Source organism: Vibrio olivae (genome assembly GCF_042428525.1).
GTDB lineage: Bacteria > Pseudomonadota > Gammaproteobacteria > Enterobacterales > Vibrionaceae > Vibrio > Vibrio olivae.
Genome location: NZ_JBHMEP010000002.1, coordinates 461372 through 576032, shown reverse-complemented (window position 1 = coordinate 576032; position 114661 = coordinate 461372). Strand labels below are relative to the sequence as shown.

Annotated in this window: 118 protein-coding genes and 2 pseudogenes (2 of these 120 cut by a window edge); 36 read left to right on the top strand and 84 right to left on the bottom strand. The window is 44.3% G+C overall.

Annotated features, from left to right (window positions below; all coding sequences use genetic code 11):
• Positions 1–327: the 5' portion of an NADH:ubiquinone oxidoreductase gene (locus tag ACFFUV_RS12485; protein ID WP_390193108.1), read on the bottom strand. The gene continues 39 nt to the left of window position 1, outside the view; only the first 327 of its 366 coding nucleotides appear in the window; its start codon is at positions 325–327; the stop codon falls past the left edge of the window.
• Positions 328–1010: 683 nt separating this feature from the next.
• Here ACFFUV_RS12485 and ACFFUV_RS12480 point away from each other — a divergent pair.
• The 6 genes from ACFFUV_RS12480 to ACFFUV_RS12455 all read left to right on the top strand — a co-directional run bounded on the left by ACFFUV_RS12480 (position 1011) and on the right by ACFFUV_RS12455 (position 5923).
• A complete protein-coding gene (locus ACFFUV_RS12480) occupies positions 1011–1220 on the top strand; it encodes a cold-shock protein (protein WP_093272982.1) in 210 nt (69 codons plus the stop codon).
• 124 nt (positions 1221–1344) lie between these two features.
• Positions 1345–1866, top strand: coding sequence for a hypothetical protein (locus tag ACFFUV_RS12475; RefSeq protein WP_390193101.1), 522 nt, complete (start codon positions 1345–1347; stop codon positions 1864–1866).
• Between the two features lie 184 nt (positions 1867–2050).
• Positions 2051–3898 (top strand): acyltransferase family protein, encoded by a 1848-nt coding sequence (locus ACFFUV_RS12470; RefSeq protein ID WP_390193098.1) that lies wholly within the window; start codon positions 2051–2053, stop codon positions 3896–3898.
• Positions 3899–3968: 70 nt separating this feature from the next.
• On the top strand, positions 3969–4802 hold the full coding sequence (locus ACFFUV_RS12465) for an AraC family ligand binding domain-containing protein (RefSeq protein WP_390193095.1): 834 nt from the start codon (positions 3969–3971) through the stop codon (positions 4800–4802).
• A gap of 90 nt (positions 4803–4892) precedes the next feature.
• Positions 4893–5612: an AzlC family ABC transporter permease gene (locus tag ACFFUV_RS12460; RefSeq protein WP_390193092.1), complete on the top strand. Its 720-nt coding sequence runs from the start codon at positions 4893–4895 to the stop codon at positions 5610–5612.
• Complete coding sequence (locus tag ACFFUV_RS12455; protein ID WP_390193089.1) at positions 5609–5923, top strand: branched-chain amino acid transport AzlD family protein; 315 nt, start codon at positions 5609–5611, stop codon at positions 5921–5923. The genes ACFFUV_RS12460 and ACFFUV_RS12455 overlap by 4 nt, the downstream gene beginning before the upstream one ends.
• On the opposite strand, the gene ACFFUV_RS12450 is transcribed toward ACFFUV_RS12455, so the two are convergent.
• Together ACFFUV_RS12450 and ohrR are read right to left on the bottom strand one after the other, a co-directional pair.
• Positions 5920–6534: a fumarylacetoacetate hydrolase family protein gene (locus ACFFUV_RS12450; RefSeq protein WP_390193087.1), complete on the bottom strand. Its 615-nt coding sequence runs from the start codon at positions 6532–6534 to the stop codon at positions 5920–5922. The genes ACFFUV_RS12455 and ACFFUV_RS12450 overlap by 4 nt on opposite strands.
• 87 nt (positions 6535–6621) lie before the next feature.
• Entirely contained in the window at positions 6622–7089 is a 468-nt protein-coding gene (ohrR, locus tag ACFFUV_RS12445) for a transcriptional regulator OhrR (RefSeq protein ID WP_390193085.1), read from the bottom strand.
• A 254-nt stretch (positions 7090–7343) separates the two neighbouring features.
• Between ohrR and ACFFUV_RS12440 the strand changes: the two genes are divergently transcribed.
• Together ACFFUV_RS12440 and ACFFUV_RS12435 are read left to right on the top strand one after the other, a co-directional pair.
• Complete coding sequence (locus ACFFUV_RS12440; protein ID WP_390193084.1) at positions 7344–8261, top strand: porin; 918 nt, start codon at positions 7344–7346, stop codon at positions 8259–8261.
• A 501-nt stretch (positions 8262–8762) separates the two neighbouring features.
• Positions 8763–9386 carry a glutaredoxin family protein gene (locus ACFFUV_RS12435; RefSeq protein ID WP_390193081.1) on the top strand — a complete coding sequence of 208 codons (624 nt, stop codon included), beginning with the start codon at positions 8763–8765 and terminating at the stop codon, positions 9384–9386.
• A gap of 280 nt (positions 9387–9666) precedes the next feature.
• Here ACFFUV_RS12435 and ACFFUV_RS12430 read toward each other — a convergent pair whose 3' ends face one another.
• On the bottom strand, positions 9667–10017 hold the full coding sequence (locus ACFFUV_RS12430) for a hypothetical protein (RefSeq protein WP_390193079.1): 351 nt from the start codon (positions 10015–10017) through the stop codon (positions 9667–9669).
• A 168-nt stretch (positions 10018–10185) separates the two neighbouring features.
• Here ACFFUV_RS12430 and ACFFUV_RS12425 point away from each other — a divergent pair, with 168 nt between their 5' ends.
• Entirely contained in the window at positions 10186–11067 is an 882-nt protein-coding gene (locus tag ACFFUV_RS12425) for a LysR family transcriptional regulator (protein WP_390193078.1), read from the top strand.
• A gap of 139 nt (positions 11068–11206) precedes the next feature.
• Positions 11207–13048 carry a sensor domain-containing phosphodiesterase gene (locus ACFFUV_RS12420; RefSeq protein ID WP_390193076.1) on the top strand — a complete coding sequence of 614 codons (1842 nt, stop codon included), beginning with the start codon at positions 11207–11209 and terminating at the stop codon, positions 13046–13048.
• Between the two features lie 36 nt (positions 13049–13084).
• On the opposite strand, the gene shyA is transcribed toward ACFFUV_RS12420, so the two are convergent.
• Together shyA and ACFFUV_RS12410 are read right to left on the bottom strand one after the other, a co-directional pair.
• Entirely contained in the window at positions 13085–14392 is a 1308-nt protein-coding gene (shyA, locus tag ACFFUV_RS12415; protein WP_390193074.1) for a peptidoglycan DD-endopeptidase ShyA, read from the bottom strand.
• Between the two features lie 170 nt (positions 14393–14562).
• Positions 14563–14862 carry an isoamylase early set domain-containing protein gene (locus tag ACFFUV_RS12410; RefSeq protein ID WP_390193072.1) on the bottom strand — a complete coding sequence of 100 codons (300 nt, stop codon included), beginning with the start codon at positions 14860–14862 and terminating at the stop codon, positions 14563–14565.
• Positions 14863–15255: 393 nt separating this feature from the next.
• Between ACFFUV_RS12410 and ACFFUV_RS12405 the strand changes: the two genes are divergently transcribed.
• The 4 genes from ACFFUV_RS12405 to ACFFUV_RS12390 all read left to right on the top strand — a co-directional run bounded on the left by ACFFUV_RS12405 (position 15256) and on the right by ACFFUV_RS12390 (position 19228).
• A complete protein-coding gene (locus ACFFUV_RS12405; protein ID WP_390193070.1) occupies positions 15256–15930 on the top strand; it encodes a YoaK family protein in 675 nt (224 codons plus the stop codon).
• A gap of 215 nt (positions 15931–16145) precedes the next feature.
• Positions 16146–17516 (top strand): YjiH family protein, encoded by a 1371-nt coding sequence (locus ACFFUV_RS12400; protein ID WP_390193067.1) that lies wholly within the window; start codon positions 16146–16148, stop codon positions 17514–17516.
• A 163-nt stretch (positions 17517–17679) separates the two neighbouring features.
• Positions 17680–18132 (top strand): putative pterin-binding protein, encoded by a 453-nt coding sequence (locus ACFFUV_RS12395; RefSeq protein WP_390193065.1) that lies wholly within the window; start codon positions 17680–17682, stop codon positions 18130–18132.
• A gap of 1 nt (position 18133) precedes the next feature.
• Positions 18134–19228, top strand: a complete 1095-nt coding sequence (locus tag ACFFUV_RS12390; protein WP_390193063.1) for a GGDEF domain-containing protein — start codon at positions 18134–18136, stop codon at positions 19226–19228.
• Here ACFFUV_RS12390 and ACFFUV_RS12385 read toward each other — a convergent pair.
• Positions 19218–19661, bottom strand: coding sequence for a low molecular weight protein-tyrosine-phosphatase (locus ACFFUV_RS12385; protein WP_390193060.1), 444 nt, complete (start codon positions 19659–19661; stop codon positions 19218–19220). The genes ACFFUV_RS12390 and ACFFUV_RS12385 overlap by 11 nt on opposite strands.
• Positions 19654–20736 carry an O-antigen ligase family protein gene (locus ACFFUV_RS12380; protein WP_390193057.1) on the bottom strand — a complete coding sequence of 361 codons (1083 nt, stop codon included), beginning with the start codon at positions 20734–20736 and terminating at the stop codon, positions 19654–19656. The genes ACFFUV_RS12385 and ACFFUV_RS12380 overlap by 8 nt, the downstream gene beginning before the upstream one ends.
• A gap of 616 nt (positions 20737–21352) precedes the next feature.
• On the opposite strand from ACFFUV_RS12380, the gene ACFFUV_RS12375 reads away from it, so the two are divergent.
• Entirely contained in the window at positions 21353–22321 is a 969-nt protein-coding gene (locus ACFFUV_RS12375) for a porin (protein ID WP_390193054.1), read from the top strand.
• Positions 22322–22381: 60 nt separating this feature from the next.
• Here the strand turns inward: ACFFUV_RS12375 and ACFFUV_RS12370 are convergent, their stop codons facing one another.
• From ACFFUV_RS12370 to ACFFUV_RS12360, 3 genes are all read right to left on the bottom strand, one after another.
• A complete protein-coding gene (locus ACFFUV_RS12370) occupies positions 22382–22819 on the bottom strand; it encodes a hypothetical protein (protein ID WP_390193052.1) in 438 nt (145 codons plus the stop codon).
• A gap of 443 nt (positions 22820–23262) precedes the next feature.
• On the bottom strand, positions 23263–24171 hold the full coding sequence (locus tag ACFFUV_RS12365) for a hypothetical protein (protein WP_390193049.1): 909 nt from the start codon (positions 24169–24171) through the stop codon (positions 23263–23265).
• A 510-nt stretch (positions 24172–24681) separates the two neighbouring features.
• The gene (locus ACFFUV_RS12360; RefSeq protein WP_390193048.1) at positions 24682–25581 is read right to left on the bottom strand and encodes a hypothetical protein; all 900 of its coding nucleotides are present in this window, start codon (positions 25579–25581) and stop codon (positions 24682–24684) included.
• Between the two features lie 372 nt (positions 25582–25953).
• Between ACFFUV_RS12360 and ACFFUV_RS12355 the strand changes: the two genes are divergently transcribed.
• Positions 25954–26610 carry a LuxR C-terminal-related transcriptional regulator gene (locus tag ACFFUV_RS12355; RefSeq protein WP_390193046.1) on the top strand — a complete coding sequence of 219 codons (657 nt, stop codon included), beginning with the start codon at positions 25954–25956 and terminating at the stop codon, positions 26608–26610.
• Positions 26611–26708: 98 nt separating this feature from the next.
• On the opposite strand, the gene ACFFUV_RS12350 is transcribed toward ACFFUV_RS12355, so the two are convergent.
• The 16 genes from ACFFUV_RS12350 to ACFFUV_RS12275 form a co-directional block, all read right to left on the bottom strand.
• Positions 26709–28037 carry an HlyD family type I secretion periplasmic adaptor subunit gene (locus ACFFUV_RS12350; RefSeq protein ID WP_390193045.1) on the bottom strand — a complete coding sequence of 443 codons (1329 nt, stop codon included), beginning with the start codon at positions 28035–28037 and terminating at the stop codon, positions 26709–26711.
• Complete coding sequence (locus tag ACFFUV_RS12345) at positions 28027–29727, bottom strand: type I secretion system permease/ATPase (RefSeq protein ID WP_390193044.1); 1701 nt, start codon at positions 29725–29727, stop codon at positions 28027–28029. The genes ACFFUV_RS12350 and ACFFUV_RS12345 overlap by 11 nt, the downstream gene beginning before the upstream one ends.
• Positions 29728–30060: 333 nt before the next feature.
• Positions 30061–30732 (bottom strand): hypothetical protein, encoded by a 672-nt coding sequence (locus tag ACFFUV_RS12340; RefSeq protein WP_390193043.1) that lies wholly within the window; start codon positions 30730–30732, stop codon positions 30061–30063.
• Positions 30733–30744: 12 nt separating this feature from the next.
• Complete coding sequence (locus ACFFUV_RS12335; protein WP_390193041.1) at positions 30745–31215, bottom strand: glycosyltransferase; 471 nt, start codon at positions 31213–31215, stop codon at positions 30745–30747.
• Entirely contained in the window at positions 31212–31667 is a 456-nt protein-coding gene (locus tag ACFFUV_RS12330) for a hypothetical protein (RefSeq protein WP_390193039.1), read from the bottom strand. Before ACFFUV_RS12330 ends, ACFFUV_RS12335 begins: the two co-directional genes overlap by 4 nt.
• 26 nt (positions 31668–31693) lie before the next feature.
• The gene (locus ACFFUV_RS12325; protein WP_390193037.1) at positions 31694–32494 is read right to left on the bottom strand and encodes a glycosyltransferase family A protein; all 801 of its coding nucleotides are present in this window, start codon (positions 32492–32494) and stop codon (positions 31694–31696) included.
• Positions 32495–33358 (bottom strand): glycosyltransferase family 2 protein, encoded by an 864-nt coding sequence (locus ACFFUV_RS12320; protein ID WP_390193035.1) that lies wholly within the window; start codon positions 33356–33358, stop codon positions 32495–32497.
• Positions 33345–34520 (bottom strand): O-antigen ligase family protein, encoded by a 1176-nt coding sequence (locus tag ACFFUV_RS12315; protein WP_390193034.1) that lies wholly within the window; start codon positions 34518–34520, stop codon positions 33345–33347. The genes ACFFUV_RS12320 and ACFFUV_RS12315 overlap by 14 nt, the downstream gene beginning before the upstream one ends.
• A gap of 107 nt (positions 34521–34627) precedes the next feature.
• Positions 34628–36838 carry a GumC family protein gene (locus ACFFUV_RS12310; RefSeq protein ID WP_390193033.1) on the bottom strand — a complete coding sequence of 737 codons (2211 nt, stop codon included), beginning with the start codon at positions 36836–36838 and terminating at the stop codon, positions 34628–34630.
• A 44-nt stretch (positions 36839–36882) separates the two neighbouring features.
• On the bottom strand, positions 36883–37464 hold the full coding sequence (locus tag ACFFUV_RS12305) for a polysaccharide biosynthesis/export family protein (RefSeq protein WP_390193031.1): 582 nt from the start codon (positions 37462–37464) through the stop codon (positions 36883–36885).
• A gap of 28 nt (positions 37465–37492) precedes the next feature.
• Positions 37493–38890: an undecaprenyl-phosphate glucose phosphotransferase gene (locus ACFFUV_RS12300; RefSeq protein WP_390193325.1), complete on the bottom strand. Its 1398-nt coding sequence runs from the start codon at positions 38888–38890 to the stop codon at positions 37493–37495.
• A gap of 453 nt (positions 38891–39343) precedes the next feature.
• Positions 39344–40093 (bottom strand): phosphate ABC transporter ATP-binding protein PstB, encoded by a 750-nt coding sequence (gene pstB, locus ACFFUV_RS12295; protein ID WP_390193028.1) that lies wholly within the window; start codon positions 40091–40093, stop codon positions 39344–39346.
• Between the two features lie 43 nt (positions 40094–40136).
• The gene (gene pstA / locus ACFFUV_RS12290; protein ID WP_390193025.1) at positions 40137–41012 is read right to left on the bottom strand and encodes a phosphate ABC transporter permease PstA; all 876 of its coding nucleotides are present in this window, start codon (positions 41010–41012) and stop codon (positions 40137–40139) included.
• A 5-nt stretch (positions 41013–41017) separates the two neighbouring features.
• Positions 41018–41950 (bottom strand): phosphate ABC transporter permease subunit PstC, encoded by a 933-nt coding sequence (gene pstC, locus ACFFUV_RS12285; RefSeq protein ID WP_390193022.1) that lies wholly within the window; start codon positions 41948–41950, stop codon positions 41018–41020.
• A gap of 113 nt (positions 41951–42063) precedes the next feature.
• Entirely contained in the window at positions 42064–42885 is an 822-nt protein-coding gene (locus tag ACFFUV_RS12280) for a phosphate ABC transporter substrate-binding protein (RefSeq protein WP_390193020.1), read from the bottom strand.
• Positions 42886–43249: 364 nt separating this feature from the next.
• Positions 43250–44584, bottom strand: a complete 1335-nt coding sequence (locus ACFFUV_RS12275; protein ID WP_390193017.1) for a DEAD/DEAH box helicase — start codon at positions 44582–44584, stop codon at positions 43250–43252.
• A gap of 368 nt (positions 44585–44952) precedes the next feature.
• On the opposite strand from ACFFUV_RS12275, the gene ACFFUV_RS12270 reads away from it, so the two are divergent.
• Entirely contained in the window at positions 44953–45213 is a 261-nt protein-coding gene (locus ACFFUV_RS12270) for an Lpp/OprI family alanine-zipper lipoprotein (protein WP_390193014.1), read from the top strand.
• 731 nt (positions 45214–45944) lie between these two features.
• Here ACFFUV_RS12270 and ACFFUV_RS12265 read toward each other — a convergent pair.
• From ACFFUV_RS12265 to ACFFUV_RS12125, 29 genes and pseudogenes are all read right to left on the bottom strand, one after another.
• Positions 45945–46214: a Txe/YoeB family addiction module toxin gene (locus ACFFUV_RS12265; protein WP_390193011.1), complete on the bottom strand. Its 270-nt coding sequence runs from the start codon at positions 46212–46214 to the stop codon at positions 45945–45947.
• A complete protein-coding gene (locus ACFFUV_RS12260) occupies positions 46207–46461 on the bottom strand; it encodes a type II toxin-antitoxin system Phd/YefM family antitoxin (RefSeq protein ID WP_390193008.1) in 255 nt (84 codons plus the stop codon). The genes ACFFUV_RS12265 and ACFFUV_RS12260 overlap by 8 nt, the downstream gene beginning before the upstream one ends.
• Positions 46462–46656: 195 nt before the next feature.
• Positions 46657–47106 carry a hypothetical protein gene (locus ACFFUV_RS12255; RefSeq protein WP_390193005.1) on the bottom strand — a complete coding sequence of 150 codons (450 nt, stop codon included), beginning with the start codon at positions 47104–47106 and terminating at the stop codon, positions 46657–46659.
• Positions 47093–47389, bottom strand: a complete 297-nt coding sequence (locus ACFFUV_RS12250; RefSeq protein WP_390193003.1) for a hypothetical protein — start codon at positions 47387–47389, stop codon at positions 47093–47095. The genes ACFFUV_RS12255 and ACFFUV_RS12250 overlap by 14 nt, the downstream gene beginning before the upstream one ends.
• Positions 47390–47897: 508 nt before the next feature.
• A complete protein-coding gene (locus tag ACFFUV_RS12245; RefSeq protein ID WP_390192999.1) occupies positions 47898–48407 on the bottom strand; it encodes a hypothetical protein in 510 nt (169 codons plus the stop codon).
• Positions 48408–48511: 104 nt separating this feature from the next.
• Positions 48512–50146 carry a hypothetical protein gene (locus ACFFUV_RS12240; RefSeq protein ID WP_390192996.1) on the bottom strand — a complete coding sequence of 545 codons (1635 nt, stop codon included), beginning with the start codon at positions 50144–50146 and terminating at the stop codon, positions 48512–48514.
• Entirely contained in the window at positions 50143–50616 is a 474-nt protein-coding gene (locus ACFFUV_RS12235) for a baseplate complex protein (RefSeq protein ID WP_390192993.1), read from the bottom strand. The genes ACFFUV_RS12240 and ACFFUV_RS12235 overlap by 4 nt, the downstream gene beginning before the upstream one ends.
• Positions 50617–50618: 2 nt before the next feature.
• Complete coding sequence (locus ACFFUV_RS12230; protein ID WP_390192991.1) at positions 50619–51509, bottom strand: hypothetical protein; 891 nt, start codon at positions 51507–51509, stop codon at positions 50619–50621.
• 3 nt (positions 51510–51512) lie between these two features.
• Complete coding sequence (locus tag ACFFUV_RS12225; RefSeq protein ID WP_390192990.1) at positions 51513–52061, bottom strand: hypothetical protein; 549 nt, start codon at positions 52059–52061, stop codon at positions 51513–51515.
• Positions 52058–53605 (bottom strand): phage tail-collar fiber domain-containing protein, encoded by a 1548-nt coding sequence (locus ACFFUV_RS12220; protein WP_390192986.1) that lies wholly within the window; start codon positions 53603–53605, stop codon positions 52058–52060. The genes ACFFUV_RS12225 and ACFFUV_RS12220 overlap by 4 nt, the downstream gene beginning before the upstream one ends.
• 18 nt (positions 53606–53623) lie before the next feature.
• On the bottom strand, positions 53624–54265 hold the full coding sequence (locus ACFFUV_RS12215) for a phage tail protein (protein ID WP_390192984.1): 642 nt from the start codon (positions 54263–54265) through the stop codon (positions 53624–53626).
• Positions 54258–55463, bottom strand: coding sequence for a baseplate J/gp47 family protein (locus ACFFUV_RS12210; RefSeq protein ID WP_390192983.1), 1206 nt, complete (start codon positions 55461–55463; stop codon positions 54258–54260). Before ACFFUV_RS12210 ends, ACFFUV_RS12215 begins: the two co-directional genes overlap by 8 nt.
• A 10-nt stretch (positions 55464–55473) precedes the next feature.
• A complete protein-coding gene (locus ACFFUV_RS12205; RefSeq protein ID WP_390193321.1) occupies positions 55474–55797 on the bottom strand; it encodes a DUF2590 family protein in 324 nt (107 codons plus the stop codon).
• Positions 55787–57606 (bottom strand): annotated as a pseudogene (locus tag ACFFUV_RS12200) (phage tail tape measure protein). Before ACFFUV_RS12200 ends, ACFFUV_RS12205 begins: the two are co-directional and overlap by 11 nt.
• A gap of 15 nt (positions 57607–57621) precedes the next feature.
• Entirely contained in the window at positions 57622–57756 is a 135-nt protein-coding gene (locus ACFFUV_RS12195) for a DUF6890 family protein (protein WP_390193318.1), read from the bottom strand.
• Between the two features lie 50 nt (positions 57757–57806).
• The gene (locus ACFFUV_RS12190) at positions 57807–58088 is read right to left on the bottom strand and encodes a putative phage tail assembly chaperone (protein ID WP_390192981.1); all 282 of its coding nucleotides are present in this window, start codon (positions 58086–58088) and stop codon (positions 57807–57809) included.
• A complete protein-coding gene (lysC, locus tag ACFFUV_RS12185; protein WP_390192979.1) occupies positions 58081–58278 on the bottom strand; it encodes an Rz1-like lysis system protein LysC in 198 nt (65 codons plus the stop codon). Before lysC ends, ACFFUV_RS12190 begins: the two co-directional genes overlap by 8 nt.
• Before the next feature lie 7 nt (positions 58279–58285).
• A complete protein-coding gene (locus ACFFUV_RS12180) occupies positions 58286–58651 on the bottom strand; it encodes a DUF2570 family protein (RefSeq protein WP_390192978.1) in 366 nt (121 codons plus the stop codon).
• On the bottom strand, positions 58629–59210 hold the full coding sequence (locus ACFFUV_RS12175) for a lysozyme (protein ID WP_390193317.1): 582 nt from the start codon (positions 59208–59210) through the stop codon (positions 58629–58631). Before ACFFUV_RS12175 ends, ACFFUV_RS12180 begins: the two co-directional genes overlap by 23 nt.
• Entirely contained in the window at positions 59197–59406 is a 210-nt protein-coding gene (locus tag ACFFUV_RS12170; protein WP_390192976.1) for an HP1 family phage holin, read from the bottom strand. The genes ACFFUV_RS12175 and ACFFUV_RS12170 overlap by 14 nt, the downstream gene beginning before the upstream one ends.
• 4 nt (positions 59407–59410) lie before the next feature.
• On the bottom strand, positions 59411–59617 hold the full coding sequence (locus ACFFUV_RS12165) for a TraR/DksA C4-type zinc finger protein (protein ID WP_390192974.1): 207 nt from the start codon (positions 59615–59617) through the stop codon (positions 59411–59413).
• A gap of 26 nt (positions 59618–59643) precedes the next feature.
• Positions 59644–60096 carry a phage protein gene (locus tag ACFFUV_RS12160; RefSeq protein ID WP_390190070.1) on the bottom strand — a complete coding sequence of 151 codons (453 nt, stop codon included), beginning with the start codon at positions 60094–60096 and terminating at the stop codon, positions 59644–59646.
• A 15-nt stretch (positions 60097–60111) separates the two neighbouring features.
• Complete coding sequence (locus tag ACFFUV_RS12155) at positions 60112–61227, bottom strand: DUF2586 domain-containing protein (RefSeq protein WP_390192972.1); 1116 nt, start codon at positions 61225–61227, stop codon at positions 60112–60114.
• A gap of 2 nt (positions 61228–61229) precedes the next feature.
• Positions 61230–61889 carry a phage virion morphogenesis protein gene (locus ACFFUV_RS12150; protein ID WP_390192971.1) on the bottom strand — a complete coding sequence of 220 codons (660 nt, stop codon included), beginning with the start codon at positions 61887–61889 and terminating at the stop codon, positions 61230–61232.
• Positions 61882–62370: a phage tail protein gene (locus tag ACFFUV_RS12145; protein ID WP_390192970.1), complete on the bottom strand. Its 489-nt coding sequence runs from the start codon at positions 62368–62370 to the stop codon at positions 61882–61884. Before ACFFUV_RS12145 ends, ACFFUV_RS12150 begins: the two co-directional genes overlap by 8 nt.
• Positions 62367–62831, bottom strand: coding sequence for a head completion/stabilization protein (locus tag ACFFUV_RS12140; RefSeq protein WP_390192969.1), 465 nt, complete (start codon positions 62829–62831; stop codon positions 62367–62369). The genes ACFFUV_RS12145 and ACFFUV_RS12140 overlap by 4 nt, the downstream gene beginning before the upstream one ends.
• Positions 62832–62937: 106 nt before the next feature.
• The gene (gpM, locus tag ACFFUV_RS12135; RefSeq protein ID WP_390192967.1) at positions 62938–63654 is read right to left on the bottom strand and encodes a phage terminase small subunit; all 717 of its coding nucleotides are present in this window, start codon (positions 63652–63654) and stop codon (positions 62938–62940) included.
• 11 nt (positions 63655–63665) lie between these two features.
• A complete protein-coding gene (locus ACFFUV_RS12130) occupies positions 63666–64685 on the bottom strand; it encodes a phage major capsid protein, P2 family (protein WP_390192965.1) in 1020 nt (339 codons plus the stop codon).
• The gene (locus tag ACFFUV_RS12125; protein WP_390192964.1) at positions 64686–65567 is read right to left on the bottom strand and encodes a GPO family capsid scaffolding protein; all 882 of its coding nucleotides are present in this window, start codon (positions 65565–65567) and stop codon (positions 64686–64688) included.
• A gap of 176 nt (positions 65568–65743) precedes the next feature.
• Between ACFFUV_RS12125 and ACFFUV_RS12120 the strand changes: the two genes are divergently transcribed.
• The 3 genes from ACFFUV_RS12120 (at position 65744) to ACFFUV_RS12110 (ending at position 69740) form a co-directional block, all read left to right on the top strand.
• Positions 65744–67537, top strand: a complete 1794-nt coding sequence (locus tag ACFFUV_RS12120) for a terminase large subunit domain-containing protein (RefSeq protein WP_390192962.1) — start codon at positions 65744–65746, stop codon at positions 67535–67537.
• Positions 67534–68562 (top strand): phage portal protein, encoded by a 1029-nt coding sequence (locus tag ACFFUV_RS12115; protein ID WP_390192960.1) that lies wholly within the window; start codon positions 67534–67536, stop codon positions 68560–68562. Before ACFFUV_RS12120 ends, ACFFUV_RS12115 begins: the two co-directional genes overlap by 4 nt.
• Before the next feature lie 926 nt (positions 68563–69488).
• Positions 69489–69740: an Ogr/Delta-like zinc finger protein gene (locus tag ACFFUV_RS12110; protein ID WP_390192957.1), complete on the top strand. Its 252-nt coding sequence runs from the start codon at positions 69489–69491 to the stop codon at positions 69738–69740.
• Here ACFFUV_RS12110 and ACFFUV_RS12105 read toward each other — a convergent pair.
• The 7 genes from ACFFUV_RS12105 to ACFFUV_RS12075 form a co-directional block, all read right to left on the bottom strand.
• The gene (locus tag ACFFUV_RS12105; protein WP_390192955.1) at positions 69735–69998 is read right to left on the bottom strand and encodes a hypothetical protein; all 264 of its coding nucleotides are present in this window, start codon (positions 69996–69998) and stop codon (positions 69735–69737) included. The two genes, ACFFUV_RS12110 and ACFFUV_RS12105, sit on opposite strands and share 6 nt — an antisense overlap.
• A gap of 76 nt (positions 69999–70074) precedes the next feature.
• A complete protein-coding gene (locus tag ACFFUV_RS12100) occupies positions 70075–72666 on the bottom strand; it encodes a replication endonuclease (RefSeq protein WP_390192953.1) in 2592 nt (863 codons plus the stop codon).
• Positions 72663–72899, bottom strand: coding sequence for a hypothetical protein (locus ACFFUV_RS12095; protein WP_390193315.1), 237 nt, complete (start codon positions 72897–72899; stop codon positions 72663–72665). The genes ACFFUV_RS12100 and ACFFUV_RS12095 overlap by 4 nt, the downstream gene beginning before the upstream one ends.
• On the bottom strand, positions 72899–73183 hold the full coding sequence (locus ACFFUV_RS12090) for a hypothetical protein (RefSeq protein WP_390192952.1): 285 nt from the start codon (positions 73181–73183) through the stop codon (positions 72899–72901). Before ACFFUV_RS12090 ends, ACFFUV_RS12095 begins: the two co-directional genes overlap by 1 nt.
• A gap of 63 nt (positions 73184–73246) precedes the next feature.
• Positions 73247–73576: a hypothetical protein gene (locus tag ACFFUV_RS12085; protein ID WP_390192950.1), complete on the bottom strand. Its 330-nt coding sequence runs from the start codon at positions 73574–73576 to the stop codon at positions 73247–73249.
• Between the two features lie 9 nt (positions 73577–73585).
• Positions 73586–74125: a phage regulatory CII family protein gene (locus ACFFUV_RS12080; protein WP_390192947.1), complete on the bottom strand. Its 540-nt coding sequence runs from the start codon at positions 74123–74125 to the stop codon at positions 73586–73588.
• A gap of 152 nt (positions 74126–74277) precedes the next feature.
• Positions 74278–74478 carry a Rha family transcriptional regulator gene (locus ACFFUV_RS12075; protein WP_390192945.1) on the bottom strand — a complete coding sequence of 67 codons (201 nt, stop codon included), beginning with the start codon at positions 74476–74478 and terminating at the stop codon, positions 74278–74280.
• Positions 74479–74668: 190 nt separating this feature from the next.
• Here ACFFUV_RS12075 and ACFFUV_RS12070 point away from each other — a divergent pair, with 190 nt between their 5' ends.
• Complete coding sequence (locus tag ACFFUV_RS12070) at positions 74669–75265, top strand: phage repressor protein CI (RefSeq protein ID WP_390192944.1); 597 nt, start codon at positions 74669–74671, stop codon at positions 75263–75265.
• 94 nt (positions 75266–75359) lie between these two features.
• Positions 75360–76403 (top strand): phage integrase, encoded by a 1044-nt coding sequence (locus ACFFUV_RS12065; RefSeq protein WP_390192943.1) that lies wholly within the window; start codon positions 75360–75362, stop codon positions 76401–76403.
• 8 nt (positions 76404–76411) lie between these two features.
• Here ACFFUV_RS12065 and ACFFUV_RS12060 read toward each other — a convergent pair whose 3' ends face one another.
• The 9 genes from ACFFUV_RS12060 to ACFFUV_RS12020 form a co-directional block, all read right to left on the bottom strand.
• On the bottom strand, positions 76412–77881 hold the full coding sequence (locus ACFFUV_RS12060) for a sensor histidine kinase (RefSeq protein ID WP_390192941.1): 1470 nt from the start codon (positions 77879–77881) through the stop codon (positions 76412–76414).
• Entirely contained in the window at positions 77881–78558 is a 678-nt protein-coding gene (locus ACFFUV_RS12055; protein ID WP_390193312.1) for a response regulator transcription factor, read from the bottom strand. Before ACFFUV_RS12055 ends, ACFFUV_RS12060 begins: the two co-directional genes overlap by 1 nt.
• Positions 78559–78621: 63 nt before the next feature.
• A complete protein-coding gene (locus ACFFUV_RS12050; protein WP_446697914.1) occupies positions 78622–80553 on the bottom strand; it encodes an LTA synthase family protein in 1932 nt (643 codons plus the stop codon).
• Positions 80554–80567: 14 nt separating this feature from the next.
• Positions 80568–80942 carry a diacylglycerol kinase gene (locus ACFFUV_RS12045; protein ID WP_390193306.1) on the bottom strand — a complete coding sequence of 125 codons (375 nt, stop codon included), beginning with the start codon at positions 80940–80942 and terminating at the stop codon, positions 80568–80570.
• Positions 80943–80946: 4 nt separating this feature from the next.
• A complete protein-coding gene (locus ACFFUV_RS12040; RefSeq protein ID WP_390192940.1) occupies positions 80947–82602 on the bottom strand; it encodes a phosphoethanolamine transferase in 1656 nt (551 codons plus the stop codon).
• A gap of 643 nt (positions 82603–83245) precedes the next feature.
• Positions 83246–84154, bottom strand: coding sequence for a L,D-transpeptidase family protein (locus tag ACFFUV_RS12035; RefSeq protein ID WP_390192939.1), 909 nt, complete (start codon positions 84152–84154; stop codon positions 83246–83248).
• Positions 84154–85569, bottom strand: coding sequence for a deoxyribodipyrimidine photo-lyase (phrB, locus tag ACFFUV_RS12030; RefSeq protein WP_390192936.1), 1416 nt, complete (start codon positions 85567–85569; stop codon positions 84154–84156). Before phrB ends, ACFFUV_RS12035 begins: the two co-directional genes overlap by 1 nt.
• Positions 85566–86387 carry a MerR family transcriptional regulator gene (locus ACFFUV_RS12025; protein WP_390192935.1) on the bottom strand — a complete coding sequence of 274 codons (822 nt, stop codon included), beginning with the start codon at positions 86385–86387 and terminating at the stop codon, positions 85566–85568. Before ACFFUV_RS12025 ends, phrB begins: the two co-directional genes overlap by 4 nt.
• Positions 86377–87327 carry a YbgA family protein gene (locus ACFFUV_RS12020; RefSeq protein ID WP_390192934.1) on the bottom strand — a complete coding sequence of 317 codons (951 nt, stop codon included), beginning with the start codon at positions 87325–87327 and terminating at the stop codon, positions 86377–86379. Before ACFFUV_RS12020 ends, ACFFUV_RS12025 begins: the two co-directional genes overlap by 11 nt.
• A gap of 311 nt (positions 87328–87638) precedes the next feature.
• Between ACFFUV_RS12020 and deoD the strand changes: the two genes are divergently transcribed.
• From deoD to ACFFUV_RS11990, 6 genes are all read left to right on the top strand, one after another.
• Positions 87639–88349, top strand: coding sequence for a purine-nucleoside phosphorylase (gene deoD, locus ACFFUV_RS12015; RefSeq protein WP_390192932.1), 711 nt, complete (start codon positions 87639–87641; stop codon positions 88347–88349).
• A 51-nt stretch (positions 88350–88400) separates the two neighbouring features.
• A complete protein-coding gene (locus ACFFUV_RS12010; protein ID WP_446697913.1) occupies positions 88401–89870 on the top strand; it encodes a transposase in 1470 nt (489 codons plus the stop codon).
• Between the two features lie 124 nt (positions 89871–89994).
• Positions 89995–91446, top strand: coding sequence for a hypothetical protein (locus ACFFUV_RS12005; RefSeq protein WP_390192928.1), 1452 nt, complete (start codon positions 89995–89997; stop codon positions 91444–91446).
• Between the two features lie 11 nt (positions 91447–91457).
• Positions 91458–93044, top strand: coding sequence for a tetratricopeptide repeat-containing diguanylate cyclase (locus ACFFUV_RS12000; RefSeq protein ID WP_390192927.1), 1587 nt, complete (start codon positions 91458–91460; stop codon positions 93042–93044).
• Between the two features lie 211 nt (positions 93045–93255).
• Positions 93256–93633 carry a DUF3302 domain-containing protein gene (locus tag ACFFUV_RS11995; protein ID WP_390192925.1) on the top strand — a complete coding sequence of 126 codons (378 nt, stop codon included), beginning with the start codon at positions 93256–93258 and terminating at the stop codon, positions 93631–93633.
• The gene (locus ACFFUV_RS11990) at positions 93633–94763 is read left to right on the top strand and encodes an HlyD family secretion protein (protein ID WP_390192923.1); all 1131 of its coding nucleotides are present in this window, start codon (positions 93633–93635) and stop codon (positions 94761–94763) included. The genes ACFFUV_RS11995 and ACFFUV_RS11990 overlap by 1 nt, the downstream gene beginning before the upstream one ends.
• A 65-nt stretch (positions 94764–94828) precedes the next feature.
• Here ACFFUV_RS11990 and ACFFUV_RS11985 read toward each other — a convergent pair whose 3' ends face one another.
• Positions 94829–96019 (bottom strand): MFS transporter, encoded by a 1191-nt coding sequence (locus ACFFUV_RS11985; RefSeq protein ID WP_390192921.1) that lies wholly within the window; start codon positions 96017–96019, stop codon positions 94829–94831.
• Positions 96020–96153: 134 nt separating this feature from the next.
• On the opposite strand from ACFFUV_RS11985, the gene ACFFUV_RS11980 reads away from it, so the two are divergent.
• Both ACFFUV_RS11980 and ACFFUV_RS11975 read left to right on the top strand, forming a co-directional pair.
• On the top strand, positions 96154–96651 hold the full coding sequence (locus tag ACFFUV_RS11980) for a GNAT family N-acetyltransferase (RefSeq protein ID WP_390192920.1): 498 nt from the start codon (positions 96154–96156) through the stop codon (positions 96649–96651).
• Between the two features lie 363 nt (positions 96652–97014).
• Positions 97015–97659 carry a flagellar brake protein gene (locus ACFFUV_RS11975; protein WP_390193303.1) on the top strand — a complete coding sequence of 215 codons (645 nt, stop codon included), beginning with the start codon at positions 97015–97017 and terminating at the stop codon, positions 97657–97659.
• Positions 97660–97706: 47 nt separating this feature from the next.
• On the opposite strand, the gene gltS is transcribed toward ACFFUV_RS11975, so the two are convergent.
• Positions 97707–98933 (bottom strand): sodium/glutamate symporter, encoded by a 1227-nt coding sequence (gene gltS, locus ACFFUV_RS11970; protein WP_390192918.1) that lies wholly within the window; start codon positions 98931–98933, stop codon positions 97707–97709.
• Positions 98934–99549: 616 nt separating this feature from the next.
• On the opposite strand from gltS, the gene ACFFUV_RS11965 reads away from it, so the two are divergent.
• Positions 99550–100464 carry a polyprenyl-phosphate transporter gene (locus tag ACFFUV_RS11965; RefSeq protein ID WP_390192917.1) on the top strand — a complete coding sequence of 305 codons (915 nt, stop codon included), beginning with the start codon at positions 99550–99552 and terminating at the stop codon, positions 100462–100464.
• Positions 100465–100539: 75 nt separating this feature from the next.
• On the opposite strand, the gene ACFFUV_RS11960 is transcribed toward ACFFUV_RS11965, so the two are convergent.
• The 4 genes from ACFFUV_RS11960 to ACFFUV_RS11945 form a co-directional block, all read right to left on the bottom strand.
• Positions 100540–102849: an FdhF/YdeP family oxidoreductase gene (locus ACFFUV_RS11960; RefSeq protein WP_390192914.1), complete on the bottom strand. Its 2310-nt coding sequence runs from the start codon at positions 102847–102849 to the stop codon at positions 100540–100542.
• 12 nt (positions 102850–102861) lie between these two features.
• A complete protein-coding gene (locus ACFFUV_RS11955) occupies positions 102862–103743 on the bottom strand; it encodes a formate dehydrogenase accessory sulfurtransferase FdhD (protein ID WP_390192912.1) in 882 nt (293 codons plus the stop codon).
• Positions 103744–104156: 413 nt separating this feature from the next.
• Positions 104157–104714 carry a flavodoxin family protein gene (locus tag ACFFUV_RS11950; RefSeq protein ID WP_390192910.1) on the bottom strand — a complete coding sequence of 186 codons (558 nt, stop codon included), beginning with the start codon at positions 104712–104714 and terminating at the stop codon, positions 104157–104159.
• A gap of 207 nt (positions 104715–104921) precedes the next feature.
• On the bottom strand, positions 104922–105890 hold the full coding sequence (locus ACFFUV_RS11945) for an arginine deiminase-related protein (RefSeq protein ID WP_390192907.1): 969 nt from the start codon (positions 105888–105890) through the stop codon (positions 104922–104924).
• A gap of 315 nt (positions 105891–106205) precedes the next feature.
• Between ACFFUV_RS11945 and ACFFUV_RS11940 the strand changes: the two genes are divergently transcribed.
• A complete protein-coding gene (locus ACFFUV_RS11940; protein WP_390192905.1) occupies positions 106206–106910 on the top strand; it encodes a DUF445 domain-containing protein in 705 nt (234 codons plus the stop codon).
• 66 nt (positions 106911–106976) lie between these two features.
• Here the strand turns inward: ACFFUV_RS11940 and ACFFUV_RS11935 are convergent, their stop codons facing one another.
• The 5 genes from ACFFUV_RS11935 to ACFFUV_RS11915 form a co-directional block, all read right to left on the bottom strand.
• Positions 106977–107717, bottom strand: coding sequence for a DUF481 domain-containing protein (locus tag ACFFUV_RS11935; protein ID WP_390192904.1), 741 nt, complete (start codon positions 107715–107717; stop codon positions 106977–106979).
• A 140-nt stretch (positions 107718–107857) separates the two neighbouring features.
• Positions 107858–107992 carry an adenosine deaminase gene (locus ACFFUV_RS11930; RefSeq protein WP_390192903.1) on the bottom strand — a complete coding sequence of 45 codons (135 nt, stop codon included), beginning with the start codon at positions 107990–107992 and terminating at the stop codon, positions 107858–107860.
• Positions 107993–108441: 449 nt separating this feature from the next.
• The gene (gene cspE / locus ACFFUV_RS11925) at positions 108442–108654 is read right to left on the bottom strand and encodes a transcription antiterminator/RNA stability regulator CspE (protein WP_390192901.1); all 213 of its coding nucleotides are present in this window, start codon (positions 108652–108654) and stop codon (positions 108442–108444) included.
• A 334-nt stretch (positions 108655–108988) separates the two neighbouring features.
• A complete protein-coding gene (locus ACFFUV_RS11920) occupies positions 108989–110047 on the bottom strand; it encodes a zinc-binding dehydrogenase (protein ID WP_390192898.1) in 1059 nt (352 codons plus the stop codon).
• Between the two features lie 3 nt (positions 110048–110050).
• Positions 110051–110563, bottom strand: a complete 513-nt coding sequence (locus tag ACFFUV_RS11915) for a 2,4'-dihydroxyacetophenone dioxygenase family protein (protein WP_390192897.1) — start codon at positions 110561–110563, stop codon at positions 110051–110053.
• A gap of 165 nt (positions 110564–110728) precedes the next feature.
• Between ACFFUV_RS11915 and ACFFUV_RS11910 the strand changes: the two genes are divergently transcribed.
• The 4 genes and pseudogenes from ACFFUV_RS11910 (at position 110729) to ACFFUV_RS11895 (ending at position 114032) form a co-directional block, all read left to right on the top strand.
• Positions 110729–111757, top strand: coding sequence for an AraC family transcriptional regulator (locus tag ACFFUV_RS11910; RefSeq protein ID WP_390192895.1), 1029 nt, complete (start codon positions 110729–110731; stop codon positions 111755–111757).
• Positions 111758–111870: 113 nt separating this feature from the next.
• Complete coding sequence (locus ACFFUV_RS11905; RefSeq protein WP_390192893.1) at positions 111871–112785, top strand: EamA family transporter; 915 nt, start codon at positions 111871–111873, stop codon at positions 112783–112785.
• A 161-nt stretch (positions 112786–112946) separates the two neighbouring features.
• A pseudogene (locus tag ACFFUV_RS11900) lies at positions 112947–113615 on the top strand (methyl-accepting chemotaxis protein); the annotation flags it as partial.
• Between the two features lie 42 nt (positions 113616–113657).
• Positions 113658–114032 (top strand): CZB domain-containing protein, encoded by a 375-nt coding sequence (locus ACFFUV_RS11895; RefSeq protein WP_390193300.1) that lies wholly within the window; start codon positions 113658–113660, stop codon positions 114030–114032.
• Positions 114033–114140: 108 nt separating this feature from the next.
• Here ACFFUV_RS11895 and ACFFUV_RS11890 read toward each other — a convergent pair whose 3' ends face one another.
• Positions 114141–114661, bottom strand: partial view of an NADPH-dependent F420 reductase gene (locus ACFFUV_RS11890; RefSeq protein ID WP_390192892.1) — the 3' portion only. It continues 193 nt past the right edge of the window; only the last 521 of its 714 coding nucleotides appear in the window; its start codon lies beyond the right edge, outside the window; its stop codon occupies positions 114141–114143.

Below are 114661 nucleotides of genomic sequence, written 5' to 3'. Positions count from 1 at the left end.
CTTTCCCTTATCACGATAAGCAAACCATAAATAGGTCGCTACAATAGAGAAAAAGAGATAAGACAAAGCAAACACAAATGGCGAGGTGATAAGATTCTCAGAAATACCCCAACTTACCCCCACTACGGTTACTGTTAGCTTGGCGAACATCCCAAGACCAAGCAACAACAGCGCAAGCTGTGGGTAGCGGCTTGAGCGAAACGCGAACCAATAACACGTGCCAACAGCTAGGCTTGAGATCGAGAGCCCCAAGATAAAAGAGTGGAAATGTTCTGCGGAAGCAATTCCCCCAGACACAGACAGCAAACCAATCAGCAGCAATTTCATACAACACCTCGCAATAAACCGAATGGACAACTTTCAATTATGAAATCTTACTTTCCACCATTTTCGTCAGCTCTAGACAAAATTACAAGCCAGAAACGGTCTTTATAATTCACACTTTTTGCTTACAAAACAGATGTTAAATAAATGATCTTGCGCTAATAAAAAACTTGTTTAGTAAGAACTGCTTCGCGTCAACAACCAAGCGGAATAATTCCAATTTAACATTTACACAACATTACAAGCTGCCAATTAAAATGTTTCAAGTTGTAACAGCACTTTTGAGGTATAAAAACTCGCCAATTCGGGAATACGGATGAATTAGCGCGCAGTAAACGACGTTCAAATTCGCTAAGTCACAGAAAGATGTGACGTTGTTCTGCTCTGTTTCAAAGTTGGAACCGTTGTGACATTGATATGAAATTCAGCACTCAAAAAACAAAAACATAACCTAGCGCATAAAACGAAGCGAAATCTGACTTTATTTAGCTTTTGCCGAGATATTTTAGTTGACTTAACTTAGCTGCTCTCTCAGACTAGACCGCAGCTAGAAATCGATTCATTGTCTACACCTGCGTTTCGTTGAGTTTCTTGTAACTCCTCAGTCGTACCGTACGCAATAGCAATCTACTTTTACGCGCTATCGTGCCTTTATCGGCTAACATTATTTTAACAGGATTTATATTATGTCTAATACAGTTACTGGAACAGTAAAATGGTTCAACGAAACTAAAGGTTTTGGTTTTATTCAGCAAGAAAACGGCCCTGACGTATTCGCTCACTTCAGCGCAATCACTGGCGACGGTTTCCGTACTCTAACTGAAGGCCAAGCTGTTGAGTTCAGCGTAACTCAAGGTCAAAAAGGCCCTCAAGCTGAAAACATCAAAGTACTTTAATTTTAAAGTAGCTTTAAGTTTTTAAAAATAGCCAGCATTGCTGGCTATTTTTGTTTTTACCCTGCATTTACTCTCTACGCAATCCACATTAGCATAGCAACAAATTTCCCCGTGATGACCTGCAATGAATACACTTGAACATCGCCTTCATCAGCTCAATATTTTAGAATCGAGTCCCTTTCCCGCAGATAGCCCATTGTGGCAGGCATTTATTGAGCAAAATAGTGCGCTTTTTGAGCGCGCACAAGCTAATAAGGATGATAACAATGTGCTACTTGGACTATTGACCAAAGCACACATTGAAGCGATGGCAATGGTTGAGAACCAGGGCCAATCTGCGGCCCATGTTTTCGATGCCATTAAGCAAAACCTAGGTGATGAGCACCAACACAAATTTGAACTCCATTCAGAGCAGCAACTGGTACTTATTACACATGCTTGGATTTACCTCCAAGGGTATTTAGCACTTGATTTTAGCCTTGCTAACGATCATGCACGTCATACCGCCCAAATACTCACACAACATTTTTCCGGTGACCTCGAAGTACGCCGAAGCAACTTCATGCAAAGTTACTACCTAGGAAAACAAAACACCTCTCAACAACGTTCTTGGCTTCAACGTATCTTCGCTTGGTTCAAAGATTAACGTCTTAAACTCCTCTCCTTTCCCCAAAACTCGCTACTGCAAATTCCTTTTCTCAATGTTTAATCGCAAATTTATCGGATCTTAATATAGAGACTTATTTTCACTGATTATTTATTGAGCTACTTATAAGATACTAACACTACGCTGACATGGAATTGACTTGTAAACTTAATGGAGCAAGGTAGTGCAATTTAGAAAGGATATAAATGGATTACGCGCAATAGCGATTATTTCGGTAATGCTATTTCATTTCAATTCAAGTTGGATGCCCGGCGGGTTTGCTGGTGTTGATGTATTTTTCGTGATTTCTGGTTTTTTAATGACAGGAATTATATTTAGAGGCTTTGACAAAAATAACTTCTCTATTGTCACCTTTTATGTCGCTCGCGCCAATAGAATTATTCCTGCTTTAGCGGTGCTGTGCATTGTACTACTGATATTTGGCTGGTTTTATTTGACCGCCTATGACTATAAAGCATTAGGCAAACACGCCGCGAGTAGCATTACCTTTGTGTCTAATATTGTCTATTGGCGTGAGGCTGGGTATTTTAGCGCCTCTTCTTTGGAAAAATGGCTATTACATACTTGGTCACTATCGACAGAATGGCAGTTTTATATACTTTATCCGTTAGTGCTGGTAACGCTGAAAAAGTTTATCTCGGTGAAATCCATAAAAGCGCTTTTGGTTGCAGTGACCTTATTGGGGTTTCTCTTTTGTATTCTGGTCAGTTATCAGTGGCGAACACCTGCTTACTACCTATTCCCTAGCCGAGCGTGGGAAATGATGGTGGGCGGGCTTGCCTATCTTTACCCATTAAACATCAACAATAACAAGAGTAAAAAATCCTTGGAACTGATCGGTATCGCACTGATTATCGTGAGCTATTTCTTGTTATCTAAGCAAAATTTCTGGCCGGGTTACCTTGCCTCTATTCCTGTTACCGGTGCTTTTTTGATCATTCAAGCACAACGGAATGACAGTTTCATCACGGGTAATATTATCTTTCAATACTTAGGCAAATGGTCATATTCCATCTACCTCTGGCACTGGCCGGTTGTCGTCGCCATCCACTATTTTGCTCTGAGCCATACTTTCATTTATGCCGGTATTTTGCTCTCTGTGCTCTTGGGGTTTTTAAGTTATTATTTTATCGAGCGAGTCAAACTAACGTCACAATTAAAAACCACAAAGGACTATTTACGCTTTAAGCCCGGCTATATGGTTTTTTCACTGGCCATCGTTGGGCTGGTCGTTATCGCCAATAATGGTTTCTTATCTCGATATTCAAACGACTTACGACAAATTAACCAAAACGCCATCACCGCGATTTCTGATTGGCAATACCCTGACCCTAATTTAAAAATTGGAGACAACCACATTCGTTTTATTAAAGGAACGTCTGATAAGAATATCTTGTTCATTGGTGCAAGCCATATAGAGCAAACCTACCCTTACGTAGCAAGCTTTGGAAGCGAATATAATATTTATTACGATACAGCAGAAGGCTGCTTTGTTTCCCCATCCTTCGTCAATCCAAAGTGGAGCTGCCTCAACATTCAGAATTATCAAGCGCTCTTTGATGAAGTGAAATTTGATAAAATTGTCACCTCTTTTTATGGGTTTGATGGCTATTTATCAGACAGCGAGATCATCAAGAATCAGCAAATACAAAAACGGATTTCTGAATATAATACCTTTCTAAAATTCGTAAAAAATAAATCTCAAGAAGTGTTTGTTATCTTAGGTGAACCCAAAGGACCAGAGTTTGATCCAAAAATGTCAACACGCAGGAATTTAAAACGGTTCATTACTAAACAACAAGCCAAAGAAAACTACACCCTACATTACACTGCACTGGAGCAGATCCCCGAGGCGGCGGATGTGGTCAAAATCGATCCTATTGATTTCTTATGCGATGATGTCTGTCAGGTGATGGATAGTAACTTCAATTACTATTACAAAGACGCAAATCATATGAGGCCTTGGTACGCGAAAAAACACTTAAGCTACCTCGACCCAATCATCGAATAGCGCAATTTTGTACAAACCCCATCCAGGCATTTATTGTACACTGCATAACAACGTTCAGGGATGGTGAAGAATGAAAGATTATCAACAAAAAACGCGTAAAGAAAAGGCTGACTTTCATCGTTCTGAAGCGCTCGGTGGAATCGAAATGCTGGAAGCGCAATATCACACTCAAACGTTTTCACGTCATAGCCATGAAGGCTTTACTATCGGGGTTATCGAGCGGGGCGCTCAGCGCTTTTATCGAACGGGTGGTAATCATGTCGCTCCGAAAAATAGTATTATCTTAGTGAACGCAGATGAAGTTCATACGGGTCATTCAGCCGTCGCTAGCGGTTGGGCATATCGTGCGCTCTACCCCCTTCCTCAGCTATTTGAGCAAATCGCAGAGCAAATGGGACAACCACATCTTGGAGCCCCCTATTTTCCACAAGCCGTGGTTGACGATCCCGTATTAGCCACCCAGTTTCGCCTTGCCTTTGAGGCATTAAGACGTTCACATCACCGTTTAGAACGAGATACCTTAATCTATCAAAGCTTAGTTAGCCTATTGAGCCGCCACGCAAAAGTACGTAGGTCAGCCAAAGGAATCAACTCGACACCAAGGCTGCTACTCGTAAAAGAGTTCCTTGATGATTTTCCTCAACAGGATGTTTCACTTGAAGAACTCGCGGATATGGCTGCACTTAGTCCTTTTCATTTTATTCGAGCGTTTAACAAGCAGTTTGGATTGTCACCGCATGCATACCAGATTCAATCGAGGCTGAGACACGCGCAATCTTTGCTAAAGTGTGGGGTGCCAATCATCCATGCGGCCCACCAAAGCGGGTTTCATGATCAAAGCCATTTTCACCGTCATTTCAAACGTGCTATGGGTATCACGCCCAAACAATATGGGTTACATTAGAAATAATTTCATTATAAATTAGCAAGTTACTAATTCAGCACTTTAGACTGAATGCGCTTAAATACTCCCTCTTTTGTATCAGGAACACGCATGAGCAGTACGGCTTCACAACACCCCGTATCATTATCAAAAAGTCGGCTATTTTGGAAAGGGACGATTGCGATGCTTCCTCTCACCATCGCCGTTTTACCCTGGGGCCTATTAGCAGGGTCCTTTGCTGCACAATCAGGCTTGACGTTTGTTGAGAGTCAGGCGCTTTCCGCCATTTTATTTGCAGGCGCCGCACAATTAGTCGCCACTGGCATGATAAAAGCCGGCGCAGGACTTACAACAATGTTGCTCACAACATTGTTTATTACTTCCCGCCACCTGCTGTACAGCGTTTCAATGCGTGGGAAAATTAAGGACCTTTCTACCCCTTGGCGACTCACCTTAGGATTCTTACTGACTGATGAATTATTTGCATTATGTGGAAAGCAATCTCATCAGGAATTTCACCCTTGGTTCGCCTTAGGGGCGGGGGCTAGCTTTTATCTATGTTGGAACATCGCGTCTCTCATCGGGATTTTGGCAGGAAATTCCATACCAGAGATGGACCAATGGGGGTTAGAATTTGCGGTCGCCGCGACCTTTATTGCGATTGTTATCCCTACGATAAAAAGCAAGCCGGTATTGGTTTCCGTCACCGTGGCCTTGTTTCTATCCGTAGCCTTATCGCTGCTCGAACTACCTGGTGCATTAATTATTTCGAGTGTTACAGCAATGATAGCGGGTTATTTAACGGAAGTATGGGGAACGAACCGCTCATGATTCTACTGGCAATTTGTCTGATGGCCGTCATCGTATTCATCAGCCGTTATCTGTTTCTAGAACCGAAGTTACCTATAAAGCTCGGCACCGAGACTCATCGCCTGCTTAATTACTCTAGCCCTGCCGTACTTTCTGCCATATGGGCTCCTATCGTCTTCGCGCCTTCGGGAGAATTAGATTTGAGCGTAAGCAATCCATTTTTGCTCGGCGCTGTCATGGCAGCACTCATCGCTTGGAAAACCCACAATGTATTACTGACAACCGTGTTAAGCATGACAGGATTTTTGATCATCAAATTGGGCGTGTTTTAATCGACAGCCCATTCAACTTCGACCAATGTAAAGTCACCGACTTTGAGTCTAGCTAGGAACACGTCACCATGGTGGACTTCCCCAACCCCTTTTGGGGTGCCTGTCATCACAACGTCCCCATCACACAAGGTACTGAAGCTTTTTATCTCATCCAAAATCGTATGAGGTGGATAGATCATCTGTTTGACTTCGCCATATTGCACGCGTACACAATTGATTAAAAGCTCCAATTGCAATTCATCAATATTAACGCCTTTTAAAGGAACAAATCGGCTTAGAACGGCAGAACCATCAAAGGCCTTAGCACGTTCCCAAGGTAAGCCTTTCTCTTTTAATTGAGATTGAAGGCGGCGTTTAGTCAAATCTAGCCCCACTCCGACGGCATGAAATTCGCCTTTCTTTACCACGAAACATATTTCTGCCTCATAGTGATTCGGCTCATCTAAGCCCGCTTTCAGTTGATTTGATATCGCCGTCACTGGCTTATTAAACAGCACCATTTGTTGAGGAATAGCGTTATTAAGCTCTTGAATATGTTCTAAATAGTTTCGACCAACGCAAACCACTTTGGTCGGTTTAATCCTCTTTTCTCCAACACGGATATCATACATCTTTGTTCTTCCCTGAATAAATAGCAGCCACATCCTATCCTAGCGGTGGCGGGTTAAAATATCGATTTACTCGCTATAAAACTACGATCATGCCCCAAAGTTTTTTAATACTTTCAAGCACAAAGCTTTTAATTGAAGCATTTCATCCACGTCTAATCCAAACTGGCAAACCATCTGCTCTGGCACATTGACTGCTCTGAGCTTCAGCTGCTCCCCTTGTTCGGTCAGTAACAGGACTCTTATCCGTTCATCACTCTCACTACGCTTTCTCTCTACATAGCCTTTGGCTTCCAAGCGCTTTAGCAGAGGCGTCAAAGTTCCTGAGTCAAGATGTAGTTTTTCTCCTAACGCTTTTACGCTGATTCCGTTTTGTTCCCAAAGTACCATCATCGTTAAATACTGCGCGTAGGTGAGATCCAACTCATCAAGCAGTGGACGATAGGTACGAATAATCGCGTTGGCGGCACTGTACAAGGGAAAGCAAACTTGGTTGTCCAGCAGTAGTAACGGCGATTCATGGTCTGATGATGAGGATTCAGGAACGCAGCGGCTCATAAAAGCTCCAATTAAGTTGTGCACAATATACTCAACAAAAGTATCTCAAAACCCAACCTCAGTGGCTAGCCCTAAATGCTCACCAATATTCATCACAGTGAATATTGTTCTTAATGTAGTCATCAAGACGACACACAATTGCCACTGTTATATCACTGAAAAGCAATAAAAAGTTAATAGTTTATGGCTACCTTGAACACGTTCTTAAAGAGCAGGATCGCTCTAAAGTTTACGTCCATAAGGTTAAAGCAAAAATGAAAAAGTCTACTATTTCTTCAGCAGTGTTACTCACGTTATTTTCTGGTTCAACTCTCGCCGCGACGGTCTACAAAGATGATGCCAGCGAGCTAAAAATTGGCGGCCGTGCCGAGGCACGATTCAATGTTTCAGATAACAATGAAGACGCCAATAACAGTACATTTAAAGATAAATCACGTGCTCGTGTGAATTTGAAGGGAAAAACTCAACTCGATGACACCCTGTACGGTTTTGGTAAATATGAAGCCGAGATGGATACTGATGAAGACATCACTAACCGCTATGTGTTTGCGGGCCTCGGTGGCGCTTTCGGTGCCGTTTCTTACGGTAAACAAGATTCTGCACAAGTCCAAATCACCGATTTGACCGATACAATGGCCACGTTTGGTGCCGATGCCGCTGACCTAGTCGCTGGCAACAAAGATAAACGTGAAAACAACTTTTTCTACTCTGGTGAATTCAATAACCTAACGATTCAAGCAAACTACATTGCCGCTCGTGAAAAGGATGGTGACAGCTACGGAATGTCCGGTTTATATGCCTTTGATTTTGGTTTAAAGCTTGGTGCGGGTTACGTTGCGCAAGATACCGCCGATGATACAGATAGCCAGTTCAACTTAGCGGCTGAATATAAGGTGCAAGCTCTGACTCTCGCCGCCCTTTACGGGATTGGTAGCATTGCTGATGAAGACGCAACGGCTATCGAAGCAAGCGCTAAATATAAAATTGGTAAAACGACACTGGTGGCTGTCTACAACTATCAAGAAATTGATGATACCGACACGGAAGACAACTTTGCTGTTGAAGCCGTTTACAAGTTCAACGGTAACTTACGTACCTATGCAGGTTATAAATTCGAGCAAATTGATAATCTTGATGATCAACTTCAAGCGGGTATCCGTTACGATTTTTAAACCATTGAATATTGATGTGAGGTGAAGTGCGCACCACAAACTCCTCTAATGCACCATATTGAAGCAACATTTCACCAAAATTGCTCCTAAAAATAGGACGTTAGGTAGAAAAATGACCGTTTATGGCGGATTTATGGGGTTTTAAAAGTTGGCACGCCACCTGCATTAATATAATTACAAATGCTCGGCAGCGTTTGTGCTTCTTTTTCGTAGTGGGGAAACCCGTGGCAGAAACTACGAACCATTCATGTTCTTTACTCCCCTTTTTTAAGGGGAGTTTTTTTTATCTATAATCTTAAGCGATGACGCTCAGACTGACCGCCGACCACATCACATAATGATTATCGCCTTTATCTCGCGCCGTCCAAAATATTCTCACCTTTGAATTTGACACATTTTTTTGTGCTATCTCATTTAACAACCTCCATAATGAGTAGATGAGTGAAATAAAAATCTCCGCTCACCGTTCTTTATCAGAAGTGCAGATAACGAGGTACATCCATGGCAGACCCAATCAATATCACACTCTACCGCTGGGCAGGGCATTGGGGCCCATTTAAAGTCAAAATACCATGTGGGGAATGCACACTGACAAAAGACATTCTCAATGACACATTCGATAATGAACTGTTTGGTATACCGATTCGTTTGACCGAAAAAGATTGGCTTTCCTGTTGGTGGCAGCCATTGAAACGTGGTGCCTGGCATGCGCCAATTGTGATGGTCGAAAACAAAGTCATTAGCCAAGGGGAAGCGCTAAACCGGGGAGTCCTTGTGCAAGCCGTTATTGAGCAATGGTCTAAACGAGATACTCTGCGTGGTAACATCATTTATGGCAAAGCGCATTGCCCATTTTGTATTGAAGCAAAACAGATGCTGGATGAAGCCGGGATTAACTATGAGTATCGTGATGTGGTGAATGATAGCCAACACCTTTACCGAATGATCCCCGAGGTTAAAGCGATTATTGGCAACAAAACACCGGTCACGGTGCCGCAAATTTGGCTTGAAGACCACTATGTAGGTGGCGCGAGTGATTTAAAACTTTGGATAGAAAAAAAGGGAACACAGTACTTCCCGAATAATGTCGTGGCTATCACCCACCCAAAATCTCACTCTCGTTAGCATTAAACAAAAAACCCAGCGATTTCGCTGGGTTTTAAGATTAAAAAGATGGTAGCAATTGCTTGAACTCAAACTGACGAGCCTGCTTCCACCAATTTTTTAAAGTAGACTGTTTTTTCGTCGAGCTTTTAGTCTGATGGTTCTCAATCATGCCCTGTTTGACGAGCATTTGACCTAAATATGCATTGCAAAAATCGTTGTTCATTATAATTTGCTCCTCTTAACTGCTTAAGAGTGATTATAATCACATTTTTAACAAAAACAATACTTAAATCACATTTTAGGATCTTTTTTCTTGACGATATGTTTTTCCAGCAACTTGATACGTCTCTTTGCGTTTAATATCGAATTGGGAGTCAAAGAACCAAGCAACAAATCGAATTAAATCATCCCCCTCATTCATCACGTGCTCAACATACTCTTGCTCAACACCTTGATCGTCCTTTTCAATTGAAATGTGATAAATTCGTCGCTCACCTTCGATTTCAGCCAACGAAAATTGACCAGTTAAGGAATGAGCAGCAGAAGCCACTTCAGTGTCCTCACTGTTTTTAAGTACGGCAAGCGCGCTAGGCAAATTCTGTTCTTCTAATAAGCGTTTAACCAACGCGACAAATTCATTGTGCTGCATAACCTGATTTCCTTGGGATGTTTTGCGGCATTCTATCAGTACCTTCCGGGTATTCAAGCCTCTATGCCTTGAGATGAACACCCATAAGCGACTATGACTATTGCCTTTTGTGTGATAATACTTAGAAATAGAAACATATTCATTCCACAAAGGACGAAGCAGGAGATTATGGATTGGATCCAAAGTGTCAGAAGCTATATCGCAGTTGTTGATGAAAGCAGTTTTAATGGAGCCGCGCGTAAACTTGATACCACAAGCTCGGCAATCAGTAAGCGTATCCACTTACTGGAGGAAAGAATTGGTGTTCAACTTTTAAAGCGAACAACACGATCAGTCACACAAACAGAGGCAGGAGCGCTGTTCTATCAGCGTGCCAAAGGGCAATTAGACAGTTGGCAGTCTTTGATTGATGAGACGCGCTCAGTAAATCAAACCCCCGCTGGGTTATTGCGCATCGGTGCAACACTTGCCGTCGGCTCTAAGTTCTTAGTTCAGTACCTTGATGACTTCTTGCACAAATACCCAGAAATTCGCATCCAACTCACGACCACTACGCCCGGGCAACTTCCTGAATTACGTCTCGATTTATTTATCAGCCGTGAGATTGAGCAGTTAAATTCGTTAAGCTATAAAGCGACCGCTCTGTTTGAGCACAAAGCTGGCTTTTATGCGTCACCGAGTTACATTGCCAACTATGGTGCTCCCCAAACCATACAAGAGCTGGAACAGCACAACTCACTGATCTGGGGAGAACGAACACAACGAGAGATCAAATTATCAGGAGGCGAGCGCATCACATTGAGTGGGAATTTTGCCACCACCAACCCAGAAGCTCTGTTTTACGCAGCAAAAAATGGCATGGGCATCTTGCTGACCAACGATGTAATGATCAAAGAGGATCTTCAGCTAAACAAGCTGACTCGCATATTACCCGCCATTCACGCTGATGAAGCTACCGTGTATGCTTATTATCCAAAACTGGAATACCAACATACACGCACGAAATTGTTTTTAGACTACCTAAAACAACGCCTCAATGAAGAAAGTTAGATAAAACATCACCTTATAATCTAAACTTAACAATCTTGCCGGGAAGTTGAAAAAAGACAAATGCTATACCATAGTAATTATGGTGCATATGATTGTTATTCTTAACAATGCTTTTTAACGACCGAGTGGGTACTTAGATATGACGAATAATTCACAACTCACTAGTACGATTGATCTTTCTGTTGTGAACGAAACTCTGATTCTAGATGGCGAAGAACTGTTGCAAAAAGTTACTTATGAATTGCACCGTCATCTTGGCTCTTTTTGTACCGTAATATTTGATATTGATAAGTTTCATTCCAAAGCACGTCCTTTAGCGTGTTCAAGCCAAGATAACGCAAATAAAGTTTCGGCCTTTTTTGTTCGCGGTACGGCCAGTGAGCATGTTATTAACTCTGGTCAAACAGTGAGTATTTACCGTTCAGGGCTTAAAGAGATATTCAAAAAAGATGACTATGTACAGAGCCATCAATTGGAAGGCTATGTCGGTGTACCCCTGAAAACAAAATCCGGCGAGATCATCGGCATCCTAGTGTCGACTTTCGATTCGGCCATCAAAGACGAACAAAACGTCATTTTTCATCACCTACTTTTTGCGAATGTGGTGGTACATAGCCTTCGCTCTAAATGGCTATCTGCACGCTCGGATAGCTTAGTTAATCAACTCAGTTACGAAGTCTCACATGACAATTTAACTGGCTTAATGAATCGCAGTTTTTTGTCAGATAAGCTCGAATATTACGCTGCAAATAGTAAAGAAAACTTCACGCTTGCTTATCTGGATATTGATAACTTTAAGTCAATCAACGATCTCTACGGCAATTACATCGGTGATCAAATCATCCGATTTGTGGCTAACACTATCTTGCAATCCGTGCCAGAAGATCAACTCTCATTTCGTATAGCGGGTGATGAATTTGCATTCATTACGTTTTCCAGTGATCCACTGGCGATATGTTCAAACATCATAGATAAATTGGACGCCGGCTTTATTGACTCTTCACACAACATAAAAGTTAGCATTAGCATCGGTGTTGCTCGTAAAGTGGATACTCATCAAACGGCAGATCAATTAATTCTCAACGCCACTTTAGCACTCAAAGCGTGTAAGCAGAATCGTACCAATAAAATTCAATGTTATGATACCCACCTAAGCGCTCAATACTACCGAAGAACCATGGTCATTGACGCATTGAGAAACGAGCTGAACAAACCCCTCTCTGCCGACAGCGAAATTTATGTACTGGTACAACCCATTGTCGATAAAAACGATCCTAAGTGGCGCCACTACGAGATTCTTGCTCGCTGGCATAGCAAAACGCTTGGTGTCATCTATCCTATGGAATTTATAGAAGCTGCGGAGCAATCTGGGTTGATTGTCGATCTAGGAGAGCGAATTATAGAACTCGCTTGCGAAGCCAAAAAGCAGCTTGAGGAAGGACTAGGTTATACCGTTAGGCTAAGTCTCAACTGTTCCGCCCATGAGTTGAATGACTCTGCTCGCTATTTAGACCATTTGTTACACACTATTAATAAATTTCAATACGCGCCAAGCGATTTTACGATTGAACTGACTGAAACGGTCTTGTTGACCCAAACCAGTGAGGCCCGAAAAATTTTGGACCGTTTACGTAGCCTTGGGTTTACTGTTGCTTTGGATGACTTTGGTACAGGTTACTCAAGCTTAAACTATATCCACAGTTACCCCATTGACTGTATAAAAATCGATGCGACTTTTGTACGCAACATGTTGTGTAACGAGACATCAGAACGAGTGGTATGGCTGATCATTCAACTTGCAGAACAACTGAAAGTGTCTTTAGTCGCTGAAGGTGTTGAGACGAAAGAAGCTTTAGAGAAACTTCATGATATGGGCTGTAAAAAAATTCAGGGTTATTATTTTTCCAAGCCAGAAACGCCCTCCAGTTTAATACATCATCTGACAGACTCTGGCATAACCCCTAAAGCCTCAAATCAATAGCCCCCAAATGGGGGCTATTTTATTCGCTTTCGCTTATTAGCTGGCTGGAGAAGTATCACCTTGGCTCGCGAGTTGGAGCTCCTGCGCTTTTAGCATTTGGTCTAACTCATCACGACGTGATTTAAACGCAGTCATCTCTTTTTTCGGTACTGAACTGGCCATTGGGATATTAGCGGTCACAGGATTAACAGGGCGTCCTCGAACAATCAGCTCATAGTGGATATGAGGCCCAGTCACTCGGCCAGTTTTCCCAGACAAACCGATACGTTGACCACGCGTCACTTTCTGCCCTTTATGCACTAAAATTTTGCTTAGGTGAAGATAGCGCGTTTTGTACGTATTACCATGTTGGATAACAACGTAGTTCCCCGCATAAGGGTGTTTGCGCGTCATAATAACCACGCCATCCCCTGTGGCTACAATGGGAGTCCCCGTCGGCGTTGCCCAGTCGGTTCCGTTATGTGGCGCGATACGTCCAGTCACTGGGTGCCTACGATTGGGATTAAAACTTGAACTAATACGATAATTTCCAGCAACAGGGCGGCGCTGAAACGCTCGCTGCAAACTTTCACCATTTTTATCGTAGTATTGGCCATCGGAATGCAGATAAGCACTCCATACTCGACCACGGTTAAAAAGTTTCACGGCTTGAATTTCACGATTACCAGTTAATGTATCGCCAACATATTGTCGAGACTGAACCAGTTCAAATTTGTCACCTGCACGCAAATCGCGAGCAAAGTTAACCTTATCTTTAAGCAGAGCAACAACCTGCTCAATTTCTGCATTCGTTAGGCCAAGTTTTGCCACTGATTGAGAAAAACTACCGTGAATCTCGCCAACCAAAGGCAATTCCTTCCAAACTCCAGGAATTTTTACATCTTTATATTCGTACGTTCCATCATCCAAGCGTGTATAAACAACACGTTCTACAACGCTGAATTCCAATTCCATTTTTTGCAGGCTAACACCATTTTCTGAGCGCCAAAAGCGCAATGTGTTACCCGGCTTCAAGGTATCTAAAGCAAGATAGTTTAAGTCCGTCTCCATGACTTTCATTAAGTCACTGTAACCAAAACCAAGCTGTTCAAAGATTTTGCTTAGGCTATCACCTGGCTGAATCACATACTCATAATCTGGTAAGTGATAAATATCCGCCGCGTCAGACAACAAAATGTTATTGACGATTTCGGTTTCTGGGAGAGAGAGTTCGACTGTACCTTGAAGGGAAGATTCGGTAAGTGCAACAATTCCAATAGCAGCAGCGATAGGAAAACTTAAAAGTGCCGTCAATTTCAGTAATGGCAACTCAGTAAAACGAGTTGTGATAGATTTGGCGTTCACACTCTATCCTTGCTTATCATCTGGATTGAAAAGCATAAGATTACGGATTTTTATAAAAAAGTCACCTTTGAGATAGGTGATGTTGATAAAAAAAAGGCGAATCAACGCCTTTTTTTTAGATGAAAATCACCGATTAGTGATCTATTTATCTCTATTATCAGAAGGTTATTTTATTCATAAGTTGAAACAAGCCCATTATCAGAACCAAATCCATTTGGTCTATATAAGTCCGCCTGAGGGTCATTGACCCAGCGCTGGTCATCGATTAAGTAGCGAAACTCGAATTGACTGTCTTTGGGTAAGCGAGTTTTAAAGCGAAATGTTTTTCCTTTTCCGGTACGTCGCATCGCGATTGGCTGCCAATCTGAAAAGTCCGCGACCAGCACTGCGCTGCTGTCTACTTGTTCTTCTGGTAACTCAAAGGTCACTTCAACTTCATCTTTCGTTTTAAAAAAGCGTTTATTAATCATTTCCAACTCCAAGTCGTAGTACACAATAACTTACCCAGGGTGACTGGGTGCAAGTGGCAGCAAAGTAACGATTAAACAGTGCCCTCACTCTATTTCGAGCCTCTTATTGGTACCACTGAGGTATGGGCTCACATGAAAAAGTATAGTGAGACTTAGTTTACCCTCTACACAAAATAATTTGATGTACATCACGCTCTGAGAGTTAACAAAGGATGAAACCCGATTTAAACAGGGTAAATGAATAAAAGTCGCTGTGTATGACTGTCGCGGCTTTAACTCGTAAACCCATCTCAACGCCATATACTATGCCTTGGATCAAGGTAAAGCTTGAGTTATGACTACTTTTATCACTTCGCTCTCGTTATAATTTGTGCGCTTTTTAAGGAGTGTTACTTGATTTCACGATTACCAAAATGGGTTGAATACGGCGCTTTTTTACTTGCTCTGCTGGCAGGATTAGTCAATGCAATAGGTTTGCTTGGCTTTCAACATCAAGCCGTCTCTCATCTATCTGGCACGCTCACGCTTCTAGGAACTCAACTGGGTGTCGATAATCACAGTGCCCTACATTTGCTAATGATTGTCTTAAGCTTCCTGATGGGCGCGATGTTTAGCGGTTGGTTGATCGAGAATACCGCGCTTAAGCTCGGCCGCCGGTACGGCGTCGCATTGTGTGTCGAGGGAGGGCTGCTGGTTGTCGCCCTCAAGTTGTTAGATGTTGATCTATTGACTGGGCAATATTTCGCATCAGCGGCTTGTGGCTTGCAAAATGCCATGATCCCAACCTTCAGTGGCGCCGTGATTCGTACTACACATATGACTGGTATTTTGACCGACATCGGTTTAATGCTCGGCGCTCGCTTACGGGGCGAAGCGTTTGATTTTCGTAAAGCGAAATTATTCTGCTTTATTTTATTGGGCTTTATTGGTGGCGGATACGTTGGCGCGAAACTGTTTGAACATCATCACAATGACGCACTAGCAGCACCTGCGGCCATGGCATTTTGTTTAGCGCTTGCCTATTGGAGCTACCTGCTTTTCCTCTCATTTCGCCATCGTGATATTTGAAACAGAATGACAACCCGTATAACATCCATGATACAAAATCACTAAATATCTTTAGTAAACCACCAATTACACTGAATAATTAACTTAGATTAATGAATAGTGTTGCTAGAAACACAAAATACAGGTAATCTCGCGACCCTGATTAAAAATGGAAGTTTAGTGAATAGATATGCCACGGTTGGCTGATATTGACTAGTTGTAACATGAGTGACCCGATGCAAGACAACACACAATCCCTTGAGAAAACAAGGACAAAAACGCACTTCTGGACATTTTTGATTCCCTCTTTGTTAGGGGTATTTCTGTTTATGTGCCCTATTCGCTATCAAGGGGATATCACTATTCCAGTTGCAGTGCTTGCCAAATCAATTCAAGCGCTGCTTGGTGACCATTTGGTGACCTTAGTAACGGTTATCATCGCCTTTATGTCGGTGGCATCGTTATTGACTCGCATTCTAAAACCCCGCTTTATTGTTGAGCGTCCATTCTTAAACAGCCTATTCAATCCATCACTATTATGGCTAACTGTACGTTTAATAGGCGGCATCGCTGTTATCGCAACCTTCTTCCAAGTTGGCCCTGAATGGGTATGGGAGGAAAATACTGGCGGATTGGTATTAGAAGGGTTACTTCCAACCTTATTCTCAGTGTTTATTTTTGCCGGCTTACTCCTGCCATTACTTCTGAACTTTGGATTACTGGAGTTATTCGGTACGCTTCTCAGTAAAATTATGCGCCCACTGTTTAACTTACCAGGACGCAGCGCCATTGATTGTATTGCCTCTTGGTTAGGTGACGGTAGCGTCGGCATTTTACTCACAAGCAAGCAATATCAAGAAAAATTTTATACCCAGCGTGAAGCAGCGGTAGTGGGAACAACATTCTCAGCGGTTTCTATCACTTTCAGCTTAGTCGTCTTAGCACAAGTCGAATTAGAGCACCTTTTCTTGCCATTTTACGGGGCGATTTGCCTGGCAGGGCTGGTAGCCGCGGTGATTATTCCACGCTTACCCCCACTCAGCTTAAAGAAAGACCACTTTGTTGACGGTAGCAAACCTCAATCAGACGCAGATGCGATTCCTCAAGGACACTCAAGTTTCTCATGGGGAATGAACCTCGCGCTCCAAAAAGCCAGCAATGTCGGTTCGTTTACCAGTATCTTTAAAGAAGGCTTAAAAAATGCGGCAGACATGGTATTTGGCGTATTGCCTGTCATCATGGGAATGGGGACGATTGCATTGGTTATCGCCGAACACACCTCCGTGTTTGCTTTTCTAGGGCAGCCATTTGTGCCATTTTTAGAGTTACTTGGTATTCCAGAAGCAGTTCAAGCATCACAAACCATGGTTGTAGGTTTTGCCGATATGTTTATCCCAGCAATTCTGGCTGCTTCCATTGACAATGAAATGACTCGCTTTGTTATTGCAGCCATGTCAGTCACTCAACTTATTTATATGTCGGAAGTTGGTGCGCTGCTACTAGGTAGCAAGATTCCAGTTAATATCTTCGAACTGTTTGTTATCTTCCTACTGCGTACTTTAATTACGCTGCCGGTAATTGCAGGGGTCGCACATTTGATTTTCTAACCTCTACAAAAATAACGAAAAAAGGCTCCTTATATGGAGCCTTTTGCTTATAAGACATCTAGTTTTAATATTAATTGCGTCAATTAATAATTTGCTTGTCGATAAAACACACATATACTAGGCGACCACAAGTCAAATAATAAAAAAGTGGTAAGACCTCATAATGAAATGGATAGCCACATTAGCATTGTTCCTTAATACAATGGCTAATGCCTCGATGTTTTCTGTTACCGTCGGAGAAAAGACGCAACAACTTAGTATCGAACAGCTAGAAGTACTTTTTCCTTCTGAGAATATTTCAACAACCCTTCCATGGTATACGGGAAGCCGCACCTTTACGGGTATACGGCTACTGGATTTACTTCATTACCTTGATGTCACTCCAGATGAAGGGGTGAGCTTTCACGCTCTCAACGACTATACCTCTTACACTTCGTGGCAAGATATTCAAGATTACAATCCGTATTTGGTGTTTAAAATGAACGGACAATATATGCGTATTCGAGACAAAGGGCCGCTGTGGTTTATCTACGATTTAGCAACCTACCCTCAATTAGACACCGCCGATTACCGACAACAGATGACTTGGCAAATTTCTGGGTTAACGATTAAATAGTATGCTAACTCAACACGCGAACAATCAATTTACCGTCACTCACTCCCGAGCGAAAACCTTATTAATCATGTTGTCGCTGGTGTTGTTCGTCGCGAATATCTATTTTCTCTCTGCTACAAGAGACTTGGCACGAAGCTATTCTGATAGGCAAAACCAAGCCACTTGGTTTCTATTTCAGCTAAGTAAAGAGTTCTCAGAACTCATTGCCTCGGCTCCGTATGCTCATGAAAGCCAGAAAAACCTCAATCATACCTTACTGAAATATGAACTTACTTGGAGCCGATTTGATCTGCTGATCGATAATAAAGAATTTGATTCCATGATGGATCTTGAGGGGGCTTACGAGTTCTTTATGCATATCTTCAGTAAATTTAAACAATTAGAACCAAGCAAAGCTGCGTTGAGCAATGCAAATGGCGATCAACAATTTACTCAGGAAATGCAACGCCTCTACTCGACAATGATTCAATTTATCAACGTCAATTTTCGCGTTAAAAGCCCAATTTATCGAACGCAAATGGCGAAAGCTAAAGTGTTAAGCCAGGTTCAATTCTCGCTCATGCTGTTACTTCTGAGCTGCGCAGGGCTTGTCGTATATATTCTGCATAAGGAATCTCTGTATCATCGACAGTTAGCGATGATAGATACCTTGACTGGCGTAAAGAATCGACTGGCAATGGTTCACCATGTAGAAGATAAAATAGAGCGATATCAACCCTTTGCTATCTACTCTTTGGATCTAAATGGCTTCAAAGGTGTGAACGATACTTATGGCCATCAGGCAGGAGATGCGGTTTTAGAAACCCTGGCACAGCGACTTAATGCTCAGCAAACCGACCATCAATTTAGTATTTATCGCATCGGTGGGGATGAGTTCTCAATTTTATCAGAGCGGGTTGACGAAAATAGTGTGCTGTTTTTACACCAGCACATTCACAATACCTTTATAGAACCCATTGAACTTGGAGATGGTAATACAGTATCGGTCTCAACCAGTATTGGTTATGCACAATTCCCACAACATGGGAATGATTTAAACCAATTGATCTCCGTGGCCGATAAGAAGATGTATCAAATGAAATTTGCTAAGCGCTAAGGCGCTTAACCCATCCCTGACATGCTTGCTCGATCTTATGACTGCTCTCGATGCATGCCATCAAACCTTGTCCAAACGGGTCATCTATAGAGCCCGACGCCCATTGACCAAGCAAAAACGTCTTATTCCGAACCTGCTTAAATTGGCTTGCCACTCTATCAATATGAGCATGCTCCATCACCAGAATCAAATCACTCCAATCACACAAAGCTTGAGTGAGTTGCTGCGCTTTATGATCCGTTAATGTGATTCCAATCTGGTTAGCGACATCAATCATCGGAGGATACGCCGAATTACCAACAATATGACTCTTCTCCGTAATCAGTCCGGCAGAAATCACCTGTTTATCAGCCAATTCTCGCTGTAACATACGCTCAGCAATTGGCGAACGGCAAATATTACCTGCACATACCACTAAAATGTGATCAAACACGTGTAGCTCCTCGTAAGCGACGTTGAACTCGAACCGGTTCTAAGCAGCCAGTAAGAGTTAAAAGAACTAAAAATGTCAGCGCATTAGCTGGAGGCTGAAGGTTAAAATCAACTGAAATATGAAGCAGCATCCCGACAATCGCCATGAAGCACCCTAATGCGGTGCCTTTCAACGTTTTGCTATTGTGCGTTCGCATGACATTGATGCATTTTTTCAGGCTCCATAAGCAGATTGCACCAAGCATCAGCGTCATTGGAATTCCCGCTTCAACAGCAAATTCGACATACTCGTTATGGGCATGATTGTAGTAACCGATGGCTCTTTGCATATAACTAGGGAATGATGAACCAAAGCCCCCCATGCCAACTCCCGTCACCGCGAAGTCTTTGATCATCGGAATACTCCACTCGACCACTTCATCACGGGTTTCGGTCGCTAAACTGGTCTCAGCAATTTCTTGCTGAACTTGGTCAAAGCCAAACAGCGAACCAATAATCACCGAATCAACAAATAAGATGCTGAGCATAAAAACCACCAAAGCGCGCGGTTTGTCTTTATAAAACATCAGTGCCACTAAACTTCCAAGGACGGTAGCAGCAAAAAAGGCCGCGTTCCCCATTCGGGAGCGGGACATGACGAGCGCGATAACCATAATCACAATAGCCATACGCCAAAACATCTTCTGCGAAAGCGCGCCTTTGCTCCACCTAAGTAATCGCTGTACCCAAGAGCCTGACGGCGTTGAATGCAATTGGCTCACGATCAAACCAATACCTAAGCACAAACTAAGCAGCAGATAATTGGCAAAATGATTTTTGTAGATGAAACTGCCTGTTGCCGCCTCTTCCAATACCACACTAAAGACTAAAGACTCTCGTTCACCGAATAAATTCTCTGCCGCCCCGTATAAAGCCTGAAAAGCACCGCTAACGACAAACAAAATCACCATAGCACGCACGCGTTCTACTCGATTTACTAACAACGCTGTACTGACGATAACCATTAAATAGGCCAAGCCTTTATATAAAGCTAAAGATGTCGCATATGGGTCTAACGAAATAGGAGCTTTCGTCATATTGAAAGTTAAATAAATCTCCGCCGCTTTTGGAGAAATAGTCCTCAACAACTCAATCGGGAAATAAATTAACTGAACAGCTGTCCATATCTGGAAAATAGCGACCGGAATAATTAACCAAAAAAATGGTTTTATTTTACTAAGAAAATGTGCGGTACCATTTTGCAAATAGATTAAACAAGTCGCTAGACATAATACGGCAGACCATAGTTCAAAAATGGACATCGCCCAAACACGATTTGATGCTAATGGTATAGGAACCCAAAATAATAAAAGCAGCAAACTCCAAAAACATAGCTTCTCTAAGTAACTAAATTTCAAGAGGATTACCCCAATACCACATAAAAAACATTGATAATTGCATCACTATATCTTCCCTGAATAATGCTAAAGTTTAAAGCCAGTTAGGGAACGGAATCTAGACTAACCCAAACAAAAAACCACCTGTTTTTCTCATTTCTCACATTTGCTACAGAACTGAAAAAGTAACTGTAATATATTCTCAACCATAGAATTAAAACTCCAATATATAATCACTTCTAACTTATGATCTTTGATTTGCACACAAGGATGATTCATCGATTATCATTTACGGATAAATTTTAACGGAAAAATCATGCAAAAAAGACTAATTCAAGCTGGTGTATTACTCGCTTTTTCGAGCCCGTCTATGGCTTACACATTAATTGATACCGACATTGCATACTGGAATGTATACGGCACATTAAAAGCCAGTGCGAAGTTTTTAGATGGGCGGGACAATGATTACACATTTGGTGATTCTGAGATCGGAACTCGAGCGCGATACTCTATTTTTGACACCTTATCGATCGCAGCAGGTGTTGAGGCAAATGTAAATTTGGATCCAGACGAAGAACGTGATGAAGACGATCTCGATATGTCTGAGTATTATGCTGGTATTTCTCTACAAAATTTCGGAACCGTTACTTATGGTAAGCATGCGACCTCTTCTGATGATGTTGCCGCTGTCGACTATTCAGAAATCTATGGTGGCAAAGCCAGTCTCAATGCCGTTGGTGAAAAAGATGAAGCCATCAAGTATACCTACAATACTGAGTTATTGCGCCTCAATGCGACATACGGTTTTCCAAATGGTGATAACCAGCGTGAACTGAAAGAGCTGTTTGGTAGCTACCGCATTATCGATTTAAAGATCCAAGCCGGTATTGGTAATTCTAAGACCGAAACGACCTACCGCCGACAAGAGTCGACCTATACACAATTGTCTTTCTTTTACAATTATATCGATTATGAACTCGGTACGACTTATTATTACAACAAGTCCGAAAATAAAAATAATTCTCTACGCGATCAAGACAGCCATGCATTAGCGTTCGCAGGACAATTAGCAATTACACCGGATTTAACCTCTTTTGGTGGCATCGAATACATAACCAGAGAATCAAAAACGGATTCACTCGATGGTGATGAACAAAATGTGTATTTGGGCGCTAAATATTTATTCGCGGACTTAATCAGAGTTTATGCTGAAGCCAACTATCGCAAAACGTTATCGGGTGAATCTCAAATGAACTACGGTATCGGTGCTGGTATGTCATTCTAGCCAACGTTTTCAAGTCAAAAAAGGCCGATTCTATATCGGCCTTTTTATTTACTACTTCATTTAGCTACGAGACACGGGCGCTTTATGAATCGGTGGAATAGGAGTCGGTACCACCGTCTCCACACCCGCCGCTGTTTGCTCTGCAAGCTGAGTCGGGTCTAATCCAGCCTCAACCGCCGCGATAGTAATCATTTCATTGGAAATACCGAGCTCTCGTGCCAGCGTAACGAATTCCATCACCATTTCTGGATAATCAATCATAGCCTGAGCCAAAATATCCGATGCCGATTCCGGTTTAAGCTGAAGTAATAAACTTAATACGGAAACCAGATCATCGGGATGCGCTGACAACTGTTGCGAGGTTAATACTCGGACGTCTTGCGTTGAGCTTTGAATAGTCGAGGATAATGCTTCTACATCAAGCTCTGCACTATGAGCGCTCACAGCAAATACCGATAAACCCACTGCTATTCCCAAAAAGGGTGCTTTTATTTTCATTATTTACCTTAGAAGTCTACTGATTGGCTAAAATAGACAAGCGTTGTGACGAGATTACGATGACAACCTCTTTTTCGGTTGGCGTATACAGCGTTAACGATCCATTTAACCACAAAATATACTATGTCACGTCCTTTACAACGTTTTACTGCAACTCAGAAAATGCCATGAGTTACATTAACAACCTTTCAGCTCATCGCATTGTTTTAAACATCGAGATTATTTTAAACATCGAGCTTGAGCCTAAAGTCTGACGGCTCTAAATCCATAACATTATTCTGCTGTAACAGATTCAGATTTGTAAAACTTAAATCTAAAGACCAAGGTAGAATACCGAGATTAGTGATAGTTTGGTCAGAAATTATCGTCAATCTCAAAAATAAGGCATTATCTACACAAAAGCCACCCAGGTGGGTGGCTTCCAAACAATACGCAATAAAAGATTACATTGCTGCGTAAGAACTATCATCCGTCAACAGTGAATATTCGTTACCATCTTCCGTGGTAACAGTAACGACACTAAAGTCATCAGTATCAAAGCCAAGATCGTCAATATACTCTTGCTGAGCATCACTCAGTTCAGAAACTTCATAACCAGAAATATCATCGCTAAACTCAACATCAATATTAGAAACAACTAAGCCTAAACTTACATCAGCGTTATCCGCAAGTAACTCACTATCGAGTGTCAGCGTTTGATCAAAGCCATTGCCTTGAACCACTTCAAAACCTTCAAACTCGATAGTTGAATCACCATTAGTGACAAGGAAATCCAAACCTTCACCACCATCAATGTGACGAGTTTGGCTACTTGATGCCGCCTCTTCTAAGCCTGAAACGTCAACAGTGTCGCTCCCTTCCCCTGCGTCAATATCAAACTCAGTGTATTTAGAGTTGTTCACATTTGCCATTTTGATCATGTCAGAACCAGCGCCACTGTCGATAGTGAACTCATTACTCCAATGGTCATTGTTAGCATTAACACCCAAAACAATTGAATCATCAGAATCTGATGCAGAGGTGTCAATCTGACCACGTTTTACGTTAAGCACTTCAATGTGGCTAAAACCTTCAGTGGCGCTGTTGGTAATTTGAACATCAACAAAGTTATCCACTTTAATGTAGTCAGCCGACTCATCAATCTTAATTTCTTTTGAGTCGTCGCCATTCCAAGTATCTGAGTCAACTTCAATTGAGGTGAATGGGAAGCCGTAATCGCCTTCACCTTTAATTTCGTAATTCACGCCGTCAGAACTGCCTTCACCCGCATTAATTGCAATACCGTTTGACTCGTTTAAATCGCTAGAAGAACCAGAACCGTCGCTGTTAGTTGTACCAAAAATAATACTCATTATACTGCCTTTATTATGTTTAAGTTAATTTTGTATGTATAAAGCTTTCAGATTTTCCAATCTAATTACCTCTCTCAAGAGGTGGGAAAATAATAATACAATCATAAACTAATACCAGTTAACCTTCGTGGTTTGGTATTTTTTTGGTACTTATTAAAAATCATCTCATCGCTCTATATAAAATAGAGATTAAAACAAAACATTCCAAAATCTCTATTTATAATTCATGAGATTAAAACGTTGTAAAATGAGAAATTGGCCTTTATCCAAAACGTAATGACTACACAAAAAGCAAACTTAAAGACCACCCAGAGTCTAGAGTTGAAAGTGTCGGCTGTAAAATACACCCAACATAAAAATGACCTCGCCCTGACGTTATAAAGGAATTTGCTTTGGTCTGAATACCAATCCATTATTACAGCCAATAAAAAAGGCTGGTCATTAACCAGCCTTTCAAATCGAATCAAGTTACTAAATGTACATAATGTACACCGTAATATGCGATAACGCCTACGCGACTGCCCAAGAGTCGTCGTTAGAAAGTACAGCGTAAGCACCGTCTTCAGTGATAACATCAACAGCAACGAAGTCACTTGCGTCATAGCCAAGCTCTGACAAGTAATCAACTTGGTCACCAGAGAGTTCTTCACTCACTGATGCAGAGATGTCATCGCTCAGTTCAAGCTCAATATCAGCAACCACTAAGCCGAGTTGACTCGATGCGTTGGCCGCAAGTAGATCAGAGTCTAGCGTTACTGAAACATCGCTACCGGTTACCACTTCAAAACCAGCGAAATCGACTGCGCTATCACCGTTATAGATAAGGACATCAAGACCTTCACCACCATCAACATAGCGATCGTCCGCATTCGATGCAGCAACGTTTAGCTCTGAAATATCAAAGGTATCGTTACCTTCACCAAGATCGACATCAAAGCCTGTAAGCTGAGAGTTTACAACGTTATAGAACTCTACAAAGTCATTACCAGCACCAGTCGTCACTTCAAACGTGTTGCTCCAGTGATCATTATTTGTAGTTACTGCAATAAAAATAGAGTCCGCGGTATCCGATGCAGAGGTATCAATCTGACCACGTTTCGCATAAAGCACTTCAATATGAGAAACACCAGCGCCAGCATCGTTGGTGATATCAACGTCAACAATGTTACTAACCGTAATACGGTCATAGCTGCCGTCAATTTTTGCTTCTTTATAACCGTCTTGGTCCCAGTTATCGGAGTATACTGTCGCGGTGTCGAAGACTTCGCCAAGACGTGTATCACCGTCTAAAGCCAAGACACCTGCGTCTCCATCGACATAGGTACCAAGAACAAGTTCGCCATTCTCACCAGTCAAGTTTACTGATGAACCTGAACCGTCAGTATTTGTTTCGCCTAAAATTACAGTCATGATGAATTCCTTTTGATGATTACTCTTTTGTGCAAACTAACCGTCAAAATTCAGTTAGTAAAAATTTTCGCCATAACATCAGAAATAGAAAAACATCTCCATCGCCGATGCTTTTGAAATCATATATAAAATCCCGAAATTATTCACATCAGGACCCTCTTTTTGGTTATTTTTTGGTACCATCAATAAAAGTAGTACTAAAGTATTAATTAAAACCTTCAGACAGCCGTCAAATTTGAGAATAAAACGTCAAAAACGCGTATCAATATTAATACCCCGACTTGATTCGAGTATTCCTAAATGACAACACGCCGTTCGAGCTTTACTATTTCGGTATTCTAATTAAACAAAATGAGCGAGCTATTGCATTGTATGACCGAGAAATCCTTTAGTAGTATCATCCTGCTGTCAAACTGCACGATGCAAGTAAAGGCATTGTGTGAGTCACTAAAAAATGTACTGGATCTCTCCATTGCGATCACTCATCCTTCACAGTTTTTACTTGCCCCAACAGTTACGAGAAAATCGCTTTTAATCATTGATTTAGATGCTTTAAACCATGAGACAAAATCAGTCATGATTGAATCTCTAACCGACCTTTCCGTCGTGACTGTGTTGATCAATGCACCAGATAAAATGAGTTTTCACGAAATCACGAAATGGAAGGGAATTCGTGGTGTGTTTGGTAAAGCGACGGATGTCGAGCGCCTACAAAAAGGTCTTGCCGCAATTTGTTCTGGCGACAACTGGCTGCCACGTGGTGTGATGAGTCGCATGCTTGAACTCTATGAGTCAACACATACTCCAAAAGTCATCACTAAGCGTCCTGTTGAGGGGCCGGTTAATTTAACCAAGCGAGAGAGACAAATATTAGAAATGATGAGAAGCAACCAATCTAATTCGCAATTAGCAGATACGCTTTATATTAGTGAGCACACTGTTAAAACACACCTTAATAATATATTTAAAAAAATTCAGGTGAGAAATAAAATAGAAGCGCTTGCCTGGCTTAAAGATAACCATCAATAACAATAATTAAATGAAAATTTAAAAACCGTATTATATATAATATAGAATAAAAAAGCCGCTTAGCTTTCACTAGGCGGCTTTTTTAATTATTAAAACAATTAGTAGTCTTCTCTAAATGCTCTTAAAAGACCGATATCTAATGGTTCTAATAGATAATCCATCGGCGATCGTTTGTTTTTCACTACGTAGACTTCAGCCGGCATGCCAGGATATAAAGTCACATTAGGATGCTCTTTGAGCTGTTCAGGCTGAATGGCGACTTTGATCTTAAAGCCTTGTTTCTGGTCACGACGTTCTTCATCAGGTAGTCGGTCAGCCGCTACATTAATCACTTTCCCGTCAAACATAGGTGTTGTTCGATAATTGTAGGCCGAAAGACGAATCATCGCTTTTTGCCCACTGTGCACCAAGTCAATATCTTCTGGGCGTAGCGTGGCTTCGACAATAAGTTCGTCGTTATCAGGCACAACTTGCATTACCGTTTCACCAGGGCTAATAACATCACCTTTACTGAATACCGTCAGTCCAACCACACGCCCGGAATGGGGGCTAACAATGGTTAAACGTTGCAATACATCTTTGGCGTTGGCAAGTTGCTCTTGAGCATCGTCAACCACTTGAGATACATCTTGAAGTTCACTCTCTACACCGCTAACAAACTGATGTTTCACCGATTGCATCTGTTCTTTGATTTCAGCTTTGGAATTCTCCAAACTGTCTAACTGTCCTTGTAACCCGACCAAGTCTGAAGAAAGTAATGCTAAGTTTCTCTTCAGCTCAATAGCTTGCAATTTGGAGGTGTAGCCATCTTGAAGCAGTTTGGATTGCATATCCAATTCTTCCTGTAAGAATCGATACGCCTGCTGCTGCCTTTGAAGTTGTCGACTATAAGACGTCCCGTCCGTTTCTGCGCTCGCAAGTCGAGTTTTGAGTACCTGAAGTTGGCTGACAAGCATTTGGCGACGGCTGGCAAATAAAGACTGCTGAGTCTTGACCACTGAATTCAATGACGGATAGCGTTTGGCTGCTTCAAAAATCTTAGGAGAGAAAATAACTTCATCATCAGCGTGACGTTCACTTTCAAGGCGATTTTGCTGTGCCAAACTACTGAAATAACGTAATTCCAATTGTGCCACACTGGCTCTAGCGGCCACTGGCGACAACGTGATCAGTGTCTGCCCAGCTTGTACCATATCGCCCTCATGAACCAGCACTTGGTCAACAATTCCCCCCTCTAGGTGAGCAATGGTTTTACGATTACCTTCCACACCAACGATACCTTGGGCAATAGCGGCCGATTCGAGTTGCGCTTTAATCAACCAAAAATAAGTCATGAGAAGACCGGCAAGAACACAAATCACGCCAGCTTTGATGTACTTCTTGTAAGAGAAGCTCTGTTCCGAAAAATCGTTATACTCAATTAGCATTTTGTCTACTCGCTCGTAGGCTCGCTACTTTATTGTTATTAGAAATGCGTTCAAGAACTTCGTCTCGTTTTCCTGCATCGCGAATCTGCCCTTTGTCTAGTACTACAACCCAATCGACAGCACTCAGCAATTTATTGCGGTGACTAACCACAACAATAGAAGTGCCGAGCTGTTTAAGCTTTTTCATCACAAACAGCAACTGCTGCTCTGCTTGAGGGTCCAAGTTAGAATCCGGTTCGTCAAGCAGCAAAATTTTAGGCTGTTTATAAATCGCCCGTGCCAAAGCTAGCTGCTGTTTTTGTCCACCGGATAAGCCAAAACCTTTCTTGCCATAAACCGTTTGATAAGCATTTGGTAATTGGCAAATCCATTCATGAATCCCGGCCATTTTAGCAGCAGAGAATACGCGTTCTTCTACCCCCTCACTGGTATCGAAATTACAAATATTGTTAAACACCGTTGTTTCGAAAAACTCAATATCCTGAGGTAGATAACCAATTAAATCCGCCTGTTGATGAGCTGGCATCTCGACTAAAGAAACCCCATTCACGCGGATCTTTCCTTGGCTAAGCCCTGAAGGATCCTTAATCGTATTCAGCAATGCAGATTTACCCGAACCACTCGGGCCAATAATTGCCAGCGTATGGCCCGTTTTTAACTCAAATTGGATTTGTTTAAGTGTGTAGCGTTCATAGGAGTCACGAATGGTGACGGCCTCAACAGCCAAGTTATATTGCTCAAGCGGTAATTCGATCCGGTTATCTTCGCGAGCACCGTCAAATAACTCCATGATTCGATTATAGGCAGCTCGGCAACGACGCCAGTTGTGCCACTGATTCATGCTTTGATCAACAGGCGCTAATGCGCGTCCCAACAATATGGACGACGCAATCAATACGCCCGATTGTGCTTGATCGGTAATCACTAACCAGGCGCCTAACCCAAGTACACCGATTTGCATTGTCATGCGTACATACTTGATCGCCGCTTGAATCAAAGTAGTCACAAAGTTGGTATTATTTTGTTGATCCAACAACATATTATTTGAATCATACCAATCTTGTGCCAGCGGTTGAGCCACATTGAAATGACTGATGGTTTTACCATGAGAATAGAGCTTGATGAGGTTCGTTCCATTATCAAACGCAACATCGTTCATCGCTTTATGCGCTTTATCAGTCAACACCAAGTTGGCAAATGCTAAACCAGCCAGAGTCATAATCGCGCCAATGGCAAAAATGCCTAAATATGGATGAAACGCAAAAATCACTAGGACAAACAGTGGACTCCACGGTAAGTCAAACTTCAAATTATTAAACGCTGCAGAAACCGACATTTTGGCATCTTTCATATCTTGTGAAATACGGCGCGATTCACTGACACTCGACGCCGACTTTAAGAGGCTATGCTCGACGATTTGCTTTGAGCATACTTTCTCAAAGATTTCCCCGACAGAGAACAATAAGCGGCCTCGAACAAAATCAAGAATCGATTGGAGGAGCAATAGGACCAGTGCTAAGCCAGCTAAAAAGAACAGCGTTTCAATGCTTTTGGAAGAAAGAACTCGGGAAAAGAGCTGCAAGCTGTAGACAGGCAACACGAGCATCAAGAGGTTGATAACAACCGAAAAAAAGCCGATAAATAAATATATTTCTCGGCGTTTCTTCTTAAAGAACTCTATATTATTCATAATATTACTCACTCACTGAGCAAAGGGAAATCATTCAAAATCGAATTAATATTCTTACACAACATCAGATTAATTCAATTTTACCGGTCACCATTTAATTATTGTTTATAAGCCCTCTCATTATTGAGAAGGCATTCTATGGGATTTCGTGTTCTTTATAGATATTAATGATGATAAACACGAAAATATCACCAAAAGTAAGAATGGAGAGGGAAGGAAAAATATAAACTTTCGGTGTTTTTCCAAAGGCGAGATTTAAGAAAAAGGAATAAAATATATTACCCCTTCATCATCGTATGTTTTAACTGGAAATGAAAAATGTAATACCAAAAATTACCAGGAATATAGGTGACCAAACTCTTTCACACAAAAACCCACTTTTTTATCGGTAAATGCGTAGATTTGACACACCCGCAATCGACTTGTTGGTTCAGTAATATTCCGACCAATTAGAGTATAGTTAACCCCATAATGACCCGGATTATAAAGATATTCTATCGCCTGCTTTCTCTCAGCGCCCGAAATCTCTGGCCAGAAATGGAAATAGTATTTGAGAGATTCAAACACCGTGGTGGTCTCGTAAGGTTCCACCTGCTGTAGTTGTGCTATATAAGAACCAATGACCTTCGGTTCTTCACCTGCGATCCAAGCATAGTTTGCTCTTTGCAAATAACCATTACCATCCATCGGCTTCAACCAACTCGCTTTTGCGGCGAGTTGGTTAGCAAATGAAAAAAACTGCCGAGCGATGTCACTCTTTTCCGACTGTAAATATTGATACCCAGCAAGAGAATATGCAGAAGCGGAATACACCAAAAGTACTGGGTTTTCAGACTCGAGCATGTCATTAAATTGTGCGGCAGAAACATGTGGAGACTCTTGCTTGATGGTGAGGAGATCAATCTCATCACCAAATTGAATCAAAACTTGCCAAACGTAAGTGATAAACAAACCGCAAGCTAAGAACACAGCAAATACATTTCTTGAAGAATATCCAAACATCATCTTGTGCCTACCCTAACAGCAAAACTCTTTGATCTTATTAACCAAACGTTGTCGCTCTGGCGTTTCCAATCCTTGGGGCTTCTCTAACTGGTCAAGTTGCTCGAGTAGCGAAAGCAACTGGGCTTCATCTTCAGCAACATAAATTCCTTGGATATTAGAAAAAGAAGCTAACGTATCGAGTTGATGATCATTACGATGCTCACCGAATTTGCTGAGTCGAGGAAACAAGATGATCGTCTTTTTCAACTTTAACGCATTAATGATTGAGCCCATTCCAGCATGAGAGACAATCACTTCTGCGTGATTAAAAAGCTCATTCATTTCATCGGGAGGATAAAACTCGCTCGCTTGCATATTGACACAATGATAGCTCGATTTACCGATTTGAGCTTTAAACAACCAATGACTTTTAGCGGCAAAAAGATCGACGGTTTTAACCAAACGATCAAAAGGAAGTTGCGTTCCTACAGTTAGAAAAATCATAGCACCCTTCCATGATATTCAACGTTGGAAAGCTTAGCGACATTTTCCCACTGGCTAAAAACTGTGATACCCAGACCTTTGGCAATTTTACCCGATAAAGAAAGCTTGCGTGAGTTAGCTATACTTTCCAACCAAATGGTTTTGGTCCCAAACAAGCGTCCCACGAGCAACATAATTAACCCAGGAGCCGCGCCTGTTGTTACGATCAAACTTGGGCGTGTTTTTTTAAAAATGGACAGGCACTCAAACAGTACTTTGACTGCAATATAAGCATTGTCACGACTAAAATCCGACAGTTTAAAGTAACGATCTCCATACATGAATGAAGGTTTATCTTCATAGGTACCGACGACTGTAATATCCATGTCCTGTAAGCATTCTGATACAAGACTCAATTGCACAAAATGCCCACCAGGAGAGGCAACAAGCATTATTTTTGTTTTTTTTTCCATCGAATTTTAACCTGAATGTGATACTACTATGACGCACTCAAAAACATTTTTGGCGACATGCCATATTTCAACATGTAGTAAACACCCACGAGCGCTTTCCTAAAGCAATAAAACGCAAACATAGGGTGCTTTAAAGCATTTTTCTTTAGAGCCTTAAAGCCGCCTCTAAAATAGACAGGCTTTTCCGCCATATCTTGGTCTCGATGCCAGACGATCGATTTATCGAGATAAAATGCCTTACGAGCTTTCACAAAGCATCGCATCGCAAAATCAACATCCTCTCCACCATTGTTTTTCGAACCGATGCCTAACGCTTCATCGAAAAAGTCATCAAAATCTATCGCGGTTACACGCGCGAAAATGGTGTTTGAATTACACGTATTGATCAGCTCTTTAACACTGATATCTCTCGGTTTGTCTTGCGCAGTAATTTCTTCTGCACTCTCAGAAGAACGGCATACAAAAAGATCAAGAGCGCTATCTTCAACAAACATTGAGTAGATTTTGTTGAGGTTGTCACCAGGATACCAGCAGTCATCGTCCGGAAACGCGATCAGCTCTACATCTGATAATAGGTCATTATCTTTGGCGTGATTGTAAATAATATTTCTTGCTTTTGATAAAGAGACAATCGTCTCAGAATGGATCACAATCGCTTTTGTACGCAGATACTCTACCTGCTCAGCAAACGCCGAGTAATCACTTTGAATAAGAATAATGTGACGATACTTTTCATCACTATTGTCATAAGAGTCAATCATTCTCAATAAATCGTTGACATTATCAGGATTCATTATACATGTTGTCATCATTAATAATTTTTTCATCTACATACCCTTATTATTTTTCAGATAATATTTAATCATCCTAAAAACAACATATAAACTTCTTGATTTAAAAGCATCTAAAAATAATGTAACGCCAACCGATCTTGGATTATAAGTGTAAGCTTGACATTTTAACCTATAACTATTGGCATTACTTAGTTGATATTTATCTCTAATATGTTGGAACGAAATTAAGTGTTTTGAAATATTAGCACTACTGATTCTCTCGTGCGGATGACTCTTATCGAAGATATAACTTTTCTTATGTATATTTTCGAATTTCTTACCTTTGAAAACAGATAAAATATGAATCCACAGATCAATATCTTGCCAAGATTTCAAATCCTCATCGTAAGCCAAACCATTATCAAAAACTTGTCTTTCTATAAAGATTTGATTGCCGATATCATTGCGAACAAACAATTCATCCAAGCCCATAAAATCAGGCCTTACTAACTCAAAACTATTTTGTTCGCTATTTTTTATCGTCACATCATCAAACAGTGCGATGGTATCTGGGTGTTTTGTTTTCCATGCTTCAAGGAATGATTCAATGCGATGACTTAAAAAATAGTCATCATCATCAAGCCCTGTGACAAATTTACCTTTCGCGTGTTTTATGGCTACATTTCGGTTGTAGCATGCTCCGCGGTTCTCATCATTCCTGATGTATCTAACATTAGGGTATTGACGAGAGATCTCGCTCACGACCTCTTGAGTATTATCCGGTGAGTTATCATCAACCACAATGACTTCAAGATTCTTTTCCGTTTGCTCAAGTACAGACTCGATAGCTCGCTTTACCAAAGCAGAGCGATTATAGGTCGGTATATAAACCGTGACAATCGGATCATTGAGTTGCATAAGTTTTTCTCATTTGCTCATTATGTATTGCGTATTTCAAGAATAAAGCCAGAGGAATATACGCTTGCACGGTACTAAAGGTATTATCAAAAATAGTAATAATCATGAAACCAAGAAATGCGAGGATGAAGAATGATCTCATTTCCTTCCTTGATTGACTAAATACTATCTTAAACATTAAAAAGATATTAATGAAAAAGAGTGTACAACCAATGATACCAAGCTCCATGAAGAATTTAATAAACTCATTATGAGGTGCAACAAATAAGTATAAGTTAAATTCTCGTACGCCTTTTGTTATTTCTGGAGTAGAACCTAATCCACCCCCAAACAAATTAAGACCATGCACTTTCGCGAGAAAGTACTCCCATGCAACGTCACGACCAGACAGGTTAAAACTCCCCTCTGTATTAAATGTTTCCATTTCTGTTCGTGCGATCATACTCATCAAAAACTTGACCAGAACAAACAATATGATCGGAGATAACAGCAGAATTTTTTGTCTTACTGAAGGTCGTTTAATAAAGCGTACTAGCAACAAGGAAGGGATAAAGACAGCGATAAGTGGTCCACGACTCCCGGACAGAAGTAGCAGTAATACACATAGGCCATACAGCATTAAACTAAAACGTTTTTGGTCTAACGAGTAATAGCACATAAATAGTACTGCAAAATAGCTTAAAAATGCATAGTGAGCACTCGCTAGCCCGGCACCATAACGACCATCTTGAAAGTTGGTAAAGCCAAACACTTGCGCAAAAACAAACGATATCGGCACCATAATAATCGGTAATAACACGTAGGCCGTGGAAACCGAGTAGATATAGTTACCAAAGTTAACCGACATAACCAGATAGAATAGCCCTACCCCAAGCACCGCTTTTATAAACGTTGTGGTATTAATACCGACGTAGTATTGATCCCTAAGTAAATAGCAAACAACGACAATCGTGACATAAAAAATAAGGAATTTAAAAAAACGTTTATCTGGTCCTAAAAAAGCAAGGAGTAAAATACAAGATCCTAGAGCAATTGCTTTTTGTATAAGAAAAGCCATAGGGATAACTCTAGAACTATACCCTAAGCATAGAAATAAGATTAACAGAGCTAACCCAATGTTAATCTTATATTTTTCAAATTCTCTAAAATCATTAAAGTACATTAAATAGACCAATCGAAACTGTTAAATCTTAAATAATTCAATGGATGAGTAGAGCCAAGCTCTACTCATCATTTTTTGGCTAATAAACACCTTGAATCATTTACGCTTTAGCCCATATTTGGTGATTCGTACTTACCGCCTTTTTTAGATTGGTAGTCACCATAGGCATAGTATGAACTCATCACATCCTTTTTAATTTGGTTAATCACCACACCATCAAGTGCGATATTGTGATGAATAAAGCGCGCGATTGTGTTTCGCAAGGTCGCAAATCGAGTGGCATCCGCTTTAGCAATAAGACAGACACTTCCCACTATCTTCGCAACAACTAAACTATCGTTCACAAGCAACGTAGGAGGAGTATCAATGATCACTCGATCATAGCGTTCAAAAAGAACATTAAGTAAATCACTAAACTCTTTAGAGCTCAGAAGTTCTTGCGGATTTGGTGTCAACATCCCTGCAGGTAGGATATTCAAACCCGATTCCTTGTCTTTGATAATGCATTGCTCTAAATCTGCACCCATCAAAATGTGGTTGGTAATACCCTGTTGGTATTTTGAATAACCAAAACGCTCGGCAACAGATGGCTTACGCAAATCAGCATCAACTAGAATCACATTTTCCATTTGCGCAAAAGATTGTGCCACGTTGACTGCTGTCGTCGTTTTACCTTCATCCTTTAGCGAAGAACTGAACACCAACCCTTTACGATGATTTCTCATCGCAGAGAGTGTCAAGGCCGTTCTCACTGCGCGAACAGATTCAGAAAATTGTGATTCATTATCATCAAAGAACATGCTCGCTTTGATGTCCTGGCCTTTTTTCAGCTTAACTTTTGGAATACCACCAAGCGGAATAAAGCCCATACGTTCTTCAAACTGCTTCATCGAGGTGATGGTATGCTTAAGAATATCAATTAAAATCAACATTCCGATTGCGAACAGCAGTGAGCCAACAAAAGCAGCAACAATCAAAAGTTTCTTATTTGGTTTCGATGGTTTTAATGGTCTCTGAGCACGATCTGCAAATCGAGCGTATTCTGTTTTGTAGTCACCAGTTGCCGCGGTTTCTTTGTAGCGGTTCAGGAACACATTCAAGATATTGCGGTTCGTTTCAACCTCACGGCTCAATGATTGATATTCACGTTTCTTAACCGTGATGTCTTGGAACTTATCAACCTGACGCTGAAGCTCTTCCTGAATCAAACGCTCTTGGTTACTTACAGAATCCAGTTCTTTTTTGATTTCAGAAACAAGCTGTCCTAAGAGGTTATTTAACTCTTCTCTTGCACTATCACGCTTTGCGATCGCAGCCTTCATCTTTTCATGTTTTGGACCATAGCGCTTAGAAAGTTCGGTAACATCTTTCTGAGCACTGGCTAATACATTACGCAGCGCCACTACTTGTGGGTGTTTAGAGATAGAAGGGATTGTTGTCAGATCGTTACCACGATTTTTCAACGTACTGTAAGCCGATTCCAATTGAATACGACTATCGCGAATTTGGCTTAGACGCAGAGTCAAGTCGCTGATAATTGAGCTGGCTTGGCTATCAATACCGCTGTCATCAATCAGCTTTTCTTGGCGTAAGAAGTCGGTTAGTTTGTCTTCTGACGCTCTCAGTTCTTGACGTAGGCTTTCTAAACGCCCTGAAATCCAAGATGAGGCTTGCTGTGCTGTGTCTAAACGTGCATCCAAGTTTGACTCAATATAGGCATCACCAACCGCATCCGCACCTTTCGCGGCAAGCTCCGGGTCTTTAGAGGTAAACTCAATGTTCACCAACTGGGTGCCGTCGATTGCCGTAACGTTAATATGACCTTGAACACTGTTTACGACATTCTGACGAATACGCGCCTCTCTCGCTTCATCACTCATTGGCTCTTTCTTTTTACCCAATAACATGGAAAAGAAAGATTTAATGCGATAACGAATAGTGGAGATCAGCGAGCGCTCGGTAATCAACGAACTATTGAATTCTGGATACTCATCAAGATTCAGTTTATCAACGACACGCTGTGAAATTTGGCGACTTTTCAAAATTTCAATCTGAGTCTGGTAATACCCTTTTTTGCTGGTATCCACCCCTACTAAATCTTCAAAAGAGACGACTTTTTGTACTTCAGGCTCAATTAACAGTGTCGCTGTTGCTGTGTATTTAGGAGTCAGTGAAAAAACAATTAAAGCGGTAACTATCGTTACAAGAATTGTAAATAAAGAAACCTTCAGCCAGTTACGCTTAATTAGAGTAAAATATTTCCCGATATCAATTATTTTTTCCTCATTCTGAGGAATGCTATTGTCTAAGCCATGCATTTTATTATCTCAACTCAAATTCTTTAAAAATCTACGCTTTCCACTTACCAAAATGAAGCAACTACATAAACAGTGTCACCCGGATCGACAACTTTATATAACGGGGTCTCGTTTTCGGTATCGTCTTCAAACGCTTTGGCTAATTCTTCATTGCTTAGCTGATTATATTTTTGGATGTTTTTTGCTTTAACTAAGTAAGCATGTGCACTTCGTCTGTACTTAGTCATCACACCACCAGCGAGGGAAATAGCCTCTTGCACTGTGAGGCCTGGTTCATATTCATAACCGCCAGGGCGATTAACCAATCCGTTAATATAAACATTTCGATATTTTACAATCGTGACATTGACTTTCGGATCGATTAAATAATTACCTGATAATCCTTGGGTAATTTCACGCTGTACTTCTTCCAACGTTTTTCCCCCTAGACGAATCACGCCAAGATATGGGTAATCAATTGATTCTCGATTGTCTATTTTTAGCTCAGGTATAGACAGAGTTTCTTCTCCATACACGGAAATACTAATCGTGTCTCCAGCACCCAGTCTGTATAAATTTTCTGCTGCAATAGCGCCATTCAACAAAATAATATTGATTAGCAAAAACTGAACAATACGCTTTATCATGTGTTTATTTACCCAAATAGTTATAACTTTAGTAGGCTGTCTTGCCTATAAATCCTTTAAATACCGTCATAAAGATAATTTTTATATCGAGCCAAAGTGACCAGCTGCGAATATAAAATAAATCGTACTCTACGCGTTTTGCCATTTTATCGATTGTGTCAGTTTCACCACGGTAACCATTGACTTGCGCCCAACCGGTGATCCCTGGTTTCACCTTATGACGCAGCATATATTTGTCGACCAAACTACGGTATTCCTCGTTATGTGCGACCGCGTGAGGGCGAGGTCCCACGATCGACATACGTCCTTGAAGTACATTGATAAATTGAGGGAGTTCATCCAAAGATGTACGGCGAATAAAGGCACCAAATTTGGTGACTCGCGGGTCGTCTTTTGTCGCCTGCTTGACCGTTGCTCCATTATCCATTGCTTTCATCGACCGGAATTTCCACACTTTAATTTTCTTTCCATCCATACCGTAACGGTATTGTTTGAAAATAATGGGGCCCGGTGATGACATTTTTACACCAATCGATACCGCTAAAAGAATTGGGCTAATTAGCAGCAAAATGATTGACGCAACAATCACATCTTCAACACGCTTAATAAAAGTCGAGAAACCGTAAAAAGGGGTATCATAAATACTGAGCGTTGGGATTCGACCAACATTACGCCAACGTGATTGAATTAAATCATAAGTAAAGAAATCTGGGACAATATACACTCGTGCCGTACTGTCTGAAAAATAGCTAACAATTTCTTTAATACGCTTTGAGGCCTCCATCGGCAGTGCAACATAAACATGTCGGAAATTACGCTCTTTTGCCATTTCTAACGCGTCATTAATTGAACCGCTGATCGGTTGAGGTAAATTATCAGGCAGTCGTTCAATTGAACGATCATCAAACATACCAACCAGTTTCATACCTACGTGTTTATTTTGTTCAATTTCACGTGCTAACGCGACTCCACCTGGCGTAGCACCGATAATAATACTCTTTTGCTCATACGAATCTGACTTAATCGAAGAAGGTAAGTGAGTTGCAATAAAGCGGAATCCCAGCAAAGACACCGGCACCACCGCAAACCACATTCCGACCACAATTCGTGAATACACTTCCGTCGCTTTAAACATAAAAGCAATGGTTAATAACACGGCGATCGTACAGAACCAGGCAAAAATAATAGGACCTAATGAGTGTTTGGCTGAGTTGTACGAAGAAACATCATACACACCCAATAACTCTCCTACGATGCTAAAGGCAACCAGCGCTATACACAGAGCTAAGATATATTGGATTTCCCAAGTACCTAGATACACACTTTTAAGTACTAGAAGAGTCAGAGAAATGAGTAAAATGTCAGTTAATCGATAAGCCAATATATTTTCTTGACCATGGCTTTTGATTGCTCCGATATCTCTCATCACAAATCTTGTCCTTACAATAACTACGCTGCCGCTAGAGAACGACACCTTCTCTTAACGTTCAAACGTCACAAAGTTAAATACACTAGAAACTCAATCGAAGATTTAAGTTTCCTATCAAAGCACATAGTCTGGATTTTTTTTGACTAAAAACAAATAGCATTGGCTTCTTGTTTTTTTTAGTTCTCAAAATTTAGAACCCTACTCATGTCAATTACAAGAACAGCCATAAAACAATGTGTTATATATAACCACCCCATCAGAAACCCCTTAGCTTTCTGACACTTAACTGACAATGTCAACTAAAACCCATAAACTAACTTATCACCTAACAACAAAACTAATTTATTACTTTTTTAATTCTTATAATTAAGAAATTGAGGACAAAAAAAAGCCCCTCATGTGAGGGGCAAGGTTTACCATCGCTTATAATTATAATGAATCTAGTAAAATTTAACCAAAATCGCCGTTAACATAACCTTTTGTTCGATCATCTTTTGGCTCACTAAAAATAACCTGTGTCTCATCGTGTTCCACCAATTCTCCCATCAAGAAAAACGCGGTGCGATCAGAAATTCGCCGAGCTTGCTGCATGGAATGCGTAACAATAACAATCGTATAGTTCTTTTTAAGCTCTTCCATCAACTCTTCTATTTTGTGAGTAGCAATAGGGTCCAACGCTGACGTTGGCTCATCCATTAAAATCACATCCGGCTCCATTGCAATGGTACGTGCAATACATAGGCGTTGTTGCTGACCACCAGACAAGCCAAAAGCGTGAGATTTAAGGCGGTCCTTGACTTCATCCCATAAGGCTGCCCCACGCAGAGAACGTTCAACAACTTGGTCAATGTGCTTTTTATCTTTGATGCCTTGAGCTCTCAATCCATACGCTACATTCTCGTAGATGCTCATAGGAAACGGGTTCGGCTTTTGGAAGACCATCCCCACTTTGATGCGTAAATCAGCAACATCAATATTGCCGTAGATATCCTCACCGTCCATTTCCAATTTGCCAGTGATTTTTACACCTTCGATTAAATCGTTCATACGATTTAAGCAACGCAGCAGCGTTGATTTACCGCACCCTGAAGGCCCGATTAATGCCGTGACTTTTTGGGTGGGAATCGGCAGTTTTATCGATTTAAGTGCCTGGTTATCACCGTAAAAAAGATCCAAGTTTTCAATATTAAATTTGTTCATAGTCGTATCTCTAAATTCTTTAACGTCAATTGATTAGCGCGAATTAGTAAGTCGCTGTATTGAATTTCTTCGCGATAAGTTTGGTGATCATATTGATGACAAGCACCACGACGATCAGTACGGTGGCCGTTCCGTAAGCCTGATTCCATTCATCCACGGTGAACAGTTCTGTGGTCAGCTTGTATAGGTGAACGGTTAGCGTTCGGCCAGAATCCATTATCGAATCCGGAATTCGCGCCACCATCCCTGCCGTCAAGAATACAGGGGCAGATTCACCAATCACTCGCCCTGTACTGAGGATGATTGACGTTAAAATACCAGGCATGGCACTGGGTAAAATCAGTCGCCATATAGTGTAAATTTTTGAAGCGCCCAAACCATATGAGCCTTCACGATAAGTTTGCGGTACCGCCATTAACGCTTCTTCTGTGGTACGAATAATGACAGGTAAAATTAAGATACTTAGGGTTAAGGCGCCCGATAGAATAGAGAATCCGAGACCGAGTACAGCCACAAAGAAGGTCATACCAAAAAGACCAAAGATAATCGATGGAATCCCCGCCAGTGATTCAGTACAAAAACGAATGACTTTCACGAGTCGGCTGCCCACTTTGGCATATTCGGTTAAGTAGATTGCCGTCATGATTCCCATTGGTGCTGCGACTGCCAGTGATGCAATTACCATATACACCGTGGAGACGATCATCGGGAAAATGCCGTGTTCTTCCCCGGTACGGGTATAGTTATCAGAAATGAATTTCCAGTCCACATGTTGCAGCCCGTTGGAAAGGATGTACCAAATGATCCAAAACAAGAATCCAACCGTGACGGCTGCTGAGGCCCAGATAAAAGCACTTAACACTTTATCTTTGCGTAAGCGAGCTTGGCGAAGTTTGCTCAATTGTGCTGTTTTTTCCATGATCATTACCTCGCTTTCTCACGGTTTAAGTAAAGAAGTGCCGCATTAAGCATCATGATGAATACCAGCAAGACAACTCCTGTCGCATACAGTGCATTGGCATGCACGCCACTGGCATAAGACATTTCAATCGCGATATTGGCCGTTAGCGTCCGCGCGGAATCAAGTAAACCTTGTGGCATGGCGGGCGCATTACCCATCACCATAATGATCGCCATGGTTTCCCCCAGTGCTCGACCTATCCCTAAAATAACGCCAGTCATAATGCCCGAACGCGCAGCGGGTACTAAGAGCTTAAAGATGGTAAATATTTTTGATGCGCCCAGAGCCAAAGACCCCTCTTTATAAGCATGAGGGACAGCGCGGATGGAGGTTTCAGACACGGTAATGACCGTCGGTAAAATCATCACGCCGAGGACAATGATTCCCGCCAGAATGGTATTGCCCGCTGGCACGTCAAAAATATCTTGAATCAGAGGAACAATAATCAGTAAGCCAAAAAAGCCGTAAACCACGGAAGGAATACCGGCAAGCAGTTCAACCGCCGGACGAATAATATCGGCAAGGCGTTTGGGGGCGATTTCCGCAATGAAAATGGCGGTTAACACACCAATTGGCACACCGACAATAACGGCTCCAAAGGTGGATACCACCGAAGCGACAATCATAGTCGCAACCCCATAAAGAGCCGGAGGAAGCCAATCTTGGCCAAGTACAATGCCGCCGACACCCACCTCTTGGAAAGCTGGAATACTTTCTCGAACAATAAAGTAGGCGATGATCGCCAACGAGATAATGCCGATGGCAGCACTGGTTAAAAACAAGCCGTGGAAGATACGTTCTTTCCAATCCACACGTTTTTTGGTGCGTAACGTGTGCTTGGTATTGGGTGAAGCGTCAACACTCATAAGCTTTTCACTATCAGATGCGATGGTCATATTGTCTCACTTAATCACGGTACAACTTGTGATCGTTTTTGACGGAAAACGCTCAGCCCGAAAAGGTGGGCTGAGCAAAATTTAGTTTCACTGCTGGGTCTTCATACGCTGAATTAGTTGATTGAGATGTAACCGTGGTCAGCAACAATCTCTTGTGCTTCGTCACTCAACATCCAATCAAGGAATTTTTGCGTTTCAGCAGATGGCTTGCCTTCTTTATAAAGAACAAGGAAAGGACGAGCGACTTTGTAGTCTCCGCTTTTCACGTTATCAACGCTTGCTGGCGTGCCGTCGATATCAAGAGCATGTACTGTGTTATCAACGGTTCCTAACGAGATATAACCAATCGCGTAAGGGTTTGATGCCACCATGGTTTTCAGACCACCGTTACCGTTTGCCACTTGAGCACGCTGTGAAATTGCAGAGACTTTTTTATCGCCAATTTTCTTTTTAAGCGACATGATGTCTTCAAAGGCACCACGAGTACCCGATGCGGTATCACGCGTAATAGCGACGATTGGCTTATCTTCACCGCCGACATCTTTCCAGTTGCTCACTTCACCTTTATAAATCGCTGAAACTTGCTCTGCCGTTAAACCCTTGATGGTATTTTTAGGGTTAACCACAACCGCAATACCATCACGAGCAATGACTTCTGTTTTGAGCGTTGGCTCTTCTTCTGCTGGTTTGAGGTTACGTGAAGCCATACCTAAATCTGCAGAGCCATTTTTCGCTGCTTTAACACCTGCTGAAGAACCTGGTCCTTGTACTTCGATGAACACATTCGGGTTCTTCTTCATGTAGGTTTCTGAGAAGAATTCCATCAAAGGAGTAACGCTGCTTGAACCCACTGCTGAAATAGTTTCTTGAGCTGAAGCGGTATTCATGGTCATTGCACCCAATAGAGCGATGGCACCGATTACTGTTTTTTTCATCACTAATATCCTTTAAGGCTTAATTGCCGTTATGTTTTCAGTTGACGATGCTCACTTTAGGGGGGAAATATGACAGTTGTGTTTCACTTCGTTGAAGCCTCTATGACACTTTGCGCGGTAAGAGATTTTCGAAAATTACTAACTAGGGTGATGATTTGGAAGAAATTATTTAACGAGTCTGGATTGGAAATAAGAAAAAAGCGTTGACTCGGCTAGGCCATATTGTTGCTAAAACATGTCATTGAATACTGCCAAGTCTTTGTTATCCGCGGTTTGTAGGTTGCGTGGCGATGTCGATTACTACAACATAAACATCAAGCGCCAAAATAAAAAAGCTGACACTTGGTCAGCTTTTTTAGTCATTTTATTCGTCATCGACTTTAGGTGGGGTCTTCTTACGTGGGACAAACACATCGTCACCCACCGAGACATTTTTATAAAAGCTTTTATCGCGAGCCGCGGGCTTCTTCGCAGCCGCTTTCGATTTCGGATTGGCTTTTTTCTTATGGGTCGCTTTGCCTTTCGGTACCTGTGGTTGGCGAGGCTTAAGGCCTTTGAATTTGCCCTCTAAGCCTTCAAATACTGAAAAGGTCAACTCTTGTTGCAAGTAGGCTTCAACACGTTTAAAACTATCCCAGTCTTTTGGACCCACCAGAGAAATTGCATCTCCTTTATTGCCAGCACGCCCAGTACGCCCAACCCGGTGCACATATTCTTCTGTGTGTTTTGGCATATCAAAGTTAATCACATGCGTGACATTGCCAATATCCAAACCACGTGATGCGACATCTGTCGTGACCAAAATTTTAAACACACCACGCTCAAATTGGCTCATGATAGTATTGCGTTGAGTCTGATTTAAGCTACCACTTAAGGCGATCGCTTTAAGCTTTTTCTGATTAAGCTTTTCTGTCAGGCGATCAGTATCTGAACGTGTTGCGGTAAAAATGATGACCTGCTTATACTCTGATTCTTCCAGCGCCCTATCGAGCAACGCCTCTTTATGGTCAAGGTGGTCACACAAGTAGAATTTTTGCGTGATATCTTTATGCTCTTCATTGGAAACACCAACCGCAATGCGCTTAGGTGCTTGCATCATCTCTAACGCGATACCATTGACTTCAGCGTGATCCAAGGTCGCCGAAAACATCAATGTTTGACGACGACGGTGTTTAGCCGCGCGGTGAATTCGGCGCAGCTCCGGCGCGAAACCAAGATCTAACATTCGGTCAGCTTCGTCGAGAATCAGTGTTTCCAAACCTTCCAGAAACAGAGAACGATGCTCAAGGTGGTCAGCCAGACGCCCTGGTGTCGCGACAATAAACTTAGGATAACGACGTAATGCCTTGACCTGGTCATTAAAGTTCTCACCACCAACAATCAGCGCAGCATCATACGATAAGCTCGCCAACATGGTACGCAACTCGCTGTAAACCTGCTTGGCCAGTTCACGCGTTGGCGCCAGAATCAAACCGCGCGGATCTCGAGCAGAGAATGATTTACTTTTCAAAGATTTATGAAGCATAGGCAACACAAACGCAAGTGTTTTGCCTGACCCCGTCTTAGACGATGCCAGCAAGTCTTTACCTGCGATAACGACTGGAATCGCCTTTTGTTGAATTTCAGTCGCTTGTTTAAAATCAAAATGATTGACCGTTTTCAACAAACGATTGTCCAAGCCTAAATCTTTAAATTGCAAAGGTGCTCTCCACTAAGGTGTACATTGATTGAAGGCATGCCTGCAAGGCATGACAAAGCGCGACATAATACACCGAATTTGGGGTTAATAGATAGCATGAACCACAAAATTTCACCGTTTATGGGTACGAGAAGTCGCCTTCGAATACTTGCTTTTCTATTCAATGAGATAGCAATAACCACCAAAACCGTCTCAAAATTGAAACAAATGTCAATTATAAGTTAATTGCTTAAAAACTTGGGTTTTTTTGACTTTCGGGCGTTATGCGTTCTGTAATATTGAGTCTACAATTTAACTCGTCGCTATATTGTTTAGAAGGTATAGGGCGTCATTTTGATACTTACAAAAAATATGCAAGGAGTTCATATATGAACAAGATGTTAATCGCCGCAGCTGCGTCTTCTGTACTTCTACTCGCTGGTTGTGCATCTGGTCCAGACGAAGAAACTACAGCGCAAATGGACGAGCTAAGCAATCAGGTTAGCCAACTGAGCCAAGAAGTGTCTTCTATGAAGTCTGAACTATCTTCTGAAGTTCAAAAGTCTAGCGATGCAGCGATGGCAGCACAAGAAGAAGCAGCACGTGCCAACGAGCGTATCGACAACATTGCTCAGTCTTACACTAAGTAATACGTACCTAGCAATAAATGCACTAAATAACAACGAGTTATAAATTGCATAACGTCTAAATGGCGATAAAGTGGCGACATAATATTATGTCGCCACTTTTTGTTTGATTGCCGTTTAGAAATACTCAACTGACGAAATCCAGCTTTTCGTGGTCACTATTATTGTGCTTTAACCGACATTTTTGAATGTTTCTCAAGAAATTTTTTGCAAAAATGTTCTGTCATCATAAATCGCGCTTAAGCCTTATGGTTCATGCTCTCAGTGCCTCCCTTCGAGATCTTATAAAACTTCACCCAGATCTCCCGAACAGCCACGAAAAATAATAATTACAATATTTTTCAAATAGTTAAGACCATAAAACACGATCCTTTTTGATCTTATTTTTTCAATTTACTGAAAAAAACTGAAATGACTGAAATTTTATAGAGCCGTATTTTGAGGGAAATTTTAGTTACTCTGCCGACTCTGAAGCCCAGTTATACTGGGCTCTTGACTTATGTCGGCCCTCATACAAATAGCTCAATTTTTCGTAACAACAAAACTGAAAAAAAAGTGATCGAAAAACCTCGCAGGCGGGTGAGGTGAGTGCGAATTTCGTAACGTTAACGTGCCATTCCGTGGTGTGATGGAGCTAAGGACAGACGGAAATAACGAAAGGCTCTAACTAAGAGTGAAAGAGCCCTATTTAGTAAGAATCAGTAGAATCACAATGGTAAGAGATAATATCTAGTTCAGTAGTGATAGCGGCAGGATAGTATGGTGATAGCATGGTCATCAACGGCGTAAACCAATCGGTTGGTATCATCAATACGGCGTGACCAAAAGCCCGCTAAGTTTTCTTTTAAAGGTTCTGGCTTACCGATTCCTTCAAATGGTGAGCGCTTTACATCATTGATAAGCTTATTGATGCGTTTTAAGGTTTTCTTATCTTGAGTTTGCCAATAGAGATAATTTTCCCAGGCTTCGTCCGTCCAGGATAATAAGCGTTGGCCATTACTCATCAATTAGCTCTCGCGCCGTTGTTTTGCCAGCTCGATACTGCTCTATAGAGCGATTCAAATGCTCAGCATTTTTAGGCGAACGAAGCAAATGGACAGTCTCCATTAAGCTGTTGTAGTAATCTAGTGACATAACAACAGCGTCTTCTGAATCACGGCGAGTAATGACTGTTGTGTCGGCATCATTAACAACACTGTCCAAAACAGCTTTCAGACCATTTCTTGCTTCCGTAAAAGATACGATTCTCATAGAACCTCCACATGTACATATAATGGAACAAGTATAATTCCAGAGTCCAAACATGTACAGCTTATAGAACATGTAAACATAAAGAATCACTAAGACTGCTTATGCAGGAAAGTATAATGAAAAGCCCCTAGCTAAACAGTTAAGGGGCTTGAAGGTAATCTGGCATGGGTTTAGATTTCTAGAAGGTTTAGACAATCATTCACTTCTAATTTTCTTAAATTCATCCAAAACATCGAATGTATTTGAAAACAAATCAGTACTAGATAAACGCTTTATTTCATCAAGAAATTCTTCTGTAACTATCTCCTGATGGAGTGAAATCACACGGTTCTCCATCAATCCTAAGTAAGCCTCTAACGGTTGGCGATTCCCTGTTTGTTGGTACACAAGATAAATTTCATACAAATATTCTTTTTCTTGCTCAGCTACGCATTTTCTTAAAGCTGAATCTTTAAGCATTAGTAAAGCGATTTTCAAAGAATCATCATCTAACGATAGCAACCAGCTATCCTCGACAGTTTTGAGTGAGCTTTCGTTTTGCTGGCAAATAGCTGTTTGTGCATTTAATTGCTCAAAAGCATCTTCAATTGAGGCATTAGCACTAAAAGCGATCAAGCCAGAGAGAATAACACTAGCGCGTAGCATCGTAGACACACCCCCAAAATTTAGCTTCTTTCCCACTAGAAAAAAGTCGTGCTTCATCCGCAACCTTGTTGACTTCATTTTTAGTAATGATGTGAGAAGACATCATTACCTCACCAAACAAATCCCAATCGTGTTCAGAAATAGCTTTAAGACGTTTCCCCGCACTCATTCGGCCAGAGAAAAGCTCAATAAATTGACTTGATGCAACTGACGTCGCCAGTAGGTTACCTAAAGCTACTTTACTTTCGATACGATCCAAGTAGCCTTTCATCTTTGGTGTCATTACCATTTCGTCAATTTTGCAATACGTCAGCACAGTCAAAACGGTTACTCCTAAATTAATATAATTTATATAGGTAACATATTATATATGCACCAGTAATTTAGCACGCCTAAAGCGATAGTCATTTCAAATATATTGGTAGTCATTATTACTAAAGGTGAGCCAGAATTTGACGTGGTTCGATTCATCTGAGTGATAAGTTTTAATCGCGTTTGACGTTCGGTTCTCTCGGCACCATGATTAGTTATGGTGTTTGCTTGAATGGGAAGTTGTGTCATGGATTTCCTGGTGCGACGCCACTTCGGGTATTGGTAGGTAATATATAGGCGAGATCTTTCACAACTGCATAAGCTCTGATAAGAATACTACCCATGTAGAGTACTTTGTACTTAAGCAAGCTCCGTGCAAAGGGGTAGCCGAATACTTACAGAACTATAAAAAAGAGTTGAATTATCGCGCTTCAACTCTTTTTTATGTAAAAATATTTTTTATTGAAAATAAATATCCATCAATTATCAATTAGCTCATTTTTAGGCAGGCGGTTTATTATTGCTTCCGTTAAATTTTTGAATTGGTCTTTTAAATCCGTTCCAGACAAGGCTCCGTTTAGATGATATTGGCAAAGTGAATAAGTCCCCGTGCGATAAATATCCAGTAGTGCAGTTCGTTCAGACAATTGAACAACAGTAGTTTTAAAAAAGTCTTTTAGGTTACCTTCTGCATCAACTCCTGCTAAGCCATCTCGCTCTACTGTCGCCTTTAGAGCTGCCTCAACTTCACTTGTTATATTATTGGCAACCTCTGGAGGTGGCTCCGCGCAAAATGTTCCTTTTCCCTCTCCGGCTAAACCCACAATCATTGTTCTCCTATTTGCTGCTAAAGATACTGTCGCAACAACATCTTTTTCATCTGCACCAATAACATTAACTCGTGTCGGGTCTGCGTTTACAGCTTGCATCATTGAAGTACAACCAGAAAGAAAAGTTATCGTAAACAGTAGAATTAAATTTCTAAACATCCTTATTTCCTTATAGTAACTAGAACAAACAATAAGAGCCATATTGCATAACTTTAGTACTAGCACGGAGCAGCTACAAGGTGAACACTGTCAATGACCAGAGTTTATTGAGAAATGGGATCTAGGCGGGTCTTGAGCTCTGAGCTTTGGATTCCGTGATTAGTTATGGCACTTGCTTGAGTGGGAGGCTGTGTCATCGCATTACCAGGTGCGACTCCACTGTGAGTATGAGTGGCTAATGTATCTGCCAGCTCTTTCACGACTTGCATAAGCTCCGATAACAGCACGAGAACGTTTTCTTCCTTCGAGCCTAGCCATGTCTTTGGCGCTTGCAGCCATTGATGCTCTGATGCAATGCTTCGCCGAACTTTGCCGATGGTTTCCACCAAATCTCCTGCGGTGGCGGTTTGCATATTCCCCAAGCTACCCAGAACGATATCATCGCCTGCAAGTAAGTTAATTGCACCGAGCGCTTCAATCAGCTTCTTGCCTGTCACCTCTTCGGTGCTGTGCTCACCAACGTCAATATGATGCTGACCATACTTTCCGTGATAGCGGTCGGCTTGGTCGATTTTCTCAAACGCGATTGAGGTTTGTGTTTGGTCTGTTTGGTGGATGGTGTTACCCGCCGCATCGAGTCGGGTGCTGACTTCTTCACGTTGTTGCTGAAGTTGTTCGCCAGGCTCTATCGATGGCAGCGCATACTCACGCCCATAAATGCCACGTATGATTGGCCTATCGTTGCGCCCATACGCAAACGCGATGTCAACGACACTCCCTTCAAGGGGATATGACAATAATCCTGATTCGTGGCCACTCATGTGAACCGGTAACGGAATGGATTGATAGACCGGCACACTTAAATCAGGCTGCAGGTGTTCATCGAGCAATTGAACATCAATGGCATAACGTGGGCGAAATGGATCAGCGACTTGACCGACTTTGGCCACATCGCGCACCGCTTCCACTCGGCCAAACTTGGGTAAGTGGTACCCGGCGGCAAGCTCGGGGAACTGCTGCAAAGTTTCGCGCTTTTTGGCCAAGACATCGCTTTGACTGTCTTTCCAATAGGCCGTCATTTCATCATCTATCAAATCTAAACGCGTCACACGTTTGCCATTCATCACCCTACCCGGCCGCAGCATCGGAAACGGCACAAAGGTGACGCTGTTCCCGCTTTGCCGGCTCGTAAACTCTTTCGGCAGTGGCATCGGTTTGTTGACAAAATGGCTGTGTTCGTAAGAACCAAAATAAATTGTCTGGTCGGTATCTTGATACCAAATACAGTCGGGCACCGAAAATGCTCGAGCGATTTGCTCTAAACACTGATAGCCCGAGCCATGACACACAAAGTTAGGAATGCGCGTGGTCATGTAATCGACCTCGGGTAGATTAAACTCAAGCCCTGTGAGGGTGGAAAGTTTTTCAATAATCTCATGGGCGGTTGGATGTTCGATGCTAATCGGCCAGCGCTTACCTAAAATACCGGAGAGTTCTTTGACCGTGACTTTGTAGTACCCATTTTCGGCACTGTGCACTTTTTCAATAAAGCCTTCGAACCAAGGCGCGAGTTTGTTTTCATAGCCAATATCAAAACGAACCAGGTCAAGGCGCTTTGGCGCGCTTTCGGCTTTGATTTTGAAGATGGCCACGCTGCCAAGCGAGAGCTTTAAGCTCACCATGTGACTCGCCAAATTCACTTCTTCATCATTAATAAACAGGCGTTTGTCTAGCTTCATTGCGTGGCTTCCTCAGCGTTGATGAGCGCTTGTTTTAGGCGGGTATTATCGCGCTGCTCAGGTTGGTTTTGCGCTTTCGCTCGCTGCTCTTTTTGCTCGGCCACGCTGTTAAACTCGCGTAACTCAAACGACACATTCCAGGCTTGCAACGTATCGTGCTCGCTGGCGTTAATCCGGCCTGTGAATTTAACGTTGCGAATTTTCAGCGCCAGCGCAATGTCGTTACCAATGCGATAAACTTTGCGCTCATTTGCGTCGTTCTTGGCTGATGCGAGAGTATAAAGTTGGGTTAATGTCCCCACGTTCACGAACGATACACGCCCACTGAAGGTGAGCTTTTTGCCTTTGTCACCCTGCTCGGCCGTTTCGGTCCCTGAGGATTGACCGCTCATGTCCTGGTCTTTCAGCTCCATCGACATTTCGACTTTCATCGAGTCCAAACTCACCGGCATCCCATCAAGTGCTAACATGCTTATCCTCCTAGCAGCGTTTCTAAAAACGGCATCGGCTCAGCGCTGAGTAACAAGCTCGCCACCGTCAAAGGGTGTTTATTGGGTGCGCCAGCTTGGCTCAGTTGCGTGGCTAAGCTCTCGGTATTGCCCGACATCGAGAATGAATACACGCTCCCCTGGACATTCTTCAACGCATCGATTTGGCCTTTGATGCCGCTCAATTTGGTTTCGCGCTTAGCAGCTAACGCCTGCAGTTTGCCAATCACATCGGTGGCATCATCAGCCAATGACTCGAGCGTGGCGATTTGCGCGCCTTGCTCAGCGAGCACGCTACGAAGCGGATTGGCATTAATGTGCGCCATCGGTTTAAAGCGTGGCTGTTTAATACTCGCGGGTTGATGGAATTTATCCACCTCATTGGTGGTGAGCGCGTTAGCTTGTCTCGCAACCTGGCACCAATCTGGCAAAGGGAGTACTTGTGTGAGTTGAGTTAACTTAGTCGCGAACGGACTCAGCTGAGACGCCGTAGCCATCACCGCAACACAATGAACGTGTCCGGTGGGCCGGTATTTATCCGCGAAATCCCGTAATTTTGCCGATAACACGTTCACAGCCGTTTGCGGATTAAGGTAACTTCCTGACTCCAGTTTCGTCCCAACATTGAATTGGTACGGTGAGACGGTGAGCACCGTCCCGGTCGATAACAGCGATTCTAGCTCACCACGTAAACCAAGCAGCGCCTCGGCGTCAGGGCTTAAAGGATGACGCCCAAACTGGGCGTCACTTTGAATACTGGATAACCGGCCGAGCGCCTCACTCATGGTGCTGCCGATTTTCTCGGTGACGGATTCCGCTTGAGTTTGAATCGTCTGGGCGCGACTTGGCCAGCTAAGTGCAGATTCATGCCACATACGCTAAACCACTTCTGGCCATGGGTTTGCCGCTTGGATTTTGGCGCGCGCGCCGAGCGCTTGTTGCTCGAGCGCTTTGGCGCCGGCTTCATCGTCTTGCAAGCGTTTAATCACCGCTTCCGCAATCAGTGGGTCTACCATTTGGGCGTAGCGGTCACGGCGGGCCTCATCCACCTGGTTAAATTCGGCAATGTGCTTCGCACTTGTATCGACGCTCCATTGCTCATCCTGCCACACGCAGTAATGGGACATCGGCACCTCAACTGTCCACCCTTTCGGTACGTCGCCGAGCGACTCCATGGTTTGGGTCACGCTGCAATCTTCGATGGAATACAACGTTTTCCCCCGTAAGTCGGTGACGTATTTGGTGCTTGTCGGGCGACCATACTCAAATTTGCTGACAATCACCGCTTTACCTTCAACCTTAGGTAGAGGCTCAGTGAGTAAGGCGCGCTTGGGGTATTCATCCATCTTTGATTGACGGATCAGCTCGACGGCTACTGGGTTCACTTCCAGCGTGTCTTCATCAAAGGTCCAAAACTTCATCTTCATAATGCGTACCCTACCCATTCAATGTAACCAAGTGGCTGTGTTTCATCGCCGGTGTTGGCAGTAGAATTCGAGGTATCAAATTCGATTCGAAACGCGGTGCTATCACCGGAGCCTCGACCTTGCCCAGCGGACGCCCCGCGAGTAAACGGCCCACTACCAAACGCGGTTGCGTTATTTCGCGTTGCACACAAATAACCAAAGCTGCCTTTGATGACCTGCATCGCATGCTCGTGCGTTTCACCAACCAGCCAACTTGAGCCGTTCGCAGCGCGGGTAAAACGCCCTTGGCGGTCAGGAACATTAATTACAGTGTTGTCCGTTTCATCAATCCAATGCGGTTTCGCCTTAGCCAAACGGTGGTACACCGCCACCGGTAATTGCTGGCCAATCGCTAAGACCATAATTTCAGGAATCTTATCGGAGTCCCAGCCAAGGGTTTCACCAGGGAGTTTCGGCACATACGGATTCCAGTACCACGGCTTGGTATTATCTTCCCAACCAGGGCGGCGGTTATCTGGGTTTGTTGGGTCAATGCCGGCCAGTGACTCGACATTGGAATACCACTGCCAGTAGCGCACCGCGCCGGTATCAGCGTCAGTGGTAAAGCACAGCTCGCCCAGTCGGTATGTGCGCTCCGGATTAAACTCCAAACACTGCGTTTCGGTCATGAGCGGATATTGCTTGTGCGGGTTGTCTTCTTGCTCATGCTTGGCAAGGCCGCCTTTAACGCGCAGGTCGGTCACCGTTCCATTGACATCGATGCTCGCCAGTTTCGCCAGATAGTGGGCGTGGCCTTGAGTATCCACATAATCGGTTAATTCATCTTCAGAGACTAAAATCGTCGGCACGTTTTTCCACACCGAGAGCTCGGAGCCCTGGCGAACGACATCGACATAAAAGGTGCACGGCTTGGTGTCCACACGTTGCGTGATAGCTTTATCTAAAATTGCGCGCAGACCGCCGACATACACCTCACCGACTGAAACCGTGCACTTCGTTTCATCCTCGGTTTGCGCGACTTCAAACCCATCAACAAACGCAGTGTGGCCATAGGTATCAAGATTAGTGAGCCGCATCTCTTCCTCAATACCAAAAAGGCGCGCCTGGTAATCAATTTGCCAGGTCGTCGCACCGACCTCGATACCCGCCACGTTAGCGGCGCCATCATACGCCTGAACCAGCGATTTGGTGATGGCCATGCCGAGCTCTTTGGTCTCATCGGCTTTGTGCACCACCATGCCGCAAGAGTTGGCGACATTATTATCGTGGAGGTAAATCGCGTTAAAGGTAAAGAACGGTTGATTACTCGGTATCACCACCGAATACGCAAGCGCGTTCTCGCCCATTTTGCCGACTTGGTCGATACGCTGAGTGTGAACCCAAAGGCTTTTCTCCGGCAGACCATTCGCGCGGTCAATGGGCGCGCTTGGATCCAACCCTGGAATATACGCAAACACCATTTCATTCATGTCCGGCGCTTTACCCGCACTGATTTGGTTTTGCAAATACTGTTCAAATTGAAGTGGAATGACGGTTTGACTCATACCATAATTTTCCTTTTGTCAGAGACGGGCGATAAAGCCCTGTTGACGGTTTTGGATAGGCTGCGGTTTGAACTCGATGTTTAGGCCGTGCGTTTCTTTGGCCACATACAGATGGCGAGAGTGAGACAGCGCGGCGCTGCCTATCGATATGGAGACATTAAACATCACCTCAAAGCGGTAACGGCGACACGTCCGGCCATACTGCTCAATGAGCGTTTGCGCCAACCGGGCATTGCTTGAGATATCCCCATCGCTGAGTTCAATCGTGCACACGTCCCATTGCTCAGGGTTTTCACGCTCTTTAAAAGCCACGATGCCAATGCCCAGCCGCTCAAAAATGCGTTTAAAGCCGCTCACGCTGCCGGCGTCTTTGGCGTTAATCGCCGCGTATTTCACGCGTTTTCGAAACAGGCCAAGTGGCTCACCCTCGAAACGCGTGATGTCTCGGTCCCAGGCGATGAGCTTGAGCGTGCGCTCGCTGCAAGTCAGCGCATCCATTTGATTGAGCGGAAACAGCAACCAAGCGCGAAGTCTTTGGAAGTAAGCCAACACGCCTTTGGATAAAAAGTAAGGCTCTTTCAGCTCGTCACTGGTCGTGTTGCCATCTTGCCACCAAGGAATGACTGTTTTCGGCAGTTTGGGCGCGTTGTGCTCAGCCATCTTCCAGCTCTCTCACAACAAGCGATTGAAGACGCGGCTGCTCAAGACCGCTCACAATATCTTCTTGAACCTTTCCGCCTACGGTGAACCTGACCGAACTCACTAGCGCCATGTGGGTGTGAATTTCACTGCCCATCCGCGACAAACTAAAGCGGCTCAGCGGCTTGGCGCGCGTCATGTCAGGGTACGCCGCCGTTTCTCGAAACGCCGCGCGAATGCGCCCTTCCACTTCTTCAAGCTCATTGACCGTTTGTAAATCCGTCAGATTTGCCGCCAACACGACTTCGGCAAGAACCTCGCTCGGGTTGTCTGGAATGGCTTTACACGTCAGTACATCGCCATGGCCATGATGGCCTTGTTCCATGATGTAGTGATTCAGTTGATCAAGTACCGGCTGCGGCGTCGCACCGACTTCCATCAAAATCAACGCCTCGGCGCTGCCTGGGGAAATATGGCCCGTGTTGTTGAAATAGATATTGTCGCTACGAATGCCGGCCACGCTGGCGATAATCGAGCGGTAGACATCATCGATGTGCCATTCGCCCGAACTGGTGAAGGCGTTTTGGATACGCAAAGCGAGCTCTTCATCGCTCTCTTCTTCTGCTCCAAGCTGGGTTATCCAATCCGACTCATTCACCGCATCGACAATACCTGGCAGCTCTTCGGGAATGATATTGAAATAGCCGGCAGGCAGATTGAACGCGGAGCCAGGCTCGGTGGCGCGAGTTAGGACTTTTCCGGTCAACTGCCCAGCCTCAATGACGATGTTTTCCAGAATTTCCATTTGATACACCACACCCTCAATGGGCAGGGTTTGAATCAGTTTGCCGGCTTCCACGGTGACCGCATCGGCCGCGCTGGCCTTAGTTAAGGTGATGTAACCTTCGGTTCTCTCGGCTTCTTTAGGCTCAATATTATGCTCCCAGGCTTTGAGTTTGAGCGCCCAACGCTCAGCGGTCCCGACGTACATATTGGGCATAATGTGTCCGGCCAATAAGGTGCGAATCAGCCACACACTCGGCGTCACCACCGCAGCGCGTACCCAGCGCCAAAACGGCGACATCTCCGAGTCGTTGGAGATTTGACTGCCGGCGCTCACTACATCGCTTTTGAGCACTTTCTCAAAGTCCGCTTCAGTCACCGGCACGCCGGATTCACTCAGAATATCGATAAAGTCGGCGGTTGGTCGTTTACTCATAGCCCCTCTCTTAGACTGAAATTGCTAGGTCGCCGTAGTCATAGGCGGTGGCGGTGACATCAATGTGGCCCACCTCAGATTCTGTGGCAGTCGCGGTGCCAGGGATTAACCTTGTGTCCAACTCCGCTAACTGTTCGATTTGCACCAGAACGTCGGCGCGTAACGCGGGGTTTCGCTCGGCAACCAACAAACGAGCGAGGCCCGATTCCATGATGGCGTGTTTGATGTCCTGGGCGATGCTGTACAAATCGCTGCACTCGGTCGGCTGCTGGCCCGCGTCCATTTGCCAGCCCCCATCAATGACTTTGATATCGATGTAACGTTTATCCGGCATTGAGTTCGTCCCATTCTGCAAGTTGGTCGGGCGTGATGCCGTTTGGCGCGGTGATATACACATCGCCGTACGAGGTGGTTTTTGCGCCCTGCTTTTGTGTGGTTGTGGTGACGTTTTGGACCATGCTGGGCGGCAGCGTCGGCGTATTATTGGGCTGCTTATAATCAGCGATACTGCCTGTCATCGAACTTGGCATCTCGGGCGCCTCAAAGGCGACAGGCTCAATCGCTTTGGGCGCGTTACGCTCCGCTTCAACTGCCGTGCTCACCTCAGGCGTATCGACATCACTGCCAAATTCAATGTCCACGCCTGGGATCAAATTCAGTAAATCCACAATCCCTTCAATGGCGCCAGAAATGACTTTAAACCACGCGGTGTCTTTAAACGCGGCGGTTAAGTCGTCCCACCAATAAATCACTGCGCCAACGCCCGCAATGAGTAGAGCAATCCCCGCCACCACCCAGGTGATGGGGTTGGCCCAAAGCGCCGCATTGAACAGCCATGCTGCCGCCGTGGTTGCTATCGTGCTAATGCGAAACAGCTTCATCACCCCATTGAGCGCGCCCATGGTCACCGCCCAGCCGCCGGACATCATTTGGCCAATACCCATGATGAGAGACAGTGACGCGACTACGCCGCCAAGGGCGAGAGCGCCGACCGCCGCGTACGCGAACAGTTGAGTCAAAAACGGGAATTCATCCGTCCAGCCCGTCACGTAAGTCAGGCCATCAGCAATACTCCCAACAAGTGCATTAATCGAAGGAAGAATCGCACCAAACACCGCCGCACGCACCGCAAACCAAGCCGACTCCAATCGCTCCCATTGATCGGTCATCGCACCGGCCATATCTTCGGCTTTGGACATGCCTTGGACTTGGCCAAGCTGATCAATACTGCTGGCCAGCCCATCGGTGTCAGCCATCAACAGCTTAATCATGCTGACCGCTTCCTCGGAGCCAAACGCTTTTTTCAGGTCGGCCGATTCGGCAACGCTTAACGTATCACCATACTTGCCTTTGAGTTTGTCCAAGATTTCGAGCATGGGCAGCATCTGGCCTTGGCTGTCGGTAAACGACAGATTCAATCGGTCTTGTGCGTTCGCGACACCGGCTAAGAACGTTCGATACTTGGTCCCCGCTTCGCTGCCACTCATGGTCGCTTGCAAGGTCCCCAAAATCGCCATTTGCTCCGACATCGCCACACCGGCCGAAGTAGCATTGGCGCCAACACTGGTAAACGCGCGGCTCATTTCCGAGCCGGTGGTTTTGAACATTTGTACGGCCATGGCAGTTTTACCAGCCACATCATCCACCCATTCGGCCTTGCCCATCTCGGCCGCTTGGTTTTTGAAAATGCCGTACATGGTGCCCATGTAACTGGTGATGGTGGCAGTATCCGCTTTGGTGGCCGCGGCCAACACGCCCGAAGCACGGGTAAACTGCGACAACTCATCGCCATTTAAGCCCGAAATGGCCGATTGAATATCATAAGAAGCCGCAACAAAATCGGTCGCCGATTTACCATATTCGGCCGAGAAATTGAGCGCGGTGGCTTGGAGCTGTTTTAACGCCTCATCCGCCACGCCAAGTGATTTCACCTCGCCGAGCTTGCGGTCCATTTCAATCGCTGGCATCAGAGCGTTTTGAATCGCAAAGCCGGTCGCCACCAAACCCGCGCCGCCGGAGGCCATGTTTTGCAGACCTTGGCGGCCCACATTCATGGAAGACTGCACTTGTTTGGTAATGCCTGCAATGGCTTGGTCACTTGGTCGACCAGGGCCACGTGCATTAATAGCTTGTCCATACTCATCGCGTATTACTGGCCTTACTTTTTAAACAAACGGCTAATGGCGCTCATCACGGCTCGCTCTTCTCGCTCGAACTGATGTTTATCAAGCCAAATCGCTCGGCTTAAGCTCTGCTCATCATCCGCCTCATTCGGCAGAAAATGACGGCGCAGGGCAAAGGCTTGTTCGATGGGGTTATCCTCGATGCGCTTTGCCCTTTGGGTTATTTTTTTAGCGAGATTTCAATCCCACCTTTCGACGCGCTGCTCACGGTCGCGTAAAGCTCAATGGTCAGCCCTGGGACACTATCGAGTAGCCCTGTTAACTCGTCTTTTTGCTCGGGTTTCACCGTGCGCGTTAAATACGCGTAAGCCGGCGCCACTTTATTGTTGGGCATCATGTCATTGGTGTAGTTGTTGGCATCTTGCACCGTCGGCGTAAATTCAAAATCCGTTGGGCCAACAGTCACAATCACCGGTTTGGAGGTAAAAGCAGGTTTAGTCATGGGTATTCCTCTTTGTCTTTTCGCGCAGATTGCGCCAGTTCAAATAATCTTCGGCTTGCTGAGCGCATTGGCTCAGCGCCGCTTTTAATCTCGGGATATCCTCACTCGCCGTAACGCTTGGCGTTGTCGCTTTGAGTGCGGGTTTAGTGCAAGGCACGATAAGCCCAGCCGGCGGCAACATCGGGCGCATCACTACCTCAGTACGGCTCGCGCAGCCGCTCAGTAACATCGCGAGGCCAAGGCTTTTGATAACAGGGCTCATCGTTGAGCCTGTCACGGAGGTGTTGAATATCATCATTGAGCTTCGCCTCTTGCTCGCTTTGCGCTCTGGCCCGCTCAACCAAGAGCCGATTGGCCGCTTCGCTTTGCTTGGTAAGCATCTTGATAGAAGCCTGGCTCACTTGGTTGCTCTCTAGCGCAGTCTCAAGCCGCGCCCTTAAGGCCATCTGCTCCGCGCGGCTGGCTTTTAACATCAACCACATCGACACCATGATCACTCCAACCAAAACCAGCCCAAACCATTTGGCCAACTTAAGACGTTTAAATGGCAATGCAGCGAGCATATTCCTTCTCCCGCCTGTGGATTAAGCCTTCGAGCTTCACTCCGCCGCCATACACCCAGCGACGAAGCTCATTGCACGCTTGTGTGAACCGCCCGTGCTTAATACGCCGATAAATCTCGGTCTCGCTGCCATCTCGGTTGCGTTTGAACCGCTCGCATCCGGTGTTAAAACTGAACGACGTAAAGGCATCAAACTCACCTTGTGACATCCTCTCGCCCGATTGGGATTCAACTTGGGAAATACAGCGCTCCGCGTCGCTTAAATTCGCCACCCAATCGGCCGCGATTTGCTCGAGCGATACCGTCTTGCCCGTCACATCGTGCGTGTTACCAATGCCATTGGTGATAAGCCCCGATGGGCAGGTGTAAGGTGTCTGTCGGCACCCTTCCGCGCTGCCGATAATCTCCAGCCCTACAGGGCTAATACGCAGCGTCGCCACTGTCTCTGAGCCAAGCGTCACTTGGCCAACAGGTCGTTCTTGGTTATTCAGCGCGACTCCACCGGTGACCAACCCGATCACCGCGGCCACCGAACAAATAAGACGTTTAGTCAGCGTCATTGAGTGCAATCCCCTTTTCTCGGGCGATGCGTTGCATCGCGCGTTTGTGCCAATAATTCAATCCCAAAGCGGCCAGACCGATCACCAGCGACAAGATGAAATACCACTGCTCGAACGTCAGTTTGCTGAACGTCATGCCAAGCAGTGACATCAAGTAAGCCGTTCCGGTGGTGACTTTGTCGTACCAATCTCTCATGGCGTTACTCCAATTCGGCTTGGCAGGTCGCGCAATAACGGCAGCCCACGATCGCTACTCGGCGCCCTTCTGGGATGACCTCACCACACTCCGCGCATTCTTTGGCACTTTCCTGCGCCGTGGTTTGCACGCTTCTTTTGAGTTGATGGGCAATCGCCATCTCGGTGAATTTTGTTTCCTGGGTACTGGCATGATCGATAAAATCCGGCATTGAAACGCTCTCTCTTTGGTAATGGCTTACATCAAGCCGCGGGTATCATCCGCACTCAGGTAGGAAATCCCATTGATGCGCACAAAATGGGGACTGGTGACAAAGCCGGTGAGCTTGCGTTTGCTTTTGTCGCTGCTGTTGGGATCCACACTCAGCAAATCTGAGATTTGCAGCTTGACGCCAAACAGCTCAATTTTGTCTTCTTCATCCCCCGTGTTCGCATAGAACATGCAGTCATGAGCCGGCACCGCGCGCCAGCTCCCCGCTTCACGCGCTTTTTGCTGCAGCTTGCGAAAGTTGTTTAGGTCGAGCTCATATTCCACTTCACAGCTCACCGCGCCATGGGTAAAGCCAGTGGGAATACCGCGCTCTTTATCGACGGCGGATTCATCATTGATGGTGGCTGAGGCCGACTCGACGTGGACCAACACGCCGAGGATATTGACGTCGAAGCTTCGACCGGTATAACGCGCATTCATCGCTATCGCTCCTGATTATTGCTTGATCATGATGCCAATCGTGATTTTCACGGGGCATTCATAAGGCTGAACCGCAAGCAAGATTTCGACTTCTTCATTGCTTGCCCAGGTAATGGTGATGTCGCCGTCTTCTGGCGGTTTGATTTCACCTGGAAACTCGTAATCGCCGATTTTGGTCACCACCGCCATTTGGCGTAAATCTTGGGTAAAGTAGAGTTTGGCGCTCGCTTCGCTGGCTGGCGTCGAGTTGAATTCACGATCGGCAATACGCGCGATGGCACGAACGCGGACTTTGCGCGCGGCTTTCATGGCCACACGAATATGGCGAATGTCTTGATAGTCGCCGCCAGGCGCATCGAGTGTGCGTCCCGTTGTCCAATATTGACCAGGGTAATCGGGGTACCACATCGGCACCGCAATGCGATTTTCTTCGAGCGTGCGAAGCACAGAAAGCTCAAGCGCTTTGCCGTCTTTATCCGTCAGTAAATCGGTGCTGCCGAGCACGCTGCCGGTTTTCACCCGCGCCGGTGAATCAGCAATCGACACTTCTTGGTTGGCGAGGCGGCCGCAATATTTACCGAGCGTTGAGCCATCGGCGTGAACGCGCGGCACCACGGTGATGTATTCGCTGGCGATATATTTGGGGATGGCGACGGTTTTCGCTAACCACTGCGCCCACGACTGCCCGTCTTCACTGCGGTCAATCTCGGGCAAGCAGCAAATTGCAAAGGTTTCACGGGCGAGCTTGCTTTTGAGCTCGGTGCGCAGTGCCACTGCGCTTTCAAGCAGCGCTTTATCAGCCGCGGGGAAATCGAGCACAAACGCTTCAAAGCTTGAGGTCTCATTGGCTTTAAATACCGCGTCTTGCCAGTTGTCTTTTTCATCGATGATCATCACGCCTGCGGTCCACTCACTTTTGCCATTGAGCTGCGCGGCGGTCACCGTGGCCAGTAGCGAATCATTCGCTTGGGATAACGCATCATCCAAATCGGTTGTGGCATCCACCATCAGCAAATTGCGCTCAGCGCCTTGAACCGCGCCGAACCCGACAAAGAGAAAGTGATGCTCCACCCCGGCAATGGGGCCGTTCATCAGGTTTAAAATTTTGATAATGACGGAAGGCCATGCCATGTCTAATTACTCCTGTTTCGGTTTAATTCCCGCTTGATGATCATCGCGGCGCGTCTGGCGCTGATGCCAATCAATCGGCGCTCGGGGCGGTCGATGTCCCACTTGCGAGCGGGGTGTTTGTTCTCTAAATCACTGATGACTTTGGCCGCCTCTGCCACCGTCATGTTTTGCATGATGAACTTGAGCGTCGGTTTCTTACCCCGCATCTGCCGGCCCGTCGCTGGCAGCCTAAAATCCAAGTCGCGCAGCGCTTTGGCTTGCTCACGTGTCGCGGGGTCGGTTTTCTTGGGCTCGTTAGCTTTCTTTGCCTGGTTAAAACGCTGCTGCAATCCGCTTTTTTGCGCTTCACCGCTATGGTGAGCGAGTGCAATGGTGCCGCGTCTTGACGGCCAACCGACCACCAACACGCGATGGTCACTCTTTTGAAAATGCTTGAGCTTTTTGGTAAAGCCGCGCAGCATTTTTCGCCGTCCCCGTTTGCGTTTTGGCCACGGGTTTCCCTCCGGGTCGCGCTGGGCACGAATGTTCTTTTTGGTGGTTTTGGTGATGTACTTGCCCAAAACTTTAAGCACCCGAGTCCGCGCCTTTTTATCGAGTTTTAAAAGCGCGAGCTGCTCCTTCATTCGCAGAAAGCTGCGCTTATCGGCGCGCACCTCAAGCACGGCGGCTCACCACATCGGACACTCGCTCGGCCTGCCAAATCGCATACTCTTCAATGCGCCACTGCTGGCCTCGCCAAGTGATGGGGCCGTTGTCGTCTTGAATCACTTTCACCGGCTCTTCGAACGTCACTGAAATCAGTACCTCGGCGCTGTTTTCATCTTCCATCACCACATCAACCTCGGGGTCGTCTAAGTCATCATGGTCAAAGCGCGACGCGTCATTATCAAGCAGCCAAGCGCCGACGTTGGCGAACAGCACCGCGGGGTCATAGTGAGTAAACGGAAACTTATCGAAATAAAAATCCGCTTCGTAACGCTGATACAAGAGATCAAACCCATGGCCCATGTTCTTGCTTTGCAGCTTGAGCTCAACGCGGCCCATTTCACACTCCATGCGCTTGGCGATTTTCTCGCCCACGACTGAAGCCAGGAACGCTTTGAGGTCACGTAACTTATAGCCGGCTTGATATTGCGTGGTCATAACAAATCCACCGACGAGCGATTGAGCCCTTTCATGTTGCGAATGATGCGCTGGCTTTCTGCGAGTAATTCGTTTCGCGTTTGTTCGCTACGCTCCGCTAAATGATCACCCTTGTCTTTGGTGTGCACCGTCGCGATATCGGGCAGTAAATCCGCTTTGGCCCTGGCAAACACCGCGGATTCGTACTGGTATTCCACGCGGTTTTTACCCTCAAGCACAGGAAAGGTTTTGACGTCTGACACGTGTTGATGGCCTTGGCTTTCATAGCGGGCTTTAAGTCGTGCGAGCTGCTGATTCACTTCCGCCATCGCATTGACTAACGCAATCGCAATGCGCTGGCCATCTTGCGCGGCAGGTATACCGCGACGCTGCTCAAAATCACCAGCGTTAATGTCGGGCCAAAACCCATCGTTGGTGATGGTAGTGTCTTGATAATTGGCGCCGGTTGAACCTGCAAACATCGCAAACCCTTTTCTCTAATAAAGGCGCTCTAGCCACTGGGTCGACGGCATTGAGTGAGCTATGGCTACTCGTACCTCGCCAGCCGAGCGCGGCGGCGTAGGAGTCTTAAAGATTCGTGTTTTCTTTGAGCGCGCGAAGGCGCTGCTCAATTTTCTTGATTTGGGTTTTCACCCCGATTTTGTCGTACTTGTCGTGCGCCAGCTCTAACAGGTCACGCGCTTTTTCAAGCGTTTCAATCCGGCCAATACTGGTGGCTTGCGGCTGCCCGTCTTCGTTTCGAATGAGGTGCAAGCCCGCAAAGCGGTACCACTTGGCCTCGACTTCTTCGTGAAGCTGCCAATCGTGCTGAATCTTCTCAAACACGTTGGTGAAGTACGGCTCAATCGAATGACCGCGCTCGGATTCTTTTTCCGCCCAGGCCAACACTTCATCGGCGCACACCGTTGGCCAGTCACGGCGAAAGTTCTCAGGCGTGGGTAAATCCAGCGCAATGGCTTTCAAGCACCAATCGATGGCGGTCTCAATGTCGGCGACATCAAACAGCCAAATCACCATGTTGGTAAAAATCGGGTTTTCAAACACCTCCCCACTGGCGAGGTAGTGTTCCACATACGCTTTGTATTTCGGGACCAGGACGCTGCGTTTGTGCTCAACGCGCTGGGCAATGGCATTCAATCGGCGCAGGTATTTTCTGTCTTCTTCAAAGTCGATGAGCTTGATATGCAGGCTTTGGGTATTGGCACCGGAGACGCGCTCCGATGCCACCTGGTTAGCGTGCGAATCAAGAAGCTGACGACGTTGACGGGCTAATGGGCTAACCATGACTGATTTCCTTAAGCGGCCGCTTCAGCTTCTGCCGGCTCGACGACTGTAACGTTTTCAATCGCAGCGAACTTATTCAAGTTGCCCACGGCGTAGCCTTCCATACGAATATGGTTTTGCTTATAGCGAAGCGTGTCTTCATCGTTTTTCTGGCGGCGCCACTGCGTGCCTTCTTGAGTGAGAATTTGCAGGTTCTTCACGTTGGTCACCCAAATACTGGTTGGCTTGAAGAACGGCGGCGTGTAGGCCGTTTTACCCGCAATGGTTTTGGCCAGGCTTTGCGCGGCTTTGTGCTCGGTTGGCGTTTCCGCCGATTCGAGTAAACGGTGCTGCTCCGCGGCGACCAATTCTGAGCCGACTAACACCACCAAATCGGGGTCTTGGCGATGCTCGGGCGCAATCGTGGTGTTGATCAAGTCTTGCACCAGGGAGTCCAAGTTCTTGTAAGAATCCGCGGATTTGCCCGTCGCATCGAGATTGGCTTTCGCAAGAACCTGCGTCCCCTTCTTCTCTTTGACGATGGTCAGCCACCCTTTATTGACGTCTTCACCGAGTGGGTTGTCTTTGGGCTTGGTGACCGCGGCTACCGAGGTGCCGTTAAACCCGATGCGCAGCATATCGAGCGCGAAGCGGCGCGCAATCGCGCTTTGCATCATCTTGAGCCATTGACCTTTCGAGCCCGAGTTCGCCCATTGGGTCATGGTTTCCCATAGAATGTGGGCACCCGAATCGGTTTTGACCAGCTCGTACGTGTTACCACTTTGGCCCACTTCGACACTAAAACGCTCTCCATCGCCGCGACCGGTTGAGAGTCCATCGTTACCGACATCGACCACTTGGCCTTTGATTTGCTGCACGGGCAGCAACGAAATCATGCCAAGGAACGCATCCGAGAGCATAATCGCCTGGCGCAGTTTGGTTTCCATTGGCGGCGTCAGATTGAACATGCCAACGCCGGCATCGGCGCCGGCGGCCGACAGCGTCGCCGCGGTGTATTCTTGAAGGTATTTGGTCGAAATCGCATTCAACATTTAGAAAATCTCCGCGGTAGAGAACTTGTCATCAACGCCGGTACCCTGTGGCTCTTGCCCAGGCACTTCGTTGGCAAGCTCGGCAAATTTGTTTTCCAACCCCTCGACCTTTTCAAGCAGTGGGTTGAGTTTGTCGTCCAGCGTGGCCGCGAACTGCGCCGCCATGTCGCCCGCGGGCTCAGGTGCCTGCTCTGGCTCTGGATTTGGCTGCGCAAACTCTTGCTTGAGTTCGTCCTTCAGCTCTTGTTTGAACGCACTAAAGTTCTCTTTCAGTGCGGCCTTTAGTTCTTCTTCGGTCACGGTGGTGTCCTCTGGTTCAGGCTCGGCGGGAGTCAGCGCTGGCAGCTCACCGCCAGATTGGAAGTGGCTTGCCAGGGTGGCGAACGCGGCCGCTAAACGGCTTGAGGTGTAAAACTCAGTGAGCTCAATCACCTCAAGCGAGTCGGTTTCAATTTGATGCGTTTCGCCTTCTTGGCGTGAGAAGGTCAGGCGCGTCGTCCCCGTGGATGCAGGAGAGTCAGTCACAGCAAGACCGACGAGGTACGCGCGCCCGGTGCCTTGAAAATCGGGATGCAATTCAATCGATGAATAAAGCTTTTGGCCTTTCTTGTTGGCCGTAAGTAGATAGTCGTTTGGGGTAATTTTGGCGAGCAGGCGCATTTTACCGCCGCGCTTTTCAGCTTTGACTTCGGGCACTTCCCCCCAGTTATTGCCGGCAAACACATTCCAATGTGAGCGGGAATGCTCTGGCCAAATTAAAGCGGGATACACGTCTTGCGAGTAGGACTCGCCCATCTCTTTAATTTGCGCTGCAGTGATTTGGCGACCGTCGACGGTCGCGCCCTCTGTAGCAACGATTTTCCAATCACTGGTTTTGCTCATTGTCTTAATTTGCCTAGCTCAATTGCGTCAAATGCCTATCGAATGCGGCCAACAATACGCCTTTGAATGCGGGCTTTCAGCCGATTGTGTTCGGGTCAATTCGGATACAAGCCCTATCCGAAACCAGCCGAATTTGAGTCCGTCATTTGCCACATTTCACAGCGTATGATGCGCGTATGGCCTATTCTCCCGAAGTACGACAAGCCGCCCGAGCGCTTTACTTAAAAGCCTGGACGCCACGTGAAATCGCCACCGAATTAAAGCTGGGTAATGAGCGCATCCTTTATTACTGGGCCGACAAATTTGGTTGGCGCGATATGCTGCGTGAACAAACCATCGATGAGGCGATTTCCAATCGCATTCAGACGTTGCTCGAGCTGCCCGAGCCGAGCAAAAACCAGCTCGATATGTTAGATCGGCTGATTAAACATCACGCCGCGCTAAAGAAACAACGCGCGCTTGAAAAGCAGCAAGGCGATCAACCCTTGCAATCCAGTTCGAATTCACACCAACAAAGTCGCAAGCAGAAAGAACGATCGCATTCAAAGAGCGCTAACGCCCCGAGCAACAAGAAAAAGTCACGTAAGAAGAATGATATTAGTGAGCTGACGCTTGAGGACTTTGCGACCTGGCATGATTCGCTGTTTGAATATCAGCACATCATGCGTGACAACATTACGCAGCGAATTCGAAACATCCTCAAGTCTCGCCAAATTGGCGCCACCTATTACTTTAGTGGTGAGGCGTTAGAAGATGCGATTTTAACCGGCGACAACCAGATATTTTTATCCGCCTCGCGCGCCCAGGCCGAAGTGTTTCGCAGTTACATCATCGCGATTGCCAAAGAGTTCTTAGACATTGAGCTCAGTGGGAACCCGATTATTTTATCCAACGGCGCCGAGCTGCGATTTCTCTCGACCAACAGCAAAACCGCGCAAAGTTATCATGGCCATGTGTACGTCGATGAGTACTTTTGGATCCCAAAATTTGATGAGCTGAACAAACTCGCTTCGGCGATGGCCACGCACAAGAAATGGCGTAAAACCTATTTCTCAACGCCGTCATCGAAAATGCACCAGGCGTATCCGTTCTGGACGGGTGACCAATGGCGAAAAGGCAAAGACTCGCGCGCCAACATTGAATTTCCGACCTTTGATGAGTACCGCAATGGTGGCGTGCTCTGCCCAGATAAACAGTGGCGTTACGTCGTCACCATTGAAGATGCGGCCGCCGGCGGCTGTGACCTTTTCGATATCGAAGAGCTTCAAGATGAATACAGTAAAGACGATTTCGATAACCTCTTTATGTGTATTTTTGTCGATGGCGCCCTCTCCGTCTTTCGATTCTCCGATCTGGAAAAAGGCATGGTCGACTCGGCCCAGTGGCAGGACTTTAAACCCAAAACCAAATTGCCCTTTGCGCGGCGTGAAGTGTGGCTCGGTTACGACCCCAGCCGCACTCGAGACAACGCGTGTTTGGTGGTGATAGCACCGCCCGTGGTGCCGGGCGAAAAGTTTCGGGTGTTAGAAAAGCATTATTGGAAGGGCCTTAACTTTCAATACCACGTGGCGGAAATCGATAAAGTGTTTGAGCGCTACAAAGTCTCGTACATCGGCATCGATACCACCGGCATTGGCGGCGGCGTGTGGGACCTCATCAGCAAACGCCACCCACGAGAAGCGCATGCCATTCACTACAGCAACGAAAACAAAAACCGTTTGGTAATGAAGATGATCGACATCGTTGAGGCCAAGCGCCTGCAATTTGATGCCGAGCACAAAGACATCGCAATGGCATTTATGGCCATCAAACGAGTACCAACCCAAAGCGGCAACGCCATGACCTTTAAAGCCGAACGTAGCGAAACCACCGGACACGCCGATGCATTCTGGGCTATCTCGCACGCGATCATTAATGAGCCGTTAGACCACGCCAAACCAACGAAATCAACCTGGGCCACTGCAGCATGACCGACACACTGACCACACAATACCAACCTGGCGACGCCTCAACGTCGGCTTATCATATCGATTCGTCACCGGAGGCGGTCGACGCCAACAGTTGGATGACCGCTTATTCGGAGCTCTATTACAACGAAGGCGAGGATTATTGGGAGCCGCCGATTTCTCGCCAGGGACTTGCAGAAACCTCGCGCGCCAACGCCTACCATGGCTCGCTTTTAAAAGCGCGCGCCAATTACGTCGCGGCTCGTTTTATCAAAGGCGGTGCCAAACGCCGGCACGTGCAAGCCTTTTGCAATAACTACTTCACCTTTGGGGATGCGGCGTTTCTTAAGATTCGTGATGGGTTTGGCCGTGTGGTTCGCCTGTTTCCGCTACCAAGTATGTACCTGCGCCGCCGCAAAAATGGGGATTTTGCGCTGTTAGAGCGTGACTTCATCCAGCGCACCTATAAAGCCAAAGACATCATTTTCTTGCCGCAAGAAGATTTGCAGCAACAGATTTATGGTTTGCCCGATTACCTGGGCAGTTTGCAAAGCAGCTTACTCAATAAAGACGCCACGCTATTTCGCCGCCGCTACTATAAAAACGGCGCGCACATGGGCTTTATCTTTTACGCCACGGACCCCAACCTCAGTGATGACGATGAGCAAATGCTGAAAGAAAAGATTGCGAGCTCAAAAGGCGTGGGGAATTTTCGCAGCATGTTTGTCAATATCCCCAACGGCGGCGAAAAAGGGATTCAGCTGATACCGGTTGGCGACATCGCCACGAAAGATGAGTTTGAGCGAATAAAGAACATCACCGCTCAGGATATTTTAGTGGGCCACCGATTCCCAGTAGGTAAAGCTGGCATCATTCCACAAGGGACAACCAGCCTTGGCGACCCAACGAAAATTGGCAGTGAGTACGCAAAAGATGAAATCATTCCGGTGTGTCAACTCATTATGGATGAGGTGAACAGTGACCCAGAAATCATGCGAACCCCATCACTACAACTTCACTTTGATACCACAACAAGAGAGGCGGACTAACCATCTCCATATGCCATCCTTAGTAAAATAAAATATCAAGAACCACGTTTTATTTCTGATGATTTTATAAAAAGAGTGGAGGGTAAATTAAATTCTTACGGCATTGAAAATAATTATAAAAAACTAAAATTTAATATTTATTAAACAAATTTAATGCTATATTAACATTTTAAGCTGTCAAGAAACTTTTGTTGTAATGATTGTCACTTGACTTTTAATAATAATGAAAAGTATGGATATAAAAATAGTAACTTCTGAATTAGAACTTATTGAAAAAAGTTTATCTTCAGTTAATAGTGACAACTTTAACAGGTTTTTTTTTAGGGCTGATTTGTTTGAAGAATATTCGGCTATAAAAAATGATCTTATTATACGACAGTCGCAACTGGAAAAGCTGTTAAATTATAATCGTTTAAGTCATATTGAGAGAGTTTTTTACTTCCAGCCATCAAAGATATGAATTCAGCGTTACCACGTCTGTATATTTTTGTTCCACCAAAAATATACAGACGTCGGATAATTAAAGCCATTACATGTTGTAGGTTTTGGATTCATGAGCTAGCAAAACTGTAACAACCCTTTACATATTGTCACTATGATTCTTTGTTATTATCAATAGAAGTTGACAAAGCGCTTTATATAAGGAGTCTCATCGAGTAATTATCAAAAAATGGTACGTAGATAGAGCTAAAATAAGCCAACTACTCTGGTAATTGGCAACCACTATATGCCTGCCACTATCCAATTATTAAGTTAAAAGTAAGCTGCACACTTACTTCGGATCCCCAAACCAGTGGCAGGGGCAGGAAAAGGAAAGTTTTTCTACTTATTTTACTACTCGACTAAAATCCACAGCCTAAATTCTGTACAAAAACACAGTAAATAAGGTAACATTAAATGATAATTTTAGTACATTGGGTTAGTTAATGAGAGTATTTTGCCCTGAGTGTGGCGCGAAAAGTTGCATTCAAAAATCGAACCGAATCAGTTCTAAATATGCTGATTTATACTGTTCATGTAGCGACCCAGAATGTGGCCATAGTTTCGTTATGAACTTGTCTTTTAGCCATACTCTTAGCCCCAGTGCTAAAACCACTTCTCAACTTACATTTGAAATGGTCAAAGCTTTAGCACCAGAGCAAATTAAGGAACTTCAAGACCAGCTATCTATTTTATAGCTTAAATGCTGGGCTCTCCTGATCATCTGCCATACCGATAATTGATTGAACGGTTTTAACATCGTCCTCATCCGCTAGCTCTGGGTTGTCTTTTAGCAACAACTCAAGAACGTAAGCTCCGACATGTCCTCTTCTCTTCTCATGCGTACTTAACGATACACCATCGATGACCATGTCTAGAGTATCTTTAAATAATTGTTTTTTATCCGACATATCAATATCCTTACCAACCTTATCAGTAATATACTGTATATCCATACAGGTTTCTACCCATGGATTAACTAGTCCTTTTATATTAGAAAATGGCGATATAAAAATGATGGTTGTACATACGTTACTCCATCATTGGCCAGTCACTGTCTAACTCTGGAAATATGGATAAGTTCGGCTGCTTGTATTCACTTCTTTCGACGGTTTCTAAAGCCTTATCCCACCCTTCAAATTGTGTCCAATTTTGGCTATCGGTAATCTCTCTACGCACTTCGACTAACTGAGCGGGCCGTCGATTCCCATACTTATCCACCTCCGCTGGGCGGATTTGAATACTTTTCTCTTCATCAATTTTCAAACTGCTGCCTTTGAGTAACGCAGAAATGGCCGGCTCATCATAAACCGGTGGAGATTTACCCAATTTTTGGTTTGGACTGAGTAACCGATTAAGCTGATCGCAGACTTGACCTTCACGGGGCCCCGTACAGTTATTGACAGAACTCCGAGAGGCGGCAGAGCCGCCAATTTCGGTCGCTTCGCTCCCTTGGGCACACGCTTCGGCTTCATCGTTCAACTCTGATTTCTTTTGAATCGTCCAGACTTTAAGGCGAGTTTTAATGGTGGTTTCTGGTGTTTTGAAGCCCTCGATTTTGCGGACTTCTTCACCGTGTGGTGAAGCAAATGGCAACACTTCATACGAATTCACAATCAGTAAATCATCGCGTTTTACGAATGGTCCACCCTGCCCCATGATGTAGCCTTGCCAGTTACCCTCATCAGCCGCTTTTAGCGTGTCGGTTACACTAGCATCACCGTTTTTAACTCGAGCCTGATAGCGATTGCCAATGACCTCAATCAGCTCTCTATTACTGATTAAACGACTTGGCTTAATCGGCCCTACCAATTCACGTTGCAGCATCGAATACATGGTGAGTAAATCAACGCGCTCTTGCATAAAGAGGTAGTCCATAAAGGCTTTTTTGTTGTGGTTAGCAAAACGGCGCAGCTCACGATAGGTTGTCACGGGCGCCCCACCAAAGAACTGAAATTGGCGAATGCGCCAGCGACTTTTCCAGGCGCTGACGTTTTTTGCCATGTCTTTGACTGATTTTCCGGTCTCGTCCGAGACGTCATCATCCATCGCAAAACCGTCAATATTCTTAGAAATGTATTTGGCGATGTAGCCTGTCGCTGTGCCTTTCTCTGGGTCAATCAAACCAAAGTCACAACGTGGTCGATAATCCATAGGACCAATGTACGTCCCTTTTCGAAATGGCTTTTTCTTTTCTTTTTCAAACTCTGGGTGGAGTTCGTGCCGGTCTTCTAGCGTGGCGTAGGAAATAAAGATATCACGCACTTGGGCAACCTCTTCCGGCTTAACCCAAATCAACAGGTGCCAGTGTGGCGTGCCATCATGATGGGGCTCTGCAACACGAACACCAAACCAACGGATTTCGTCACGACCTAACTTGGCTCGGATACGTTGCCAAACCTTATTGAGGTACAACTGGGCATCACGTGGGCTGGCCCCACTCCAGTGGTCAATGAATCCACCCTTTTTGTAAGAGTTATGATATTTGGACGGCGTGGTTAAGGTTAGAAACAACCCTTGCAGGCCCAGTTCGTTGCCAATGTCTTCACAACCACGGCAACGCACCATCAGTTCGTGTCGTCGAATAGCTGGATTCGAGACGCTCTTTAGTACCATCTCCGCAAGATCAGCTTGCTCACCGGTCTCTTCATCAAAGAGCTCACGCTGCTTGATGTAATCCCAGTTGCGCTTTTGTTGGTCCTGGTGCTCACGAACACAATCCCAAGAAGCATACGGTGAGGCTTTTGAAGAGACTTGGCCCATCGCAATGGCGAGATGCTCACGCATAATTTTGCGCGATTTCACGAGTCTATCGAGCCACCATTTGTCGCTGAGCATGCGTGAAATATCATTCAGCGCTGAGAGTGCGTTTTGCTTTTTGTATTTGCGAGGCGCTTTAATGCCGAACTCTTCGACAAATTGAGCCAGTTGCTCATACCCATCAACTTCAGGTATATAGTGTTCGCTGATTGGCAAGGTTTCGTTGATGGCTTCAACGTCTAACTTTGAAATTTTTCCACTGATGACTTGAAAGCGCGCATTCATTATCTCGGAAATTTTAAACGCCATTTCTCGCAATTCATCTTGCTCAAGTTCGACAAGGATCCGGTTTCTCACTACCTTGTAGTTCTTTTCCGCTTGCTCAAAGTCAAACGACACTTGCTTGTGCTCAATATCTTCTGGATGGCCATATTCTGTAAAAAACACGGGGTGAAACGGGTCTTCGACCTCACCGTGCTCTTTAGACAATAAAGCCACTTTGTTTGTCGTTGGTAGTGCTTTGTATTTCTGCATGACTAAACGGACACGGGCAGTCGCCGGTGCCATTTTTTGACGTAGAAATGTATTTGCGACTTTCGCGCCGGCCTTTTTACATAGCTCAATGTAACGCTTGGCGAAATACTTCGCTAAGTACACCGGCACATCCTGAAAGAACTTTTTGCGCCATTCATGATCGCGGGGGTTTACTTCGAACATTTGTCGCTCGATGACAGAGAGGTCTTCGGGCTCGGGTTGGTAAGAGGAAAACCGAGACGCCAAGCAGCCCGCTTCAACAGGTGTTAAAGGGGCTTGCCAGGGAAAGTCAAAGAGTTCGATTTCGGTCGATTCAGCTCTGGGGATCATGCTGATACAAGTTCTTGCGTGGTCACCAACATAAACCCGCCTTTACCGTGGCCTTTGCTAATGATCCCGCGATCGGCTGGATTTAGGACATTACAATTCAGAACAATACAGGCTTGATTGACGGCGTCTTGCAGCGAATCGAATTCACTAATAAGGACGTTGGCGACTTCTTGTGTGTCTTCATGACGAACGATTCCGCCATCGGGACAAAGGGTTATCGCGGCGTATTGCATCATGCTTCCTCCGTTTGATCACGGTATTGAGCAATGAGGTCGATTAGGTCATCTTCTATTTTCAGCAAATCCTCTAGGGCTTTGTCTGCTTCGAGCATCACGGCATGGTTGATTCGATGTGTGGTGAACTGAGAGAAAACGATCATATTGACTAAGTGCAGGCTTGAAGAATATTCAATTCGAATACTCACAATATCAGCGCTATCAAAAGCCAACGCAGTCAGGCTGCTTAGTGTGGCGAGGATCGCTCTTTTATATGCGATATCAGTAATCGTGTTATTCACTTATAGACTCCTACATCAAGGCGAAAAAAAGCCCCCGGCTACAGGGGCAAAGGTTGGCAAGGTTTAATGCGTATTACTGAATTGGTAATGCTTGAGGCGGCGAACGTCGCCCAGCTTGCTATCAAACTCGACGGACATTTCTTTTATTAGCTGCATACCACGGCGAATTTTTGTGAGCTCTAAATCGGTGAAGCTATCGAACTCTCGAACGTGTTCAGACGCTTTGAGATCGCCAGCGATGAGGATCATGCCGCGAAAACGGGGTGGCATTTTGCTCCACATTCCCTTCAACGTGGCGCGAGTGTGTTGTCCATTGAAAAGTGATTTACAAGCCGCAATGCTTTCTTGAGCTGTCGGCAAGGTTTCTGGTTGAACTGTGGCTAGATTATTCATCGTGACTCCTTAAGCTAAGCCAGGCATCGGTGCACCATTCGCCAAAAAGTCTGTGCCCATTTGCACAAGTGGCTGTAGGCCTGTGGTGCGATGTTCAAGATCATTGATAAGCAAAACCAAATTGCCTAAAGCAGCTTGCGCTTTAGCGAGGGTTTTGCGTTTTTTAGATCGTGGTAAACGCTCTGCGGTGCACATGGCTAACGCATCACTAGAAAGCTCACCGGAATGGGCGTTTAACTTTAAAACTCTTTGAAGAAAGTTCAGCTCACCTTCTACTTCGGGCAATGGAACGGTTACAACGCCATCATCTGCAAATAGCGTGTTTACTATTGAGTAATCACCAGAGACACGACTGATAGAAGCAAGCACCACAGGTTTAAGCACATGCGGTTGGTTGGGGTTTAGCATGTTGCGAAGCATCGTGCCGTTTAATTCTAGCTTCCTAGCAATTGCTTCAATATCGTGATTAATAACAAAATCACAGCAAGCTGCATTAAAAGCTTGTTGTTTGCGTTCACGTAATACACACATTGAGTCATTTGCATTCATAACTAATACTCAATTGAAGAAAAACGGTACGAGAATGAATGTCCAACCAATAACATTAAGCCATAGAGGACATTTATTTAGATTCTTATCTTCCCAAGACTCATTCGATACATTTTGGAGATTGAGTTTGGTTTTAGATGAGACCACGGAACTCATACTTTTTGCTCCGCAGCACGTTGGTAAAGCTTTACTAAGTTGATTAGAACGCTACTGCTTCTACCTTTTTTTTCTAAGATAGGGATTTCGCCAGCATTAATTGCTCGGTCAAGCGATGAAGATGACCAACCAGTACGACGCAAAAACTCTTTTTTTGTACAAAAAGGCGTATCAACCGCTATTTGAATACTAGACATAAGTGTTATCCTACTTGTTTGAAACTCTTTTGATGCGTATTGACTCAACATGGCGCATCGATGATTGCTTTCGACAACATAATAGATCGCATTTGCATTCATTATCAATAGTTAAATGCATTTATTTTAGTTGTAAAAATACATATTGACCCATTTACCAATGACTACCTTTGACAACATGAGAACATAAATGAGTAGAATTCCAGCAAAAGTACCGCCTTTTGAATACATAAAAGGACGTGAATTCACTGATAAACTTAGGGAAGTGACGAATTGCGAGCAGTACAACCAATTAGCTGATTACTTTGGTATCCCACGTTCTACTATCATTACATGGCACTCTCACGATAGAACGCCGTTTGAGCTTATCGTTAGGGAGCATTTGAACTCTGGTGCTTCGGTCAAGTACCTTGCACTTGGTGAAGGAGAACCTTTTTCTGGTAGTAGTTCGAATGAGAACCTAGCAACTTACGAGCTTGAAGATGGCTCATTAAAAAAGTCCGGTAGTATGTCTCTAGACCTGGCAACTCTTGAACGCTTTGGTCTAAAACCAACAAACACTCAAGTCATTGAAAACGACGCAGGTATTTACTACATCAATAAAGACTCTGTCGATCCAATATCTGGTGACTACTTGATTGATGTGGATGGGCGTTTATCTATAAATTATCTACAACGATTACCTGGTAAGAAATTGGCGATCGCCTTTAATACTTCAACGATTGAAGTATCCGAAGAAGATATAAAAGTCCTTGGCCGTGTGGCTGCGGAAATGAAGAAAAAATAATAGAAAGAATTTTTCAACTCGGAGTGTTTTGAGCTCAAACAAGTGAAAATTCGAAACCATGATTAAAACTGGCTAAATTCCAGAAGAAGTGTAGATGTCTGTTCGTAAACTAGAAGACGGTAATAAAAAGCCATGGCTCTGCGAGTGTTATCCGCAGGGCCGAGAAGGAAAGCGGATTAGAAAACGCTTTGCCACAAAAGGTGAAGCGCTTGCATTTGAAAAGTTCACAATGAAAGAGGTGGACCAAAAACCTTGGCTTGGTGATAAGAAAGATTTACGCACACTTAAAGATTTAGTAGAACTCTGGTACAAACTTCACGGTAAACACTTAAAATCCGCCGCAGAAATATACTCTCGCTTACTGACTATCGCCGATGAACTAGGTAATCCATTCGCGATCCAATTCACTGCAAAAGATTTTGTTTACTGGAGAGCTAGCAGAAAAGCTAAACATAGGCATGAGCATATTGAGACAGGCAAGTTGACATCAGCGTCAACCAATAACCTCGATCTTAGACGTTTGCGTGCTGTATTCAACGAACTGATTTCTCTAGGTGAGTGGAATCAACCAAACCCACTTTCTAGTGTGAAACAGATTCCTGTGACTGAATCAGAAATGGGCTTTTTTTCGAATGAGGACATTATTAAGCTCTTTGAAAGGATCAGTAAAAGTAAACGGGCCAAAGAGTTTGAACTGATAAGCAAGATTTGCTTATCGACAGGCGCACGAATCTCAGAAGCTAACAATCTCCGCCTTCCGCAAGTAACCAAGTACAAAATCACATTCATCGATACCAAAAGTAAAAAGAACCGAACCGTACCAATCACAGAAAAGCTCTATAACGAACTCATTGACTTTGAACGTACAGGTGAAAAAGATCGACTGTTTAAAAACTGTGTTCATGGAATTGCGTATATCATCAACCAGACCTTTCCAGATTTACCAGAAGGGCAAAGTACTCACGTGTTTCGTCATACTTTTGCAAGTCGGTTTATGGAAGCAGGAGGTAATATCCTTGTTTTGCAAAAAATTCTTGGTCACAGTGATATTAAAATGACGATGCGTTACTCGCACTTCTCACCCGATCACCTTATTCAGGCATCTGAATTTAATCCTATTTCCATATTGGGTCTTTAGCCATAAACTCAACTATGAGTCGCATCACAAGAATCACTTAGTATTTTAGGGCTAACGTTGAAATTAGAAATATGGATCTTGGCTACAAATTGCTTCCTATCCTCTAATTGCTGGATAGTTAATTTATAGCCGTTATACTCGCATAAATTGTTTACAATCGATAGCCCCAACCCATATCGCGTCGTATCCGTTCGAGAACTATCTACCTGATAAAGCGGTGCAGTCAACTTATCAAGTTGCTCTCTACCGAGGAGTACATCCATCTGATTGATGACTTCAATATCCATTCCTTGGTTACTTAATGAAACATAAATTTGAACGCGAGAGTCTGACTGGCGATAAAAAAGAGCATTATCCAAAAGATTAGACAGGATGGTCTCCAGACTAAACCTATCACTATAAAGCTTGGCTTCAGTAGGAATATTAGTTTCTACTATGGCGGATAAATTACTATATTTAAAAGAGAACTCATCTAGGAGATCGCAAATCAGACTATCGATCTCAAGCGTCTCTTGATGCAGTTCGAAGTTCGCTGAGCGCTGCAATAATAAAAGCTTTTCAACAATGTTTTTCATTCGGGTTGCAATTGAAAGTATATCTTGTTGGTACGTTTCACTAATTCTTGGATCATCCGGATAACGTATATAGACTTCTGTCAGAGCCAATATTTCAGAAATGGGCGTCTTCAACTCGTGAGCGATATCACCTGTGATTCTCTTCTCTCTCGCAAACAAAGACGAATTGGACTGTATGTAGCTATTAATCTGCTGACGAATCGGTTCAATTTCTTCAACGGTATTTTTGAACAAGGGAAGTTGAACTGGAACTTCGTGCTTTTCATTCTCAGAAAGTGCTTTTAACTGCTCATTCAAAAAACTCAAAGGTTCTAGACCTTTATCAACAATAATCACAGCTAAATAGCGCATTAGTGCTACCGAGCTAAGAAAGCCAATGACCAATAAAATGTCAATAAGCAGCAGCATTTGCTCTACGCCCTTATCGGACTTATAAAACACCAAGTACAATGGGGGTTGGTTTGTTGTTAATGACCCAAAAGATGATAACGATGCCTTGCCACTCAACCCATTTGGTAACGTGGTCGGAATGACTTGCGTCGTATTAAAAGCTATCCGTTGCCTGATTTTATCAATATGAGGAAAGTCGTCCAATGAAGGGGATTGGGATAGTAGTATATCACCTTGCCATAACTGATAAAATTCATGAGCATCCCCCCGATTAAACTCGGGATTGAACTGAGTTAGTGGTGCATTCGGTACACGATGATCGGGATCGGAAAAATAGGTTTTGAGGTCCTCAGTTCGGTTAATTAATGATTGGTTAAATTGCTCATCTACCCAACCATCAACATTTATATCAACGGTTAGAAAAACCGCAAATACGATCAAACCGAAAACGAGAGACAGCGAATTAAGCAGACTACGCTTAATTGATTTATTGGATTCACGCCGTGACCACATCAACAATCATCTTCAATTATATAGCCAAAACCGCGTTTGTTCTTGACTGGTAGTAGACCACCAAACTGGCGCACTTTCTTTCTGACTGAGGATAAATGCGCTTCAATGGTATTTTTTGATAAATAATCAAAACTACCTACCACAGATTCGCTAATCATCTCAATCGTCATAACTCTTCCTTTGGCATGAAACAAGCATTGTACGATTTTAAATTCATTCTTAGTTAGTTCAATCGTATGATTTTGGTAGCAGAAGATTTTGGTTGCAACATCGAGGTCAAAATCACCAATTCGAATATGATTGTCCATTGAATGTGAAAAGTTGCGGCGAGTTATTGCTAGTATACGAGCATGCAGCTCTTCAAACGAAAAAGGCTTAGTTAGATAATCATCGGCACCTTCAAGTAGGCCTTCAATACGGTCTTGAGTGTGAGTTTTGGCAGACAAGATAATAATACGGGGAGCATCTTTCTGTTTTCTTAATGTTTTAAGAACATCCATCCCTGCAAGGCTAGGTAACATCATATCAAGAATGATGGCGTCGTAGTTATTAACTAGAGCCATACTAAGACCTTGAGCTCCATCACCACTATCATCAACCGCAAATCCTAGGTTGCTTAACCCTACACATAAACTACGTCGTAACGGTTCAGAGTCTTCTATAATCAATAGTTTCATGCTTTTTACAAGTCCAATACCTAGCATTGGAATATGCTACCATACTTAAAACAAATGCGGGAATTAAGGACTGTACCAACCTTTCTGATACGCCATTGAACCGAAGTTGGCGTAAGCATGAGCTTCTTTTATTAGGGCCGTATCAGCTTGACTCGGTGTCAACACGCGATTATTAACGTCAAAAACTAATGGCTCTTTGTTAGGTTGAAAAACAACAGCTTTGCCCTGTTTAAGATAAGCAAAGTTCTTATCATACTGCAATAAAGCTCTTGGTTGGTTGTCAGCTAGTGGCTTAGTGAAATCATTGCCAAGCATTGGTGTCTCCCCCGATGCGCCAATTAAGGACAATAAAGTAGGCGGTAAATCAATTTGACTGGCTAAGCGGTCTTCTTGTTTTACTGTAACGTCCTTACCAAAAATTACCGCTGGTATATGAAAATGTTTAATTGGCACCAAATCAGCGCCAGAAACTCGTGAATCATGATCCGCTACTACCAAAAAGATAGTGTCTTTCCAGTAATTAGATTGCTTGGCTTTTTTAATGAACTGACCTAACGCATAGTCTGAGTATTTAGCCGCGTTATTTCTAGTCGCATTCGGACTTTCATAAGGGGTTATTTTTCCTGCCGGATAGTCATACGGTGAATGATTAGACGACGTAAAAACCAAGCTAAAAAATGGTTTGCTTTGGCTGGCAAGCTGCGTAAATTCATAATCTGCCTGATCATATAGGTCTTCATCCGATGCACCCCACGATCCAGAAAAATTAACTTTTTGAAAGCTGTTAATATCGACTATATCGCTAAAACCATTGCCTAAAAAGAAAGTTTTCATATTGTCAAAATGACTTTCGCCGCCATAAATAAACTGAGTGTAGTACCCCTGTTGCTTTAGAAAGCTGGCCAAAGTAAAAAAGTTGTTCTGAGACTTATCTAACTTAACCACTGAACGTGCTGGTGTTGGAGTAAACCCAGTAATCACTGCTTCAATACCACGCACTGAACGCGTTCCTGTGGCATACAAATTAGTAAAATTCCAGCCCGATTCCATAAGTTGGTCTAAGTTTGGAGTCAAAGGCAAACCGCCTAAAGCACCAACATAGCGAGCCCCCAAACTTTCTTGTAGTAAAATCACTAGATTCTTTCTGCGGTCAGGATAAGTAGCTTGATGAAAAGTTTTTGTTGGCGCATCGTCATAAGAATACATAACATTTTGTGTCTGTTGACTTTGATAGATAGCCTTCAACAATGTTTCTTGAGGTAGTGCCCCATAATACTCTTCACTGGAGTCTTCATGCAGCAATTGCTTCCAAGCAAACCCAACCGAGTAAATCGAGTTAATACTTAGATCATTAAGTAAATGATCAGTAGAGAAAGCAACAAAAGCTGGATTAATTGGACGATGTTCTAATGTACCGCGAGCTCCCAAGAATATGCTAATTGAGGCTAGAAAATAGATACCACAGCGTAAAAATGCTCCAACTCTCCACTTTACATTTTCCGCTGTTGCCAAAATTTGTGAAATTATTTTGTTATACAAAAACAAAGTTAACAGCGTCACGATAATTTCGGTTTTATAGCCACCAAATAGCATCGACAGAACTTCTTTTGGATAAAGCAAATAATCGATAAATAAACGGTTGGGTCGTAAATCATACTCAAGAATGAAAGTGGGGGTGATCACCTCAAAGAAAGCAATCATCACGCTTATTACCACTAAATAAATCCGTATCAAAGGCCATACAACTCTCTCTACATGGAGAAGTTTCAGCACCATCAATGCAACTATTGCTGGTGCAAATGCATAACACACTGTTGACAGATCTATTCTAAAACCACCTATGAAGATGTTGAGATAGTCAGAATCCGCAAATACCCGCTCAGCTTGCCAAATGGATAGTACGCTGCGAGAGAGACTTAGTAATAAGAGATTGGTTACCATCACCAAAGCAATAGTGAGTATGGTTCTCAGTTCTACTTTTTTATTTAGTAACATCTTAATATGTATTCTTAAAGGCTCCACAATACGGCCCCCCATATCATTAAGCACATTACCATGCTAAGAAAAACCATCGCAGAGCCAATATCTTTCGCAACCCCAGATAACGGATGGTAATTTAGCCCTATTCTGTCGACGACAGCCTCTATGGCGGTATTAACCATCTCGGCGAAAAGCACAAATAACATTGACACAATCACTGTGATCGTGTGCATCAAACTGATATCTAGATAAATAGCCAATATTGTCAGTGGAGCTAACAATATTAACTCTTGTTGAAATGCTGTCTCGTTTTTCGTTAACCACCTGAAACCATTAAGACTATGTATAAACGTGTAAAGAATCCGGGTTATTCCAGTTCGTTTTTTTAACGTGTTAGTGGGCATACTCTTATCCATGTTGATTTTCCTGACAAGATGAAACGAAATCTAGTTCAGCTTGCTTAAGCTCAGTCTGGACACCATAAAAACTAAGTAGGCTGTGGAAAAAGTTATCGTGAGAGAAATGGTTGGTTTCAGCTTCACTACGTATGCAGGAGGTGCTGATACCTTTCTGATAGGCATACTGTTCAGGCATCCAAATCAACCAAGGAACTTGAGTTTGCTCTATGGGTGCAATGGCATATGGTGTTCCGTGAAGATATAGTCCTTTTTCACCTAAAGATTCCCCATGATCGGAAATGTACATCATGGCTACGTTATAGTGGTCTGCGTAATTTTTTAGCTGCTTCACTACTTCGGAAAGCACGTAATCCGTGTAGACCAAGGTATTGTCATAGACGTTCACAATCTCTTCATCGCTACACTTTTCAATATCACTACGGTCACAGGACGGAGTAAATTGGCCCAAGTGCTTTGGGTATCGCTGCCAATAGGTTGGACCGTGGCTTCCAATTGTGTGTAATACTAAAAGCTTGCTATTTTGATTGTGCGTAATAAATTCATTAGCATGCTCTAGCATTACAGCATCAAAACAAGTTTTACCGTTGCAGTCCTCGTTTTTCAGTGATGCGTCAATCTCCATGTAAGGTAAACCATGCTGTTGGGCAACACCTTTATCTCCGCCATCATTGTCAATCCACATTACATCGACACCAGCATGGTCAAATATATTAAGCACATTATCTCGCGCTTTTGCCTCACGTTTATCGTAATTGCTACGGTTTAAATTGGAGAACATGCAAGGCACAGATAAAGACGTATAGGTTCCACATGAAGATACATTAGAAAAAGAGATAAAGCCCAAGTGTTCAGTGTAAGGATTGGTGTTTTTCTGGTAACCGTTATATTTAAAATTCATCGCCCTGGCAGTTTCACCTAAAACGACGACTACCAAAGTTGGTTTGCCATTTTCAGTAGATGAAACATGCGCATCCAAGCCTTGTTTTTTATAAGCTAACTCTGTTGTTAGGTAAGTCCGGTCAAGATACTTTACTGAGTTAAAAACATGGGCCGGAATTATCATCTTACTCAGATACTTATTATTTCTCCCCACTGACGCATAATCTTTGTAACTGATAGTAGCAATAATGACGATCCCCACTATTCCTACAATCACAACGCTTATGCGGGAAAGAATAGCTTTAAACCAGCGCCTTTCTGGAACTATGTCCACCATAAATAGAAAAATTGTTGGTACAACACCAAACACTAATATGTAAAGTAACGAACTAGTATTGATATAAAAGGAGGCCTCGGCATAGTTTGTTTCAAACACATTTTCCATCATGGTAGTGTCAAACATAGTTTGAAAGTTTACTGCTGCGTATAAAGCAGCAGCAGATGTCAACATAATAATCGCCATTAGCGGTTTGAATAAATACGGTACAGCGAGGCAAGAAAAGATAATCAGAAAGCTAAAGAAAAGTAAAAATGGTGCCGTGTAAGGAAACCAAGGATGAGCAGCGTTCTCACTCAATTCGAAAATTTTGGTAAGCACGGGGTAGTTCATTACCGTGCCAAAGTACAATGCAAGAAAGATGATTACTGATGTAGTCTTGAGGTAAAAGCGAGGTAAGCTATTGAAAAATCCGAATTTACTGAACATAAAACACAAAAGGTTAAAGAAATATATATTCAGTATTCTGTTCTAATTAACTTAAGATTTACTGAAGAAAACCTTAAATTTAAACTAACTCAAATTTTAGTCCTTCGAATCCATCTATATGCAATAGATGTCACTATAAAATGCAACAAACAACTCCATTTCAATTCTTTAGCATTAGATACTTATTGATTCCTTTGATGTATTAAATATATAAAAACTAGCCATTAGGGCTGTTCTAAATTCTAGTCATCACGTAAAGCAATGTGCTTTAGTCAATTAAGTAACATCACTAATTTATTTCTCTTCCCAAAATGACTTAAGACCCGCTCAACTTCCATTTCACAACAATAAAAATGGCGGCAAAATGGCGACAAATTTTCTCAACACTGGTAACTATTGAGCAGCACTGATGAACACAACAGATATTAAGATACTGAAATACATGAACAATTGTTAATATCACTAGATATCAACAACAGCTAAGTATTACACTAAGTAATCGAAATTTAGTTAAATACTGATAGAAGAAGGGTCTGCTTAGCAGGCCCTTTATTATATTGGCGCCGTATAAAATCGGTGCGACAAATACTTCACATGTAAAAAAGCGCAGCCCTTGCTGCGCTTTTTATTCATATTTTGACGATTACTGCTCAAGCATCTCGGACGGGGCAATTTCAGTAGGTACGCCATTTTGCGCTAGAATCACGGCGCGCGCTTTGGTGTCTGGCAACTCAAATTCATCCAGCCACCAGCGAAGCTCAGTTGGAATCTTAAGATCTTTCTTAGACCCGTCACTACGAGTTAAGGGTTCATGCGCTTCAAGAAAGACACTTCTGTCGGGTTCGAGAGCGACCTTCACGGGCTCATCAATGACTTTGACACTCTCGCCCAGTGGGACTTGAGCAAACAGCCATTTGATGTCTTTTGGATCCATTCGAATGCACCCAGAACTGACGCGCATACCAATACCAAAATCTTTGTTAGTACCGTGGATCAAATAATCCCCAGCGCCATACGCCAAGCGCATTGCAAACTCTCCCAACGGGTTCTCAGGCCCAGCGGGCACCACTTGTGGAAGTTCGATGCCTTTCGCTAAATACTCTTTGCGAATTGACATTGGTGGCGTCCACGTTGGATTCGGCCTTTTTTGGCTGATCTTAGTTTCCATCTCTGGCGTATCACGACCTATACGACCAATTCCGACCGGGAAGATATGGACTTGGTTCTTATCTGGCTCAAAGTAGTACAGACGAAGTTCTGCCAGATTAATTACGATGCCTTTACGCGCAACATTTGGCAGGATAATACGGCTGGGGATCGTCAATACGTAGTCAACCTGAGGCACAAAAGGGTCAACCCCTTTGTTTGCTGCCATCAAAGAGAGAAAGCCGACATCATATTGTTTAGCAATATCGGACAAGTTTTCACCTTGCTTCACAATATGATATTCCGTACGTCCAACGATGCTACTGTCTTCAGGTGGCAACTCATAAGTAACGGCAAATGCGGCGCTGCTGATACACCAACATAAAGACAATAATTTACGTAGCATTAACTCCCATCCTTCGCTTGTTTATAGAGTTCCAAGGTTATCTCTCTTTCTGACTTGTGATCAACTATCGGTGCGGGATATGACAATAAATTTACCCTGTCCCATTTCCAAGGCTGATGCACAAATTTGTCTGGAATCTCAGACAATTCAGGGATCCAATGACGAACAAATTCGCCGTCGGGGTCAAATCGCTCGCCTTGAGTCACTGGATTAAAAATTCGAAAGTAAGGCTGTCCATCACAGCCAGTTGAGGCACACCACTGCCAACCGCCATTGTTCGCCGCATATTCACCATCAATGAGGTGCTGCATAAAGTAATCTTCGCCGTGTCGCCAGTTAATATGTAGATCTTTAATCAAGAAACTGGCAACAATCATTCTTAAGCGATTATGCATCCATCCGGTACTATTCAATTGTCGCATGGCGGCATCGACTATCGGATAACCGGTGTTCCCTTGCTTCCACGCCTCAAAGTCGGAGTCGTTATGATGCCAAGTCAGCCGACGTCCCCAGTCCAAAAACGGCTCTCCTCGACTCAGTTTAGGCTCAAACCACAATAAATGCTGATAGAACTCACGCCATATAAGCTCACTTTGCCATACTTCACGCCCTTCCGTCAGCGACGGCAGCCCATAAGCGAGCCGAGCAAAACATTGACGAACAGAGAGCGCACCAATTGCTAAGTACGGAGATAAACAACTGGTGCCAGAATACGCAGGAAGGTCACGCTGCTGGTGATAATCATCGGCATCCTCTGCACAAAAGCGTCTCAATCGATGAATCACCTCGTCGGTCTTGACTGGCCATTGCTCACTCGATTGGCGCGAATAGCTAAACGTAGACTCTGGTGTAAATCGTGCAGAATGTAATGCGTCAGGTAATGTGTGGTCAGGGCCTACGCTCGGCTTTAGAACGTTAAGAGACTGGGAGTAAAATTGCTTTAAGTAGGCTTTTTTAAACGGTGTAAATACTTTGAAATACTTTTGCTGCTGGTTAACGACTTGTCCTGGATACAAAGCACATTTGTCATGAAAACTTTTAAAGTCGATAGACCGGCGCTCTAGCAGCTGTTCACACAAAGCATCTCTACGCTGTTCATTGAGCTCATATTCACGATTTACCCACACCGTATGAGCCTTTATCTTTTCCGCAAATTCGCTCACAACTTGTGCCGCTTGATTAAAATCCGCCACTTCTTGATAAAGCAAAGGAATGTTCAGCGCGTCTAAGTCATCCCTCAACGCCCCTAATCGACGAACAATCAAATCGGCTTGAATCGGGGCCATATGATGCTGTTGCCACTGCTCAGGTGTCGCGATATAGAGAGCGGTTACTGGTTGATGTGTCTGCAATGCTTCATATAGAGCTCGATTGTCTTCGACGCGTAAATCGCGCCGTAACCATACCAAATTCATACGGGCTCCTGTGACTTGTCAAAGGCGTTGAGCAAAGGTGATAGCATCAATCGCTCACCCAATTGAATACCTAACTGCTTGAGCGCATTTTTCTGCGTGGCAGGTAACGTATGATTGGCATAAATAGCCAGCCATTGATTATCTAAACTGGCGTGGGTGACCAATCCACTCAAGTCGGTCACGCCATCGAGCATGGTCACGGTATACCCTTGACCAGCAATCGAAATCGCCCATATCCATGCGCCAATACAACCCGAGGCCTCACAATTTACAACTAAGCAGCCCCCTTTATGCGCCGCTTTATTTTCTGATTCGAGAATCGCACTCAATGCCGTAATCATCGCCGACTGGAACAGGCCCATCTGCAACGAGCGCTGCGGCTTTTTAACTTGGCTTAGCGACTGGATGATGGGATCCACCAAACGGGCTTCGATCATGGCTATCGGGTACTCTTTTAAAATACCTCGAATCATGGCCTTCACTTTGGCAAGCTGAAGCTGAGCCAACGCATTGAGTAACGTATCAATGCTTTCTCGCTGCACCTGCGATGCTTCCAACTCAGCATGCAGCGGCTGATTGCCAACAATCAGTTCTTTGACCTTACCAATCGCCACTCCTTTTGCAAGCCAACTTTGAATCAAGCGAATATGGTCAATATGGGCTTGGCTGTATAGCCGATGCCCTTTTTCAGTGCGGTGCGGGTGTATCAAGTTATAGCGTCGCTGCCAAGCTCTTAAGGTAACAGGCTTAACCCCTGTCATCTCAGAAACTTCTCGAATCGCATACCACTTTTCAACGTTCGAAGATTTATAATCCATAGCGTAAACGCAGCTCCTCAGGATAAGGTTGGAAGTACTTTTGTTGCTCTAAATAGCCATCAGGGTATGAATTTAAGTAATGCTTTATCAGGGTAAGCGGTGCCAGTAATGGAATCAGCCCAACACGGTAGTCATCAATGACCTTTCTAAGCTCGGCTTTCTGCTGTTTATTCAATACACGCTTGAAGTAGCCTTGCAGGTGCATCAATACGTTGGTGTTATTCTTTCGTGTAGCTCGGTGCGCCATTGCCTGCATTAAACCAAGGCGATAATGTTGCACAAACTCCTTGATGTCGTAGTCAGCAATACGTGCAACCAGCCTACCCAACTCACGATAAGAATCTGGGTGATGAGCCATCAGTGTCAGCTTATAACGCGAGTGAAAATCAATAATTTTCCCCCGAGTCGGTTCATCCCCCATGGACTGATAAAAGTCATAAAGACAAAAAATACGTGTAATAAAATTCTCTTTAAGCACGGGATCATTAAGCCGACCATCTTCTTCAACAGGCAACCACGGCATACGCTCCAACATCACTTGCGTATACAGGCCCACGCCGGTTTTTTCTGCATGGTTGTTACCATATACTTTGACTCGCTCCATGCCACAAGAAGGAGACTTGGCACATACGATGTAGCCACAAAGGTTGGTTTGCGATAGCTCGTCGACTTTATGATGCGCAAAGTCAACCATCGCGTCGGTATAATCCTTACTGGCATCTTTCGTTTCAACCAACGCCACCCTTTCCTGATCGGAGATGAGCCGAATCGTCGGGCGAGGAACCGGTAGACCGATCCCCACCTCTGGACACACCGACACAAACTCAAGATAAGGCGATAACTCCTTATTGACGAATGCACTGGCTTTGTGACCAGAGTCAAAACGAACTTTTTCACCTAGTACACATGAACTGATACCAACCAAAATTTGTGAATCCATTATCTGCCACCCAAGTTATACAAAAATGTTTTCTGTATAAGTATTAGCACAATCAGCAAAACTTATACAAGTTTTTAACTTGTACAGCATTAAATGAAAAACGATCACTGCCCTGTCATTTAAACAGCAAAACGATTGCTTTACCGCTTTCAACATAAATCGTTATCAAGCGATTAAAAATAACGAATACCCGAGATTTTTGTGACTAACATCTCATGGATAGCCGGATTTACAGAATAGAATCGTCTCTAAATCGTGTTCTGTATCTCAACAGAAAAAGTAAACATAGTAACTATTTTGGAGTATCCACTATGGCAACCCCTCACATTAATGCACAACCCGGTGATTTCGCAGAAACCGTTTTGATGCCCGGAGATCCATTACGTGCAAAATATATTGCAGACACCTTCTTGCAAGATGTTAAACAAGTGTGTGATGTGAGAAACATGTTTGGTTTCACAGGCACCTATCAGGGTAAGAAAGTGTCAGTGATGGGCCATGGTATGGGCATTCCATCATGCTGTATTTATGTTCATGAACTCATTGCTGAATACGGTGTAAAGAATGTTATTCGTGTCGGCAGTTGTGGCGCAGTGCGTGATGACGTCAATCTAATGGATGTTGTCATTGGCATGGGCGCCTCAACCGACTCGAAAGTCAATCGTATTCGTTTCAATGACCATGATTTTGCCGCACTGGCAGACTTTGGCCTGCTTGAAACAGCGGTACAGCAAGCGCGTGCGCAAGATGTCCCCGTAAAAGTCGGTAACGTCTTCTCTGCGGATCTGTTCTATACACCGGAAGCCGACCTGTTCGAAAAAATGAACAAACTTGGCATCTTGGGCGTGGATATGGAAGCGGCGGGCATCTATGGCGTTGCCGCGGATCTCGGCGCTAAAGCCTTAACCATTTTAACGGTCTCTGATCACATCATCCGCGGTGAAAAGTTAAGCTCTGAAGAACGTCAAAAATCATTCAACGATATGATGAAAGTCGCGCTGGAAACAGCGATTAATTTATAACGCTCATAACGTTACCACGGATTGGGTAACACAATGAATAAGGGGGAGATTGTGCCAAACGGACAGCTGCCTGCGGACGCAGACGGGTTACAACTCAACTTTTGTAAAACATTGGCGTGTGACAACTTTGGCTTGAGCGATGCACAGGGTTACATTGTGCAACATGCAAACCCAAAGCGTCCGGCGATGGTTTGCCGTGAATGCGGCGCATTCCCCCCTTTACTTAATAACTATGACGTTGAAACAGAGCTGACTCGCCTCAGAAAGTTACACAGTGACGGGCTGCCAGCCTGTCGTAACCAACAATGTGAAAACGTCGGTTTTTCGGTGCACATTCATAAACACCTCTACCATGCTTTTGGTTACAGTGGCGATCGTCAGCGCTATCGCTGTAAAGCTTGTCAATCAACATTTGTCGATAAGTGGTCCGGCGTAAATAATAAGCTCGACTTTCAGGAGTCGCTGCTTGGCTTGCTATTTATGAGCTATTCCGTCCGTGAAATATGTCGGCGTCTCAACATCAATCCCAAGACGTTTTACGACCACCTTGATCACATCGCCAGTCGTTGCCGGCGCAAGTTAGCAATCTTTGATGCTCGATGGGTCAATCACGCGCAACACTATGAATTAGCCTCGCACTATATCCCGTTACAACCCAAAAGTAATAACGGTGTTGTATGGATGGTGACCGGTGACGCGCCATCCGGTTATGTGCTATGCCAACACGTGAACTACTCAGCCAATGAAAAGCCAGTTGGGCCCATTGACCATGACCCTTTCCATTCACCTGCTCGTTTTGTCTCACCGCAATATTCGCCGGAAGCCCATTCAGCTCCGATGAAAAATATTCCAGCGCTGCATGAGCGCATTGACCGCCAATACCAAACGATTCTTGCACGAGGTAACGTTGAAGACCCGATTGGTAACTTGACGCAATTTCACTACCCCTCCAAAGGGGCATTGATTCGAGCACCTTATACCTCTTATGCTCACTTTTTACATGTACTCGATCTCTGTCAGAGTGATAAACGTGTGTCGATTTATCTTCCGCAAGATCCCCTTCTACGCTCTGCTGCGCTGAGTGTATGTTTACCTCGTATTCAGCACCATAATGTGGATCTTATGTATGTTGAAGAGGACACACAGTGGCGTACTCAGCTCTATTTCGACAAAATTGATATTGTCCATATGGGTTGGTGGCGTGATCGATGGGCGATCGCGAATCAAGAGGCGGCATCAAAAGGCATTTGCTATTTAGCAGGCGACAACGACAAACCTGAGCAATGGTTAACTCGAGCCAGTTTGCGCAGCATGGAATCCTACCAACAACGGTTTCAATCTCTTTTTGAAGACTTCATCAACGAACCCCGCCGTAAATTACGTCCTGGAGGCTTGCTTCCTTTACTCGATATCTTCCGAGCTTGGCACAACCTTTGCTACCAAAGTAAAGAAGGTGAAACCGCTGCTCAACAGCTAGGATTAACGACAAAACCTCTGACACTTAAGGATTTACTGGCTTAGAGACAGAATAAATGTGAAGTTGACCATTAAAAGTCAGGTGTTTTGCGTATTTTGCTAGAGTTGTAGTCTCGCCTATTCTTATAATACTTAGGAATTAAGTTGCCGCACAACGTAAGGACCTGATTTGGACAAAAGCCAACGCTCGCTAGACACCAAGTTGAAACAGCTAAAACAACAAGTGGAAAGTGATCCACGAGCGGTTTTAATTGAAGCTCAGCAATGCGTTGAAGATGCCAACACAATGTTATACCCCAAAGGGGGAATCCGTGCCCTTATCGTTATTTCCTTATGTTACTGGCACTTGATGGATTACCGCAAAGGTCTCAAGTCAATCAAAGACGCTTATTCAAAGTTAAGTGGCCTTGATACCGATGATTATGTCCCGGAAATTCTTCATATTCACGCTCTCCATTATTGGGGGCAAGCCCAATACTATTCCGCGCAACAATTTTGGATTAATGCCCTTGAGCAGTCTGCCCTCACCGACGAAACCGAAATTCAAATAGAAAGCTTAATTGGTTTGGGCAATGTGTGGCGAATGACCAATGAATATCAACTCGCGCGTTCAACGCATGAATTAGCGGTGATTGTCGCCAATAATATGCGGATTAATTACCTCGAAGGCAAAGCGCGGATTCTGCTGGCATGGGATCACTACTTACTCCATCAGTTCGTTGATATGTTGTCGGTGCTTGATGGTGCAGCAGAAGCTTTGCGCTATCATGATGATAAAACTTGGCATGCAGAAATCTGGGACTTTCGCGGCTTAGCGTTGCTCGGGCTAGAGCGTATCAAAGAAGCAGAGCAAGCCACTCAAAAAGCGCAAGAGCTTGCCGAAAAACATGATTTATCATGGATGAAGTCGCATTCCTATATCAGCCGAGCTCGCCTGGAACTGCTGCGTAAAAATCCTCAAAAGGCTTCAGAGCTACTGATGTTGGCCGAGGTCTCTGCCTCTGAGTTTGATAATGGCGAATTGCTGTCACAGATTTGCTATCAGCAATCCTTGGTGGCAGAAGAAATTGGTCACTATCAGGCGGCACTCGTCGCGTTCAAAAAATACCGTCAATTCTCACTGCAAATGCAACGTGAACAAACGTTGCGGGTAGGCACTGACAAAGCGCGGACCTCAAAGCGTCAAATGGAACAGCGTGCGCGCAAGTTAATTAATCGAGTTCGCCGTCAGCATGAATTTGATCCCGAGCAACAGCTCAGTCAAATGGTGTCAGAAACCTATTGGTGGGAGCAATTAGTTCTGCATAAAACGGCGATGTCTAAAGCCAGTCATTCGGTTATCGTCATTAAGCACAGCAACAACAAAGTACTCGAGATCTGCACAGAGCTGGCGCACTCGCTTTGCCAAACTCGGGATCTTCTTACCCGGTTGAGTCAAAACCGAATTGCTCTATTATTAGCGGAAAATGATGAACAAGCCCACCAAGTGTTTTACAGTTTGAGCCAAATGTTTGCCATCTACCCTTGGCACCGACAAGGCCTTGAGAAATCAACGCCCTCTATGGATTTTTATGACATTCTCAGCTTTCCTTTCACGCTTGATCATCTTGATGACGACTGAGGCCGACGGTTATGGAATCACTGCTTAAAAAAATTTCCGATTTCGGATTAGACGCCGCCTCCTACAGCGGACAAGATGCACTCGCGTTTTGGGCACATGTTCGTACTCACATCGCCACCACACCGGAAGATCAAGCACACTGCTTTATCATTAGCGCCGAGCATCTGAGCAAGCAGCGTCAATTTCAAGAAAGTATTCACGACCTTAACGCTGCCTTAAGCCTCCTTTCTTTACCTGAGGATGCCGAGTTAATTCTTGAGATAAAAGACAGCTTAAGCGATCGATTTTTTATTACAGGTGATTACGCAAATGCACTCAATCACTATGTCGAATCTACCACTATTGCCGTAGAACATAGCTTTATTGACCCCTACGTCAAAGCGATCATTGGTATGGGTAATCTGTGTAACGCATATGGCGATCACACGCGTGCATTACGCTACTATCAAAAGATTGACAGCATCGACCACGCCATTAATAGCCGCTCTCTGCGACTCAAGTACAAGTTATTTAAACTTGCCTGTTTTTTATTGATGAATCGCCCAGAAAAGGCGCTTCCCTTGCTCAAAGAGTGTGAGCAGCTCTGTATTCTGGTCAGCGACAAAGTTCTGACTGGCCAAGTGTATCTATACAACGCTATCTTGCTACGTCGTAAAGGCCAAACCTTACAAGCCTTACGTGACTTAGCCAACATCCAATATACCTATGGCAACTTACACTCAACATGGCTATCAAACATGTTGCGTCTTGAGCTTGCCTACTGCCTGACGGAGCTCGGGCGTGACCACTTATCCAACTGGTTGCTCGAACAAACCGAAAAGCGCATAAGTAATGGCTACGCGCCAATTCTAAACCTCAACTTATGTAACTCATTGGCAAAAATTTATGAGCAGCAAGGCAAGTATCAACAGGCGCTTACGTATCAGAAAAAAGCTTACGACCTTGAGAGTGCATTGGTGACAGCCATTCCGATTGGAGAGTTGGGTGCCGCTCAACTGCGCCGCTTGTCACGTTTCGAATTACAGCTCAAACTCATCTTATCTGAGCAAGAAAATCGCGAATTAAAAGAGACGACGGAAAGTCAGAAAAATACCGTAGCACAGCTTCAGATAGATGCATTTACTGACCCACTGACTACTCTGCATAATCGTCGTTGGCTTGATATCAAGCTTAAAGACCTCTTACTCCATGAAACCCCATTTTCATTGATGGTCATCGATATCGACCATTTCAAATCGATCAACGATGAACTGACCCACCTCGTGGGCGATAAAGCCATTATTCAAGTCTCTGAGCAGTTAGCCGAGTCGTTTTCGTTTGCAGGCGCATCGTGTGTACGTTTCGGTGGTGAAGAGTTCTTGGTACTATTGGAGAACATCGATATTGCCGATGCGCAGCGTCATGCGGAGCAATATCGTCACCAAATAAACCAACTGAATTGGCAAAACATACTTGGAGAACGAGGGCTAACCGTCAGTATTGGTGTGACGAAGCATAAAGGCGGTGAGAATACTCAACGTACCTTCTACCGTGCCGATAAAGCGCTCTACCGCGCGAAAGCCAACGGCCGCAATCAAGTGTGCATTGAATTCGAATAAGTGACTCAGTTGCCCCTCCCTCTTCCCACGCGGCAAAATCAAATCTCCCACTTAAATCTGTAAGAATCGTCTCACTCACGAGCCAGATTGCGCTGAAGTTTGTGTCATTCTTAACTTTCCTACCTAATCGCCTAGTTAAACTTGCTATTCTTCATCTAGCTTTTAAATAGTGGCTTTTTTCTAACTAATATCCTGATCAGGAAACACTTTTATGTTTTTAGACTACTTTGCCTTGGGAATGCTCATTTTTGTTTCCTTGGTACTCTTTTATGGGGTTATTGCAATTCACGACATACCTTACGAAATTGCGAAAGAACGTGATCATCCTCATCAAGATGCGATTCATTATGCTGGGTGGGTAAGCCTATTTACACTGCATGCTCTTTGGCCTTTTTTGTGGATATGGGCCACATTGTGGCGTAAAGAACGTGGATGGGGCTTCAAACAACAAAACAAACTCAACCATGATCTCAGTTTAAAAATGGAACAGATGGACCATGAACTCACAAAGCTAAAATTAGAACTGGCTACCCTCAAAAAGGCTGACAGTCGGGGTAACGATATGACTTCCCAAGAGGGGCATCACTAATGGATCTATTATTGATACTCTCATACACCGCACTGTGTATTACCGTTTTTAAAGTCTTTCGTATTCCATTAAATAAATGGACGGTCCCCACCGCAGTACTCGGCGGTATCGCTCTGATTGGTACTTTGATTTTGCTCATGAACTACAACCATCCATTCACTCAGCTTGGCAGCCAAGTCTTTAATACCACGCCGATTGTACCCGGTATACGCGGGCGAGTGACTTCTGTTGACGTTAAGCCAAACCAAGAAGTGAAAGCCGGTGACTCGTTACTTCATATCGACCCAACACCGTTTATTGCGAAGGTGACGCAAGCTCAGGCAGCCTTAGCGGAAGGGGAGCAAGACGTATTACAACTTGAAGCCACGTACAAAGCCGCTCAATCAAACACGGTGCAAGCCCAAGCTAAACGCGATCGCGCTAAACGTGAGTATGAACGTTACGCAGCCGGTTTTAAGCGCGGGGCATTCACCGAGCAGCAAGTGGACAATCGCCGCCAGACATTTCTCGCCGCAGAAGCCGCGTTAGAGTCTTCAACAGCGACCGAACAACAAGCACAACTCGCTTATCAATCTGAGATTAATGGAGAGAACACCACGGTAGCTAACTTAGAGGCGGCGCTAGCGCAAGCAGAATTTAATCTGCGTGAAACCGTGGTCAAAGCGCCAACGGATGGGTTCGTGACTCACTTGGCAGTGCGCCCAGGTATGATGGCGGTGCCCTTGCCATTGGCGCCAGTCATGACGTTTGTCCATAGCGAGCAACATTATTATATTGCCGCATTTCGACAAAACTCATTACAACGCCTTAAAGCAGGAGACGAAGCAGAATTTGTATTTAGAGCAATTCCCGGAAAAGTGTTTGCAGGCAAAGTTGTCGAAGTCATTCCTGCCATTGGTGAAGGACAGGTGCAAGCGGCTGGCGCGCTGATGAACACCGAGTCTCTGAAAACCAGCGGACGAGTGATGGTGAAACTGCAAATGACCGATGACCTCAGCGATTATCATATGCCTTTAGGTGTCAACGCAGAAGTCGCGGTATATTCCGATCACTTTGAACATGTGGCCATTATGCGTAAAGTATTGATTCGAGTGGAAAGTTGGAAAAACTACCTCTACCTAGATCACTAACAATCACGTACAAAAAAACAGCGCCTAGGCGCTGTTTTTTTATTTCTTTCACCTGAATAATCGGGTTATGCGTTTGCTTTTTTCACTGCAAAACATACAACTTCATTCCCGTGTTCAGGTTTGAGCGGAATATTGAGCGCCAGTAACAAAGAGAGCCCTGCCATGCCCGCGCCAATATAAAAAACCAGAGCAGGAGAAATAAGCCAAATGAGGCCGAACGTTACTGGAATGACAACCGCGGCAATATGATTAATGGTAAACGATACTCCCGCCGTTGATGCCATGTCTGCAGGGTCGGCAATCTTTTGGAAGTAAGTTTTTATAGCAAGTGCTAATGCAAAGAAAAGATGGTCCACGACATAAAGTGCCGCCGCCCATTCGGCGCTCGTGACCAATGCATAACCAATAAACACCAAAATTAATCCGATGTATTCAAAGGTCAGTGCACGTCGCTCGCCAATAACCCCAATATAGCGACCAATTTTTTTAGCAAACAAAAAGTTAAATACATAGTTAATCATAAACAGCATGGTGATGTCCGCTGCCGAATACCCAAACTCTTCCACCATCAGAAAGCCCGCAAAAACAGTAAATATTTGACGGCGAGCCCCACTCATAAAAGTCAGTGCGTAATACAACCAATAACGCTTGCGCAGAACCAACTTCTTATTCTGTGGTGTGGCTGATTTAAACTCAGGGAAAATCAAGGCTGCAATCACCACCAACACCAACCCTAAGCCACCTGTTGTGACATACACGGTCAAATAATCAAGATGCAAAATCTCCAGCATGACCCACAGCGCACCATAGGTGAGTAAAGACGCTAAAGCCCCCACAGAAATCATCTTACCCAACATTTCTGGTGCTTCTTCTTTATTTAACCACTGCAAAGAGAGTGATTGCTTTAAGGTTTCAAAATAATGAAACCCCGTCGACATGAGCAATGTAGTAAGCAGTAAGCCAACCAGTGAAGGAAAAAAACCCGTAATGGCTGTTCCAATTGTAAGTAGAGCAAGTGCAACCAGCATGAAACGCTGTTCACGAATAAACATCAAAACAAACACGGCGGTAAAGGCTAAAAAGCCTGGGATTTCTCGCACACTCTGCAGTAACCCAATATCCGCCCCATCAAATTGAGCTTTTTCGACCACAAAATTATTGAGTAGCGCCATCCAGCTTGAAAACGCAATGGGCACAATAATAGAAATAAAAATGAGGAAATGCTGAGGCGTCTGCCAGCGCTTCAATGCGTTCATGATTTGCATCCTTGTAAAAAGAAGCATACTACCCGCTCTCGAAACATTAACCAACATTTGATTAACAAAGTTCTGGCTTTTATTTTCTATTTCTGAGATATAACATACTGTTTAATAAGAAAAAGGAAAGCAGCATGAACATCCACATTCGACCGACTCAGATCAGCGATGCACAAGCCTTGGCAGAACTCTATTCTCAACCCAATGCTCAAGCGGGCACCTTGCAATTACCCAACCCTAGTACCGCGATGTGGACAAAACGACTGGAGAGTATGCCACAAGGTGTCTATTCATTTGTAGCTGAAGTGGACGGTAAAGTCGTGGGTAATATTGGCTTTGAGCATTCACAACGTCCAAGAACGGCGCATTGTGCAAGCTTTGGTATTGGCGTTCATGATAATTACCACAACCTCGGCATCGGTTCACGGCTGATCGCCACCGTCCTCGATCTTGCTGATAATTGGTTGCAAGTGTCTCGCGTTCAAATTGAAGTGAATTGTGATAATGAATCCGCGATCGCCTGCTATAAAAAATTCGGTTTTGAGATTGAGGGACAGGCGAAAAATTCCGTTTTTCGCCATGGCAAATACATCGACACCTATTATATGGCCCGCTTAAAACCCAATTGTTAACGTTCACAGGGCTTATCATGGTATAACGGGTAATAAGCCCTTGGTTCATTTGAATTCACCTCTCAAGCCCCACCACTACTCGCATTTGATTAATTTCTTGTCGAAAAAATACTTATTTATAAGATTCTCAATTTAAAGACAAAATGAAAGTCAGAAGTGCTGTCTAGCTCAAAGAAAATGGCGTACTGAGTATTTGAACTAAAATCACAGTAACCATAATATGGGTAAGCGTACTGCAACACGGGTGGTCTATGCGCCCAGCAAATAGAAATAACAATACTGATACATACCCATAAACATAAAAAGTAATAAGCAGTGACACAAAAAAGAAATTCAACGTTAAACAGCACGGACGCGTTAGCGATGATCGAACATGGCGGCGAAATGACCATCGGCATTACTACGCCAGTCGGTACATCATTTCGCGCAAAAACAGCGTTTATCGGTAAACACAGCCAAAATATCGCCCTGATTGAACTTCCAACGATCAGTGATGATGACTTGGATTATTATTTCCAAGAAGGGTTCTGGCTCGTAGTGCGTGCCATTTCTCAACGCGGAGAAGGTGCGCTGGTTCATTTTCGTAGCCAGATAGTACAGCTCTATCTCCATCCAATCCCGATGGTAGCCATCTCGGTTCCGCAAACCATGCAAGTCGCTCAGCTGCGAAAAGAGCCTCGGTATGAGCTCAATCTTGCTACCAAAGTCAGCACAGAACAACACCATGTTGATGGGGAAATTCGCGATCTCTCAAAGGGAGGTTGCCGATTTGTCACAGCGCCACTCGCTAAGAATTTCCAAGTCGGTGATATTGTCCATTTGCATGTAAAAGTGGATACCAGACATCAGGTCCAAATGGCGCCGCTGCACGGAAAAATATGTAACTTGCAGCGTTCTTTACACTATGCGCGCTACGGGGTGGAGTTTGATGAACTCGGTCAACAAGCTGCCAAAAAACTTTTGGGCCATTTGAAGTTTGATGGCACTCGTCTCACACTAAGAGCCTGAAGTATCATTAAACAAACCATAAGCCCGCTAAATCGCGGGTTATTTATTTAACCAAAGAAACTAATAAAGCCTTGTAAAATAATTAAATTAACAATATCGATAAAGAAGGCTCCGACAATCGGCACCACCATAAACGCCTGAGGTGACGGGCCAAATTTGGTCACCAGTGAGCCCATATTCATCACCGCTGTTGGCGTGGCGCCCAACCCAAAACCGCAATGTCCACCGGACATCACCGCGGCATCGTAATTCGACCCCATCACCTGAAAAGTCACGAAATAAGCAAATAACCCCAACACAACCGACTGCACTGCCAATATCACTAAAAACGGGATCGCTAAATCAAAAATATTCCACAGTCTTAAACTCATGAGAGCCATGGCTAAAAACAATGCAAGAGAAACCGTTCCAAGTACATCCACCGTGTCAGTATCAAGCTTTCTGACTTTACTCACCTCAATCACATTGGTAATAAAAACGCCAATAAACAAGGCATAAACAAAATCAGGGATCATCAACCAACTGATTTCATAATGACTCACCCACTGCTCAAGATACTTAGCCCCGGTAACGCAAAACAGCAAAATGAACAGCACTTCGATGACTTTTTTCGGTGTGATTTTTTCTTCTTCATATTCGTTATAGGTCACGACTTCCGGATGCTTTTCATGCGTGTGCCCTGCACTGCCATAATCAGACTCAAGCTGATGCTTATTGACCAGTTTTTGAGCAACAGGGCTGCCAATAATTCCTCCGATAATCAACCCAAAGGTCGCTGAAGCCATCGCAATTTCTAGCGTATTTGAAAGCCCGTAACTTTCTGAAAACGTCTGAGCCCATGCGGCTCCAGTGCCATGGCCACCAGAAAGTGTAATCGAACCAGCTATCAACCCCATCAGCGGATCTAACCCCATTGCGCTCGCTAATGTCACGCCCACACCGTTTTGCAGCACAATATATCCAGATGCAACGGCGAGAAAGATAAACACCTTCATTCCCCCCTTTAACAATTGGGTATAATTTGCTGCTAATCCAACAGTACTAAAAAACATCAACATAAAGGTGTTCTGTAGTGGCAAAGAGAAGGCTAAATCCACCCCCTGAAAATGCACTAACGTAATGACCAAGGCAACCATTAACCCACCGACAATAGGCTCAGGAATATTGAACTGCTTTAAAAGCGGGATTCTAGAATTAATAAAGTGACCTAAAAACAGAACGCCAATTGCGATCAGAAACGACTCTAGGGTGCCAATGGAAATAACTTGGTTCATACCACCTCTTTATCATCTATTAAATGTGTTCGCGGGCACACACTGAGTTCCACGCAGCACTTCGCCACTTGCGACCAACCGTCAAGTGTGTAGATGAAATTCAGTATAAAAATCACAACCAATGCCAATAGGCACGGCTCATCAATGGAATGGCCCACTTACCTTAAATGGCAAGCGAATAATGACAGCTTATACCCAACGCCGCTCTTAGAGGTGAGACGCCCCTTCGAGGAAGGAATCAAAGACCGATGAATCTTGGGCGAAAAAAAAGCCAACCGAATATATTCGATTGGCTACATAAATTGTGAACAAATTTTATTCACTAACAACGTCAGTTGGCTAGGTGACCCTCGGCTTAATAAGGGTCACTACTTACAAAGCATAAGTTGTGCCAAGTTATTTTTGGTCAAATTTTATTAAATATCCGTTAATTTGACCAATAGCACGCCATTCTATTTGCATTTTGCAATTTCATTTTGCAACCATGTGCAGAACGATATGCACCTATTTACTTATAGACAATATTATCAATTTAAGAAATTCGTACTTTTTTTACAATGTTAGGATTAGAAATCAGTATACTTTGCACATTCTAATCACAAGTATTAATGGCTAAATGAACTATATAAGCACCTTCTTAAAAGGCATGGCGATGGGCGCAGCGGACGTTGTCCCCGGCGTTTCCGGTGGTACCATTGCATTTATTACTGGCATCTACGATACGTTACTTGAAAGCATTCGTCGTGTGAATCCAAGTTTATTGGGTCTCTGGAAACGCGAAGGCTTCAAAGCCGCGTTTAATCACATCAATGGCTTTTTTCTCATTGCGTTGTTTGGCGGAATCCTCACGAGCATCGCGACCCTCGCGAAGTTAATTTCTTGGCTTCTCAATCATCACCCTATTCCTTTGTGGTCATTCTTCTTTGGTCTGATTTTGGTGTCGGTTTACCACATGCTCAAGCAAGTCGAAAAGAAAACCGCGCTGCGCTTTGTGTTCATGCTCATTGGCATTGGCGTCGCTTACAGCATTACTGTGTTAAAACCTCTCCACTTAGAACCCACTTCGCTCAACATTTTATTTGCAGGTGCCATCGCAATTTGTGCCATGATTCTTCCAGGCGTGTCTGGCAGTTTTATTTTGCTGATGATCGGTATGTATGCGCCTGTTCTTGCAGCCGTTAAAAATGCAGAAGCGTCTTTGCTCGTGATGTTTTTATGTGGCTGTGTGATTGGCCTACTTAGCTTTTCACACCTTCTGTCTTGGTTACTCAAACGCTACCGAGATCAAACGTTTTTATTTCTAATCGGTTTGATGCTTGGAACATTGCCAAAGATTTGGCCATGGAAAGAAACCGTTTCTTGGCGTGAAAACTCAAAGGGTGAATTGGTTCCGCTAGTTCAAAATAACCTCTCTCCATTTAACTTTGAGTCCGTAACCCAAGAACCCGCGCAGTTAGGTTTAGCGATTGTCTTGATGTTATGCGCGATTGGCTTAGTGTTAGGGTTAGAGAAGTTCGCAAACCAAGAATAAATCATATTCCAACGATAAAATATGCGATCAAAAAAAAGAGGCCCTATGGCCTCTTTTTTATCGACTTCGCTTACCTTAAGCGCTGCGAACCAATGTATTACTGGCTTCACTTGGAGTGAGCACCACGGCAATCGATTTGGAGGTTGGCGTATCGCTAAAGTCACCTTTACTTTCAAGTGGGATCAGCGCATTGGCTTCTGGGAAGTACGCCGCGATGTTGCCTTTTGGAATCTGATATGGGATCACTTTGAAACCATGAATTTTACGCGTTTTATCATCGGTCCACAGTGTTTCAATATCAACCAGAGCTTCGGCTTGCAGACCTAGAGCTTCAATATCCTCAGGGTTTAGGAACACCACGTTACGCTCACCGAAAACACCACGATAACGGTCATCATAACCATAGACAGTGGTATTATATTGGTCGTGTGAACGCATCGTTTGTAATACAAACACCGGACGTTTCGCGGTACTTTTCACGTCATGATGGAGAATACTTTCAGGCAAGGTATTACTGGTGATTTGTGCTTTACCTTGCGGATTATTCCAGCGTAACTCACGCGCGCTATTGCCCAAGTAGAAACCACCCGGCTGATCCAAACGTTGGTTAAAATCAGTAAAGCCTGCAATGGTTTGTTCGATATAGTCACGAATATTGCCGTAATCATCAGCCAGAGATTGCCAATTGACTGGGTTCTCTTCGCCAAGGGTCGCTTTAGCCATACCAGCGATGATCGCGATTTCGGAGCGCATCAACTCAGCGCTTACATCCACGCGTCCAGAAGACGCATGAACCATAGAGAATGAATCCTCTACCGTCACTTTCTGCTCGCCAGAGGCTTGCATATCGATATCGGTGCGCCCATAGCACGGCAAAATCAGTGAGGCTTTACCAGGGTTTACATGGCTGCGGTTTAACTTCGTCGCAATGTTCACTGTGAGGTCACATTGACGCATTGCATCCATGACCCTTTGAGTATCAGGAGCGGCAGCAACCAAGTTACCACCAAGGCCAATAAAGACTTTACTCTCACCACGGCTCATAGCTTGCAGTGCATTGACCACATTATGACCATGAGATTTTGGTGGCTCAAAGCCAAACACTTTCTCAATGTTTTCCAGCAAAATAGCTGGCGGCTTTTCATTAATACCAACGGTTCGGTCACCTTGCACATTGGAGTGACCGCGTACAGGACAAAGCCCAGCGCCCGGTTTGCCAATTTGACCAAACAGCAGCTGCAAGTTGACGAGTTCTTGAATGGTTGCCACGGAATGTTTGTGTTGAGTGACGCCCATAGCCCAAGTCACAATGCGTGTTTTTGCATTGAGGTAAATATCCGCCGCTTGAACAATCTCATCTTGAGCCAAGCCTGATTGCTCTAGAATTTGCTCCCAAGGTGTAGCTTCTACCGTTGCAAGGTAATCGTCCAATCCTTGAGTATGTTCGGCGATAAATGCTAAATCAAAAATACTATCGCCTTGTTGCTGCGCTTGATGATGGCGTTCAAGCAGTACTTTGACCATACCGCGAACCACAGCCATGTCACCACCTAACTTGGGCATAAAGTAGTGACTCGTGGTCGGCGTTGAACCGTTGCTTAGCATCTCTAATGGATGCTGAGGGTTAGTAAATCGCTCTAACCCTCGCTCTTTTAGATTATTGAATGCCACCACCTGTGCACCACGCTTATTTGCCGCAGCAAGTGTTTCAAGCATACGAGGGTGGTTAGTCCCCGGGTTCTGTCCAAACAAGAAAATCGCGTCCGCGATTTCAAAATCTTCAATCGTCACGGTGCCTTTACCAATACCGATGGTTTTCGCGAGAGCAACACTGGTTGCTTCATGGCACATGTTTGAACAGTCAGGGAAGTTATTGGTACCAAAACGGCGAGCAAATAACTGATAGACAAACGCCGCTTCATTGCTGGCTCGGCCCGAAGTATAAAACTCAGCTTGGTTTGGATCATCAAGTTGGTTTAGATGTTTCGCCACCAGCGCAAATGCATCGTCCCAGCTGATCGGCTCATAATGATCGGTCTCCGGGTTGTAGCACATCGGCTCGTTCAATCGACCTTGATATTCAAGGTAGTAATCCGTTTGTTTGTTTAACCAAGACACTGAATATTGCGCAAAGAATTCTTTATCAACACGACGCGTTGTCGCTTCCCAGTTAACGGCTTTCGCGCCGTTTTCACAGAAACGAAAACGCCCAGGGACACCCTTTTCTCCCCATGCACAACCTGGGCAATCAAAACCATGGTCTTGGTTAGTGCGTAATAAATTGGAGATGTTCTTCGCGACATTCTCACTTTTAAACAGGTGCTGAGTGGTGGCTTTAAGCGCGCCCCAACCCCCTGCCGATCCAGAATATTGTTTATAACTCATTCGCTTCTCTTCTTATTCTTGCTCTGGCTTCATGCGCCAGTGTCCATGGTATAAATTAAAGTAATCAGACTTGGTAAAACCAATCAACGTCATATCAAATTGACGGGCAATGTCGACTGCCACTTTAGATGGCGCGCCAACGGAGACGATGGTAGAGACGCCAGCAATCACCGCTTTTTGCATTAACTCAAAGCTAACGCGGCTGCTTAGTACAACGACACCACGGGGGTGCATCGCCTGCTGACGGGCTAAATGCCCTAAAAGCTTATCTAAAGCATTATGGCGACCAATATCTTCAGCAACTGCAATTAATTGATTGTCGACGATATATGCAGCACCATGTACCGCACCAGTATCGTGAAACTGCTGTTGATGACGGTTAAGTAAAACCGGGTAGTTAAGAACTTGCTCAGACGATAGCCAATGCTGGCTTTGGTCTATATCACGCGGATTCGAAAGCTGTAACGCACGTATTGATGTGGCACCACAGACACCACAACTTGACGTACTCACAAAGCGGCGGCTCGACGAAGCCAAACGAGGCTCGACCCCCGGTTTCAGTACCACGATCACGTGATTCATTGCGTGGCTAGTATGCTCGTCAAAGTAACGGATGGTTTGAATATCCAGCCAGCTATCCACGACGCTTTGACTCAGTAACAATCCATACACCAAATTGGTATCGTCACCAGGCGTACGCATTGTCATGCTCCACAGCTCGCACTGTGTGCTCTGATCGGTTTGCCATTCGATGCTGATTTGCAGAGGCTCTTCCACTGCGAGTACATCTTCGGCAAAGCGATAGCCACGATGACGAGTGTAACGCTTACGGTTAACGCGCGTTAGATACACGGGTGCATCATCGCGCAAATTGCTGACTTTATTTGATTGCATGACACCGTTCTTGAGTTTGTTAGAATACGCGAGGACAAGCGTCAGAGAGGGGACAAATAGACAGAGTGCTTAGCAACACAGAGCATCGAGACCAGACCGACGACTTCAATGATTTCGCGCGAAACTCAGCTGAGTTTCCTTTGTGAAATTATGGTTAAATTACTCCTTGCTATGACAGGCGTCAATAAAACAATAATTCAACCGCCCACACTCAGAAATAAAATTTAGCTGCGCATCTGGGCAATATCCATCAATTTCGGTCTATTTAGCGGTTTTTCACGACCATTCAAACCATGGTTAAAAATCGCAATAAAAGATTTCAAAAATGAAAACAAACCATTTTTTGCAAGGAAGAAAGAAAGAGCGAAACAACGCGGCATGGTTATTTCGCTCTGAATAAACCGCTTTAACGATTATTTCCAGCGAGCTAAGGTTTTGGCAATTCGCTCACCGTACAACACCGCCGTGTCAACATCACCTTGAGGAATATCTTCCGCTCCCGCGTCCGTTGGTGACTGCATGTACGCGCCGATTGAAGCGCCCAGATTATTGACATCATTTCGTGTTGCAGCCAGAGTATTCGCAGGCAAAATGCCAAGACCAACCCAAACCCCGCCATGCTGCATCGCAAGTGTAAACAGGTAATTCATTGTCGCTTGCTTATCACCATTTAACGACCCCGAGTTGGTAAAACCACCAAAGATCTTATCTTGCCATTTTTGTTCAAACCAAGCTTTTGACGATGCATCAGCAAATTTCTTAAATTGCCAACTCGCCATCCCCATATACGTAGGCGTACCAAATACAATCGCACCCGCATCATCCAGAAGTGTCCACTGCTCCTCAGAGATTTCACCCTCAGAGGAAATCTCGACTAACGTCGCATTCGCCCCTTTAGCGACCGCTTCTGCTTGTCTTTTGGTATGACCATATCCACTGTGAAACACGACCACAATGCTCTCTTTGCTCATTGTTTCTCTCCTTTCGCCTTTTGGGTTTAAATCGCCGCGTTCGGCTCCAACTCAGGTGAATACGCGAATCGACTTATTAACTATAGTACGAACATGCTAGGGAATAAGTATTCCCAGCTAACATTAACCACGATGTCGCCGTTGATAAAACGCAAAAAAGGGAACAAAATGCTCCCTTTTTAGTTGACCACTTATACACTCATTCGTTCACAACGATGTAGGAAGAAAGACTTCGGCAAGCATGCAACGAACACTGCCTCCACCAATCTGTTCAATGGTTGAAACATCAAACGCGATGAGCTTACCGTGAGTTGCCAATTGGTGACGCTGTGCAAGTGAAAACGCCTGAAAAGCAGACTGCGACATGGCGATCACTTTCTGTCCATTGGTCGCTTGTAGCTGCAAAATATTCCCGCAGAATTGATTCATCTGCTCAAGAGAGATCGAGATGACTTGCTTATCTTTAGCAAGGGATTTAAGCACGAAGCGGCGCTCAAACTCAGGAATAACTTCATCACAAATCACACAAAAACGTTCGCCAACCGACATCATGACATTGGTATGATAGATAGGCATGCCTGACGGAAGCGCAGTCTGAAACGAAATAACCTTCGAGTAACCAATGCGCTGCGCATAGTCTTCCAACACTTCTCGATCACAGCGTTGTGACAATGCTGCGTAGATGGTGTGATTGAGGTGGTCCATGACCATAACGCCCGTACTTTCCAGAAATGCATCGCTCTCCGTGTACGCTTCGAGGCTATCCACCTGCGTGGTTTGACGCCCTTGATTTTTCAGCGCCCCAATCAGAGCCGATACCTTTACTTCTTCACGGCGATTTTCACATGCCATAGGAAAGGTAAAGAGCTGACCCCGTTGAGTGGTGCTAAACCAATTATTTGGAAACACCGCATCAGGAGTGGGTATGTCAGACAAAGGATAATCGAATTCAATCACCTCGATGCCTTCTCCGCGAAGTGTCGAAGCCATAACTTGAAATTCACGCAGAGCTTGCTGACGAACCTTTTCATCACTTAAGTTAAGCTTATTTTGAAATTCATTATCTTGCGCGGTCTGGGCGTTAAATTTGAATTCCTTGGGTGGCACCATGACTACGCACTGGGCGTTTTGTACAGAGCTTGATTGTTGCGTCATCGACATAGGGTCTCGAAACATCGCCATACTCTTATTTTGATCCATCAATATCGAAATTGTAATCACAATGTTACGTAAAGAATTACTGAATTAAGTCATAAAGACTGTACGCAAAAGGAACATTTATGGTTAGAAAGAGGAAAATCAGCAATAATCACTTCATAAAGTCGAAAACCCAAAAAATGTTATCGGAAATTCCTCTCGAATTTCTTATATTGGATGTCATGGTTAACGGTGTTAGTTGCAAAAAGCCGCGAGAATTCGCGGGGTTGTTTCAAATGGTGCCCAACTCTATACTCTAGCGATCATTATTCTTCAACCTCACTTAAGATCATCATGAATAAGAGTTTTATCACCAACGTTATTGCACTGGTGTTGCTAGTTGCCGGATACGTTACTGGCAATACCGTCGTTCTTTATGCTGGTTTATTTGCTTTTTCTGGCGCTGTAACCAACTGGCTTGCTATCCATATGCTGTTTGAAAAGGTGCCCGGATTGTATGGATCAGGCGTGATTCCGGCCCGCTTTGAAGAGTTTAAGCTCGCCATCAAGACATTGATGATGCAGCAATTTTTCACACAAACGAATATTGATCGATTCCTAAATAAAGAAATGGCAGGAGAGAACAGTCTCAATTTAAAACCGGTGATTGAGAAAATTGATTTGCACCCGGCGTTTGATTCGTTAGTCGAAGTGATTTCCAACTCATCATTTGGTGGCATGCTGGCCATGTTTGGCGGTGCAGAAGCACTCGAGCCACTAAAGGCACCGTTTGTTGAGAAAATGCAGGAATCTATCATTGAGATTAGCCAAAGTGACACCGTCAAACAGGCTCTGAAAGAGCAACTTGAATCACCACAAATGATGGAAGAGATTCAACAGAATATCGAAAACATTATCGACCAACGCCTCAATGAGTTGACCCCAAAAATGGTTAAGGAAATTGTTCAAGCGATGATTAAGCAACATCTTGGTTGGTTGGTGGTCTGGGGAGGCATCTTCGGCGGTATTATTGGCGTCATTTCAGCTTCCATTCTCTAACTACTCGCCTTCTTTCTCTCACAAGCGGGCATTGTGTTACCCGCTTGTGAATACCATCACGTCAACTTAGAAATCATAACTCAAGCTTAAGGTGCTATAGATCTCATCATTACTTTTGGTTGAAGCAACCTCAGTATTGTAGATATATTGTGCATCCACGACCAAAGCTAAATCAGTCATCAGTGTATTTTTTAAGAACGCATCAACCGTATATTTGGTGTTGGATGAACCATATTCCATCCTGCTGCCGCCCCCAAAAGAAAACGTTTTGGTCATTTTTCGCGAGCCTTTGATAAAAGCAGAGCCAATCAATTCATTGGTTTCTTTGTTTGGATGATCAACATCGCTTGCCTGGCGTTTGGTATAACGATAACCGGGACCAAGCCCCGCTTCGAGCTTGGTCTCTTTATCGTCTATCAATTTATACCCCAAACCCGTGATCAACGTATAGCTTTGCCGGTAGGTTTCAAATTGGTTATGTTCATATTCATTCTCCACATAACCAGATAATGCCTCACCAATATCATAATCCGCTTTGTAATAGAGCGTATATTTATTGGTCCCGTCATCATCATCCGTGTCGGTATAATAGGAATTAAACTTCATATCATGGGTCCACTCGCTAGGCTTATAAGTTAGCCATAATGCTGAGTTGAACGACATTGATGTATTGGAGGTTTGTGAATAAAACAGGCCAACTTTGGTCCCTGCTTTTAATGGAGATTCTTTTTCCGAGTCAGTTTTGGCATAAACCGAACTGCTGGTTAAAAACGTCAGTAAGGCGATACTGACAATATTAGGTTTCATACTTACGACTCCTCTGCTTTACTGCACTTTAATCAACGAGTTAATTAAGATGTCAGCATGAAGTCATACTGCCGTTAGGGCATAGAAAACCAATATCGAGCACGCTCTACAGAACGTGCAAAATACAGTATAGAGATAGGTTACAGTTCGAATTGTTTATTAAATTCGCGCTCTGCCAGTATATCCTCAATTCTCTTCCTAGTTTGGTGAGTTTTATTCGCTGCAGTTTCTTTTTCACTGCTTTTTTTTGTTTTCTTCGTCGTTTTATTGCTCATAAATTAACCTTATTATCACTCAAAAATCCTTCTGTTTATTTACTCTACAGTAAATGAACCTATTTTTATGCCTGTTTTTGTAAAAATATCACCTTGACTGGTGTTTTCGCAGAAGTCGAAATGAAGGTTAGCTTGAGAAAGAGAAATCTTAGAAAGGATATGACGCTGAAGGATATCGCTATTTAATTGATGGATGTGAGCACTCCATCTTATATTTTTATTTTCTATGATAAAGTCTATTTTGAACACTCGGATGGCTTACTCCCCTTAGTATTGTGATCACGTAATATTTGGTACCAATAACGTTGGCGGCTCGTTCTTCGAGACATGATGTTTCCTAGTTTTTTGAAAAGATAGATATAGAAATTAGAAGTGGTATGAAAAATAAGAAGCGGTTTTGTGAGGAATGGGAAAGGAAGGTGTGATGCAATGCACCACACCTAGAAATATTAAAGTGCAGTTACGTTAGCTGCTTGAGGGCCTTTTTTACCCTGTTCTACTTCAAAGCTTACTTTTTGGCCTTCAGCCAAAGTTTTAAAGCCTTCAGAAACGATTGAGTTGAAGTGAACGAACACATCAGCACCGCCGTTATCTTGAGTGATGAAGCCGAAACCTTTAGTTTCGTTGAACCATTTAACTAGACCAGTAGTTTTATTAGACATAGATACCTCTATAAAATTTTAAATATTAAATACACGCTACGAACAGAAGCTATTTATGGATTATCAGGAGAAGCTATCGCAGGTGGTAGACGAAAGGTATCGAATGTTTACTGAGAAAAGACTTTTGCTAAATTTACACTAATAGCTCATTTGCTAGAGCTGTGGGTACTATACAGGTAGTTTTAAAAATCACTAGTGTTATTTTCACTTTTTCCGATTTTATTTTTATTCGTAAGCGAACGTGTTCTAAAAAGAAAACATTGCAATACAAATTGCAGCATAGTGAGATAAAAAGCTCCTATGTGGACGTACATAAGAGCTTTTAGCCTCGTAATTACATCGACTCAAGCTCTCCATCACGCCAGGGCTCAATCACCACTTTAATATGGTCATTGGGCGTCATTAACGTATCAAACGCAGTTTGCACACCATCAATGCCCACTTTTGCAGTCAACATTTTACGCCAAGGCAACTGGTTATCAGCGATGCGCTGTAGGCACTCGGCAAACTCCTGTGGTTGATAGTAATAACTAAAACGCAGTTCAAGCTCTTTAACCGTTGCATAAGCATAATTAATTTCTGCTGGTGTGGTATGAATCCCCGTGATCACAATCCGTGTTCTTGCAGGCGCACGGCGCATAAATTCATTGATAAGCGTATGCTTGCCAACGCACTCAAAAATCACCAATGCTTTATCATCAGCCATAGCTGCAGCTAACTGTACTTCGTCTTGTTGACTTGGATTCACCTGATGGCTGGCGCCAAATGCTTTACCTAGCGCCAATTTGTCATCCTGAATATCGACGGCAATAATTTGAGTAACGCCGCGCTGCTTAAGTGCGGTTATTACGGCAAGACCAATGGGTCCACAGCCGACCACCAGCGCGGTTTCACCACTTTTAATATCACTTCGGTTAACCGCATGTAAGCCAACAGCCAAAGGTTCCGTCAAAGCCGCCGCTTCAGAGGGAACATTGTCAGGCACCCCAATTAATAACACTTCATCAAGTAAAAAATATTCTGAATAGGCACCGTACACGCCGGGCGTCACCCCGATACCAGCCTGATTTTCACTAAGAAGAAAAGGGATAGATGTCACCCGGTTTCCGAGCTCAAATTGTTGTTTGGTATCGACGCCGTATTCAATCACTTCTGCACAAAATTCATGCCCAAGCATCACAGGAGCGGAGTTGTCTATCGTCTCCGGCATCACGCCAAGCTGACGATAAACATCGAATACCTCATCGGTGTGACGAACAATATGCAAATCGGAGCCACATATTCCGCACGCCAAACTACGCACTAATACCTGCCCAGCTCCAGGTTTAGGCACATTCACTTGCTCAAGGTGTACGCGGCCCCCCTGCATGACGATACTTTTCATCAGTGCCATGGATTATCCCTCCAACTCATCACTCAAACCAGCTATCGCACCAGGTTTGATATAACGCGCGGGAATACCTTGCTCTTTGGCTGCAGCAACAACCACTTGCTCAATCCAGCCAGCATCCATAATGTTGACGTAATTACCGTCTTGATCAAAGTTAATGTTAGCGCCTTTGATCACCATAAAGCCATCGGCCCCCCCTGACTCCTCTGGACAATGGAAAGTATGTATTGATCCACCCGGTTCATATAAATAGCTGCCCGCGGTTTGCACTTGATCTGGGTATTCGACATAGTGCCAAGCGCCGCTTAGCGTATAGAAATGTACGACGCCAGTATGGAAATGCTTAGGTAACGTAATACCAGGCTTGAATTTAGCTCGAATCACCCAAGTCCCATTTTCCGGGTCCAAAAAGAGTGGATAAACATCCACGCCTGGAAGCGCATCTTTGATAATGGATTGTTCATTGGTATTCAGCGTGAGTAGCAGATCTTGATGTGAAATCACTTCAGGTAAAGACATAGCTTACATCCTCATTGTTATCATTATGACTCGATTCCTTAGTACCGAACCGGAAACTACAGAACCACTGCCAACCTAGATCAAGAAATCACCACACACTTGATATTTTACGAATTGGATTTGATATATTACGAATTACAATTTATTAACATTTGTTTTCGAGACATGTATATTGTCAGAAGCGGCGCGGCAGATAAGTTTAGTGAACTGGTTACAGACCTTGGACAAAACCCGATTGCACTCATGAATCAGGTTGGACTAACATCGGCACAGTTTCGCGATCCCGATACTTATATCGCCTCCTCTAAGCTCGCGGAATTACTCGAAATAGCTGCGCTTTACTGCCAGCAACCTTGTTTTGGTATTCTTCTCGCTCAACGCCAAAGTCTAAAGGCTCTTGGGGACTTACCCATGTTAGTGGCTCGAGCTTCAACCGTCGGCGAAGCGCTTAAGAAAGTGAATGAATATCTGTATTTACATTCATCTGGTGTTCGTCTCAACATCCACCGACGCGGCGAGTGGATTGCTCTTGAACTAGAACTGGATGTTTATTGTGAACGTGGCAACCAGCAGTTAATGCAGATGAGCGTTGCCCAATTGGCAAAGTTTGTCTCAAGCATACTTAATATTGATTATCAAAAACTGAGCTTATATTTGCAGCAGCCTTATTTGGTGAATCGTTGTTTAGACAATCGCACCGCCCTTCCAGAAGTTCGAGTGAATCAATCTTTTAATGGCGTCCTCCTCAAATCCAGTCTACTGGAAAGTAAAAATTATCAAGACCAACAGGCACTTGATCGCCACTTTCAAGAACATGTCAAATACCTTAAAAACCACTATCCCAATAATTTGATTGCTCAAACCAGGGATATGATTGGCCGCCTGTTACCCAGTGGAGAATGCTGCATTGAACGTGTGGCGAAGGCACTTGATCTCCACCCTCGTACTTTTCAACTGCGTTTGAAAGATTGCGGCAGTAGTTATAGCCAACTACTCCAAAACGTGCGCCGGCGCCTCGCTGAACAACTGTTAAAAAGCCAACAGAAAACGATCACCGATATCGCCCTACAATTGGGTTACTCCGAGATAGCGGTTTTTAGCCGTCATTTTAAACTCTGGACTGGACTCTCCCCCAGTCAATGGAGGAAGCAATACCACATCTCATCAAATCACTCATCAAACATTGTGCATTGATAAAATTTGAGGCAATCTGCTTAAATTCCATTCAGCAAAGTGATGGCTTTGTTAATGGCGCCAACCTAAATTGAAGAGTCCTTCTGAGTGGCTCTTAGCTGTAAGGAAACAGAATGTCTTTTCGCGATCGTCTCTTAGCACTGACTATCGTCCTAATATGGGGCGTCAACTTCGTTGTGATCAAAGTCGGCTTACAAGGTATGCCACCGTTATTACTTGCAGGTTTACGTTTTGCCTTGGTCGCGTTTCCCGCGGTTTTCTTCATTAAGCGCCCAAAATTGCCGTTTAAGTGGCTGGCGTGCTACGGCTTAACCATCTGTTTCGGACAATTTGCCTTACTATTCTGGGCTTTGAACGTTGGGCTTGCGGCCGGACTCGCGTCGCTACTTTTACAAGCGCAAGCGTTTATTACCTTAGCGTTCGGCGCACTATTGCTAAAAGAAAAAATTCACAGACACAACCTCATCGCTGTATTGACGGCAGGCATTGGTATTTATTTACTGGCGGCCGCGCAAGGTGATGATGCTGCCTCGCTGACCGGGCTGACCTTAATCTTAATTATCGGCGCCGCCTCTTGCTGGGCGCTGGGAAACATCACCAATAAAGTGATTATGCACCATTATTCCGTGCCGACGATGTCTTTGATCGTCTGGAGTGCCTTTGTGCCTATGACGGCGTTTTTCGTCTCTTCCTTTTGGATTGAAGGGCCGCAATTGATGGTTAGTTCACTGAAAAATATCGAATGGCATAACCTGTTTGCCATTGCTTATCTATCATTGCTTGCCACAATTGTAGGCTATGGCGGTTGGAGTTACTTGCTAAGCCGCTACCAAACCTCTCTGGTCGCTCCACTTTCCCTGCTGGTACCTGCATTTGGGCTTTTAAGTGCTTGGTTACTGCTTGATGAAAGTTTAAGCGGGTTGCAAATCGCAGGCGTGGTGGTGATCGCTCTTGGACTCATCATAAACGTGTTTGGTCAAGGTTGGTTCCAGCGCAAACCATTATCCAACAGCGATGTCGTGCTATGACTCGCCAGTTACTAACCCTTGCCTCTCTCACATTTATGGAATGATATAGGGTTAGTGATCACATCTCTAACGTATTCTATTGCTTGAAAAAAGGATTGATACCGTATCTTTTATCTATCACGGTTTGATGTTAATTGGTCGGTATCGGTTAGAGGTCAGAAATGTTTAAGAACAAAAAACTTGTGCAAGAAAACCAAGCACTAAAACAGCAGCTTGCAGCTTTGCAATCACAATACAACTCGGATATCGAATCGCTTAACGCGCAACTACAAACCTACAAAAGCCAAGTTACCCAGAACCAAGCCAACAGCGACGTTGGGAACAACCTTATGAGCAGTAGCCTAAAAGGCGGCGATATGCTGCTCGCCATTCGCGATGGAATGGTGCAAAGCGCTCAGTCTCTGGCACAAGAAGACGATGCGTTAAAACAACTTGATGATATGTTTAAACAAACTCATCAAGCCCTGCATCGACTTGATGAGCGTGCAGACAATATCCAAACTCAAGCTAGCCAGAGCATGAGTTCCGTTGAACAGCTTGATTCAACCGCAACGTCGATCAGCCAATTAGTTTCATCTATTCAAGAAATCTCTGACCAAACCAACTTACTGGCGTTAAATGCTGCCATTGAGGCGGCGCGAGCTGGAGAGGCCGGGAGAGGTTTTGCCGTCGTAGCTGACGAAGTTCGCAAACTTGCCAGTAAAGCGCGTGAGGCTAGCGAGCAAATCGACGCTCGCGTCAATCAGGTCATGACTCAGGTGGGGTCGATAAAAACAACCATACAAGAAAACCAAAGCTGTGCCGAGGAAGTGTCCGTTTCATCAGCGCAAATCGGTTCTATCGTCAATGATGTGGTCATCAAGTCTCAACACATGCAACAAGTGATTCGAATCGCTTCTACTCGCGCCTTTCTTGACACCGTTAAACTCGACCACGCCGTGTGGAAAAATAACGTGTATCGTTTATTGCAGAGCCAGTCATTTAATGAAACGGTCAATGGCCATTCAGAATGTCGCCTTGGCCAATGGTATTATCATGGTGACGGACAATCCTTCCGTCACTTACCAAGCTACAGCTCAATTGAAGCACCACATCAACAAGTTCATGAAAGTGGCCGCAACGCAATGACGAAGGCACAGAAAGGAGACATGCAACAAATGGTGGCCTCTATCAATGCAATGGAATTGGCCAGTGAGCAAGTCGTGCTACAAATTGACCGTTTGATGGGTGATATCGTCGAGCACTAAATTATAAAGCCGATGCTGCATTCTTCATTCACGGTTGGCTCAAAGTCAAAGCACCAAGGGCGTTAGCCCTTGGTGCTTTTTCATACTCTCGATACGGGGTTGCTGCCATTAACGTGATAACCAAGCTGGAATGATTTGAGTACCACGATTAAGCATGTAGCCAAAGTGGATATTCATATACGCCAGTGGTTCTAGATACCGTGCGTTACTGAGCGCGCCTGCATCTACCGCATCAAAACCCGCTTCGTTTGCCAAGGTGAGTACCGTTTGTTTAGCGGTTTCATCATCGGCTGCAATGAAGGTTTGAGCTTTGCTACCATTAAACTCAAGCCCTTGCTCGTACACTTGTGCAAACACGGTGTTAAAGGCTTTGACCACGGTTGCGTGAGGCAATAATTTTTGAATCTCTTCGCCAGCGGAGGTTTCAAACCCGATGCTTAAGCCAGAAAAATCGGCCTTAACAGGATTCGTCACATCAATCACAACTTTACCAGCAAAATCAGCGTCATTTGCCAATGTGCGAACAGCATCATAAGGCGTGGCGAGAATCACCACATCCGCACCTTTAACTGCTTCTGTAATGCTTGACGCTTGAACATTTGATCGGCCTAGCTTGTCAGCAAGTGCTT

Excerpts from the sequence above, each read along its gene's own strand:
- ACFFUV_RS12480 (WP_093272982.1), top strand. The coding sequence starts at position 1,011 with ATGTCTAATACAGTTACTGGAACAGTAAAATGGTTCAACGAAACTAAA.
- ACFFUV_RS12475 (WP_390193101.1), top strand. The coding sequence starts at position 1,345 with ATGAATACACTTGAACATCGCCTTCATCAGCTCAATATTTTAGAATCG.
- ACFFUV_RS12465 (WP_390193095.1), top strand. The coding sequence starts at position 3,969 with ATGAAAGATTATCAACAAAAAACGCGTAAAGAAAAGGCTGACTTTCAT.
- ACFFUV_RS12460 (WP_390193092.1), top strand. The coding sequence starts at position 4,893 with ATGAGCAGTACGGCTTCACAACACCCCGTATCATTATCAAAAAGTCGG.
- ACFFUV_RS12455 (WP_390193089.1), top strand. The coding sequence starts at position 5,609 with ATGATTCTACTGGCAATTTGTCTGATGGCCGTCATCGTATTCATCAGC.
- ACFFUV_RS12450 (WP_390193087.1), bottom strand. The coding sequence starts at position 6,534 with ATGTATGATATCCGTGTTGGAGAAAAGAGGATTAAACCGACCAAAGTG.
- ohrR (WP_390193085.1), bottom strand. The coding sequence starts at position 7,089 with ATGAGCCGCTGCGTTCCTGAATCCTCATCATCAGACCATGAATCGCCG.
- ACFFUV_RS12440 (WP_390193084.1), top strand. The coding sequence starts at position 7,344 with ATGAAAAAGTCTACTATTTCTTCAGCAGTGTTACTCACGTTATTTTCT.
- ACFFUV_RS12435 (WP_390193081.1), top strand. The coding sequence starts at position 8,763 with ATGGCAGACCCAATCAATATCACACTCTACCGCTGGGCAGGGCATTGG.
- ACFFUV_RS12430 (WP_390193079.1), bottom strand. The coding sequence starts at position 10,017 with ATGCAGCACAATGAATTTGTCGCGTTGGTTAAACGCTTATTAGAAGAA.
- ACFFUV_RS12425 (WP_390193078.1), top strand. The coding sequence starts at position 10,186 with ATGGATTGGATCCAAAGTGTCAGAAGCTATATCGCAGTTGTTGATGAA.
- ACFFUV_RS12420 (WP_390193076.1), top strand. The coding sequence starts at position 11,207 with ATGACGAATAATTCACAACTCACTAGTACGATTGATCTTTCTGTTGTG.
- ACFFUV_RS12410 (WP_390193072.1), bottom strand. The coding sequence starts at position 14,862 with ATGATTAATAAACGCTTTTTTAAAACGAAAGATGAAGTTGAAGTGACC.
- ACFFUV_RS12400 (WP_390193067.1), top strand. The coding sequence starts at position 16,146 with ATGCAAGACAACACACAATCCCTTGAGAAAACAAGGACAAAAACGCAC.
- ACFFUV_RS12395 (WP_390193065.1), top strand. The coding sequence starts at position 17,680 with ATGAAATGGATAGCCACATTAGCATTGTTCCTTAATACAATGGCTAAT.
- ACFFUV_RS12390 (WP_390193063.1), top strand. The coding sequence starts at position 18,134 with ATGCTAACTCAACACGCGAACAATCAATTTACCGTCACTCACTCCCGA.
- ACFFUV_RS12380 (WP_390193057.1), bottom strand. The coding sequence starts at position 20,736 with ATGACGAAAGCTCCTATTTCGTTAGACCCATATGCGACATCTTTAGCT.
- ACFFUV_RS12375 (WP_390193054.1), top strand. The coding sequence starts at position 21,353 with ATGCAAAAAAGACTAATTCAAGCTGGTGTATTACTCGCTTTTTCGAGC.
- ACFFUV_RS12370 (WP_390193052.1), bottom strand. The coding sequence starts at position 22,819 with ATGAAAATAAAAGCACCCTTTTTGGGAATAGCAGTGGGTTTATCGGTA.
- ACFFUV_RS12365 (WP_390193049.1), bottom strand. The coding sequence starts at position 24,171 with ATGAGTATTATTTTTGGTACAACTAACAGCGACGGTTCTGGTTCTTCT.
- ACFFUV_RS12360 (WP_390193048.1), bottom strand. The coding sequence starts at position 25,581 with ATGACTGTAATTTTAGGCGAAACAAATACTGACGGTTCAGGTTCATCA.
- ACFFUV_RS12355 (WP_390193046.1), top strand. The coding sequence starts at position 25,954 with ATGACCGAGAAATCCTTTAGTAGTATCATCCTGCTGTCAAACTGCACG.
- ACFFUV_RS12350 (WP_390193045.1), bottom strand. The coding sequence starts at position 28,037 with ATGCTAATTGAGTATAACGATTTTTCGGAACAGAGCTTCTCTTACAAG.
- ACFFUV_RS12345 (WP_390193044.1), bottom strand. The coding sequence starts at position 29,727 with ATGAATAATATAGAGTTCTTTAAGAAGAAACGCCGAGAAATATATTTA.
- ACFFUV_RS12340 (WP_390193043.1), bottom strand. The coding sequence starts at position 30,732 with ATGATGTTTGGATATTCTTCAAGAAATGTATTTGCTGTGTTCTTAGCT.
- ACFFUV_RS12335 (WP_390193041.1), bottom strand. The coding sequence starts at position 31,215 with ATGATTTTTCTAACTGTAGGAACGCAACTTCCTTTTGATCGTTTGGTT.
- ACFFUV_RS12330 (WP_390193039.1), bottom strand. The coding sequence starts at position 31,667 with ATGGAAAAAAAAACAAAAATAATGCTTGTTGCCTCTCCTGGTGGGCAT.
- ACFFUV_RS12325 (WP_390193037.1), bottom strand. The coding sequence starts at position 32,494 with ATGAAAAAATTATTAATGATGACAACATGTATAATGAATCCTGATAAT.
- ACFFUV_RS12320 (WP_390193035.1), bottom strand. The coding sequence starts at position 33,358 with ATGCAACTCAATGATCCGATTGTCACGGTTTATATACCGACCTATAAT.
- ACFFUV_RS12315 (WP_390193034.1), bottom strand. The coding sequence starts at position 34,520 with ATGTACTTTAATGATTTTAGAGAATTTGAAAAATATAAGATTAACATT.
- ACFFUV_RS12310 (WP_390193033.1), bottom strand. The coding sequence starts at position 36,838 with ATGCATGGCTTAGACAATAGCATTCCTCAGAATGAGGAAAAAATAATT.
- ACFFUV_RS12305 (WP_390193031.1), bottom strand. The coding sequence starts at position 37,464 with ATGATAAAGCGTATTGTTCAGTTTTTGCTAATCAATATTATTTTGTTG.
- ACFFUV_RS12300 (WP_390193325.1), bottom strand. The coding sequence starts at position 38,890 with ATGAGAGATATCGGAGCAATCAAAAGCCATGGTCAAGAAAATATATTG.
- pstB (WP_390193028.1), bottom strand. The coding sequence starts at position 40,093 with ATGAACAAATTTAATATTGAAAACTTGGATCTTTTTTACGGTGATAAC.
- pstA (WP_390193025.1), bottom strand. The coding sequence starts at position 41,012 with ATGGAAAAAACAGCACAATTGAGCAAACTTCGCCAAGCTCGCTTACGC.
- pstC (WP_390193022.1), bottom strand. The coding sequence starts at position 41,950 with ATGACCATCGCATCTGATAGTGAAAAGCTTATGAGTGTTGACGCTTCA.
- ACFFUV_RS12280 (WP_390193020.1), bottom strand. The coding sequence starts at position 42,885 with ATGAAAAAAACAGTAATCGGTGCCATCGCTCTATTGGGTGCAATGACC.
- ACFFUV_RS12270 (WP_390193014.1), top strand. The coding sequence starts at position 44,953 with ATGAACAAGATGTTAATCGCCGCAGCTGCGTCTTCTGTACTTCTACTC.
- ACFFUV_RS12265 (WP_390193011.1), bottom strand. The coding sequence starts at position 46,214 with ATGAGTAATGGCCAACGCTTATTATCCTGGACGGACGAAGCCTGGGAA.
- ACFFUV_RS12260 (WP_390193008.1), bottom strand. The coding sequence starts at position 46,461 with ATGAGAATCGTATCTTTTACGGAAGCAAGAAATGGTCTGAAAGCTGTT.
- ACFFUV_RS12255 (WP_390193005.1), bottom strand. The coding sequence starts at position 47,106 with ATGCTACGCGCTAGTGTTATTCTCTCTGGCTTGATCGCTTTTAGTGCT.
- ACFFUV_RS12250 (WP_390193003.1), bottom strand. The coding sequence starts at position 47,389 with ATGACACCAAAGATGAAAGGCTACTTGGATCGTATCGAAAGTAAAGTA.
- ACFFUV_RS12245 (WP_390192999.1), bottom strand. The coding sequence starts at position 48,407 with ATGTTTAGAAATTTAATTCTACTGTTTACGATAACTTTTCTTTCTGGT.
- ACFFUV_RS12240 (WP_390192996.1), bottom strand. The coding sequence starts at position 50,146 with ATGAAGCTAGACAAACGCCTGTTTATTAATGATGAAGAAGTGAATTTG.
- ACFFUV_RS12235 (WP_390192993.1), bottom strand. The coding sequence starts at position 50,616 with ATGTTAGCACTTGATGGGATGCCGGTGAGTTTGGACTCGATGAAAGTC.
- ACFFUV_RS12230 (WP_390192991.1), bottom strand. The coding sequence starts at position 51,509 with ATGTGGCATGAATCTGCACTTAGCTGGCCAAGTCGCGCCCAGACGATT.
- ACFFUV_RS12225 (WP_390192990.1), bottom strand. The coding sequence starts at position 52,061 with ATGAAGATGAAGTTTTGGACCTTTGATGAAGACACGCTGGAAGTGAAC.
- ACFFUV_RS12220 (WP_390192986.1), bottom strand. The coding sequence starts at position 53,605 with ATGAGTCAAACCGTCATTCCACTTCAATTTGAACAGTATTTGCAAAAC.
- ACFFUV_RS12215 (WP_390192984.1), bottom strand. The coding sequence starts at position 54,265 with ATGGCTGAGCACAACGCGCCCAAACTGCCGAAAACAGTCATTCCTTGG.
- ACFFUV_RS12210 (WP_390192983.1), bottom strand. The coding sequence starts at position 55,463 with ATGAGTAAACGACCAACCGCCGACTTTATCGATATTCTGAGTGAATCC.
- ACFFUV_RS12205 (WP_390193321.1), bottom strand. The coding sequence starts at position 55,797 with ATGCCGGATAAACGTTACATCGATATCAAAGTCATTGATGGGGGCTGG.
- ACFFUV_RS12190 (WP_390192981.1), bottom strand. The coding sequence starts at position 58,088 with ATGACTAAACCTGCTTTTACCTCCAAACCGGTGATTGTGACTGTTGGC.
- lysC (WP_390192979.1), bottom strand. The coding sequence starts at position 58,278 with ATGCGCCCGATGTTGCCGCCGGCTGGGCTTATCGTGCCTTGCACTAAA.
- ACFFUV_RS12180 (WP_390192978.1), bottom strand. The coding sequence starts at position 58,651 with ATGCTCGCTGCATTGCCATTTAAACGTCTTAAGTTGGCCAAATGGTTT.
- ACFFUV_RS12175 (WP_390193317.1), bottom strand. The coding sequence starts at position 59,210 with ATGACGCTGACTAAACGTCTTATTTGTTCGGTGGCCGCGGTGATCGGG.
- ACFFUV_RS12170 (WP_390192976.1), bottom strand. The coding sequence starts at position 59,406 with ATGAGAGATTGGTACGACAAAGTCACCACCGGAACGGCTTACTTGATG.
- ACFFUV_RS12165 (WP_390192974.1), bottom strand. The coding sequence starts at position 59,617 with ATGCCGGATTTTATCGATCATGCCAGTACCCAGGAAACAAAATTCACC.
- ACFFUV_RS12160 (WP_390190070.1), bottom strand. The coding sequence starts at position 60,096 with ATGAATGCGCGTTATACCGGTCGAAGCTTCGACGTCAATATCCTCGGC.
- ACFFUV_RS12155 (WP_390192972.1), bottom strand. The coding sequence starts at position 61,227 with ATGGCATGGCCTTCCGTCATTATCAAAATTTTAAACCTGATGAACGGC.
- ACFFUV_RS12145 (WP_390192970.1), bottom strand. The coding sequence starts at position 62,370 with ATGACCACGCAATATCAAGCCGGCTATAAGTTACGTGACCTCAAAGCG.
- ACFFUV_RS12140 (WP_390192969.1), bottom strand. The coding sequence starts at position 62,831 with ATGTTTGCAGGTTCAACCGGCGCCAATTATCAAGACACTACCATCACC.
- gpM (WP_390192967.1), bottom strand. The coding sequence starts at position 63,654 with ATGGTTAGCCCATTAGCCCGTCAACGTCGTCAGCTTCTTGATTCGCAC.
- ACFFUV_RS12130 (WP_390192965.1), bottom strand. The coding sequence starts at position 64,685 with ATGTTGAATGCGATTTCGACCAAATACCTTCAAGAATACACCGCGGCG.
- ACFFUV_RS12125 (WP_390192964.1), bottom strand. The coding sequence starts at position 65,567 with ATGAGCAAAACCAGTGATTGGAAAATCGTTGCTACAGAGGGCGCGACC.
- ACFFUV_RS12120 (WP_390192962.1), top strand. The coding sequence starts at position 65,744 with ATGGCCTATTCTCCCGAAGTACGACAAGCCGCCCGAGCGCTTTACTTA.
- ACFFUV_RS12115 (WP_390192960.1), top strand. The coding sequence starts at position 67,534 with ATGACCGACACACTGACCACACAATACCAACCTGGCGACGCCTCAACG.
- ACFFUV_RS12110 (WP_390192957.1), top strand. The coding sequence starts at position 69,489 with ATGAGAGTATTTTGCCCTGAGTGTGGCGCGAAAAGTTGCATTCAAAAA.
- ACFFUV_RS12105 (WP_390192955.1), bottom strand. The coding sequence starts at position 69,998 with ATGGATATACAGTATATTACTGATAAGGTTGGTAAGGATATTGATATG.
- ACFFUV_RS12100 (WP_390192953.1), bottom strand. The coding sequence starts at position 72,666 with ATGATCCCCAGAGCTGAATCGACCGAAATCGAACTCTTTGACTTTCCC.
- ACFFUV_RS12095 (WP_390193315.1), bottom strand. The coding sequence starts at position 72,899 with ATGCAATACGCCGCGATAACCCTTTGTCCCGATGGCGGAATCGTTCGT.
- ACFFUV_RS12085 (WP_390192950.1), bottom strand. The coding sequence starts at position 73,576 with ATGAATAATCTAGCCACAGTTCAACCAGAAACCTTGCCGACAGCTCAA.
- ACFFUV_RS12080 (WP_390192947.1), bottom strand. The coding sequence starts at position 74,125 with ATGAATGCAAATGACTCAATGTGTGTATTACGTGAACGCAAACAACAA.
- ACFFUV_RS12075 (WP_390192945.1), bottom strand. The coding sequence starts at position 74,478 with ATGTCTAGTATTCAAATAGCGGTTGATACGCCTTTTTGTACAAAAAAA.
- ACFFUV_RS12070 (WP_390192944.1), top strand. The coding sequence starts at position 74,669 with ATGAGTAGAATTCCAGCAAAAGTACCGCCTTTTGAATACATAAAAGGA.
- ACFFUV_RS12065 (WP_390192943.1), top strand. The coding sequence starts at position 75,360 with ATGTCTGTTCGTAAACTAGAAGACGGTAATAAAAAGCCATGGCTCTGC.
- ACFFUV_RS12060 (WP_390192941.1), bottom strand. The coding sequence starts at position 77,881 with ATGTGGTCACGGCGTGAATCCAATAAATCAATTAAGCGTAGTCTGCTT.
- ACFFUV_RS12055 (WP_390193312.1), bottom strand. The coding sequence starts at position 78,558 with ATGAAACTATTGATTATAGAAGACTCTGAACCGTTACGACGTAGTTTA.
- ACFFUV_RS12050 (WP_446697914.1), bottom strand. The coding sequence starts at position 80,553 with ATGTTACTAAATAAAAAAGTAGAACTGAGAACCATACTCACTATTGCT.
- ACFFUV_RS12045 (WP_390193306.1), bottom strand. The coding sequence starts at position 80,942 with ATGCCCACTAACACGTTAAAAAAACGAACTGGAATAACCCGGATTCTT.
- ACFFUV_RS12040 (WP_390192940.1), bottom strand. The coding sequence starts at position 82,602 with ATGTTCAGTAAATTCGGATTTTTCAATAGCTTACCTCGCTTTTACCTC.
- ACFFUV_RS12035 (WP_390192939.1), bottom strand. The coding sequence starts at position 84,154 with ATGCTACGTAAATTATTGTCTTTATGTTGGTGTATCAGCAGCGCCGCA.
- phrB (WP_390192936.1), bottom strand. The coding sequence starts at position 85,569 with ATGAATTTGGTATGGTTACGGCGCGATTTACGCGTCGAAGACAATCGA.
- ACFFUV_RS12025 (WP_390192935.1), bottom strand. The coding sequence starts at position 86,387 with ATGGATTATAAATCTTCGAACGTTGAAAAGTGGTATGCGATTCGAGAA.
- ACFFUV_RS12020 (WP_390192934.1), bottom strand. The coding sequence starts at position 87,327 with ATGGATTCACAAATTTTGGTTGGTATCAGTTCATGTGTACTAGGTGAA.
- deoD (WP_390192932.1), top strand. The coding sequence starts at position 87,639 with ATGGCAACCCCTCACATTAATGCACAACCCGGTGATTTCGCAGAAACC.
- ACFFUV_RS12000 (WP_390192927.1), top strand. The coding sequence starts at position 91,458 with ATGGAATCACTGCTTAAAAAAATTTCCGATTTCGGATTAGACGCCGCC.
- ACFFUV_RS11995 (WP_390192925.1), top strand. The coding sequence starts at position 93,256 with ATGTTTTTAGACTACTTTGCCTTGGGAATGCTCATTTTTGTTTCCTTG.
- ACFFUV_RS11990 (WP_390192923.1), top strand. The coding sequence starts at position 93,633 with ATGGATCTATTATTGATACTCTCATACACCGCACTGTGTATTACCGTT.
- ACFFUV_RS11985 (WP_390192921.1), bottom strand. The coding sequence starts at position 96,019 with ATGAACGCATTGAAGCGCTGGCAGACGCCTCAGCATTTCCTCATTTTT.
- ACFFUV_RS11980 (WP_390192920.1), top strand. The coding sequence starts at position 96,154 with ATGAACATCCACATTCGACCGACTCAGATCAGCGATGCACAAGCCTTG.
- ACFFUV_RS11975 (WP_390193303.1), top strand. The coding sequence starts at position 97,015 with ATGATCGAACATGGCGGCGAAATGACCATCGGCATTACTACGCCAGTC.
- gltS (WP_390192918.1), bottom strand. The coding sequence starts at position 98,933 with ATGAACCAAGTTATTTCCATTGGCACCCTAGAGTCGTTTCTGATCGCA.
- ACFFUV_RS11965 (WP_390192917.1), top strand. The coding sequence starts at position 99,550 with ATGAACTATATAAGCACCTTCTTAAAAGGCATGGCGATGGGCGCAGCG.
- ACFFUV_RS11960 (WP_390192914.1), bottom strand. The coding sequence starts at position 102,849 with ATGAGTTATAAACAATATTCTGGATCGGCAGGGGGTTGGGGCGCGCTT.
- ACFFUV_RS11955 (WP_390192912.1), bottom strand. The coding sequence starts at position 103,743 with ATGCAATCAAATAAAGTCAGCAATTTGCGCGATGATGCACCCGTGTAT.
- ACFFUV_RS11950 (WP_390192910.1), bottom strand. The coding sequence starts at position 104,714 with ATGAGCAAAGAGAGCATTGTGGTCGTGTTTCACAGTGGATATGGTCAT.
- ACFFUV_RS11945 (WP_390192907.1), bottom strand. The coding sequence starts at position 105,890 with ATGTTTCGAGACCCTATGTCGATGACGCAACAATCAAGCTCTGTACAA.
- ACFFUV_RS11940 (WP_390192905.1), top strand. The coding sequence starts at position 106,206 with ATGAATAAGAGTTTTATCACCAACGTTATTGCACTGGTGTTGCTAGTT.
- ACFFUV_RS11935 (WP_390192904.1), bottom strand. The coding sequence starts at position 107,717 with ATGAAACCTAATATTGTCAGTATCGCCTTACTGACGTTTTTAACCAGC.
- ACFFUV_RS11930 (WP_390192903.1), bottom strand. The coding sequence starts at position 107,992 with ATGAGCAATAAAACGACGAAGAAAACAAAAAAAAGCAGTGAAAAAGAA.
- cspE (WP_390192901.1), bottom strand. The coding sequence starts at position 108,654 with ATGTCTAATAAAACTACTGGTCTAGTTAAATGGTTCAACGAAACTAAA.
- ACFFUV_RS11920 (WP_390192898.1), bottom strand. The coding sequence starts at position 110,047 with ATGGCACTGATGAAAAGTATCGTCATGCAGGGGGGCCGCGTACACCTT.
- ACFFUV_RS11915 (WP_390192897.1), bottom strand. The coding sequence starts at position 110,563 with ATGTCTTTACCTGAAGTGATTTCACATCAAGATCTGCTACTCACGCTG.
- ACFFUV_RS11910 (WP_390192895.1), top strand. The coding sequence starts at position 110,729 with ATGTATATTGTCAGAAGCGGCGCGGCAGATAAGTTTAGTGAACTGGTT.
- ACFFUV_RS11905 (WP_390192893.1), top strand. The coding sequence starts at position 111,871 with ATGTCTTTTCGCGATCGTCTCTTAGCACTGACTATCGTCCTAATATGG.
- ACFFUV_RS11895 (WP_390193300.1), top strand. The coding sequence starts at position 113,658 with ATGCAACAAGTGATTCGAATCGCTTCTACTCGCGCCTTTCTTGACACC.